Annotated in this window: 81 protein-coding genes and 1 other RNA gene (2 of these 82 running past the window's edge); 30 read left to right on the forward strand and 52 right to left on the reverse strand. The window is 33.4% G+C overall.

The window, feature by feature from the left end; translation table 11 throughout:
- The 5 genes from Q0975_RS14435 to Q0975_RS14455 all read right to left on the reverse strand — a co-directional run.
- Positions 1–1,607, reverse strand: partial view of an RICIN domain-containing protein gene (locus Q0975_RS14435; RefSeq protein WP_299437834.1) — the 5' portion only. Its footprint begins 1,651 nt before the window's first position; the window shows 1,607 of its 3,258 coding nt (coding positions 1–1,607); the start codon lies at positions 1,605–1,607; its stop codon lies off the left edge, out of view.
- Positions 1,608–1,826: 219 nt separating this feature from the next.
- On the reverse strand, positions 1,827–5,228 hold the full coding sequence (locus Q0975_RS14440) for a PKD domain-containing protein (protein ID WP_299437836.1): 3,402 nt from the start codon (positions 5,226–5,228) through the stop codon (positions 1,827–1,829).
- Between the two features lie 216 nt (positions 5,229–5,444).
- A complete protein-coding gene (locus Q0975_RS14445; RefSeq protein ID WP_299437838.1) occupies positions 5,445–12,392 on the reverse strand; it encodes a PKD domain-containing protein in 6,948 nt (2,315 codons plus the stop codon).
- Positions 12,393–12,525: 133 nt separating this feature from the next.
- Positions 12,526–14,910, reverse strand: coding sequence for a cellulase family glycosylhydrolase (locus Q0975_RS14450; RefSeq protein ID WP_299437840.1), 2,385 nt, complete (start codon positions 14,908–14,910; stop codon positions 12,526–12,528).
- Positions 14,911–15,103: 193 nt separating this feature from the next.
- Positions 15,104–21,724 carry a glycoside hydrolase family 48 protein gene (locus Q0975_RS14455; RefSeq protein ID WP_299437842.1) on the reverse strand — a complete coding sequence of 2,207 codons (6,621 nt, stop codon included), beginning with the start codon at positions 21,722–21,724 and terminating at the stop codon, positions 15,104–15,106.
- Positions 21,725–21,809: 85 nt separating this feature from the next.
- On the opposite strand from Q0975_RS14455, the gene Q0975_RS14460 reads away from it, so the two are divergent.
- Positions 21,810–22,058 carry a hypothetical protein gene (locus Q0975_RS14460; protein WP_299437844.1) on the forward strand — a complete coding sequence of 83 codons (249 nt, stop codon included), beginning with the start codon at positions 21,810–21,812 and terminating at the stop codon, positions 22,056–22,058.
- Positions 22,059–22,749: 691 nt separating this feature from the next.
- Here the strand turns inward: Q0975_RS14460 and Q0975_RS14465 are convergent.
- From Q0975_RS14465 to Q0975_RS14520, 12 genes are all read right to left on the reverse strand, one after another.
- On the reverse strand, positions 22,750–22,908 hold the full coding sequence (locus Q0975_RS14465) for a hypothetical protein (protein WP_299437846.1): 159 nt from the start codon (positions 22,906–22,908) through the stop codon (positions 22,750–22,752).
- 200 nt (positions 22,909–23,108) lie between these two features.
- Positions 23,109–24,470, reverse strand: a complete 1,362-nt coding sequence (locus Q0975_RS14470; RefSeq protein WP_299438201.1) for a M20/M25/M40 family metallo-hydrolase — start codon at positions 24,468–24,470, stop codon at positions 23,109–23,111.
- 76 nt (positions 24,471–24,546) lie between these two features.
- Positions 24,547–25,425, reverse strand: a complete 879-nt coding sequence (locus tag Q0975_RS14475; RefSeq protein ID WP_299437847.1) for a PPK2 family polyphosphate kinase — start codon at positions 25,423–25,425, stop codon at positions 24,547–24,549.
- A 73-nt stretch (positions 25,426–25,498) separates the two neighbouring features.
- Positions 25,499–26,023 (reverse strand): hypothetical protein, encoded by a 525-nt coding sequence (locus tag Q0975_RS14480; protein ID WP_299437849.1) that lies wholly within the window; start codon positions 26,021–26,023, stop codon positions 25,499–25,501.
- Between the two features lie 78 nt (positions 26,024–26,101).
- A complete protein-coding gene (locus Q0975_RS14485) occupies positions 26,102–26,623 on the reverse strand; it encodes a hypothetical protein (protein ID WP_299437851.1) in 522 nt (173 codons plus the stop codon).
- A gap of 48 nt (positions 26,624–26,671) precedes the next feature.
- Positions 26,672–27,835, reverse strand: coding sequence for a sigma-54 dependent transcriptional regulator (locus tag Q0975_RS14490; protein WP_299437853.1), 1,164 nt, complete (start codon positions 27,833–27,835; stop codon positions 26,672–26,674).
- Positions 27,835–28,737, reverse strand: a complete 903-nt coding sequence (locus Q0975_RS14495; protein WP_299437855.1) for a DUF6268 family outer membrane beta-barrel protein — start codon at positions 28,735–28,737, stop codon at positions 27,835–27,837. Before Q0975_RS14495 ends, Q0975_RS14490 begins: the two co-directional genes overlap by 1 nt.
- 28 nt (positions 28,738–28,765) lie before the next feature.
- The gene (locus Q0975_RS14500) at positions 28,766–29,662 is read right to left on the reverse strand and encodes a mechanosensitive ion channel domain-containing protein (protein WP_299437857.1); all 897 of its coding nucleotides are present in this window, start codon (positions 29,660–29,662) and stop codon (positions 28,766–28,768) included.
- A gap of 1 nt (position 29,663) precedes the next feature.
- The gene (locus Q0975_RS14505; protein ID WP_299437859.1) at positions 29,664–30,965 is read right to left on the reverse strand and encodes an ABC transporter permease; all 1,302 of its coding nucleotides are present in this window, start codon (positions 30,963–30,965) and stop codon (positions 29,664–29,666) included.
- Entirely contained in the window at positions 30,958–31,887 is a 930-nt protein-coding gene (locus tag Q0975_RS14510) for an ABC transporter ATP-binding protein (RefSeq protein WP_299437861.1), read from the reverse strand. The genes Q0975_RS14505 and Q0975_RS14510 overlap by 8 nt, the downstream gene beginning before the upstream one ends.
- Positions 31,888–32,399: 512 nt before the next feature.
- Positions 32,400–33,521: a molecular chaperone DnaJ gene (gene dnaJ / locus Q0975_RS14515; protein WP_299437863.1), complete on the reverse strand. Its 1,122-nt coding sequence runs from the start codon at positions 33,519–33,521 to the stop codon at positions 32,400–32,402.
- A gap of 8 nt (positions 33,522–33,529) precedes the next feature.
- Complete coding sequence (locus Q0975_RS14520; protein ID WP_299437865.1) at positions 33,530–34,072, reverse strand: nucleotide exchange factor GrpE; 543 nt, start codon at positions 34,070–34,072, stop codon at positions 33,530–33,532.
- Between the two features lie 161 nt (positions 34,073–34,233).
- Between Q0975_RS14520 and Q0975_RS14525 the strand changes: the two genes are divergently transcribed.
- Entirely contained in the window at positions 34,234–34,905 is a 672-nt protein-coding gene (locus Q0975_RS14525; protein WP_299437867.1) for a YceI family protein, read from the forward strand.
- A 72-nt stretch (positions 34,906–34,977) separates the two neighbouring features.
- Here Q0975_RS14525 and Q0975_RS14530 read toward each other — a convergent pair whose 3' ends face one another.
- From Q0975_RS14530 to Q0975_RS14540, 3 genes are all read right to left on the reverse strand, one after another.
- Positions 34,978–35,883 carry a TIGR01777 family oxidoreductase gene (locus tag Q0975_RS14530; RefSeq protein ID WP_299437869.1) on the reverse strand — a complete coding sequence of 302 codons (906 nt, stop codon included), beginning with the start codon at positions 35,881–35,883 and terminating at the stop codon, positions 34,978–34,980.
- A gap of 119 nt (positions 35,884–36,002) precedes the next feature.
- The gene (gene mnmD / locus Q0975_RS14535; protein WP_299437871.1) at positions 36,003–36,689 is read right to left on the reverse strand and encodes a tRNA (5-methylaminomethyl-2-thiouridine)(34)-methyltransferase MnmD; all 687 of its coding nucleotides are present in this window, start codon (positions 36,687–36,689) and stop codon (positions 36,003–36,005) included.
- A complete protein-coding gene (locus Q0975_RS14540; RefSeq protein ID WP_299437873.1) occupies positions 36,686–37,195 on the reverse strand; it encodes a DUF4920 domain-containing protein in 510 nt (169 codons plus the stop codon). The genes mnmD and Q0975_RS14540 overlap by 4 nt, the downstream gene beginning before the upstream one ends.
- A gap of 182 nt (positions 37,196–37,377) precedes the next feature.
- Between Q0975_RS14540 and Q0975_RS14545 the strand changes: the two genes are divergently transcribed.
- A complete protein-coding gene (locus tag Q0975_RS14545; RefSeq protein ID WP_299437875.1) occupies positions 37,378–38,445 on the forward strand; it encodes a branched-chain amino acid aminotransferase in 1,068 nt (355 codons plus the stop codon).
- A 77-nt stretch (positions 38,446–38,522) separates the two neighbouring features.
- Here Q0975_RS14545 and Q0975_RS14550 read toward each other — a convergent pair whose 3' ends face one another.
- The gene (locus tag Q0975_RS14550; RefSeq protein WP_299437877.1) at positions 38,523–38,915 is read right to left on the reverse strand and encodes a nucleoside triphosphate pyrophosphohydrolase family protein; all 393 of its coding nucleotides are present in this window, start codon (positions 38,913–38,915) and stop codon (positions 38,523–38,525) included.
- A 184-nt stretch (positions 38,916–39,099) separates the two neighbouring features.
- On the opposite strand from Q0975_RS14550, the gene Q0975_RS14555 reads away from it, so the two are divergent.
- The 6 genes from Q0975_RS14555 (at position 39,100) to Q0975_RS14580 (ending at position 44,447) form a co-directional block, all read left to right on the forward strand.
- Complete coding sequence (locus tag Q0975_RS14555; RefSeq protein ID WP_299437878.1) at positions 39,100–39,291, forward strand: hypothetical protein; 192 nt, start codon at positions 39,100–39,102, stop codon at positions 39,289–39,291.
- A 178-nt stretch (positions 39,292–39,469) separates the two neighbouring features.
- Positions 39,470–39,952, forward strand: coding sequence for a hypothetical protein (locus tag Q0975_RS14560; protein ID WP_299437880.1), 483 nt, complete (start codon positions 39,470–39,472; stop codon positions 39,950–39,952).
- A gap of 34 nt (positions 39,953–39,986) precedes the next feature.
- Entirely contained in the window at positions 39,987–40,511 is a 525-nt protein-coding gene (locus Q0975_RS14565) for a hypothetical protein (protein ID WP_299437882.1), read from the forward strand.
- A gap of 3 nt (positions 40,512–40,514) precedes the next feature.
- Positions 40,515–42,380, forward strand: a complete 1,866-nt coding sequence (locus Q0975_RS14570) for a sensor histidine kinase (RefSeq protein WP_299437884.1) — start codon at positions 40,515–40,517, stop codon at positions 42,378–42,380.
- Positions 42,377–43,003 (forward strand): response regulator transcription factor, encoded by a 627-nt coding sequence (locus Q0975_RS14575; protein ID WP_299437886.1) that lies wholly within the window; start codon positions 42,377–42,379, stop codon positions 43,001–43,003. Before Q0975_RS14570 ends, Q0975_RS14575 begins: the two co-directional genes overlap by 4 nt.
- Before the next feature lie 106 nt (positions 43,004–43,109).
- Entirely contained in the window at positions 43,110–44,447 is a 1,338-nt protein-coding gene (locus tag Q0975_RS14580) for a hypothetical protein (RefSeq protein WP_299437888.1), read from the forward strand.
- Between the two features lie 137 nt (positions 44,448–44,584).
- Here the strand turns inward: Q0975_RS14580 and Q0975_RS14585 are convergent, their stop codons facing one another.
- Together Q0975_RS14585 and Q0975_RS14590 are read right to left on the reverse strand one after the other, a co-directional pair.
- Positions 44,585–46,846 (reverse strand): HAMP domain-containing sensor histidine kinase, encoded by a 2,262-nt coding sequence (locus Q0975_RS14585; protein WP_299437890.1) that lies wholly within the window; start codon positions 46,844–46,846, stop codon positions 44,585–44,587.
- 259 nt (positions 46,847–47,105) lie between these two features.
- Positions 47,106–49,157, reverse strand: a complete 2,052-nt coding sequence (locus Q0975_RS14590) for a dihydrofolate reductase (RefSeq protein WP_299437892.1) — start codon at positions 49,155–49,157, stop codon at positions 47,106–47,108.
- Positions 49,158–49,344: 187 nt separating this feature from the next.
- Here Q0975_RS14590 and Q0975_RS14595 point away from each other — a divergent pair, with 187 nt between their 5' ends.
- Positions 49,345–50,382: a GyrI-like domain-containing protein gene (locus Q0975_RS14595; RefSeq protein WP_299437894.1), complete on the forward strand. Its 1,038-nt coding sequence runs from the start codon at positions 49,345–49,347 to the stop codon at positions 50,380–50,382.
- A gap of 82 nt (positions 50,383–50,464) precedes the next feature.
- Positions 50,465–50,830 carry a fluoride efflux transporter CrcB gene (crcB, locus tag Q0975_RS14600; RefSeq protein WP_299437896.1) on the forward strand — a complete coding sequence of 122 codons (366 nt, stop codon included), beginning with the start codon at positions 50,465–50,467 and terminating at the stop codon, positions 50,828–50,830.
- 270 nt (positions 50,831–51,100) lie between these two features.
- Here crcB and Q0975_RS14605 read toward each other — a convergent pair whose 3' ends face one another.
- Genes Q0975_RS14605 through Q0975_RS14615 form a run of 3 tightly spaced genes read right to left on the reverse strand, consistent with a single transcriptional unit; the run spans position 51,101 to position 56,453 of the window.
- Positions 51,101–51,913 carry a hypothetical protein gene (locus Q0975_RS14605; RefSeq protein ID WP_299437898.1) on the reverse strand — a complete coding sequence of 271 codons (813 nt, stop codon included), beginning with the start codon at positions 51,911–51,913 and terminating at the stop codon, positions 51,101–51,103.
- 15 nt (positions 51,914–51,928) lie between these two features.
- The gene (locus Q0975_RS14610; RefSeq protein WP_299437900.1) at positions 51,929–53,425 is read right to left on the reverse strand and encodes a RagB/SusD family nutrient uptake outer membrane protein; all 1,497 of its coding nucleotides are present in this window, start codon (positions 53,423–53,425) and stop codon (positions 51,929–51,931) included.
- A gap of 13 nt (positions 53,426–53,438) precedes the next feature.
- Positions 53,439–56,453, reverse strand: a complete 3,015-nt coding sequence (locus Q0975_RS14615; RefSeq protein ID WP_299437902.1) for a SusC/RagA family TonB-linked outer membrane protein — start codon at positions 56,451–56,453, stop codon at positions 53,439–53,441.
- A gap of 650 nt (positions 56,454–57,103) precedes the next feature.
- Here Q0975_RS14615 and Q0975_RS14620 point away from each other — a divergent pair.
- Positions 57,104–57,442: a P-II family nitrogen regulator gene (locus Q0975_RS14620; protein WP_299437904.1), complete on the forward strand. Its 339-nt coding sequence runs from the start codon at positions 57,104–57,106 to the stop codon at positions 57,440–57,442.
- Positions 57,443–57,762: 320 nt separating this feature from the next.
- On the forward strand, positions 57,763–58,866 hold the full coding sequence (locus Q0975_RS14625) for a porin (RefSeq protein ID WP_299437906.1): 1,104 nt from the start codon (positions 57,763–57,765) through the stop codon (positions 58,864–58,866).
- 68 nt (positions 58,867–58,934) lie between these two features.
- On the opposite strand, the gene Q0975_RS14630 is transcribed toward Q0975_RS14625, so the two are convergent.
- Positions 58,935–59,555: a DUF1684 domain-containing protein gene (locus Q0975_RS14630; RefSeq protein ID WP_299437908.1), complete on the reverse strand. Its 621-nt coding sequence runs from the start codon at positions 59,553–59,555 to the stop codon at positions 58,935–58,937.
- 128 nt (positions 59,556–59,683) lie between these two features.
- On the opposite strand from Q0975_RS14630, the gene Q0975_RS14635 reads away from it, so the two are divergent.
- The 3 genes from Q0975_RS14635 to Q0975_RS14645 all read left to right on the forward strand — a co-directional run bounded on the left by Q0975_RS14635 (position 59,684) and on the right by Q0975_RS14645 (position 63,777).
- On the forward strand, positions 59,684–60,913 hold the full coding sequence (locus tag Q0975_RS14635; protein WP_299437910.1) for an MFS transporter: 1,230 nt from the start codon (positions 59,684–59,686) through the stop codon (positions 60,911–60,913).
- A gap of 11 nt (positions 60,914–60,924) precedes the next feature.
- Complete coding sequence (locus tag Q0975_RS14640) at positions 60,925–61,686, forward strand: DJ-1/PfpI family protein (RefSeq protein WP_299437912.1); 762 nt, start codon at positions 60,925–60,927, stop codon at positions 61,684–61,686.
- A 237-nt stretch (positions 61,687–61,923) separates the two neighbouring features.
- Complete coding sequence (locus tag Q0975_RS14645) at positions 61,924–63,777, forward strand: glycoside hydrolase family 36 protein (RefSeq protein ID WP_299437914.1); 1,854 nt, start codon at positions 61,924–61,926, stop codon at positions 63,775–63,777.
- A gap of 730 nt (positions 63,778–64,507) precedes the next feature.
- Here Q0975_RS14645 and Q0975_RS14650 read toward each other — a convergent pair.
- The 5 genes from Q0975_RS14650 to Q0975_RS14670 all read right to left on the reverse strand — a co-directional run bounded on the left by Q0975_RS14650 (position 64,508) and on the right by Q0975_RS14670 (position 70,405).
- Positions 64,508–65,917, reverse strand: coding sequence for a hypothetical protein (locus Q0975_RS14650; RefSeq protein WP_299437916.1), 1,410 nt, complete (start codon positions 65,915–65,917; stop codon positions 64,508–64,510).
- 78 nt (positions 65,918–65,995) lie between these two features.
- Positions 65,996–66,814, reverse strand: a complete 819-nt coding sequence (locus tag Q0975_RS14655) for a mechanosensitive ion channel family protein (protein WP_299437918.1) — start codon at positions 66,812–66,814, stop codon at positions 65,996–65,998.
- 211 nt (positions 66,815–67,025) lie between these two features.
- Positions 67,026–68,606 carry an alanine/glycine:cation symporter family protein gene (locus Q0975_RS14660; RefSeq protein WP_299438202.1) on the reverse strand — a complete coding sequence of 527 codons (1,581 nt, stop codon included), beginning with the start codon at positions 68,604–68,606 and terminating at the stop codon, positions 67,026–67,028.
- 121 nt (positions 68,607–68,727) lie between these two features.
- Entirely contained in the window at positions 68,728–69,873 is a 1,146-nt protein-coding gene (locus Q0975_RS14665) for a hypothetical protein (protein WP_299437920.1), read from the reverse strand.
- Positions 69,874–69,958: 85 nt separating this feature from the next.
- Positions 69,959–70,405, reverse strand: coding sequence for an Lrp/AsnC family transcriptional regulator (locus Q0975_RS14670; protein WP_299438204.1), 447 nt, complete (start codon positions 70,403–70,405; stop codon positions 69,959–69,961).
- Positions 70,406–70,510: 105 nt separating this feature from the next.
- Here Q0975_RS14670 and Q0975_RS14675 point away from each other — a divergent pair, with 105 nt between their 5' ends.
- Positions 70,511–70,894, forward strand: coding sequence for a hypothetical protein (locus Q0975_RS14675; protein WP_299437922.1), 384 nt, complete (start codon positions 70,511–70,513; stop codon positions 70,892–70,894).
- A gap of 9 nt (positions 70,895–70,903) precedes the next feature.
- On the opposite strand, the gene Q0975_RS14680 is transcribed toward Q0975_RS14675, so the two are convergent.
- The 4 genes from Q0975_RS14680 to Q0975_RS14695 all read right to left on the reverse strand — a co-directional run bounded on the left by Q0975_RS14680 (position 70,904) and on the right by Q0975_RS14695 (position 78,437).
- The gene (locus Q0975_RS14680) at positions 70,904–72,091 is read right to left on the reverse strand and encodes a hypothetical protein (RefSeq protein ID WP_299437924.1); all 1,188 of its coding nucleotides are present in this window, start codon (positions 72,089–72,091) and stop codon (positions 70,904–70,906) included.
- 128 nt (positions 72,092–72,219) lie between these two features.
- Positions 72,220–73,419 carry a hypothetical protein gene (locus tag Q0975_RS14685; protein WP_299437926.1) on the reverse strand — a complete coding sequence of 400 codons (1,200 nt, stop codon included), beginning with the start codon at positions 73,417–73,419 and terminating at the stop codon, positions 72,220–72,222.
- A gap of 81 nt (positions 73,420–73,500) precedes the next feature.
- Positions 73,501–74,829, reverse strand: a complete 1,329-nt coding sequence (locus tag Q0975_RS14690; protein ID WP_299437928.1) for an amidohydrolase family protein — start codon at positions 74,827–74,829, stop codon at positions 73,501–73,503.
- Positions 74,830–75,002: 173 nt separating this feature from the next.
- On the reverse strand, positions 75,003–78,437 hold the full coding sequence (locus Q0975_RS14695) for a methylmalonyl-CoA mutase family protein (RefSeq protein ID WP_299437930.1): 3,435 nt from the start codon (positions 78,435–78,437) through the stop codon (positions 75,003–75,005).
- A gap of 275 nt (positions 78,438–78,712) precedes the next feature.
- Here Q0975_RS14695 and Q0975_RS14700 point away from each other — a divergent pair, with 275 nt between their 5' ends.
- Together Q0975_RS14700 and purU are read left to right on the forward strand one after the other, a co-directional pair.
- Positions 78,713–81,325 carry a zinc-dependent metalloprotease gene (locus tag Q0975_RS14700; protein WP_299437932.1) on the forward strand — a complete coding sequence of 871 codons (2,613 nt, stop codon included), beginning with the start codon at positions 78,713–78,715 and terminating at the stop codon, positions 81,323–81,325.
- A 207-nt stretch (positions 81,326–81,532) separates the two neighbouring features.
- Positions 81,533–82,387: a formyltetrahydrofolate deformylase gene (gene purU, locus Q0975_RS14705; RefSeq protein WP_299437934.1), complete on the forward strand. Its 855-nt coding sequence runs from the start codon at positions 81,533–81,535 to the stop codon at positions 82,385–82,387.
- A gap of 30 nt (positions 82,388–82,417) precedes the next feature.
- Here purU and Q0975_RS14710 read toward each other — a convergent pair whose 3' ends face one another.
- A complete protein-coding gene (locus tag Q0975_RS14710) occupies positions 82,418–83,881 on the reverse strand; it encodes an ankyrin repeat domain-containing protein (protein WP_299437936.1) in 1,464 nt (487 codons plus the stop codon).
- Between the two features lie 177 nt (positions 83,882–84,058).
- Positions 84,059–85,015 (reverse strand): MBL fold metallo-hydrolase, encoded by a 957-nt coding sequence (locus tag Q0975_RS14715; RefSeq protein WP_299437937.1) that lies wholly within the window; start codon positions 85,013–85,015, stop codon positions 84,059–84,061.
- Between the two features lie 36 nt (positions 85,016–85,051).
- Between Q0975_RS14715 and Q0975_RS14720 the strand changes: the two genes are divergently transcribed.
- The 4 genes from Q0975_RS14720 (at position 85,052) to Q0975_RS14735 (ending at position 90,805) form a co-directional block, all read left to right on the forward strand.
- Positions 85,052–85,771: a DUF4197 domain-containing protein gene (locus tag Q0975_RS14720; protein WP_299437939.1), complete on the forward strand. Its 720-nt coding sequence runs from the start codon at positions 85,052–85,054 to the stop codon at positions 85,769–85,771.
- Positions 85,772–86,054: 283 nt separating this feature from the next.
- Complete coding sequence (locus tag Q0975_RS14725; RefSeq protein WP_299437941.1) at positions 86,055–89,069, forward strand: TonB-dependent receptor; 3,015 nt, start codon at positions 86,055–86,057, stop codon at positions 89,067–89,069.
- Positions 89,070–89,116: 47 nt separating this feature from the next.
- Positions 89,117–90,478 (forward strand): RagB/SusD family nutrient uptake outer membrane protein, encoded by a 1,362-nt coding sequence (locus Q0975_RS14730; protein ID WP_299437943.1) that lies wholly within the window; start codon positions 89,117–89,119, stop codon positions 90,476–90,478.
- A gap of 156 nt (positions 90,479–90,634) precedes the next feature.
- Complete coding sequence (locus Q0975_RS14735) at positions 90,635–90,805, forward strand: Lacal_2735 family protein (protein ID WP_299437945.1); 171 nt, start codon at positions 90,635–90,637, stop codon at positions 90,803–90,805.
- Between the two features lie 9 nt (positions 90,806–90,814).
- Here Q0975_RS14735 and Q0975_RS14740 read toward each other — a convergent pair whose 3' ends face one another.
- From Q0975_RS14740 to Q0975_RS14755, 4 genes are all read right to left on the reverse strand, one after another.
- Positions 90,815–91,600: an alpha/beta hydrolase gene (locus Q0975_RS14740; RefSeq protein WP_299437947.1), complete on the reverse strand. Its 786-nt coding sequence runs from the start codon at positions 91,598–91,600 to the stop codon at positions 90,815–90,817.
- Between the two features lie 88 nt (positions 91,601–91,688).
- Positions 91,689–92,471: an ABC transporter substrate-binding protein gene (locus Q0975_RS14745; RefSeq protein WP_299437949.1), complete on the reverse strand. Its 783-nt coding sequence runs from the start codon at positions 92,469–92,471 to the stop codon at positions 91,689–91,691.
- 350 nt (positions 92,472–92,821) lie between these two features.
- Complete coding sequence (pyrF, locus tag Q0975_RS14750; RefSeq protein ID WP_299437950.1) at positions 92,822–93,643, reverse strand: orotidine-5'-phosphate decarboxylase; 822 nt, start codon at positions 93,641–93,643, stop codon at positions 92,822–92,824.
- Between the two features lie 28 nt (positions 93,644–93,671).
- On the reverse strand, positions 93,672–94,880 hold the full coding sequence (locus tag Q0975_RS14755; RefSeq protein ID WP_299437952.1) for an NAD(P)-dependent oxidoreductase: 1,209 nt from the start codon (positions 94,878–94,880) through the stop codon (positions 93,672–93,674).
- A gap of 152 nt (positions 94,881–95,032) precedes the next feature.
- On the opposite strand from Q0975_RS14755, the gene ssrA reads away from it, so the two are divergent.
- The 3 genes from ssrA to Q0975_RS14770 all read left to right on the forward strand — a co-directional run bounded on the left by ssrA (position 95,033) and on the right by Q0975_RS14770 (position 96,408).
- Positions 95,033–95,431, forward strand: a transfer-messenger RNA (tmRNA) gene (gene ssrA / locus Q0975_RS14760).
- Positions 95,432–95,907: 476 nt separating this feature from the next.
- Complete coding sequence (locus tag Q0975_RS14765) at positions 95,908–96,120, forward strand: hypothetical protein (RefSeq protein ID WP_299437954.1); 213 nt, start codon at positions 95,908–95,910, stop codon at positions 96,118–96,120.
- A gap of 78 nt (positions 96,121–96,198) precedes the next feature.
- Positions 96,199–96,408, forward strand: coding sequence for a hypothetical protein (locus Q0975_RS14770; RefSeq protein ID WP_299437956.1), 210 nt, complete (start codon positions 96,199–96,201; stop codon positions 96,406–96,408).
- Positions 96,409–96,466: 58 nt separating this feature from the next.
- Here Q0975_RS14770 and Q0975_RS14775 read toward each other — a convergent pair whose 3' ends face one another.
- From Q0975_RS14775 to Q0975_RS14800, 6 genes are all read right to left on the reverse strand, one after another.
- Positions 96,467–96,613: a hypothetical protein gene (locus Q0975_RS14775; RefSeq protein ID WP_299437958.1), complete on the reverse strand. Its 147-nt coding sequence runs from the start codon at positions 96,611–96,613 to the stop codon at positions 96,467–96,469.
- Positions 96,614–96,878: 265 nt separating this feature from the next.
- A complete protein-coding gene (locus tag Q0975_RS14780) occupies positions 96,879–97,055 on the reverse strand; it encodes a hypothetical protein (protein WP_299437961.1) in 177 nt (58 codons plus the stop codon).
- A gap of 4 nt (positions 97,056–97,059) precedes the next feature.
- Complete coding sequence (locus Q0975_RS14785) at positions 97,060–97,518, reverse strand: hypothetical protein (protein ID WP_299437962.1); 459 nt, start codon at positions 97,516–97,518, stop codon at positions 97,060–97,062.
- Positions 97,519–97,532: 14 nt separating this feature from the next.
- Complete coding sequence (locus Q0975_RS14790; protein ID WP_299437964.1) at positions 97,533–97,871, reverse strand: hypothetical protein; 339 nt, start codon at positions 97,869–97,871, stop codon at positions 97,533–97,535.
- Positions 97,872–97,888: 17 nt separating this feature from the next.
- On the reverse strand, positions 97,889–98,209 hold the full coding sequence (locus tag Q0975_RS14795; protein WP_299437966.1) for a hypothetical protein: 321 nt from the start codon (positions 98,207–98,209) through the stop codon (positions 97,889–97,891).
- A 254-nt stretch (positions 98,210–98,463) separates the two neighbouring features.
- Entirely contained in the window at positions 98,464–98,700 is a 237-nt protein-coding gene (locus tag Q0975_RS14800; RefSeq protein WP_299437968.1) for a hypothetical protein, read from the reverse strand.
- A 718-nt stretch (positions 98,701–99,418) separates the two neighbouring features.
- Here Q0975_RS14800 and Q0975_RS14805 point away from each other — a divergent pair.
- From Q0975_RS14805 to Q0975_RS14820, 4 genes are all read left to right on the forward strand, one after another.
- On the forward strand, positions 99,419–100,078 hold the full coding sequence (locus tag Q0975_RS14805; RefSeq protein WP_299437970.1) for a response regulator transcription factor: 660 nt from the start codon (positions 99,419–99,421) through the stop codon (positions 100,076–100,078).
- Positions 100,079–100,205: 127 nt separating this feature from the next.
- Entirely contained in the window at positions 100,206–102,629 is a 2,424-nt protein-coding gene (locus Q0975_RS14810) for a peptidoglycan DD-metalloendopeptidase family protein (protein ID WP_299437972.1), read from the forward strand.
- A gap of 128 nt (positions 102,630–102,757) precedes the next feature.
- Positions 102,758–103,621 carry a hypothetical protein gene (locus tag Q0975_RS14815; protein WP_299437974.1) on the forward strand — a complete coding sequence of 288 codons (864 nt, stop codon included), beginning with the start codon at positions 102,758–102,760 and terminating at the stop codon, positions 103,619–103,621.
- A gap of 4 nt (positions 103,622–103,625) precedes the next feature.
- Positions 103,626–105,431, forward strand: a complete 1,806-nt coding sequence (locus tag Q0975_RS14820; RefSeq protein ID WP_299437976.1) for an N-acetylmuramoyl-L-alanine amidase — start codon at positions 103,626–103,628, stop codon at positions 105,429–105,431.
- Positions 105,432–105,540: 109 nt separating this feature from the next.
- Here the strand turns inward: Q0975_RS14820 and Q0975_RS14825 are convergent, their stop codons facing one another.
- From Q0975_RS14825 to Q0975_RS14840, 4 genes are all read right to left on the reverse strand, one after another.
- Complete coding sequence (locus Q0975_RS14825; protein WP_299437978.1) at positions 105,541–110,118, reverse strand: Ig-like domain-containing protein; 4,578 nt, start codon at positions 110,116–110,118, stop codon at positions 105,541–105,543.
- Between the two features lie 245 nt (positions 110,119–110,363).
- Positions 110,364–111,944, reverse strand: coding sequence for a carbohydrate-binding protein (locus Q0975_RS14830; protein ID WP_299437980.1), 1,581 nt, complete (start codon positions 111,942–111,944; stop codon positions 110,364–110,366).
- Positions 111,945–112,083: 139 nt separating this feature from the next.
- Positions 112,084–114,000, reverse strand: coding sequence for an acetate--CoA ligase (acs, locus tag Q0975_RS14835; RefSeq protein ID WP_299437982.1), 1,917 nt, complete (start codon positions 113,998–114,000; stop codon positions 112,084–112,086).
- Positions 114,001–114,010: 10 nt separating this feature from the next.
- On the reverse strand, positions 114,011–115,343 hold the 3' portion of the coding sequence (locus Q0975_RS14840) for a family 20 glycosylhydrolase (protein WP_299437984.1). It continues 1,001 nt past the right edge of the window; only the last 1,333 of its 2,334 coding nucleotides appear in the window; its start codon lies off the right edge, out of view; it ends in the stop codon at positions 114,011–114,013.

Here is a 115,343-nt window from a genome sequence, read left to right on the forward strand (position 1 = left end):
TTCCATACTTTCACATTTGAAAAAGCTGTACCTTCTTTATGCCAAGCCCCCATTGCCCCACCTTCTGTTTTTACTAAGGTATTATTGAATATATCAATATCCTTACCATTCCAGTTGATTTGAACTCCCGTCCATTCTACATTCCACACCACATTATGGTGAACTGAAAAAGCTTCAGCGTCATTATCCAGATAAATACCAGCGGCTTTTCTCTTAGAACCTCTTGAAGCACTATCGTGAAACCAATTGTGATGTATCTCCGTATTCTGCGGTCCTCCTACAGTATAAAAAGTTGCACAATCATCTGCGATTAAATTACTTCTGTAAACATCATTATAAGCAACCTCACAACGATTTCCATTAAAATTAATACCATCTCTCCCTCCATTAAAAATTGTATTTCCAATAATCTTATTATCATTTCCTCCTCTGGCTACTAAGGGAGCATCATATGATCCTAAATAATTAAAATCATGAATATAATTGTTTTTTAAGACATTGAATCTACCTCCTAAACGCACTCCCGTTGCAGCACTAAAAGCTATTTCGCATTTTTCAATAACATTATTAGTACCATTTACTTCGATACTAGGTTTACCAGCATTAAAGCCTTTAAAAACTCCTTGAGTATGATTCCCATAAAATGAAGAAACACCATATAACTTATTATTATTAGAATTTGTTTTTAACAAAATAGCTCCACCAAAAACGGCAAGGTTTCGAATTTCGATATAACTTCTTCCATTAAGATCAATCCCTGTTTTTCTTTTCCTCATTTGTACGGATCCATTACTAGGCGCTACTCCACCAGGCATTTGTACAAATAATTCTTTGGTTTGGCTATTAAACCACCATTCGTTTTGATAATCCAATGCTCCTTTAACTCCTTCTAGGTAAAAATCTCCTTTATCAGCAGGGGCATGGAAAGTACGTATCCAATTTGGGTTTTTATCCAAATTAAAATTAACTCTTCCCGAAGAGCTACTAGTTATAAATGCTTTCCAAGCGATCCACCCTGATCCTGGTTTATCCCCATAAAAGAAAACCGATCCACCGGTCCAATTGATATTAGGAATTTGGGATGATGTTAAATAGGCATTATTTACTACATTGCTACCACTACCACCTGCATTTCTGAGAGAGTTCAGTGTAAAAGGCTTTCCATCAGAATTATTGGGCCATCTAGCCAGATCCATAGCAGTACTTCCATTCATTACAAAATTTTCCTGACCTAAATTCCAATCTACTTTTACCTTGTAGATTGCCCCGTTATCCTTTTGCCAGCCGCTTAATGCCTGCATAGCACTAATGATTACTTTTTCTCCTTGTTTTGAAGTATACGTTATAGGTTGCCCCGGTTGACCTGAACGCGCAGGTTTGATAATTTCTTCATAAGTTCCTCCACCGATAAAAATAATATCTCCTGGTTGTGCTACTGCAGAGGCTTTTCCTATTGTCTTATAGGGTTGTGATTGCGTTCCTGGATTTGTGTCGTTTCCATTCTTAGAAACGTAAATGTTTTTCGAGTATACAGAAGCCCCTAATATGAATAAAAGGATCCAAGTGCATTTTCGAAAAAAAGTTCTGAGAGTTTGATTTTTTTTCATTGTTAACTGTTGGTTTAATTATAGGATGAAATATAGACTGCGATTGCTTATCTCTATATTGGAGTTTATTATTTGTAAGTATTTTATTAGAATATGTTTTACTAGACCATTATTTATGGCTTCATTTTTTATAATTTGATGACATTTTATAGAGTCTAATAATAAATAGAAGTAGAGAGGTCATAAAAACAACCTCCCTTTATATTTCTAAGTATACTTTTACCTACTTATCATTACTTTTTTTCTAATCTTTTGATTTTTGACAGTATCTATAATTTCTAAGAAATAAATCCCTTGATCTAATTCTTCTAAATAAACCGTTACCTCATCATCTTTGTCTCTTAATCTTTGATTCTGAATTGTATTTCCTACTAAATCCATTAGTCTGATTTCCGCTTTTTCTAAAATTTTAAAACCGGAAACAGTAATGTAGCTTTTAGCTGGATTTGGGTATACCTTTATTCTCTCAAGTCCACTAGTCGTTGCAAATGAAGAAGAAGGTTCAACACCCCAAACTAAATTTCCATTCAAATAGAGGGTTATATTTTTGTTAGGTTGAAAAGCTGTATATGATGGTTTATAAGAATAATCATCACTTTCATCAAAAGAACTCCAGTTCGTCTTGGCAAATCTAGTTTGTATAGGTCCAGAGTTTTGTAAAGATGCTAATGAACCAGCGGTATTATCAAAAGAAACTTGCAAATAATCTAATCCATTCTGTTGTCCAAAATCACCATTTACAAACCCACTACCCAGTTGCGCCCAATCGCACCAAAAATTAAGATTGTTACTATCTTCGGATGTGAACCAATATCTGATAGTTATATCTTGATAAGACACTGCTTGATTACCATTATTGATAATACTAAGATGCGGATTGATCATATTATCCGTAGCATTGCCACGTCCACCATCTATATATTCTAACACTAAATCTCCTGAAGGCACTTCTTCAATTACAGAAATCTCAATTGATTTGATAGCTGTTTGTCCAACTCCATTATTGATACTTAATGTAACAAGGTAAGATCCTATATTGGTAAAAACATGAGATGCTATAATTCCTGTAGTCATACTACCATCACCAAAATCCCAAGAATAGGTTAAAGGGTTTCCTAATGGATCAGAAGATCCTGAGGCATCAAAATTAACAGTTAATGGTCCTACTCCTGATGTCTTATCTGCTGTGAAGTCTACTATTAATTGATCACTAGTAATAGTTATGGTTTTGGTTATAGTATCCTCTAATTTCCCATCGGTTACGACTAACTTTACTTCATAAATTCCTGGTTCTATATATTCATAAGAAGTACTAACGCCAGAACCTACATCACCATTTCCAAAATCCCATGTATAGGTTAGTGTATCATTATCAGGGTCATTAGAATCAGAGGCATCAAAATTTATGGTAATAGGCGCTATCCCTACGTTATTATCCGCAATAAATTGAGCTACTGGAGCTTGATTCGGATCCAGAACATTTATGGTAATGGTAGTGCTGTCTGTTTTACCATCAACATCACTAACCGTAAGTGTTACTATTTGATCACCTATTTGAGTGAAATCGTAAGAAGTTATTATTCCAGTAGCGGTATCTCCATTACCAAAATCCCAACTATAAGTCAATGTTCCTCCGTTAGAATTGCTGGATCCCGAAGCATCTAATGCCACTTGCAAAGGCGCTGTACCTGATATCGGTGTAGCAGAGATTCTAGCTACAGGGTTTGTGCTTCCATCAGGTTCTATACCACTTATCAATTGGCCATTTAAATATAATCCCACTTTATCCCAAGCGGCAAACTCTTTTTTGGTTCCATCATATGAATAATCATTTGATTGATCTGTATCGGACCAGTTGCTATTAGCTATTTTAGGTTCCATTCTTCCGGAACCCGCATTTCTTCCTAATACTCCAGCAGCTGGATCGAAAGTAATTTCTAAGTAATGTTTATTACCTTCAGTATTTACTATTTCTCCGCTGATATTACTACTACCAATCATCGCGTAATCAACAAAGAAATTGAGTGGTAAATCCGTTTCAGTTTCAAACCAGTATCGAATACTGAGATCACTATACGCAACATCTTGAGATGAATTATTGAATAGCCTAAAATGTGGTTTAATAACATTTGTAACCACATCTGCAGAAGCATCTTTATATTCTACAACTAAGACTCCTTCTCCACCTATTTGAATGTTTCGTGGTGTTGATGTTTTTACAACTCCATTTATTCCCGTAGCTACCGAAGTAATAGTATAGTTTCCATCAGCTAATCCCGATACATCTAACTGATAAGGTGCAGTAGTATCTTCTCCTATTAATATTCCATTACTAAAGAACTCTACTTTGACGATCGTATTATTTTCATTCAATAGGTTTGTCTCGATATGAACCGTGCTACCTGTGACATATTTATCTCCCGATTTAGGAGACATTAAGGATAGGTAAATAGCTTCTCCTCCCGACATCGCTTCCATCCTTAATGCATGTTCTTTATAAATAGCTACTTCTACATCACCTTCGAATACTCCAAACTTATCTCTGGGAGTATTATTATCAGGAAACCACCAGAAGCCACTTGCCCCGATCTTATTTTCCTCAATAAAAGCGTACATTTCTTCCCACCATTCATATCGTTCTTGGATCTCTACATTAAACTCTCCTATATAAAGTGGTTTTTTTATGATGTTATGAGATTCATTCGCCCATTGTTCCATCAATTTCATTGTTTGTTCTAATGTGAAATTGGACCAACTCTCTCTTATATATGGATGCGCCGAAGCAAAGTCAATTGATGGAGATTGATGTATTTTTATAAAATCATTTCCTTCATCTCCTCCAAAACCATATTTAGTTCCATGAGCTTCAAGTCCCGTACTTAATAAATGATTTGAGTCTATAGCTTTGATAAACTCACCCATATCATCTACCCAAGCTCTTAAAACATCAGAAGTGACATCATCACCAAAACCCTGATATCGAGGTTCATTCATTAATTCCCAAGCTAAAATCGTAGGATCATTTCGATATTCTACACCATCGTAGTGATTGACACGAGTAAGAAAATACTCAACGTAATTTTTATATCCTTGTACAGCTGATGCATTAGTAAAAAATTGTCCTTGATCATGTTCTCCTGCTCCTTGTACATCGATCCCTTCCCATTTAAGACGATCTTTAATTCCTCCATAGTCGTTCCAATAATTTTCTAATGCAATGATTAGTTTTATTCCGTTAGCTTCGGCTGATTTAATGATATAATCAAACAAAGAAAATTGAGCTTCACTATATACTCCTTTTTGAGGCTCAAAACCATGCCAATCTTCGTGACTAAACCCCCATAGACGCACTACTCTAACACCATTTTTATAGAGTCTACGCATATGCTCATCTATGCGATTTTTGTCCATAAATTGCGTTTCGATATCTCCACTAGAAGATCCATATGTAAAAAAATCATACACATTGGTTCCTGAGAAATAAAAAGGTCTACTATCCAACATGAATTTTTCTTCTTCTACATATACAAATCCCATTGGAGCTACTTTTTGTTTTTGAGCGAGTAATTGCATACCAAACAGTAAGCTCGCTATTACTAAAATTTTAATGTTAGTTTTCATCTTTAAAAGAATTAGTTGAGTTGAGTTTATTTTTGATTTAAGTCTGAATTAATTATTGTTGTTCCAACTACTTCTAACTTTTGGATTCCCCAACCCTAACACACTCCTTTGTTTTGGTGTTATAAAATTCTTCTTTATTGAAAGTTTCTTTTTTAGATTTTTATTCTAGAATCACTGTTGAATCTATTTTTCTTTATAAATCCAACGGTGGCTTCTTTATTTAGTAATTCGTTTAATTACTGTTTTTTTATTCCTCTTAATTTGTATGAAGTACATTCCTGATTGGAGCATATTCATATCCAATTCTATTGTTTTTAGATTTTTTTGGATACGTTTAGATGATAACACTCTTCCATTTATATCTATAACTTTTATGAATGCTCCTTCAAAATCTTGATCACTTTGCAGGATAAGATAATCTGTAACTGGATTTGGAAATGCTTTAACCTCCATCAAATCATCCTCTATAAACGGATTTCTTAATAGGTCTTCGCAATTTGGAGCGCTATTTTCGTTACTGAAATATATAGTATATTCACCACCTTTAGATACCAGTGCAAAATTATCTCCATCCATAGTTACATCATAAGCTCCATCGAAATTTGATATTCCTGTTCCTGAAAAGGTTATCTTAGGCTCTGCTTGATTAAAAGTCTGGTTTACTATACTCGCTGATAGATCTATCCACCAACCTGGATTACCATTATTGGTATTCATGGAACATTGCCACAATCCATTATTTTGTAAATCCCAATTAATTGTAAAATTGGTAACATTACCTAAATCCGGACCTCCTGTTCCTAAAACATACACATGATCATATGAGAAATTTGGTAATGTGGGTACTGGAGTATTCATAGGAGCTCCAAAACTACAGTCAGTAGTGCCTGTTGATTCACTTACGATAAGAGTACGTGTTTGACTATCTGATAAAATCCCATCACTAACTACCAGAGAAATAACATATTCTCCAACAACCGTATACTCATGACTTATATCTACTCCATTTCCTGTTGTTCCATCTCCAAAATCCCATTGAAACTCTAAATCATCTCCATTAACATCCAAAGAAGTTGAAGCATCAAAATTCACCAATAATGGAGTTACTCCAGAAGTTACCGACATATCAAAATTAGCTTCAGGAGCAACATTACCTTCTAGAACACTTATTGTTGTCGGATCCGAAGTAACCGAAGTTATTCCATCACTGATAGTCAAAGTAACCGCATATGATCCTGATATAGTATATGTATGCGAAGGATTCGCTAAATCACTAGTATTTCCATCACCAAAATTCCATATATACGCAATATTCGCACCATCTGGATACACTGAATCAGAAGAGTCAAAATTCACTACTAAAGGAACATCTCCTGAAACAGGAGTAGCTGTAAAACTAGAAATTAGAGTTGGTGTTTCATCATTTACATTAATAATTACAGTTGCAGTATCAGACTTACCGTTTCCATCATCAACAGTTAATACAACTTCGTAATCACCCGTAGTAACAAATGTAAACTGACTAGTAACTCCCGTAGCTGTAGCACCATTACCAAAATCCCAAGAATAACTCAGTGAATCGCCATCTGGATCACTAGAAGCTGAAGCATCAAAATCTACTGATAAAGGTGCTACTCCTGATGTGGTACTAGGATTTATAATTGCGTTTGGTTTCTTGTTAGATACTTCATTGCCATCTGGCTCTAGTCCCCATACTAATTCATCTTTATAATACAATGTTGTTAATACATGTGGTTTTAGAGAAGTCTTTCCTGCATCATATGAATAATCATTACTTTGATTATGAGTCTGAAAACCTGAATGATGTAACCTAGTCTGAATTTGACCAGATTTACTATTCGCATTTAAACTTCCAGAGGAAGCACTAAAACCAATTTCCAGATAATTTTCTTCTAAACTCGAATCAAAACTACCAACAGTTCCTACTACAGCAGAATAATCTATATTAAAATTCATTGCCTCAGTATGTTCTGGAGTATACCAATATCTGATTTTAAAATCACTTAACGGAAGGCTTTCTGATGATTCACTTACTATCTGAAATACTGGCTTTAATTCTGGAGTAGATACTCCTGAGCTATTATCTCTGTATTCTAAACTAAAATCTGTATCTGGAAGATTATTAAATCGATCATCCACTGTTATAGTTATCTCTGTCGAATCTCCAGTGATTTCGCCACTCTCAGTAGCTAATGATAGTGTAATGGTATGCGCTCCTTCTGTTAAACCTGTTACTGGAATTGGTTGTATTTGGAATATTGAGCCTTTTTCTACTCCATCAATGAAATATTTTACATGCTGTCCTCCAGGAACGATATCCCATTTATAAGTAGAAAATTCTATTTCAAAATCTGGTCCCACTAATCCACCATCTGATGGTGACTGAATAATTGCTGTTGGGTTTTGTGGTAATGGATCATTGGTTACAATTACAGTAATTGTTTCTCCTAAATCAGTTACAGAGTTATCACTTCGTTCCATTTGCAGTGACAATTCATGAGATCCTTCGGATAATGCGGTTCCATCCGTAAACTCTCCTTCTGCAGTAATTAGGCCTCGATCCTGTCCATCAATTTTAAATCTTAGTTTGTATTGTTGTGAGGGTAAATCCCAACCTTCTGTATTAAAATCTATTTTTAAAGGTGTATTTACCAACTCTCCATGTAACGGTGATCTAAAAAATACATCTGGTAATGGTCCGATTGGTGTATCTGCATCGCCACCGTGCAGTGTCCATAAAACAGCTGCATCAAACATAGCAAGTCCCTTATCTGTTAATAAATGCATGAATTGATCTCTTAATGGAAAAGCTACTCTTCTTGAAGGAATATCTATGCTTGCCTCATATCCAAATAAAATGGGTTTAGTTCCGGCTTGAGCAACTATTATAGCCTCGTCTGTAGGATTTCCAAAAGGCAAACTCTGAGTAATTGAATATAGAGCTGCCTCATTACCTGCACTTACTGCCATCGGATGTCCTGGAGCCGTAATTGTAATTGATGAAAAACTTTGTTCTGTGATACCAAACCCTGTATTCAACTCTCCTGTAGTCATTCTTAATTTACCATACATAAATGGATTCCAAGTCATTAATGGAACTCTTGCTCCTTCAAGATCATTACCCAGTTCTCTTGGATCAACCGTCGAAGAAATTAAGGCCATATCAAATGGATTAGCAGATTGTGGACTGGTTGCTTCTTCATCAGAAAACAATGTGATTTTAAATCCAAATTGTTGTTCCAATCTAGACTTTATTCTTTGATCTTCAGAGGTAAGGGCATTTTTATCACCAACCACAAACATCACTTTTATAGTGTTCTTAAACTGAACAGTAATTTCTGGTGTTATAGAAGCTGTATTCCCATTGTTATAAAACACTTTGGCATTAATTGTATAATTTTTCCAAAGAATAGGTGTCCACGATGACTCAAAAGGAGCAGTTATCACTTCTTCGATCATTTCGTTATCTACAAAATATTGAATCTTTGTAATTCCATCAATATTAGTATCAACACTCAAAGTTTGTGATTCTGCTCTATTAATAATGAGCCCATCTGCTGGAGAAGCTATTTTTAATAATTGCTCTGATGGCTTGGCTAATTCGGAACCATCAATTTGTTTTATATATGCTTCTAATTGTTTTATTTCACTAACACTTAAAGAAGATGTGGATCCGTGCGCATTGTTATTATTATAAACCGTTAGCACCTCTTCTATAGTTTTTGCTATGCCATTATGCAAATATGGTGCTGTTGCCCAGGCATCTTTTAATGTGGGGACATCGATACCCAGTAATTGCTTATTCAAACGATTACCTGTAGTAGTAATAATTGTACCCACATCGTGTAATTTCCCAGAATTACTATCGGTAAAATTACTTCCGCTATGACAGGTATAACATTGTAAATCTTCAAATAAAGATTTGCCTGCTACTCCATCGGTAGTAAGTGATCCATCATTATTTCTATATGGACTTGGGCTAAAACTATTTAAGGATTCTATATACGCCGTTAACGCATCTAAGTCCGGTGATTTTCCAGTTTTGGGATCTCCAATTGTTAAAGCGGTTGTTCCATCATTAAAGTCTTGGTCATTCATAAAACCTTGTCCTTTGAAATGAAAACGGATATCATTTTCGAAATCTTGAATCTCATCAAAATTAGCACTCCAATGCACTCTTCCGTGAGCAGTTCCTGCTCTACCTATTAGAGAAATTGTATTTCTTAATCCTTCACCTCTATCCGTAAAATCCCAAGTTCTACCATCTTCAGTTCCATCTATATGACAAGTAGCACAACTAACATAGCCATCTGTTCCCATTTTGATATCCGAGGCGTCATAGAATATCTGTTTACCCTTCAGTTCTGTTGCTGACAATAACTCATTACTTACCGTTGTAATCGTAGCTATCTCTTCTAAAGTGCTATTACCATTTTTAATCATATTATCTGCATCAAAAACAGTAATTGAGCGATCCATGAAATTCTTGACAAAAACTCTATTTGTAATAGGATCTATTACTAATCCTTGTGGAGCTTTACCTACATCTTTTTTAAGCAATTCTTGTCCTTTTTTGGGATCTATAACTACAATTCTATTATTCCCTTGCATGGTAACAAAAAGGTAATTCCCAGTAGGAGTATACAAAGCGTATGAAGGTTGCCCATGATTATCAATATCTAACCTATTGCTTAGATTTTCATTATTCATTGTTAGATCGATAGAAGATATTGCCGTTCTTACAATATTGTCAAAAGAAAGTGGTTTTCCATCTCTACTTAAACCTCTTACAATATTATCTTTTTTGGCTACTGACCATGCGGATTGGTTATTTGGATGAATGGTGATTCCTGACACATAATTTGGCAAGCCTCTTCCCTGATTTCCATTATCCTGAGTAAAATCATCAAGAGGAAGTCCAATAGTAGCATTCAATGTGAATGTGTCCAAGTTAATTTTCCATATTTGTCCTTCTTGATCTGGAGAAATAAACTTTGTCACTAACAGTGTTTTTCCTTCTCCATCTATTGCCATTGCTCTAGGTTTTTCTCCTATAGCTAGTTCTTTAAAAATTGAATTGGTGACTGTAGAAATTTCTAATATTTTCCCTGAACCAAAAGTTGATATAAATCCTCGCGTCCCGTCAGGTGTAAAAACAATTCCATAAGGTTGAGATCCTTTTTCTAATGCTATTTTTGTATCGAGAACCCCACTTTTTTGCAGAACATATACCTCATCAGAATCTCTACAAGTAATCCAAGCTTTTCCTTGAGCATCCAATGCTACATTTACAGGATCTTTTCCCACCTGAATTTCATTTATAACAGATAGATTATCAGAGTTTATTAACGTGACTGAATTATTATCAGGGTTCACCGACCACACAACTCTTCTATCAGCATCTACCGCAATAGGTCCTGATTGTGTTGGTAACGTATCGTAAATGGTATCGACAATTACAATTGATTGAGATCCTACTACAAAACCTCCGTTATTATCAGAAACCTGAACCTGTACGAGATAATTACCTGGTTCTGTATACGTATGACTACTCGATTCTCCTATCCATTCGGTTTTAGGAGAGCCATCTCCAAAATCCCATCGATAGGTTAAATCATTTCCATCAGGGTCATTCGCATTAGCTATAAAATTGATTATTGAACCCATTTCTGCGGGAGAAGGGGTATCAATATTAATTCCTGTTATCTCAGGAGATTGGTTAGAAGTGTCACCTCCTGTAGTGAAATAAAATACATATTCCTCCATTCCATTACCCACAGCATCTTTGATTCCTCCTTCTACAAACTTTACCTCATATGTGGTATTAGGTAGTAATTGTTCTTTTGGTGCATAATTTATTACTTGATATGAAGTGGTTGTTACATCTCCTTTAATCGGTGTACCTCCTAAAGGGCTTACTTGTATGGTCTCATCATTTAGCGTTAAATCATTTAATGTTTCATTGATCACAAAACCAATAGTAGAAGAAATAGGTTGGTTGATTGCTCCAGAAATTGGAAAATGATGACCAACCGTTGGAGATGTTTCATCTAATCCATCTTGATGCGCAAAAATTGAAGTTTTATCATCTCCACTAGCTATTAAAATATGACCTATTGGCATCCATTGGTTATCTATGAATTGTAAGGTTTCATCACTTGAGGGTGGAAAAAACTCTTGCTCAATTTCCATAGTTTCAAAATTGAATTTGACTCCTCTATCAAAACGACCAGAAAAACCAAACTCATCCTGAAATATCATATATCGCCCCAAAGTTGCTTGATCAGAATGCAAACTAAAGCCAAGTTTTACATCAGTAGGATCACTGATATCAAATCCAACCAATGCATTAGGCCCCTCATTTCCACTCATAAAAACTAAGTGATTTCTCCATAACTGAAATCCTGTACTATATTGTTCATGTGGAATATCGCCTCCAAAAGATCCTAGAAATTTTATGTTTGTAGGATCTCCAAAATCAAATACACTTATATCACCAGTTTGAGGAGCATAAAAAACATAATTCCCTATTCTAACTACAACATCTGGTAAAGAAACTGAAACCGGAATATCATCTAACTGTTCACCAGTTCTCATATCGAAAACCCTATTACCATCAATAGTATGCGGAAATGTTTCTAGATTATCGTAATTAGATTGTCCATCTTGTACAGTATAAAGAATATCGGAAGAAGTAACTGGTTTCCTATCTAACATATTAGATAGATCCAAATATTTATACCCTGTTCCCTGAACCTCTGGAACAGAATATTCTCGATAAAAAAGATCACCTTCTAATTTCCACCATCTATGACCATTGTTTGCTGCATCACTAAATTGAATTTTTTTTGGTGCTGTTGGATTAGAAACATCCCAGACTCCCGTTCCCGCTTGACCATTAATCATGAGGTAGTTACGATGATACGTATTAATTCTATCCCCTTCAGGAAAATTAGAGAGGAAGGTTCCTGCTGGCCAAGTTTGAGTTGTCATTACTGGTCCTTCTGTTCCATCATAAATATCTAATGAAGATATGACCGCCAGACCAAATGAAATGGATATCGCTATCGTGTAAAAAAGCGTTTTACGAGTATTTTTTATAAACGCCCTCCATCCACGCTTATTTATTGGTGTTGGTCCCATAATAAGTGGTGAGTTTTGTAAAGTTATTTTGATGTACTTTTCTGTTTAAAGAAAAGTTGTGATTTTAAAGTGATTATAAAAAGGAAGAAACTCTATTTTGTAGACAAGTCTCTTCCTTTTTCTATTTTTCTAATTATTGCTTTATGATTTGTTTTGTTACAGTTTCTTTTTGATTGAAGATTTTAATAAAATACACTCCGGATTTCAATTCCGAAACATTTAATGCTACCGTATTTGTGTCGGTAACTGAGGTGACTCTTTTAACAACTTTACCTGATACATCTAATATATCTATTCTTGCACTTTTAAGAACCTCAGGATGTTTAATCGTTAATTCATTCAATACAGGATTTGGGTATGCTTTAATCTCGGATTCATTCTCAATAAACGGATCTCTTAATTGCGTTTCACAATTAGGAGCTGTGTTACTGTTACTAAAGTAAATAGTAAAAGCACCGCTTTTAGAAACTAGTGCAAAATTATCTCCATCAATTGTTGCGCTATACCCCCCATCAAAGTTTGGAAATCCAGTTCCAGACAGTGTAACGCTAGGCTGTGCAGAGTTAAAGTTCTGACTTGTTACATTATTTTTCAGATCATTCCACCAACTAGGAATCCCATTATTGGTATTCATAGAGAATTGCCAAAGACCATTATTTTGTAAATCCCAATTAATCGTAAAATTGGTAACATTACTTAAATCAGGACCTCCTGTTCCTAAAACATAAATTTTGGTATATGCCATATTAGCAATAGTTGGTAAAGGATTGGATAAAGGAGCTCCAAAAGCACAATCTCCACCTGTATTAGATTCGGTAATTGTAATTGTAGTGGTGTCAGTATCCGATATTCCATCCGTATTAGAAACAGTTAATATTGCAGAATAACTACCTGGATTTGTGTATTCGTGGTTTATGGTAATTCCAGAACCTGATGTTCCATCACCAAAATCCCAACTATACACCAATGCACTTCCATCAGACACTGTAGATCCCGAAGCGTCAAAATTGATAATGGTTGGTGCTACTCCACTAGTAATATCAGTAGAAATATTTGCAGTTATTACCGTTGGATTTGTATCAGGGTCATTAACTGTGATGGTAAGAGTTTCTGTATCGCTAAGCGCTCCATCACTTACTGTTAATACTACTTGATAAGTTCCTATGCCCGTAAATAAGTGAGATATACTCTCACCTGTTGCAGTAGTCCCATCTCCAAAATTCCAGTTAAAAGTTAGATTATCTCCATCAGGATCAGAAGAGGTTGAAGCATCAAATGAGACAGTCAAAGGGGCATTTCCAGAGGTTGCATCACTTGTAAATCTTGCTGTTGGCGGACGATTGCCTGTTCCTCCAACTACATTCGGAATAAATGGTGCTAAATGGGGAGTTAACACATCTAATTTCCATTGATTAACACTTGTCCAATCATCTTGTAAAATTCCACCTGTATCTCCAGAATTAGGGTTCATACTCCAAAATGTCCATGAATATATATCTCCCATAAAACCTGTAAACTCTGTAAACCAAGTATATGCGATACCTCCAAAAGCATCTTGATTTTTAATTCCAAATTCTCCTACAAATAGCGGAGAGGTTTCTTCTTCGTATAAATAATGGAAATTATCACTCCATAAACCTGTCATATTTTGTGGAAAATCACTTGCTGTAAACCAATCCTGTTGTGATACTTCTGGGCCATATTCATGTGCAGAATACATTAATTTACTAGGATCTGACAATTGAATAGGGTATTTCTTCGCTCCCATTAACTGTCCTCCCCACCAATATGAATTTCCTTCAAACTCTCCTACGCCTTCTACAATAATTAAAACGTTAGGATTCGCTTCTAGTACAGCATTACCACAACGCTCTGCCGCTTTATTCCAATCGGTAGCAGGATTACTATCACCCCAAGTTGATCCGTGAGGTTCATTATTTAAATCCATAGCCACTACAGCCGAAAAGTCTTTATACCTATCGGCTATAAAAACCCAATCATTAATCCATCGCTGTTCAGAATATTCAGATGTATACCAAACTGCTTCGTTTAAAAAACCATCTGCAGCTCTGGAGTGATTGTCCAAAACGATCTTCATATCATTCTCTTGACACCAGCGCACAAAAATATCTAGTAATTCTATTGGTTTGCTAACGGTTGTTTCTTCTTCATTCATTGGTGATACTCCACTATATGGATCAGTACCATATGAATTTATCGCAATAGTAGAACTTGGGTTTAACATCTCATTACACCAAGGAACTCGTATGGTATTAAAACCTAAATCTTTGATTTGTTGTAATACACTTTTCATATCCCTTGACCATATTCCATGCGGAGAGTAATTTTGTGTTTCAAAACCAAACCAGTTTACACCTGTTAAACGAACTTCTTTTCCAGTTATATCATATAATTTATTTCCAGATGATGTTAGGAAATTTTGTTGTTGAGCGAGAACTTCTGATGCACTGCCAAAAAGCAATAACAGAATTACCCAATAATTTATGAATTGTTTCATGTATTTATTTTTTTCACTATTAAAAATTGTTATGATCTATTAGATCAAAAGTTTAAGTAGAAATATGATCAATTGAAAGAATCCTTAACCACCCCATAGTGATTACATTGGAATCATAAATTCTATAGCTACTTAACTTAAAAAGAGCTAAAAAATAAGAGAGAGGCCATACAACCTCTCTCTATATTAAAAATTAATTTTTTATAATTTTATTTCTGAATTTCTCTCCAGTAGTTATATCATAAATTTCTAAGATATACATACCTGAAGGCAAATCATTTACTGAAAGTCTTGTAGACTTTTGCTTATTAATCATCGTTTCTGTTCTAATCACATTTCCGGCAATATTTATTACCCTAACTCTGGTATTCTTCATATCAAAATTAGTAGCGATTGTAACATAATCCGAAGCAGGATTTGGTGTTGCAGTTACTTTAAATTGATCTTCTGGAGCTTTAATGCTTGGTTCTTCATCTCCAAAAAAGAATCCAAATTCGGCATTCGCCAATGCAACTTCAATCTGTGCCCAACTTCTATGATAACGTTGTGTATAGTCTTCTCCTGCATTATAAGCTGCTTCTACTCTATCAAAGTCTGGATCATTTTTATAATCCGATCTTATGTCTAAGAATGTTACACCTGGTTTAATCTGATCTCCATTAGGCATCGTACCACTAAATCCATTAGGAATATATACTTCTTCTTCAAAGATTCTTTTGAAATCCCCTCTATCCTCTGGAGAAGAAACTCCTTTATCATCTCTATATGTATTCCACATTCTATCTAGTACTTCCTTGGCTAAATCACGAGCATCCGTATCTAAAGTAGCGTGTTTTTGCGTAGCCGCAGCATAATAGATAAGTGCTTTTGCCATAGAAGCTGCCACACCAAGATCTTTACCGTAATCCGTAACAACTACGCTAAGGTTATTGTTACTTCCTGGACTGTCAGGATTCCATGTATCTGGTTCTCCTGTCCATTCTAATGTTGCAGGTATTTCGAAATCATCCGTACCTATAAGTTTTACTTCACTTTTTACCCAAGTAGCCCATTTGTCCATTAAAGATTTTGCCATTGCATCATTCGTGATATAATAATACTCTGCAACTCTTTCCATAGACCAAGCTTGCCATCCGAACCAAGTACCACTTCCTGGATCATGATATACAGGATCTGTATCAAAAGCCATATCGTAAAATGTAGACTTACCTGCTGGATATGGACTATAATCCCCATTCCAACTATTAGTAGCACCACCTGCTATAGCTCCTTCTTTAGACTGCAACCAAGTATAGAATTCCATTTGTCTTTTTAGACTTTCATTCCAATCTCTTTCTCCGTTTTGAGATTTTGGTTTTAACTCATCTACTTGTGTTAACGCGTAAGCTGCCATAGGGTTTTGATACCCAAAGTGACAATGACTAGAACTTATTCTAAATGCCCATTGCGAAGCAGGATCTGCTGAACCACCCCAAGACATGTACCACGACATTAAGTAATGTGCACTGTCATATCCAGATCCCGCTCCACTGGTAGCACTTTGCACTCCCATGGGTTTAAAATATTTATCAAACATTGATAATCTTAAAAAATCTCCCATTTTGGATGCTTTGTCTAAATCTAAACTTCCTAAACTTGCACCTTGCTCTTTTGCATAAACTTGAGCCCAATACATCGCCTGCACGGCTCTGGCATCTGCATCCGGAGCACTTGTATATCTCCATTGTTTTGCATAATTCTGATCTTCAATAAATAACGGAAGATATCCATCTGATCCTCCCCATTCGAAACTCTCCCAAGATGGGTGAGGAACTGTTTCATAAACAGATTCCTGTTCTCCTCTTTGAAAAGTATTGATATAAGAAGGTGTACTAACTCCATCTCCTCGATTACCAAATCCATAGAAGTTATCATTATCTAATAACCAATGCATCTGATAAATATCAGCACCATATGTAGCTGTTAAATCAGGAGAAACCGGATCGGATCCTACTGGTGCACTAAAATTAAGAGGTGCAGGATAATCACTTGGTAGTGGGAATTCACTTGCAAAAGCTGCTGGCGAAGAAGCATTATATGCTCCGTTAGTAGGTTGATCTGCTGTAGTAGGAATTATAAATTCTTCAATTTTATTCCACACATTATTAAGAGGTGCCCAATCTTCTGTTATTCTTCCATTCATAACCTCTAACCATAACCAATATGAATACAACTCACTAGTAGATTCGTGACCATAATCGGGAGCTTCTACTATCAATGTTTCCACAGAGTGATGTGGAGATCCATCAGCGCTAAAATATCCATTAGCAGGATCGTAGAACTCATTTCTCATTTCTATAAAGCGATTGATATATGCGTTATCACCTGTTGGAGGATTAATAATAATATCTCCATCGGTAACTGTAATGGTAATAACCGCTTGATCAACTCCACCGTTTCCATCATCAACTGTTAAAGTAGCGGAATAAGCTCCTATGGAGGTAAATGTATTTTCTACTGTAACTCCACTAGCAGTATTACCGTCTCCGAAATCCCAACTATAACTTAGTGCATCTCCATCAGCATCTGTTGAAGCAACTGCGTCAAAAGTTACTAATAATGGAGCTTCTCCAGAAATAGGCGTTGCAGAAATATCTGCTACCGGATCTGTATTTCCTCCACCAGTATTACCGCAATCGGGTTCAGTAGAAGTTAAACTGAAATAAAGTGTAAATCCACCATTTTTAGAAACCATTACAAAATTATCTCCATCTACATTTACCCAATACGCGCCATCCAATCCAGTAACCTGAGTCCCAGATAATACTGCTTCAGGTTGAGGCGAATTAAAATTATGTGTTAGATTTCCTCTAAGATCTATATACCAATCTGGAGTTCCATTATTCGTATTTAAGGCGAATTGATACAATCCATTGTTAGCTAAATCCCAATTGATAGAAAACTCTCGAATATTACTAGGATCAGGACCTCCTGTACCTAGTACAAATATGTTGCTATATCTATTGTTAATAGAAGGTAAGGCAGAAGATATAGGAGTTTCAAAAGCACAATCTCCATTATCAGTTACTGGGTTTCTAACCACAGCTATTGAATTAGAGAAATCAAAATCTCCTACTAAAGCCGAAACATTTGTATTAGCTGCTAAGCCTTGTAATCCATCTTCATAACTCAAATGCCAAATTAAGCAAGTACCTATTCCCGCTCCATCAAAATCTACATCCTCTATATTAGCAGGTAATCCCAAGATTGTATTCTGATCATCTGTTACTACCCATTGCGAGTTAGCTCCAGTATTTCCTGATAAAGTAATTCCAGAAACATTATCTGCAATACCATCTCCAACTGTAAAGGTGAAAGGTCCTCCAGAAATACTACCACCATCTGGTCCTGTTTGATCAACAGGGTTTCTAACTACTGCTATTGAATTAGAGAAATCAAAATCTCCTACCAAAGCTGAAACATTAGCATTTGCTGCTAAGCCTTGTAATCCATCTTCATAACTTAGATGCCAAATTAAACAAGTACCTGTTCCTGCTCCATCGAAATCTACATCTTCAATATTAGCAGGTAATCCTAATATATTATTCTGATCATCTGTCACTACCCATTGAAAATTTGTTCCAGTATTTCCTGATAAAGTAATTCCAGAAACATTATCCGCAATTCCATCTCCAACCGTAAAGGTGAAAGGTCCTCCAGAAATAGTACCTCCATCAGTTATTGTTGGATTAGAGATACCTCCATCACAATCAGGTGCTGTAGCAGAACTACTGAAATAAATGGTAAATCCACCTGTTTTGGAAACCATTACAAAATTGCCTTCATCAACAGTTGCATAATATGCACCGTCAAATCCTGCAAATCCAGAACCTGCAATTGTAATTTCTGGTTGAGCAGCATTAAAATTTTGTGTCACATTAGGTAAGAAATCATTCCACCAATTAGGAATACCATTACTTGTATTCATTGAGAATTGATACAAACCATTGTTAGCTAAATCCCAGTTAATGTTAAATTTTGCTACATTATCTAGGTTAGGACCTCCGTCTCCTAAAACAAATATGTTTTGGAATTCTGAATTAATTGAAGGCAATGCATCTGGTATTGGTGTATCAAAAGTACAGCTAACACTACCGTCAGTAACATTAATCGTTTTGGTTTCAGAATCTGTATCTCCAGAAGCATTGGTTACAGTCAATACTACAGTTACTTCTCCTACTTCTGTATATGTAGCAGAAGTTGTTACAGTAGATGCTGTTTGACCATTACCTAAATCCCAGCTATATGTAAGGTTTCCTCCTGAAGGATCTGTAGATCCTGAAGCATCAAAAGTAACATCTAATGGTGCTACTCCTGAATCAGCACTTAGGCTAAAAGACGCTATAGGACTTCCATCAGTAACAGTGATTGTTATTGTTTTAGTATCTTCTTTACTTCCGTCACTTACTGTAAGTTTTGCATCATATTCGCCTATTGCAGAATACTCATGAGTGATTGTTACTCCTGAACCTGTTTCTCCATCACCAAAATCCCATAAATACGTTAAAGAATCATTATTCTCATCAGAAGAAGCAGATGCATCAAAACCTACGACAACTGGAGCAATTCCAGTAGTAGGATTAGCAATGAATTCTGCAACTGGTGCTATATTACCATCAAGTACTGTAATTGTTTTTGTAAACTCTGAAGAGGTATTTTGACCATCACTTACCGTAAGTGTTACTAAATACGATCCAATGGTAGTATATGTAATTAACGGATCAACCACCGACGATGTTTGTCCATTTCCAAAATCCCAATTATACGTTATTGCATCTCCATTCGGATCTGAAGAGGTTGATGCATCAAATGACACTTCCAAAGGTGCAGTTCCTGATTCAGGAGTTGCTGTAAAAGATGCCGTTGGCACTTCACCTCCATTAGGTTCTCTTCCTCCTACCAATATTCCATCTGCATAAATAGGAACATTATCTGATATTTGTAAACCACTAGTTAATCCCTGATAAGAAAAATCGTTGGATGCATCCCAAGCGGTTTCAGGTGCGCTCGTAGGTAATGAAACTCTTAATTGTATTTCACTTCTGTATTCTCCTTGTCCTCCTGGAAAAGGCATTCTATCTTGATCTACTTCTATTTCTGCATAATAAATATTGCTAGTAGCATCCCATTCTTGTAAACCGTTGGTTGTTGTATTACCAGCTCCTCGGGCGGTAAGTTCATAATCACTAGCATTATATCCAGCTGCAATACCTTCTGAAATATCAATAAAGTATCTAGCTTTTAATGTGTTAGGAACTCTTGCCGGCCATCCAGAACGGTTATTTAGCCATATAGCTACTTCTGTAAACTTTGCCTGGTCGTTATTCAATTTAACCTCATTCGCAAATTCTAATCCAGGGGTTTCGGCTTGCGGAAAATTAGGCAACGGTGTTCCTCCAAATTCCATCACCATTCTTGCCAATACTCCTTGGTAACAGGCATTATAATCTGTTGCTACTTCGTTAGCTTGAAAATCATCTCTATCCTCGACAAAGAAATCATCAGGTTTAGCAGGACCTCCCATCAAAGCTCCCCACATTGTGTGCCTGGATTCTACTGGATTTGCACTACTTCTAGACCAGCTAGAATGCTGTCCTCTATGGTGCGGTTTTGTTGGCGGATTAACACCGAACCCAGTTACCAAACTTCTATTATTAGGATTATCACCTAATGCATAGTTTACCTGATTTATAGCAAAATTACGATATTGACTACTCTTAGGTGTGTTAACATTATCACTATAAATAAGTGCAGTTAAGGAAGCATTCATAGCATGACGCAAAGATCCCCATTGTGTTAAATGAGCTTGTCCTCCCGGTGAATAATTAACTCCTCCGTTTCCTTCTTGCCACCAATCTAAATGACGTTCTGCATCAGTTTTATATATTTCTTTCCCTGTCAGGATTGATAACAAAACCATATTTCCATAAGACTTATCTTCCCAAACAAGACTCCATAAAAAATCAGGTTGTGTATATTCTGCTTCTGCTTTATCTAGGTATTTTTGATCTCCGGTCGCTTTATATAACCAAAGTGCTCCCCAAGTTAATTCGTCCTGGTAATTCCCTGAAGTATAGGTTCCAACTGCAGGTATTCCACCTTCATCGGTATACAAACCTCTAAAATTATCACCAAATTCATATAATTCTATAGCATGACCTAATAATGTAGCACTATATGCCGGATCACTATCTTTAAAAATGATACTAGCAGAAGCTAAAGCAGCTGCTGTTTCACAGGCTACATCCGTACCAGGGTTACTGGTTGTTAATGCATATGATTTACGCTGTCCATACATTGGATGTACGTCAACCATTTCTGCAGGCATCCAAAAATTATGATCCTGAGATTTACTATCCGCTACTTGTGCATAAAAAACGTTAGGAGAAGGATGACATTTAATGAAGTAATCCGTTACCCATTTAATATTTCTTTTGAAATGTTCAGTTTGATTTGCAGCGTCATACCCATCTTTGTATTCTAAAAACCCCCAGTTAAGGGCGGATACAGAAAAGGCCATAGGAAAACCAAATTTAACATGGTCTCCAGCATCATTCCATCCTCCACTAAGATCAAGGCCCACATCAGCTCCGTCATTGATACCAGAGTCTGATCGCCAACTAATTCTATTCCAATCCGGTAATTTTCCTGACTGTTGTGTTTCATAGAAAAGCAAAGACTTTTGTAAAGCTTCTCCATAATTAAACTGTGCCGATGATTTAGCGCAGAATAAGCACAACAAAATAATCGTACTTATTTTAATTAAATTTCTCATTGTAAGTGTAGTTTTTAGATTTGTGTTTTGTGAATTGTTTTTGAATTTAAATTGTAAAGTTTATAGTATTAAGGTTAATAAAGCGATGAAAAATAGTTCTATGTATATTAGTCCTATGTCTCTAATTATTAATCGATATGACCCAAAGAGAATTCGTATTGAACCCTTTAGTATTCGTTCTTTAAATTGGTCAACCAATTTAAAGAACCGTAAGTATTCTCTTTTTTTAAGCTTAATGTTCCTTAATGATTTACTAAGTAATACTTATGTAAGATCAAAAAGTGATTTACTAAAAGTTCGTTTTGCATTAAAACAAGAAGTGGTTCCTAAATGAAATAACCTAAAAGATAAGGCTATCCGGATGTTTGTGAGTTTGTTCATAGTTAGTTAGTTTTAAATTCAATCTCATTAAAACCATATCACACATAAATTGGGAAAATACCTGATATGACGAATGTTACGTTTACATTTTTTCGTTCGTCGATATACTTCTTTTTCAAACTTGTTTCAACTTTTGTTGCTTTAGTTCAGAAATATCGATTCTAACGATGATTAAAGTTATAACAACTCGAAGGTAAAAATGTGAGACCTAACACCTTAACTACATCTTAACATTTTTTCATCTTCACATACATGGTTTTAGGGATTAATCTCTTAGCTTACTGTTTTTGGGGATTAAAAGAAAACAGGATGCATGATTCTTAACTTCGTTAGCGGAAAGAATTATTTAAATGTTAAGAAGATACTAAGAAAAAAGGGGATAAAAAAAGATGAGAAATTCTTGATTTTACAAAAAAAGAAAACTTCGGCAATGGCAAAACCATAACCAAAATTAACAAAAAATCATTTTTAAGAAATAATTCTTACGAAAATTTTCATAAAAATGTTAAAACCTTAAACAAGAAACAACTTACATTGTTTTTTTATATTTAAAACAATATCAGACAAAAAACATAGATTTCTCTAAATTTTGAAGTTTCATAACAACTGTATGACATCCTAAATACCGTTTTCTACAATGGATCTTAAAAAAAAGAACCATAACGTTCGTACTTATCTTGATTATTATATGTATCCTTTTTTGGATCAATAATACTACCCACACTACCCATTGATGATGTCTGTGATGTCGTTTGATAGTCTGGTATCTGAAGGGCTTGGCTTTTTTTTAGCCGTAATTTCATGCCAGATGAAAGCATTTATTATAATTACTACTAATTGGATTTTATTTACAAATAAGAAATATTTTGTTATGATACTGTTTGTAACTTTTCCCTTTATCCCATATCCCTGTTTGGGTTATTACAATAGCAGTTTTCTTTATATTTAGTGATAGAAATTTTGCTTTAATAGCCTACTTCCACTAATAAACATTAAACTAGAACTATTTTATTCCATATTTATCGAAAAGATAAATTAAGCTTGTCATAGTAGCGGCACCAAGCTCTAACTCGCGTTTATTAATTGCATCAAACGTATCATTCTTAGCATGATGATAATCAAAATAACGCTGAGAATCCGGACGTAATCCTGCCAAAACAATTCCATCTTTCTTTAGAGGACCAATATCGGCTCCACTACCTCCTTTAGAAAAATAGTGAATTAAATAAGGTTCAAAAAGTGGTTTCCAGCTTTGGATCTGAGCGAAGTTTTCATCACTACAATCAAAAGAAAAACCTCTAGGTGTAAAACCTCCCGCATCACTTTCTAATGCAAAAACATGATTCTCTCTTTTATTTTTAGCTACCTCTGCATACTTTTTACCTCCTCGTAATCCATTTTCTTCATTCATAAATAAAACGACACGAATAGATCTCTTCGGCTTGTATCCGGTTTCTTTAAATAATCTCAGTACTTCCATGGATTGCACTACTCCCGCGCCGTCATCATGTGAACCATCTCCCAAATCCCAAGAATCTAGATGACCTCCAACTATCATATATTCATCTGGAAATTCACTTCCGGTAATTTCACCAATCACGTTAAAAGATTCTACATCTTTCCAGCTACGGCAATTCATATTCATTAAAAACTTAATCTTAGGATTTAGTGTTAGCATCGAATGCAGTAAATCCGCACCATTAGTACTAATTGCTGCTGCTGGGATTTTCTCTAAATCCGTTAAATTTCCATAACTCATAGTTCCCGTATGAGGAAAATCATCTAATCTTAAATTCATAGAACGCACTATGATACCAATCGCTCCAAACTTAGCTGCCTCTGCTGCACCAGAATATCGTTGATCTACACATCCACCGTATGCCTCAAAAGTATTTATAAGATCTGCTTGCATCGGGCGATTATAGAATACTATTTTACCTTCAATTTGACTAGTCCCAAGTTTACGAAGATCTTCAAATCCTTGTACCTCTATAATTTCGGCTTTAACTCCTCCTATTGGAGTTGGTACTGAGCCACCAAGTGCACAGATAGGTACATTGGTTGTTTGACCTGGTTCAGTTTCTATATATGCAAATTCTGTTACTCCTCTTGTCCATTTTGGTACCATTACGGATTGCAACCAAACTTTGTCAAGTCCAACTTCTTTTAATTCTTGTTCTGTCCATTCTACGGCTTTTTGAGCATTTAAAGACCCAGAAAGACGAGCACCTATCTGATTTGATAAATGATCTAACCATTGATAACTTTTGCCTTTCAATAATGAGGCATTGTAAAAGCTTTTAATCGCTGTAGAATCTTCTTTGAAATTATCCTTTTGTCCAAAGGAAATAAAAGAAAAACTTATAAAAACAATAAGGACTATATTTTTCACAGAAGTATTTTTATTATAACATTAGTATATATTACCGATACTGGCACTATTATTCATTCTCTAGTTGTTGTTTATACAATTCTATATTGGATTTTGTCTTTTCATCCAATTCAGGTTCTCTGATATCATCAAATTGTATTAAAGTATCATAGAGTGTTCTTGCAACGATATATCTTGCTGTTGGTTTATCATCTGCAGGAATTACATACCACGGTGCATTGGGCAAAGACGTTTTATTTATGGCATCCTGATAACAGGATTGATAGGTGTCCCAGAGTTTTCGTTCTTTAAGATCTCCTGAGGAAAACTTCCAGTTTTTTTCTTTCTTTTCTAATCTACGAAGCAATCTATTCTTTTGTTCATCTTTTGAGAGGTGTAGATAAAACTTATAAATTAATGTCCCGTTTTCTGAAATATGTTTTTCAAAATTTCTAATCTGTTCAAAACGTTTTTCCCAAAATGCGTCATTAACATCTTCTACCGAATTTACATTTGGCAAATTTTCTCCCATAATATATTGTGGATGCACTCTTGTCACTAAAACATTTTCATAATGTGTTCTATTAAAGACAGAGAATCGACCTCGTTGTGGCAATGCAATATAATGTCTCCATAAGTAATCATGCCCCAACTCTAATTCTGTCGGTACTTTAAAACTATGAACCACGATTCCTCTAGTATTAAAATCTTTAAAAACCTCTCTAATCAGGCTATCCTTTCCGGCAGTATCCATTCCTTGTAAACAAATCAAGATTGCATATTTATCATGTGCATATATTGTATCCTGAAATTTACCTAATTTCTCTCTTACCTTTTCTAGTTCTTTTTCGATTTTTTTCTCATCCTCGCCAAGATCATATGTAGTAGGAATCTTCGATAATTCTATTGGCTGAGAAACTCGGAAGTCTTCGTGATTTATTTTATTCATATTAGAATTTATATTATCTCTGGTAAGATACTAAAGTTTTGGATTGATGAAAAAAGAAAAATGTTAAGGAAGATTAAATCCCTAAAGAATAAGTAAGGCCAAAAATAACAGTATCATAGCGTTTTCCAAAACTCTTTAGATTTAGCTCAACAAATATATGTATTGGTGTAGTAATATTATATAAACCTCTTAACTTGAGTGCTGCTGCATGATTGAAGTTTCCAGTTGAGAAAAAAAGACTCGAAGTATCTTCAGCTCTGCTTAACACTTCATAGTCATTTCCTACATAACCAACTCCACCTGTAATACTTAAACCTTCCCAGTGAATCAACCTTACATTATACGATATACCAAATTCATTGTAGACTTCAGTATTTTCAAGTTCCTTGATAAAGAAACGGTTATATTCCGCAATGTATGTAGTTTTCTTATTTGAAGATGTATATTGAAATCTAATATCAAAACCGACCTCTTCCTGCAGCCCAACACTAATGACTGCTCCTAAACCAAAATCGATACTTCCATGTTCATAGATTAAATCTTGCGAAAAGCTTTGAAAGGAAGAAATACATAATAAGAAAATTATAAGTCTTTTCATTGTTTAAAATTAAGCTTCTTAATCTTCTCTTCTTTATGAAGAAGGAATTATTTTAAATACGGTCTAGGTTTCAGAAAATCATCTAGCATCAAAATCGTAACTAAATCCAATTAGAAATGTATCATATTGTCTACCCAAGCTTTTAATATTAAATTCTGCAAAGATATGAACGGGAATAGAAACTTGGTGTAATGCACGTAATTTAATCTGAGCACCATGGTTAAAATCTCCACTTCGAAATGCTATCAAAGCATCATCTTCAATCTCTTCAAAAGCACTGGAATCATTTCCAATATATCCAAATCCTGCTGTAATTGTTGTAGGGTACCAGTTAAATAATATTAGATTTACTCCAAGAGCCAATTCATTGTATCCTTCTACATCCTCATCCGCTCCAATAGAAAACAATCTATTATACTCACCCATATAGGTAGTATAACAATTAGGAGCATACTCTAGTCTAGCTCCTAACCCAGTTTCATTAACAGAACCAAAGCTTTTGATCGCCACTAGACCATAATTTATAGCACTTGGTTCATATTGCGCGTTAGAAGTAAAAGAAAGGCACAATAGTATTACAATAAACAGTATTCTCTTCATTTTGGGGCAAACATATATTAGAGATAAGTCGCAAGATAAGGATTCTTCTTACTTAGCTGCAAAAAGTTTAACATCCTCCTCGCTAACTTCCTTTCCTCCAAGGATAATAAGACGCTCTACTACATTACGCAATTCTCTAATATTACCTGTCCAATCATACTGCTGCAATTGTTTTACAGCTTTTTCAGAAAATGTTTTTGCTGGAGATCCTTGTTCACTAGATATCTTTTTTGCAAAGTAATCTACTAACAGAGGAATATCTTCTCGTCGATCATTCAGCGCTGGTACTTTAACAAGTATAACGGCAAGTCTATGATACAAATCCTCTCTAAAGTTATTTTCTGCGATTTCTTTCTTAAGATCTTTATTGGTTGCTGCGACTACTCTAACATCTACTTTAATATCTTTATCGCTACCAACACGTTGTATTTTATTTTCTTGTAAAGCTCTAAGTACTTTAGCTTGAGCTGAAAGACTCATATCACCTATTTCATCTAGAAATATAGTCCCGCCATTGGCTGCTTCGAATTTACCCGCACGATCTTTATTAGCCGATGTAAATGCTCCTTTTACATGCCCAAAAAGTTCACTTTCAATTAATTCTCCTGGAATAGCCGCACAATTTACTTCTATCATCTGACCTTTAGATCGTTCACTTTTTTGATGTATCCAATGTGCTACTAACTCTTTTCCTGTTCCATTTGGTCCGGTAATAAGAACTCTGGCATCCGTAGCTGCTACTTTTTCGATAATATTCTTAATATCAGAAATGGCATCTGACTCTCCAATCATCTCATAATTTTTGGAGACTTTCTTTTTGAGCATTTTATTTTCTACAACCAATTCTTTTCTATCTAAAGCATTACGAACGGTATTTAACAATCGATTAAGATCTGGTGGTTTAGATATATAATCAAAAGCTCCTAATCGCATTGTATTGACAGCAGTATCCAAATCTCCATGACCAGAAATCATAACCATAGGAACCTCTGGTTTTATTTTTTTTGCAGCCTCCAGCACTTCTACTCCATCCATTTTGGGCATTTTGATATCACATAATACCAAATCAAAATCGTCATTCTTGATTTTTTCAATCCCTACCAATCCATCTTCAGCTTCAAAAACTTGGTATTTATCACTCTCCTCAGATAATATTTTGACCAGCACTCTTCTGATTGCCGCTTCATCTTCTATAACTAGTATTTTTGCCATTATAATTTTAATTTAATTCCGCCTCGCAGATAGAACGTATTTCTATCATTGAGAATTAAAACATTTTCTTGATTCTTATCTCTTAAACGGATTTCATTGCTTAACGTATATCCTCCATATGCAAAAAACAATAAGTGTTCCGTAAAATAATATTCGTACCCTAATGCACTATTTATAACTAACATAGATGCATTTTCTGCTGTTTTGGTTTCTCCATTCTCATCTATAAACACTCTGTTATTCTGTATATTACCATAAAACCGATCCAAACCTACAAATGCCTGCAAAGTATTTGTTTCATTAAAAAAATATTTAATACTAGTCTTTGGTGTACCTAATGCATAGGACCAACTTGGATGAAATCGCTTTGAATAATTAATAATAGGTAAAGGAAAATTAATACTTGCTGGGGATGCATATCGTAATCCTAAAATTAATCTTGCTGATTTTGGGGATGTTTTTTCTCCATAACTTTTTACAAAAAATACGGACCCTGCATATCTAAAATCATCACTTTCTATCCCAGCACCTTCAAGGTTAGATGAAAGCCTTGTACCTAGTTTTGCTCCGAATCTCCAGTTGTTCTTCATCTTATAGGTATACCCTACTTCAAATCCAATTGTATGAAATTCCTCTAAACCATTTTTGTCAGGGATAATTACATCATCATTTAATTGTAAACTATTTAATCTATATTCAAAGGACATCACCAGATACGCTCCTTTTTCATTCATTTTTATAGGGTAATTTCCTGAAAACCTAAAGCGACTATATACATTATCACTTTTTGATTGCGGAATATACGCGTATTCTATCCTTGCCAAATTTGTATCCTGTGATTTCACCCCATTTGTTAAACAGGATATCAAAATACAAATCAATAGTAGGTTCTTATTATTCATTTCTAAAATCTAGGGGCGTCTTTATATACTACTCTTTTGGGTTTAATATAGTGATTTCTCGCTGAGGGAATGGAATGTTAATATTATTTTCTCTAAACAAACGATCAATTTCAAATCTTATTTCACTTTTAGGTATCGATGCCTGAAAGCTGTCGTTCATTGTGAAAACAAGTTTAAAATTTAACGAACTATCCCCAAAATTTGTAAATAACACTAATGGTTCTGGAGTTTTAAGGATCTTATCATTATCCATTGCTATTTTAATAAGCAAATCTTTTACCAAATTCACATCACTACCGTAAGCCACTCCAATCTCAATAGACTCTCTGGTAATGGATCCATTTTGAGTCCAATTATACAATGTAGACGTCAGGTATTTATGATTAGGAATAATTAACACTTTATTATCTATTGTTACGGCACGAGTAGTTCTTAATTTAATTTCTTCTACCCTACCTACCTTACCATCTAATTCTATAATATCACCTACATGTACTGTCTGGTCCACAAAAATGAAAATCCCTGAAATAATATCTTGAATTAAAGTTTGCAAAGCAAGTCCAACACCTACTAATAAGGCCGCAGATGCTGCAAAAATAGCCGTAATATTAAAACCAATACTATCTAAAGTAACCAGAACTATGATAATATAGACAAAGTATTTAGCAAAAGAAAATACCGATACAAACTTTACTTTATCCTCCTGGGGAAGTTTTCGGGTAAGCACTTTTCTTATAAATTTCAGAAATAAGGATGTAACAAAAAGAACGAATATCACAAACAAAAGTAGTCCCACAGTAAGCACGATAGGATCCTTCTCTGACCCTGTATGAAAAATTTCAAAATCCAAGAACTTTTTGATGTTTCCCCAAACATCTTCTTGGATCACTTCCTTAACCTGTTCTGTAATCTCCTCCTGGGTCATATTAATACTTTAACCATTTAAACAACTCTTTGTAGCTTGGTTTTTTACCATACATCAAGATACCAATTCTATAGATTTTGCCAGCAAACCATATCATAAAAATAATACTTCCTATAAGTAATATGATCGATATCAAAATCTCCCACCAAGGAACTCCAAAAGGTATTCGCATCAACATTACAATAGGCGATGTTAAAGGAATCATAGAAAATACAGTAGAGACTGTGCCGTGTGGATTTTCAATTACAGCAAAAAAGCCAACATAAATTCCTAGCATTAATGGTAATATTATTGGTAACATAAATTGTTGAGAATCTGTTTCGCTATCTACCGCAGCTCCAATGGCAGCATATATAGAACTGTATAGAAAATAACCGCCAATGAAGTATACAAAGAAAGATATCACTAATGTTAAAAGAGGCAGATTTAATACGTCCTGCATCAAAAGTTGAAGTTCTTGCTGGTTATTTCCTTGTAATGCTATAGACGGATCAACTCCTCCTGGTTGTGGATCAATCCCGAATAAAGATGTAGCTACCAAAAGAAGAACACCTCCCAATAGTACCCAGATAAGAAACTGAAGGATTCCGGCAAAAGAAGTACCAAGAATCTTACCCATCATTAATTGCATTGGTTTTACTGAAGAAATGATAATCTCTATAATACGGTTAGTTTTTTCTTCTATTACCGATCGCATTACCATATTTCCATAAATAATAATGAACATCATCAATAGATATCCCGCAAAACCACCAAATGCCATTTTAATGTAATTAGACATCTTAGAAGTTTTCTCTCCAAAAAAGTTTTCTATACGAATATTTATTCTCGCTTTAGAGTTTTCTATTATATTTAAATCAAGGCCTTCAGCCTTATAATTTTGTTTTGTTATTTTATTTGCTATAATCCCCTCAATAGTATTCAATATTGAAAAATTCGGTGATTCTTCTGCATAAAACTGTATGGATTCTGAAAGTTCCTTATTAGAAGATTTCTTCGGGATATATAATAATCCATATAGCTTTTTAGAAATCACCGAATCCTTTGCTGTTTCCAGATCAAAATTGCTGTAATTAATATATTCTACCTCATCCGTGTTTTTAAGATCTGTGATGAACAATTCTGTTTCATCAACAAAGGCTATTTTTTTAATCTCATCATTATTGATCGTTGCTAACCAAGAAATCAATGCGACCATTCCCACTACAATCAGTGGACTTAGAAACGTCATCACTATAAAAGTTCTATTACGAACCCGAGCAATAAATTCTCTTTTGATAATTAATTGTAAATTACTACTCATTTTCTGTAATGGTTTTAATGAATATTTCGTTTACCGTTGGTATTACTTCATTAAATCGAACAACCTGCGCTTTTTCGGATAAATATCGTAACAGATCATTTGGAGAAGCATCTTTATTCAATGATATTTTCAGTTTAAGTTGATCCTCTATGGTTTTAAAATTCGCAGGTTCTGTTATAAACTTGTTCCGTAAGATTTCATTCAATTGATTATTGTCTTCTGACAACAGTCCTACTTCAAATGTATTTGATTTATATTCCTTTTTGATATCAGAAACTTTTCCTTCTAATATTTTATTAGATTTATTAATCAAAGCCATATGGTCACATAGCTCTTCAACACTTTCCATCCGATGTGTAGAAAAAATAACTGTTGCTCCTTCATCGCGTAATTGAAGAATTTCATCTTTAATTACATTGGCATTTATGGGGTCAAATCCACTAAAAGGTTCATCAAATATTAATAACTTTGGCCTATGAAGTACAGTTACAATGAATTGTACCTTCTGCGCCATTCCTTTAGAAAGTTCTTGAATTTTCTTATCCCACCAATGGGAAATATCAAATTTATCAAACCAGTATTTCAACCGCTCCTTAGCATCTTTTTTACTTAAACCCTTTAACTGAGCTAGATACAAAGCCTGTTCGCCAACTTTCATGGATTTATATAATCCTCTTTCTTCAGGCAAATAACCGATATCCTTTATATGATACGGTTGTAAAGGTTCCCCATCCAAAAGAACACTTCCGGTATCTGGCAGGGTTATTTGGTTGATAATTCTAATCAAGGTGGTTTTACCAGCACCGTTTGGTCCTAATAATCCAAAAATACTTCCTTTAGGTACTTTAATAGAAACGTCATTCAGAGCAATAAAATCCCCAAACCGTTTAGTTGCTTGCTGTACCTCTAAAAGATTGGTCATACAGAAAAATGTGATTTATTCTAAAATTCAAAAAAACTATGCTAAGTAAGTCAAAATATCAATGAAATGAAATAAATAGCAATATTAAACCCCGATTATACTTTAGAAAATCTATTAATGCTCTCAATTGCTTCAAATACTAACGTTTCACTTTGTTTTTAATTTCACCTTAGGGTGCTATCTCAAAAGTAAGAAAACAGCAATCTTTATTATACTTGAAAACTTCTTCACGAAGTGCTAATATATAATCTAGGTTAAACAGATCATAGTTCATGGTTAGCAAAATTAATAAATTAAATGGCTTTGAAATTAAATCCGAATTTATCAACAAAACCCAAGTCTATAAAAAACAAAACCCACCCTAAATACAAGTATTAAGGATGGGAAAAAAATTGCTATGAAAAAGAAAAATTATCACTAAATGCGCTAGTGATGTTTCAAATATACGAATTTTTATTAAACAAAAATTAGCATATATGAATGATTCCTCTTATCAAGTATCATTACTGTTTTTATGAAAACATATCTTTTACTTTTTCAAAAAATGATTTGTCTTTACTATCAGGGCTAGGTTTAAAATGATCATCCTGAGCCATTCTTTCGAAAAAATCTCGTTGTTCTTTATTTAGTGTTTTTGGTGTCCATACATTTACGTGTACCAAAAGATCTCCTTTACCGTATCCATTGATACTAGGGATTCCCTTTCCTCTTAATCGCAGTATTTTACCACTCTGCACTCCTTCTTCGATTTTAATACGCACCTTACCAGATACTGTATCAATCTCTCTGGATGCTCCCAAGGCCGCTTCCGAAAAACTAATATATAAGTCATAATGCAGGTTATCTCCTTCTCGTTGCAGTTCTGCGTGATCCTGCTCTTCTATTGCTACTAGAAGGTCACCAGGAACACCATTACCAGGTGCTTCATTTCCTTTTCCAGAAACTTTAAGCTGCATACCATCTTCTACTCCTGCTGGTATTTTTATAGTTACTGTTTCCTCAGAAACTTTTAAACCTTGTCCATCGGCATCTGCAGGTCTATGATCAATTGCTTGTCCTGCACCTCCACAAGTAGAGCATGTGGTAGATGTTTGCATCCTACCTAAAATAGTATTGGTGATTCTAGTCATCTGACCACTACCATTACAAGTCGAACATGTTTTATAAGTAGTTCCCTGAGCCTGGATCTTACGTTTTACTTTGATTTTTTTCTCTACGCCATTAGCAATTTCTTCTAATGTAAGTTTGACACGTATACGCAGATTACTTCCTTTTACACGACGTTGTCTTCCGCCACCGCCACTGAAACCGCCACCGAAACCACCACCGCCGAAGATATCTCCAAACTGACTAAATATGTCATCCATATTCATTCCGCCGCCGCCGAAACCGCCACCGAAACCACCACCACCTTCAAAAGCTTGATGTCCAAATTGATCGTATCGTGATTTTTTATCAGGATCACTTAATACTTCGTATGCTTCTGCAGCTTTCTTAAACTTCTCCTCTGCTGACGCATCTCCTGGGTTTTTATCCGGATGATATTCTATCGCTTTTTTACGATATGCTTTTTTAATTTCAGCTTCTGTGGCATTTTTACTAAGGCCTAAAATATCATAAAAATCTTCTTTCATCGCTTATCTTATTGTCCGGTTACTACCTTAGGAAAACGAATTACCTTATCTCCTAATTTATATCCTTTTTCTATAACGTCTACAATCTTACCTTTTAACTCATCACTAGGTGCTGGTATTTGAGTTATCGCTTCGTGATCATCTGCATTAAAAGCATCTCCTGCAGCTACTTCTACTTCGGACAATCCTTTACCCTTAAGAGCTTCTTTTAATTTGTTATGAATTAACTCAATACCTGTCAACACATCCTTATCAGCAGATTTTTCAATCTCTTTCATAGCACGATCAAAATCATCTAATACCGGTAACATAGATTGCATAACATCCTGACCAGCTGTCTTAAATAATTCTATTCGTTCTTTAGAAGTTCGCTTTTTGTAATTCTCAAATTCCGCAAAAAGTCTTAAAAACTTGTCTTTTTCTTTTTCCAAATCTTCTTTTAACTGTGCCTCAACATCTATTTCTTCTACTTCAGTTTCCTCTACTGTTGTATCAAGTACTTCTTCTACTTGATCTTTTACATCTTCCGTATTTTTATTTTTCTTACTCATGTAACTAGTACCTTTTATAAGTTTCTTTTTTGAAGATGCAAAAGTACTGCCATTTTTGAATAAATGTCATAATGTCACAGGAATATTTTAGTATATATTTAAGAGTATTCATTTTCTAAAAAAATAATTTTGGCTTTTTAAAATTATAAACTGGAATTATTATGAAAACCAAATTGATAAACTTATTTGCTATTACTGCAATTATAGTAGCGACTACTTCTTGCAAAGGCGAGAAAAAAAATGAAACCGAAGCTACTGCTGCAGAAGAGGTAGTAGAAGCACCTGCAGAAGCAATAACCTATATAGTGGATAATGCATCTAGCACTATTGACTGGATTGGTAAAAAGCCTACAGAAAATCATACAGGAACTATTAACATTGCAAAAGGTAAAGTAAAAACACAGGATGGAAAAATCCAAAGTGGATCTTTTGTGATCGATATGGCTTCAATTAATGTAACCGATTTAGAAGGTGATCAAAAAGCAGGATTAGAAGGACATCTTAAAGGAGAAGGAGAAGGTAAAGAAGATCATTTCTTTAATGTAGCTAAATTTCCAAATGCTTCTTTTGAAGTAACAGGAGTTTCAGAAAAAGAAGGTAAAACGATTATTGAAGGAAATCTTACTATCAAAGGAATTAAGAAAAATATTTCTTTTCCAGCGTCGTCTTCTGTAGAAGGAGATACGATGACTTTAAATAGCGAGGTATTCACAATTAACCGTACAGATTGGGGTGTGAATTATGGATCTAAATCTGTTTTCGAAAACTTAGGAGATAAATTCATCATGGATGATATCGAATTAAAGGTTAGCTTAAAAGCTAAGAAAGCTTAATTCAAAAAACCTATTTTATAAAAAAGGGTCAACATTTTAAAATGTTGACCCTTTTATGTTTTGTTATTTATTTTATAAGATAAGATCCTCAATTGCCTGAGTAATATTATCATGCTTAAATCGAAAACCTGTTTCTAAAATTTTATCACTACATACTCTTTGACTGCCAAACAACAATATATGCATGTCTCCTAAAGCAAGTTTCATCATAAACTTAGGTACATTTGGTAATACTATTTTTTTAGCTAAATGATCAGCAATAGCATGAGTCAGCTTATAATTAGATACAGGGTTAGGTGCCACTGCATTATACAAACCTGTTAGTTCTTCCTCAACGACATACGTAAACAACCGCGCCAGGTCTTCAATATGAATCCAACTCTGCCATTGTTTTCCGTCACCAAAAACAGCACCTATTCCTTGTTTAATAGGGTTGGCTATCTTAGGAAAAGCTCCTCCTTTATTAGAAAGCACTAGCCCTATCCTAAGAAGACTCACTTCTATATTTATAGTTTTGAACTCATTGACTGCTGTTTCCCATTTTTTTACCACCTCTCCTAAAAATCCAGTATCTTCTTTGAGAGAACTCTCCATATAATAATTCTGAAAAGAATCTGGATAAATCCCAATTGCACTAGCCGAAACGATATGACGTACCGCATGTTTTTCTTTTTTGAGAGATTCTAATATTAAATTAGTGGTAACAACACGACTATTTACAATTTCTTGTTTATAATTATTTGTCCAACGTTTAGCTACGCTAGCTCCGACAAGGTGGATAATTACCTCAACATCTTTAAAACAATCCAAATCTATTTCTCCCAAATTTGGATTCCAATAATATCCTTTATAATTCTTTTCTGACGTAAGCTTATTTTTACTTGTAGTAAGATAATGTACATCAATATCCGATTGATGACATAACTTTACAATCTCCTGACCAATAAGCCCGGTTGCACCAGTAATTAAAACTTTCATAGCAAAGCAATTTCATGCAAAGTAATACGTGCTTTTAAGATAACCAATGTCTTTATTATAGGTTTAACAAACATTAATGAAATACCATCTTTGATTTTTAAAAACTATTAGTAGGTTTTTTATTTTTTTGTAGCTCTTAGCATTTCTCTTTTACCAGGAGGTCCAGGAAGTCTTTCAACAACAAAACCTACTTCTTGCATGGCACGTCTTACACTACCTTTTGCAGAATATGTAACCAAAACTCCATTATCCATTAGTGCATCGTACATTTTCTTAAAAACATCCACTCCCCACAATTCTGGTTGTACTCTTGCCCCAAAGGCATCAAAATAGATTAAATCATAACAATATTGATCTTCTATATCTTTAAAAAACTGTTTTCTCTTAGTAAGAGCAAAAGAAGAAGATATGGTATTAGGTATTTCCCAAGAAGACTCATGAAATGTATCAAAAACAGTTTGATTATCCTGAGCTAACAGCTGATCAACATAATTCAAAAGCTTTACTTCATCCATTGTAATTGGATATGCTTCTACTCCAACATAATTGACTTTTTGGTTGATTTTCAATGCTTCCAAATAGGTTATAAATGCATTCAATCCTGTTCCAAAACCAATCTCTAAAATATTCAATTCAGGAAACTTCTTAAAAGCCAAAATATGATCAAAACCACTTTTTATAAAAACGTGCTTCGCTTCATTAATTGCTCCGTGCTTAGAATGGTAATGTTCATCTAACTCAGGAAAGTGAATAGTAGTAGAACCATCAGAAGTAGTTATAATCTCACGTTTTAGTTTTTCTTTCATTTTAGTTTTACTAAAACTCCATCCGCCATAAAAGAATAGGTTTTCTTAGGTGCAATAATAGCGGCTATTTCATCTTTAGACTTTCCTGCATCCTCAGCTAAATGACGTAATTCTTCAACAGAGGTTTCAGAAACATATGCTTTTCCTTGAACAATAATAGTATCATTTTCAATGTCTTTAGGAACAAAAAAGCCATAATCTTTAAACTTCACCATTGTTTCTTCCTCATTATCCAAAGCAACTTTCATCCAACAACCTTTGGCTTTACAAACATCATTTACTGTACTTGAAAAAGCTATATCGATCGTATCACCTTCATTAAGGTTTTTATATTTTTCTGCTACAGCATCTTTATATAAGACCACATCTGAAGAAATCTTGCCTCCAAAATTATCATATTCACTCATTGCTATATCGGCAACAGAGAAAGATTCTTTTTCTTTTTGAACAGAATTACAAGCTAGGATACATGTTAATCCTGCAAAAAAAAGTGTCATTTTTTTCATAATACATTATTATTAATGATGTTTTGCAAAATTAAACATTTTTAAAATTCTTAATTTACAAGAAAAGGGTATTTTTGTTCAAAATATTAACTAATGTAAGTATCCTATAATTAATAGGACTTAATTATAAGAATACAATAGTTGATAACAAAAACTTTCACAACCTTATAAATAACTATCGGATGAGCAATGCAGTTCCGCAGGAGATTCAAATCACCAAAGTAAATGAGTCCAAAATTGGACAAATAGATTTTGAAAACTTAGCTTTTGGTCAAGTTTTTACAGATCATATGTTTATCTGCGATTATGTCAATGGCGAATGGCAGACACCTAAAATTGTTCCTTATGGACCTCTTACTCTTGATCCTTCTGCTCGGGTCTTTCATTACGGACAAGCCGTTTTTGAAGGAATGAAAGCGTATAAGGATGATAATGGAGATACTTTCCTTTTCAGACCTGATGAAAATTTTATGCGAATTAATAAATCCGCTGAACGTTTGGCGATGCCAGAATTTCCTGAGGAGTATTTTTTCGACGGGCTAAACACCTTATTAAAATTAGATAATGAATGGATTAAATCTGGTTCTGGTAATTCCTTATACATAAGGCCTTTTGTAATTGCTACACAGCCTAGCGTTTCTGCATCAGAAGCGGATGAATATCGTTTTATGATTATTTGTTCTCCAGCGCAATCTTATTATAGCGGTGATGTTAGTGTATTGGTTGCTGAAAAGTTTAGTCGTTCTGCAAGCGGAGGTTTTGGATATGCTAAAGCAGCTGGTAATTATGCTGGTCAATTTTATCCAACCAAACTTGCTAAAGAGCAAGGCTATCAACAGATTATCTGGACAGACTCTGAATCTCATGAATATGTAGAAGAGGCAGGAACAATGAATGTTTTCTTTAGAATAAATGACACTTTACTAACCGCTCCAATTAGTGATCGAATCTTAGATGGAATAACCCGTAAAAGTTTGATCTCATTAGCAGAAAAGCAAGGATATGATTTAGAGGTTAGACCTATAAAAGTAAGTGAAATTGTAGAGGCTGCAACTAACGGAACGCTGAAAGAGATATTTGGAGCAGGTACTGCTGCTGTGGTTAGTCCTGTAAAAGCTTTTGGTTATAAAGGAGAGCATTATGAAATAGAAAAGCAAGAGAATTCTTACGCTTCTCATTTTAAGAAAGCACTCATGGATATTCAATATAATAAAGCAGAAGATGCTTTTGGATGGAGAGTAAAAGTGTAATCATCAAATTAATATTGTCGAATTACGAATTTATATAACTAAAAATGCCTCAAGAAAAATCTTGAGGCATTTTTAATTTATAATTTTCGATCAAGAATCTCTTTGATATTAGGTTTAAAGTAATTTGGCCCTTTCAGCACTTTACCATCTTCACGATAGATTGGCTTACCATTTTTTCCTAATTTACTCATATTACTTCGCTGAATCTCAGTAAATACTTCTTCTATTTTATGCTGCATCCCATGTTCTATGATTGTTCCACATAAAATATATAACATATCTCCTAGTGCATCTGCTACTTCTACTAAATCATTATTCTGAGCTGCCTCTAGGTATTCTTCATTTTCCTCTTTCATTAGGTTAAAACGAAGCGTATTTTTAGATTTCCCAAGATCTGCAACAGGTTCATTTTTATATCCAATCTCAAATGCGGTATGAAATTCTTGAACCGCAGTAATTTTATCTTTCATCTATATAGTTTGAAGTTTTTAAAATTCTAAGAAGTAAAATTAAACAAATATATCGCTGTCCGTCTGAGCTTGTCGAAGACTTTTTCAACATAATAGTTAACTTTACTTCGACAGACTCAGTGTGACAAATTTATCTGAAATGATATGCAAATAACTTATATCTTTGTCCTAAAAATAACTAAATATGTTTAGTACGGGTCAGTGGATATTTGCAGGATGTTTTGTCGTAGCTTTTATCATTTTAATGGTATTTAGCTATCGTAAAGATCTTAAACTACATCGCAAATATTACAAGGGCAGTATTTTTATTCTCATCGGTTTTATTATCTTTATTTTGTTGCTTTTTGTACTAAAGATGTACTTAAGGCCAGAATAAGTAGACTATACCCCTAGTTTTCAATCAAGTAATTGTTTCATTACCAGTATCAAATGATAACTGGAACAGCATCCTTTTGGGGTTTTCCAACACCAAAAAGGAGAAAATACCCTGTATTGGGTATGGAATGCTTTTATTTTTTTAGAGAGATTTGGAGTAACTAAATAACTAAAATGAAATGAAAAACACACAATTTTACCTGAATACTGATGTCAGATATTATCACAATGACAACAAAAACAATCATCAAGTAATCCATGTTGAAACGTTTTCGAAAGCAATTTTTATTATTGGAGCGTGCTTTAATGCAAAAGGGGAAATCTATGGGAATTCTCGTGATCCATCTTATTTTGATAAGATAGATATATCACTACTTACTTTAAAAAATATACACAACTCTAATAAAATGATTTTTTCTGCCGAAATAGCACCTGGAGATAGTAGGTTTACAAAAAAACTCAATATTTACATTAAAAATAATCCTGTTTTTGAGAACGAGTATATATATGATCCTGTTAAAGAAGGTAAGGAACTAACACTTTTGTCTTGTAACACTAATAATTTTTTTGATGTGACTATATATGATTCTGATTCCGAAGAACTGACTCAAAAAGAAAGAGATCTTATCGGTCCTAAAATCTGTCAATTTAGAATTGCTTAATTTTTTAAATAATGTAACTTATAAAAATAAAATTATGAAAAAACTAATATACAATATTCTTCTACTATCATTGATTATTAATTTCGTTGGTTGCTGTGATTATAGAGAACCAGAGTCTAAAAAACGCTTTTATCTAACTTTAAGTCTTAATAATGATTCACCTTACAATAATGAAATTCAAACAATATTTATTGAATCTCCCAATGATAATTCTGGTGATGTTTTTGTAATTGGAACTAAAATTGAGGCAGATAAGAATAAAAATGATTTAGGATATTCAAATATTAAACTGGATAACATTACCTTAAGAAGACTTTCTGGTAGTAACTATGGAATCGTAAGCATTGATGAGAACATCGACGGAAATAGCACATATAAACACATCATTAGAATCACAATTGACAAAATAAAAGATATTCCCGAAAATGATGAGATAACATATGAAAAATCTGTTATTATACCTAGTCTCAATTTAAATGATCAAATCGAAATCACGGTAACTAATTTACATAAACCTACCATAGGTCCAAAAATTTGTCAAAATCAAATAAGCTCGTAAAATTTGTACAAAAGAACCCTTATATTGTTTCTCTTTTCTTTAAGTGTTTGCTTCTCTCAGGACTCAAATGATTATTTTAATAATATACGGACGTTTAATATCGATAGTATTAATATAGAATTCTTTACTGAATCAAATCAAAAGATTTTTTTTCTTAAACAACAATACCTTTATCTTAAGTACGGTGAAAGTTTAGATCCTTCAAACAAAAAGTTCGATCTAAATGCTTCATCAAAAAAACAAAAAATATTCCATCATCTCGCTTATGGTGATTACTACATATACAATACTTTCATTCAAAAGTCTGATAGCATTGCTTTTACCAACTATTTTGATGCCTTAAGGTTTGCGGAAGAACTGGATGACAGAGTACTTATTTGTGAAGCACTTAAACGTATCTTAATTTATCAATTTAAAAATCAAAAGGATATTCCAGCGTTTATTCGGTATGCAAAAAAATACAGAAAATTAGCTTATGATGAGCACGAACGATTCTATGCCAACTATTTTTACATGGGTAGTATTTTAGGCAAGATTTATCATCAAAAGGATTACTCTGAAGATCCTATACCGATAGGAAAAAAGTTTTTAGATATTTCAAAAAAAAACAACAATTATTTTTTCCAAGGTAGATTCTCTCAATTATTAGGAGTTCATTATGACTTAATCTTAAAAAATCCTGAAATAGGAAGAGAATTTTATAATGAAGCTATTTACTCGTATAGTAAAATAAAATATAATTATGGCAAAAAGCATATAAGCGACATACTATACAATTTAGGGACTCTTGAACAGAAAAATGGTAACTTCAAAAAAGCTTTAAATTATCTAAATCAGATTGATGAAACTACAATCGAAAATAGAGACTACAAAGATTTAATCTTTATTAATGATTATAAGTACAAGACATACAAGAAACAAAATCAATTGGACAGTGCTCTTTATTTTCTAGAAAGAAAACATCAGTTGGAGGACACATTGAAACTTATAGATAGAGCCAATCTTGTATCAGAAATTACCACTAAATATCAAATAGAGAAAAAAGAGCAAGAAAATTCACAATTAAAAAAAGATAAAAAAAACCTATTTATAGGGAGTCTCATTTTTTTGATTTTTGGCAGTACTATTGCCTTTCTAATAAATAAAAACACCAAACGCAAACAACGTATTGCAGAACAGGAGCGCGAGATTGAAATCCAAAAAACAGAAAAACTACTCAAAAATCAAGAACTCACTGCGATTGATGCCATGATTTCCGGACAAGAAAAAGAACGGCAACGATTGGCTAATGATCTTCATGATAATCTGGGTAGTACTTTGGCCACAGTAAAACTTCATTTTGATCACTTAAAAAATAATAGGGGCAATCCAAAAATGGAGAATATAGAAGAACTCTATACTAAAACCAATAACCTCCTTGATGAGGCGTACCAAAAAGTACGCACCATTGCCCACGAAAAAAACAGTGGCGTGATGGCGAAACAAGGATTGTTACCAGCTGTAAAAAACCTAGCAAAAAAAGCTTCTAATAGTGATGGATTAAAGATCGAAGTACAGGATTATGGACTAGATGAACGATTGGACAACACTCTAGAGATTTCCATTTTCAGGATGATTCAGGAATTGATTACCAACACCATTAAACATGCCAATGCATCGGAAGTCAATATTTCACTTACCAATCATGATTCACTACTTAACATTATTATCGAAGACAATGGCAAAGGATTCAATGCCAAAATATTACCAGAAAAAGATGGTATGGGGTTGAAAAATATTGAAAAGCGTATAGAACATATGGAAGGAACTTTTGAGATTGATTCTACCATAGGAAAAGGAACTAACATCATCATAAATATACCCATATGATTACTGTAGCTATAGCAGAAGACCACCAATCCCTAATAGACGGGATCCATTTATTACTAAAATATGAAGAAGAAATTAGTATTGTGGGCATGGCTAACGATGGCGAAGAATTACTAACCATCGTAAGAAGAAAACAACCCAAAGTCGTACTCATGGATATCCGTATGCCGAAAATTGATGGTATTGCTGCTACAAAAATTATCAAAAAAGAATTACCACATACCAAGATCATAGCTTTCTCTATGTTTGATCAGGAGGATGCTGTGAGACAAATGGTAGCTGCTGGAGCTTCTGGGTACTTATTAAAAAACTCTCCATTAGAAGAAGTCCTAACCGCTATTCAGGAAGTGATGAAAGGAAACACCTATTATGATGCTACTATAGATCCTTCTTTTTTCTCTGAAGATGTCGAGCAACAGGTAAAAAAACAAATATTATCCAAAAGTGAACGAGAAATACTAACACTTATAGGACAAGGAAAAACCTCTTCAGAAATTGCTGCGATCCGATTTAACTCTGTGTCCACCATAGAAACCCATCGAAAAAATATCATTCGTAAACTAGGACTTCACGGAAAGGGAGAACTACTGCGATATGCCATCGAAAAAAAATACGATTTTTAAAAGTCTGAGACTTGTTTACTATTGATAAGAAAATACCGTGTTATGGGTATTTTTTTGTGCTTGATTGTGAAGTAGCTTTGATAGTATAAATCAAAGCAAATCAGTCATGAAAAAGCTACTTTTAATAATTCTAATTCTAATCATTTCTAAATCTTACGCGCAGGAAAAAGCTGACCCTATTCAGGTGTTCGATAAATTATTACTTGCAATATATAAAACAGACAATGATAGTATTAAAATTAAAACAGATACTATCCCTAAAAAAGGAGAAATAAAAGTTAGCTCTTCTTTTGATAGTATAGCTAGGCTTGATCAAAAGAAAAAAGAATTGGGAAATTTAAAAAAATATGAAGAGTTTTTAAACTATGCTAAAAAACAAGAGTTAGCCGAAGTAAAGTTTAAAGGTAAATTTGGTTTTAGCTTAACGCTAAACAATTCTCAAAATAACGACTTAACTCAATTTAATATCGCTGCAAATATACAACGGGGTTTTTATCCAGGTCATTTAAAATTCAATTCTGATTTAACTGTTCAAATTCAAAATGGAAATTTTGTAGAAAATTTTTCTGACCTGAGTATGTCTTATGATTATCATATAGGAAATAAACTTGACTATGAAGGATATATATTTATAAAACGTAGTACTAATATATTTCTGAATATAAATCAACGATATGAAACTGGTATGGGGTTGGTATGGAATGCTTATACATCTGGAAAGCACTCAAAAAAGGGAAACGAGAAAAATAAAAGAAAACTAACAGTTGAAGGAGTTGAAAAATTAGAAAAAATCACAAACTTTGAATTAAAAGTTGATGGAAGCCAAAACTCATTAAGTTCTAACAAAAAAGATAACGAAAAATTTGTTGTTGCCTTATGTAAAGGTGATCAATGTCCTAGTAAAGGTGCCAAACTAGATCGTAATGAAGAACTTGCCCTAAAAACAAGTTTAAAAAGGACAATTAACTCCATAAAAAAAATGGAGAGTAAAGTACGAATCTCTTTTTTACTTGGTGTTAATTACGAAACAGAAAAGACAAATGAAGACCTAAAACTATTTGGAAAAGATAGTACCATAACTGCTAATTTTGATCCAGTTAATATTTTTAGGTTGGTTGCCGGTCCTAATATTGAGCTTCAATTAGATCAATTTTCTTTTAATTCTAAACTTTATTTTAAACCAGGTATTTCTGACGATGACCTTAACAATACGGTATTTAAAGATGATAATTCTGACAAAGATCGTAAAATCGATTATAGAGCTGAATGGATTAGCTCTGCAAGTATCAAATTTAATAAAAACATTAGCATTACTGCTTCTTATACATATGTACACATTAATGCACCCAGAAGACAATATATAGGTGCTGGCGAGGATGCTCAATTATTTTCTGCTGCAAATAGATTTTCTAATTTCAAAATGGGATTAGCCTATAGTTTTTGACTATCCATGATTCTCATAAAAAAACAAGAACGTCTTTTCTGATAATCTTTGAGAAGGCGTTTAAAATATCCACGACATCACAGAATATAAAAATTAATTTACTATTACTTTGCACATCTATCCTTATTCTTAAAACCCTATGCAGATACTTGTTTTGTTTCTGAAGAAAGTGGTTGATCCATTGTCATAACTTTCGGAAAGCTAAGTTCAAACTTGGTACCTATTCTCAATTCTGAAGAAACCTGAATAGTACCCTTGTTCATCTCTACAAAGCGACTTACTAAATTAAGACCTATCCCTGTACCTTTTTCTCCTCTGGTTCCATGAGTTTTATTTTTTTTCAGCTTAAACAGGTTATCCAATTGTTCTTGAGACATTCCAATTCCAGTATCTGAAACTTCATATATCATGTCATCCTCTTTTTCAAAAAAATTGATTGTAATAGTTCCGTCTTCGGTATATTTCAAAGCATTACCGATAAGGTTTCTAAAAATAATATGAAATGCTCCTTTATCAAAAACTGTGGTCATTTCTGATTCTCCAACAATGTTAATGGTAGTACTCTTTTCTTTGGAATAAGGTATAAAAGCATTTTTTATTTCTTCTAATTCATATGCTACCTCTATATTTTCTGCCTTAAAAGAATATCCATTCATTTGTTCTAAAGACCAATTTAATAGGTTATCCAAAAGATGAGAAAGACTCAAGGAGTTTTCCTGTAACTTATGAGATAGTTCCGTTACCTTATCGTAATCACCTTTATCTATATGATGCTTTAATATTTTACCGCCTCTTTGAAAAGGAATAAGCATATTACGCATATCATGAGAAATCACTGAAAATAGACGATCCTTTACACTATTTATAGAAGCTACTTCTTTATGACTTTCCTTTAATTTTTCATGTGCTAGATTAAGTGCTTTTTGTTGCTTTCTTGTTTTCATATAAGCCCAAATACCTATCAATAAAAGTAACACAGCAAACAATGCAATTGCTGAAAAAATATATTGTTTAGTTTCTGCTTTTTGAGTTTTAATTTTTTGCGCCTGAGATTCTTCGTTAAGTTTTAATATTTCTATTTCCTTTTTTTGAGTTTCATATTTTTTTTCTAAATCTGCAACATCTACTCTAACATCTTTATTCGTAATAGAATCATTTATACTTTCATGTTTTTTATGATAATAAAGTGCTTGTTTATAATCTTTAACTCCCTCATAATACATCGTATAAAAATTAGCTACGTTTAGTCTATTTATAAGTGAATTCCATTTCTTACTTTCTACTTCATATTGTTTTAAATATGCGTACATCTTATTATACTCTTTCTTTTTTTCTTTGGTAATTATTAGACCTGATAAATTTGTAAGTAACGTAATCTCTTTAGCTCTTTTTGTTACATTTTTCGTATTTAAAATCTCATTAGATTTTAAAAAAGCTTCTTCTGCCAAATCATAATCCTCTACGATATTTAAAGCGGCATTTCCCTTATCAGAATATCCAATAGCTAAAGTAGAAAAGTCTGATTTTTTTTCAGAGATTGAAATTACTGAATCTATAACTCCTAAAGCTTTCTCATCTTTTAATTGTATTAGTGATATACTCATTCTAGAATATGCTCTTGACAATGATTTGGTGTCATTTGATTTTCTGGCACTTTCCACAGCAAATTCTAGTGTTTCTACGGCTTTTTCATATTCTTGTAAGCGTTCATAACAAACCCCTTTAGAGAAGTAAGCAAAAGACAATTCAGTTTTATCCTCCATAGTTTCTATAAGAGATATCGCATTTTGTAGAGTTTCTATACCTTTATTATACTGAAATAAAGTAATATGAGATACAGCCTTATCTAAATAGCCATGATGTAATGATTTAGTTTTATTTACTTTTTTAGCCATAGCAATACCGCTATCGCCATAATGTAACGCTTTTTCATACTCAGCGTTATTTCTACTAATATTTGCTTTTGTATTAAAGTATCCAATCCATTCATTACTATTAGGGTTAGCTTCCAACTTTTCTCTACATAAACTAAGAAGGTTAAGAGATTCTTCTACTTTATTTTTATCCACTAAAAAACTAGCTTTTTTTACAGATGCTTGAAGATAGAACTCTGGATTATCTAATTCATTAGCAGCCATAGCTGCTTTATCTAAAGAATATATAATTGAATCTAGTAAAAACTTGTCTTGAAACAATTGAGCTCTTCTTGTCCATAAACGATATTTACATTCTAGATCTGAATTTTGTATATATACTAGAGATTCACTTAACTTTTCATCTAATGAAGAGATCTGATCTATCTGTTTTTGTATTTGATCGCAATCTTTTTCTTGCTGTGTATAAGCAAAAGAACAAAACAATAAAAAACAAAAAACGGTAATAAAAGATCCTTTAAACATAATGAGGAGGATAGTTAGTTATGAAACAAAAGTAGTTTTAAAGTTATCGAAACAATAATTAGCATTTATAAGATTTTTCTTACAATAGGTTTATCCTAAAAATGTAGGGAGTAATCAACAAACAATACCTATAATCAAAAGTTATTTTTGCTTCACTAAACACAAAAAAAACAGAGAAACTAAACTAAATATTTTCCGTAAAAAAACCAGGATTCTATTTCTAAAATCCTGGCGTAATAATCTTATTATTAAACTCTATTTAATTCACTTCTGGTAAGAATCCGTATACCTTGCTATATTCTAGCATTTGAGTTACAAAATCTGTAGGCTGTGTTACATTAATTTTAGTAATCTCTCCAGTATCATTCACTTCAGGAACTAATACAGGGTTTACAAAACCGCTGTAAGGAGCAGATGTAAATTGTTCATTTCTTTTCAGTACTTCTTTGTGGATAGCTTGATCTACTTTCACACCATATCCTTCTACTAAAGCTTCAGCAGCTTTAAAATCTCCTTCAGATTTGATTCGTTGTGTCTCCTTTAATAAACGACCAAAGATTTCACGTAACTTTGCATAATCGTTAACGTTATAATAGGTTTTACCTTCTCTGGTAACTTTTTCGATTACATTATCTTTTGCTCCTTGCTCAAAAGCCCAAGCACTAACCCATTGACGATTACGCATATGTGCTTCCTCTACATCATCACCTAGGCTAAGACGTATCAACTGAGACATCAATCCATTTCTTATATAACCATCATAAGCAGCTTTTCCTACTTTTTCCCAGTCTTCTACTAATCCTAATTCCTGTAATTTCGGATCCATTAAATAATACAACCCTACTAAATCTGCACGTCCTTCTTCCATTGTAGAAGCATAATTCTTTAATGTTTCTTTAGTCTCACCAACTCCTGGATTTAACTTACCAGACGCGTGTCCTACTACTTCGTGTAAAGCGGTATGTAATTTATCTGCCAATTGTCCGTATTTCTTTTCTAATTCATACTCTTCTTCATCGTGCACAAATTCTTTAAGACGACCTGAACTACCTGCATTATTATAAGCTCCAATAATATTACCTAATGATACGGACTTAGATCCAACCGCTGCTCTGATCCAATTAGCATTAGGAAGATTTACACCAATTGGTGTACTTGGTGAAGCATCACCAGCCTCTCCAGCTACCGTTACCACTTTATATGTAACTCCTACAACGCTATCTTTCTTATGTTCATCCATTAATGGAGAATTGTCTTCGAACCATTGTGCATTTTCTGATAAAACCGCCATTTTCTTAGACATATCAAAATCTTTGATTTGTACAATAGTTTCATAGGAACCTCTGTATCCAAGAGGGTCGTTATATACTTCTATAAAACTATTAATATAATCGATATTACCCTCGGTAGCAGCTGTCCAAGCCACATTATAATCATCCCAAGTTTGTAAATCTCCTGTTTTATAATATTGTATTAATAATGCCAATGCATCTCCTTGTGCTTTATTTTCTGCAACACCTTGTGCTTTCTCTAACCATTTGATAATTTCATCAATTGCTGCACCGTATAATCCACCAGATTTATAAACTCTTTCTTTAAGTTCTCCATTTTCTTTTACCAATTGAGAATTTAAACCATAAGACAAAGGTTTTAATGAATCAGGGGATTTCTTATTACTATAAAAAGATACTACATCTTTATTAGTTACTCCAGGACCATAAAAATTAACTGCTGATGCCGCTACATTATCCACACCTTTTGCCTGATTTACTTTTTTAGCATCTTCTTCGTTAAAGATAACATTGATCGCATCCTCTGACAATTCTGTGTTAGTTTCCGTTAGAATTGAAGTCAGATATTCTTTATTGAATGTTGGTTTGATCTTATCATTGCTATAATGATGATGAATACCATTAGAAAACCATACTCTCTTTAAGTAAGTTTCAAAAGATTTCCAATCCTCACTTGTTTTATCTCCCGAAAATGAAGTATACACTTTTTCAAGTGCTTTGCGAATTTTTAAATTATGACGATAGTTTTGATCCCACATAATATCTCTTCCACTTAAACCAGCTTGTGTAAGATAGTATACAAGTTTTTGTTCTTTTAGAGAAAGGTTTTCCCATCCAGGGATTTGATATCTAAGAACTTTTATGTCCGCAAACTGCTCAACAACATAGTCGAATTTTTCTTCTACTATTTTCTCTTCTGTTTCCTCCTTATTGATCTGATCCTGCACACCTGGATCCTTTTTACAAGCGATTAGTATTACACTAATAGCTATAAAAAATATTATACGATTAAGTTTCATTTGTTTATGTTTATTGTTTGAGGCAAATGTAACGAAATAAAAAAAATCCAGATTTTAAATTCTTATTAAGTCTGTATATTAGAATATATGGAAACCTTATAAACTCCAACCTCTTGAAAATCTTCGAACTAAAACCCATTTTAAAAATTGATTATATTAGCTACAGAAACAACGTAAACTAACTAACATGAAAATCATAAAATATTTATTCTTTCTTTTATTACTTATCATTATTGGTGGTGCTGTATATGTAACCATAACAGATGGTAAGTTTCAGTTAGAAGAAAGTAGGGTAATTGATGCTCCAGATGAATTACTTTTCAATACTATTAATGAATTCAAAACCTGGGAAAAATGGAATCCATGGATGAGTAATTCTAAGGATATTATTTTAGCATATGGTAATCAAACCAGTGGTAATGGAGCTTCATATAGTTGGAAAAGTGAAACACAGGAAGATGGAAGTATGACAACAATAAAATCAGCTCCTTTTAGCAGTATCGAACAAAAGCTTTCGATTATCCTACCAGTAGTAGATGAAATTACAAATGACGTTTATTGGAAGTTCGAAAAATTAGAAGACAAAAAAACGAAAGTTACTTGGGGTATAAAAGGTGAACAAGGTTTTATGGAAAAACTATTTTGGATGACAAAAGATAGTACTGTATCCGAAAGCTTAAGGCCTATGTATAGAGAAGGCCTAGAGAAGCTAGATGCTTTTGCTAGCCAAAAAATGAAAGAATATTCAGTAAACGTAGACGGCGTTACAGAACATAGAGGTGGTTTTTACATGTATAGCGCCACAGCATCATCTATTGCTGATATCTCTCAGAAAAGGGCGCAGATGTTACCGGCAATTGTAGCATATGTAAAACAGAACAATCTCCCCCAAACAGGAATGCCTTTTACTCTATATAATGAATTTAATGAAGAGCAGGGAACCGCTATTTATTCTACAGGGATCCCTGTTAGAGAGGAAGTAATTACTCCTGCCGACAGTAATATATCAAGTGCCTTTTTACCAAAACAAAAAGCAGTTAAAACAACTTTAAAAGGAGATTACACAAACCTAAAAGAAGCCTGGGAAGCAGGTTATAAATACATCGCAGATAACGGTTTAGAGCCCAATGATTCATCTCCTGCTTTTGAGGTATATAGAACAGATCCTAGTATACAGCCAAACCCTGCTGAATGGATAACAGAAATATATATCCCAATAAAATAAAATAACATCTATATAAGCTTAAGAAATAAAAAATCAGATATTTTTTATTTCTTAAGCTTATAGATTCTAATTGCATAACCAAATGAAACAGTTAATACTGGTATTTATTGGAGGTGGTACTGGTAGCGTAGCAAGATTCCTAATTAGTAAATATCTAAACAATGAAACTAATGGAATTCCATATGGAACGCTTACTGCTAATGTTTTAGGGAGTTTTCTGATAGGTATTATCCTAGGACTCGCGCTAAAAAATAATGTCTTATCCCAAAATGCGGTTTTATTTCTTGCCACAGGATTTTGTGGAGGTTTTACTACTTTTTCCACCTTTGCTTATGAAAACCATATGCTTTTACGATCAGGTGACTTTATGAGTTTTAGTATATATACTATTGGCTCCTTTGTGATAGGATTTCTTTTAGTATTTCTAGGTATGTGGATCGTAAAGTAGATTCAATAAAAACATAGCGCCCAATTTTTTACAAAAGGACGCCACGCATTAATTCAAAATAAGAGATTTATACAGCAAACTCAAATATTTGTAAAAGTAAAATTTAACCTTATTACTTAACAAAAACCCTCTTACTTTGATTATTACTAATTATAGTTTTTAAGATTTTTATTAAATTAAGCATGGATAAAGAATAATGAGATTTACATCTCATTATTCTTTAGTTGCGTTTAACCTTCAAAATTTTTATTTAAAAACTTAATTAAAATTTTATAGCTTATTAAACCTATAGATTGTCTGAATCGGACCAGCACCACAATCATTCTGAACATCATTTGAAAAAGTAACCTCAAATACAGAATCATCATTAGTATCATAACTAGCATGACCACTTGTACTTGGTCCAAAATAATCTGTACCGCTATTACACGCACAGTTTGTATTTTGAAGAGGTACTACAATTTCATTACATATCAAGTTAAAAGTAAACGGTCTAGGAGTAGAACAGAAATTCGGAAAATTAGGAGTATTAAATACTCTTGCTAATCCATCGGCTGTAACCTCTACAATACCTCCATCATTCAAAGCCGGACCACTACCAGATAAAAAAGGTGTTATTTCATCTATCCTATACATTCCTGTAAAAAGTGATTCGTCAACTGGACAAACCTGAAAAACATTAACAGTTAAGTTTTCTGTAGGTGTTATAAAGTCTGATCCTTCAGAAATTTTTAAAACTAGTTTTTCTGGTGTTGTAGTTACATTATCATCCACTCCATTTATTGTAAGAATTCCATTATATGCATTTGGAGGTACAACAATAGATCCAAAAGAGTATGATGCAGCTCCTGCTGTTGTTTCATCTTCTACAACAGTTACATTAAAAGTTCTTTCTGATGTGCTTAATGTCGTTACATTTACAGTTACATCTATAGATCCAGTAGCGTCTATCTCAATAGGAAGGTCTACCATATTAGAGGAAAACGCGATTAATGTTTGACTTCCATCAAAGATTATTTTATCCTCTTCACAAGAAGATAAGATAATTGTCATTAACAATGTTATTAAAAAATATTTTTTCATAATTCTATATATTTATTAGTATCCTGGGTTTTGTTGTGCTCGTAAACCAGGATTTGCAATTAATTCTGCAATAGGAATAGGCAATGTGAATCTATGATCGGTTGCTGGCAATGAGCAAGCTCCATTAAAAGCGCAATCTAGAGGGTCTTTTAACACTCCTTGATTAGCTCGTTCCCCTAATCTTTTTAAATCATGATATCTATGACCTTCAAAGGCAAACTCAATACGTCGTTCATTCAAAACAGCAGCAAAGGCTTCTGTTTGATTTGCATATACTGGTAACGTCTGATTACTTCCAAATCTAGCATCACGTAACTGCTTTATATAAGAAGCGGTAGAATTACTCGCTCCATTAATATTTCCATCATTTGCACTTGCTTCTGCTAATATTAACAACATTTCAGAAGATCTAAATATTTTTAAATCATTTAATTGTGGGTTGTCACTAGTACCACGATATTTAGAAATAACCAACACATCTTCATTTTCAAAATCAGCAGCATTTTGATAATCCGGAGAGATTATAGAGGAATTGTCAATGTTTACATTAAATCGAATATCATTAGGATCTAACAAGTTAAACAAGGATCTTCCCATTTCAAAATAAGGACTTCCAGCGATTGTAGCGTCAGTAAAAGAAAATCGTGCTCCAGCCCTACCAATCGAAGAAATAAGCCCGGGTGTTCCTTGAGTATCATACGCATCATTTTCTACACGTTCTAACTTAAATATGATCTCCGTATTATTAAAATCAAAAAACATATTCTCATACTGCGTTCTATTCGCTAGAGGATACGATGTTAAAAGCTGACTCGCATAAGAAACTGCAGCTGTATATTGCCCACGATATGCAGCCATTCTTGCTCTTAGAGCTGTTATAAAATCCTGAGACACAAATGTTATGTTTGATTGAGTACTCAATAAATTTTCTGCTCTATCTAAATCAGCTTCAATTAAAGCAAAAACTTCACCATTTGTGTTCCTAGATAACTTCTGATCGATTTCAGGCACAAAATCTACAGCAATAATTCCTAGTGCGTTATCATCAGTTAAATCTGTAGAATAATAGGATAATAATTTAAAATGAGAATAGGCTCTTAATGCATAAGTCTGTCCTAATATATCATCATATTCTTCTTGCTCATCAGTTTCTGGTGTTACAAATTCTGCTCCAGCAATTAATCTATTAGTCCTATTTATTTCAAAATAACCTCTTGCCCAGAATACATTTGCAGCATTAGAGGTAGCATCTAACTGAAATTGATAATCTACAAGTCCTTGTCCCTCATTTGAAACTCCAATAGAAACTTCATCTGTAAACACAGAAGAAAATGCTATGTCCTGTACGTGGTCATAAGCAATGTACACGCCACTTAACCCATCCCTCAAATCTTGTAAACTCTGAAAAGCTACTTCAGGGGTAATTCGTCCTACTTGTTCTATATCTATGGCATCTTCACAACTTGAAAGAAACCCTACACAAAGTATTAGTATAAATCTTAATGTTTTCATTATTATTATTTTTTTATAATTCTATTTCAATTCCGAATGATAATATTCTTGGTGTCGGATATGTTCTTAAACCAAAACGGGCTTCTGCATCAAATCCTCTCCATTCTGAAAACGTAAATAAATTTTCTCCGGTTCCAAATATTTTCAAACTGTTAACACCTGTTCCTTTTAAATACTTTTTAGGGAATTGATAGCCTACATTTAAAAAACGAAGTCTAATATAATCAGCACTTCTTAAAAATCTGTCTGAAGCAAAATCTAGGTTTGTAGCATCTAAACTAGGAACATCTGTAATTCTGTTATCTGGGGTCCACGCATTAAGAATATCTCCTGATAATTGAAAATTACCAATATTATCCCTATCTGAAAAAGCTGCAAGATCATTATCAAATCTATCGACTCCTATCACATAATTCCATTGTGTGGTTAAATAAAAACCTTTATAATCTATGTTAAACCCAACATTACCTGAAGCATCTGGTGTATTATTTTTACCTGTCCATACAGCATCTCTATCAAAATTAGGGTTCTCTGTCAAGTTACCCTCAGCATCCAAAAACAACAAGTTACCGTTAGCCGGGTTTACACCCTTATAACGAACTGTCTTCACCTCATTAATTCTTCCTCCATTTCGACCGATTCCTAAAATTTCTCCTGTTTCGGATGGTAAATCATCCAATTCATTTTCATTATAGTTCCCTACAAAGTTTAAAGTTACTTTTAGGTCTTTACCTTTAATAAGGTCATAAGCCAGCGTCCAATCTATACCTCTATTAATTAATTCTCCTACATTCGCATTTACAGTTCCCTGACCGTTTATAAGAGAAATGGGTAATGATTGAAATAAGTTATCTGTCTTTTTTCTATAAACATCAATACTCCCTCTAAATCTGCTATTTAGCACACCAAAATCTACACCAATATTAGTTTGAGTTACCTCTTCCCATTGTAAAGTATTAACTCCTATTTGATTAGAGAAGATAGCATTTGCACCTCCATAACCTTGTCCATTTCCGAAGAAAGAGAATGGCAAATCTGCTCCTGAAAAATATGTATTACCAGTAATTCTTTGGTTACCAGTAGTACCATGAGACACTCTTAATTTTAAGTCATTAAATACGGAACTTGCCATGAAGTTCTCATTAGAAATGTTCCATCTTGCTCCTATCGAATAGAATGTACCCCATCTATTTGTAGTAGCAAATCTATAGGAAGCATCACGTCTTACCGTTGCAGAAATACCATATTTAGTATCAAAATCATAATCTACATTACCAAAATAAGAAAATAATCCTGCATCCAGTCTATTGGCATTAGCCTGATCGATAAAGAAATCATTATCACCATTATCGTCTATAAAACTACTTCCATCACCCGGAAAAAAATTAACTGAACTTAGCCCCAGTGCATTATATCCAAAACCTCGAAAATGTGCTTTAAAATAATCAATAAAAACACTGGCATCAAGAGTATGTCTCTCAAAAACTTTATTATAATTTAAGGATGTGGTACTATTGAATGAAAATGTTCTTGATGTTTGTTGGGATTGTTGTCCAGTAGGCTCTCCTCTTGGCGCAACAAAACGAATCTGGGTTCTAGAATTTGGGTCTTGAGCGAATAAATTTATGATGTTTTCGTAATCCCCACCAAAATTAATTTTAGCCGTTAGGTCTTCGAATATTTTATAATCAGCTGAAAATCCAGCAACAATCTTAACCTCTTCATCTAGTGTGGTTGTAGTTGATAAGTTATCAATAATATACAAAGGAGTTAAGACTGATTGGAAACCCTGTGCCAGAACATCACTACCAGGAAAATCTTCTGGAGTAAGGTAAGGTACTGAAGAGTTAGCACCATAGAATGGATTACTATTTATAAAATTACTCCCTACATTATTATTGATGTTACTTATTGAATAATTAGCAGTAAAATTGGTTGAGTAATTAAATTTTCGGTTCTTCGAAGTACCACTCAAGTTATTCCTAAAGTTAAATCGTTTCAAGCCGGTTTGTCTTAAAATCCCTTCCTGATCAAAATACCCTAATGACGTATACGATGATGAATTTTCTCCACCTTGAGTAAAAGAAATGTTATGGTTAGTAGTTAAGGCTGTTCTTAAAAAGAAGTCTAACCAATCTGTTTCAGGTTGTAAAGCGATTTCAGCATCAGTTAATGGCCCACCATTGATACCACCTGTTGCTCCTCTTCCTCTTCCAAAATCTCGCTCAAGTCTTAAAATTTCAGGAGTGGACAATAGGTCATAATCATTTCCTTGTAATGTTGCAAAACTTTGAGTTCCGGTATACTTTACTTTTAAACCAGAACCTCTTGTTCCTTTTTTAGTCTTTATAACGATAACACCGTTAGCTCCTCTACTACCAAATATAGAAGTACCTGCTGCATCTTTAATAACGGATATAGAAGCAATATCATTAGGATTTAAACTTCTAAAATTATCTTCATTAATAGGAATTCCATCCATCAAAAACAATGGTTCCGTGTTTCCATTTATTGAACTCACACCTCTTAACTGTACCAAAGAATTAGCTCCAGGTTGTCCACTGGCCGTAGAGATATCTAATCCTGCAACCTGTCCTGACAGACTTTGAATAGTACTAGCATTAGGCCTACCTTCTATAGATTCTGCTGAAATAGTCACAGAAGCTATGATTGATTTTGCCTTTGGCCTTGTTCGATATCCTTCAATAACAATCTCTTCTAAGGCAGCTACATCTTCCTCCATCTTAACATTGATTGTTGTATTATCATCTATAATGACCTCAACGTCTTTCATCCCTATGAAGGAAAATACGATAACCTGTCCTTTAGAGGCTTTAATAGCATAATTACCATCAAAATCTGTTTGGACTCCGTTTGTTGTATTTTTAATAACAACATTTACTCCTGGTAACGACAAATTATCTATCGATGATGAGACATTTCCAGAAATGGATCTTTCTTGTGCATTCATAAAATGTGTCACAAGCATCAGTAACAATACTGATAAATTAACAATTTTTGTTTTCATACCTAATATTTACATAATTATTTCGGTAGTGAAATTGTTATATAAAATTGAATATTCAAACAATGATTGAGGGATCAGATAAGATCATATTGTAATTAGATAGAATAATACAAAAGCTTATATAATTGCATTTTTTATTAGTATTCTCTAAAGGAAAACTACAAATAATTTTAACAAATATTTATTAAAATTTTAAAAGAACAAGAGGCTAACTATCCAGTACTTTATGTTAATTCAGTTTGATTAATTATAAGAACGAACCAAATAGCGCATCAAACAATCAGTAGATATCTAAACAATAAAACTAATGAAATTCGATACAGAACAATACTGTTAATATGTTAGGAAGTTTTCTGATAGATATTATTCTAAGAGTCGCGCTAAAAAATAATATCCGATCCCAACATGCTGTTTACTACTTGTCATAGGGTTTTGTAGAAGTTTGCTCCTTACCATTTGCCTATGAAAACGATATCCTTTTACCATCAGGTGACTTTATGAGTTTTAGTGTATATACTATTAGTTTCTTTGTGATAGGATTTCTTTTAGTATTTTTAGGTATGTGGATCGTAAAATAAAAGATGATTATTTAATAATACCTATCTTCAAGTTTTTTAGCATCGTTTACTCTCTAAAACAACCAAATTTAAATGAAAAAAATAGAAGCAATCATTCGCAAATCAAGATTTAAAGAAGTTAGAGATGCATTGCATGAAATAGAAGTTAACTTCTTTACGTACTGGGATGTAACTGGCGTAGGAAATGAAAAAAAAGGACACGTTTATAGAGGTATTAGTTACAGCACCTCTGATATACAACGTAGATATCTTTCTATAGTGGTATCGGATGAATTCGAAGAAAAAACAATTCAAACAATAATCAATGCTGCTAAAACAGGAGAAATTGGGGACGGAAAGATTTTCGTGTCAGAAATACAAAATACGTACAGAATACGAACCGAAGAACACGGCAATCAAGCATTAAACTAAATTAAAACATTTTTGTTTTGAAAGGCTTATTCATTATGAATAAGCCTTTTCTATTTATAAAACATTTTTTCATTTTGTCTATACCTTATATAGTACTTATATCTATAAAATTCTTAATACAAATCTTTAAAACACCAAATAGTCACTTTCAAATTCTTAAAAAACCGCTTTACAAACATTAATCTCTAATTTTTTAGGGGTGTAAAACAAAAAATACATAAAAATAATACTCAATACCCCTTTTTTTATTGGGGTAAAATTATTTTAACATAGTTTTACAGCTCCAATTAAAAACAAATTAATACCAATTAATGTTTATTATGAAAACAAAAACCGTAACAAAACTTTTAAAAAAAGCATGTCTTTTTTCTTTTGCACTAATTAGCTTTACTTTAATTGCACAAGAAGAAGAAAAAGAAAAAAAATGGTTCGATAACTTTTCAGTTAATGGATCTGTAGATGGATATTTTAGATATAATTTTGGAGCACAAAATGACAATTCTACAGCGCCAGCTACATCTTTTGCTAACGAATCTGGATTTGCCTTAGGTATGGCTAATGTAATTATAGGCTATGAAGGAGAAAAAGTAGGATTTGTGGCTGACCTTGTATATGGTCAAAGAGGAGAAGATGCCGTATTTAATTCTAGTGATTCTGCACAAATTGTTAACCAACTATATGCATACTGGAATGTAACAGAAAAATTCAAGCTTACTTTTGGTAATTTCAATACGTTTCTTGGATATGAAGTAATTTCTCCAACCGGAAACTTTAATTACTCTACTTCTTATATGTTCTCTTATGGCCCTTTTTCTCATACTGGATTAAAGGCTGATTTTGCTTTAAGCGAAAAATGGTCCGCAATGGTAGCAGTTATGAATCCAACCGATTACACAGAAAACAACCCATTTGACACCTATATTTTTGGAGCTCAAGTAGGATATGCTGCTGACAAAGGTAGTGCATATCTTAACTTCAGATATGGAAATGAAGGAGAACCAGGACTTGTAGGACCAACTTTTCAGGTTGATCTTACTACAGGATGGAATCTTGCAGAAAAATTTTATTTAGGAGTTAACACGACTTATTTAACCACAGAGGATCAAGGAGATGCGGATGCATCTGGATTCTACGGAGTTGCATTATATCCACAACTTAAAGCGACCGAAAAATTTACTTTAGGAATCAGAGGAGAATACTTTTCTGTATTTAACAACGGTTTAACTGGAGTAGTAGGATTAGACGGAGAAGGAGACGGTAGTGTTATAGCTGCAACACTTACAGGTAGTTATGATGTTGGTAATCTTACTCTAAAACCAGAATTAAGACTAGATGCTACATCTGAGGATTTCTTCTTAGATAATGATGGTGAAGCTACAAAAAGTCTTTCATCTTTTGTACTTGGAGCCATTTATAAGTTCTAATATATTAATAGTTTAATATATTTGTTTGTTTATGCAAAAGTGCTCTGAGTAATTACAGAGCACTTTTTTTATTTGTTTGCTTCGTGTTTATTATATTTTTTTACTCCAACAGGTATCTCTAATTCCAAATGGTTTTCTTCCGGGGGAATCGGACAAGAGTATCTGGCACTATATGCACAGTATGGATTATATGCCATATTAAAGTCTATCAAAATCACATCGCCTTCTGGAACTTTAAGATCAATAAAACGTCCTCCTCCATAACTAGTTTCGCCATTAGTTAAATCCGTAAAAGGAAGAAAAAGATAATCTTCATACTCTGGTTGTGTTTTTAGTCCCTGACTCTGGTATATATTTAATATCCATTCTTTTTCCTGAAGCACAAAATGAGCTTCGCCATATTTTACATATATGGGCTCTCTATTTGTTGTGGTTTTCATGATAAAAGGAGTTTCGTATGGGGTACGAATGAATTTTGCCGAAACACTATACAAAGTATCAATATCAAAAAAATCTAACGCTTTAAATGTTTTAAAATCTTTAGATGTTAAAGGCGACTTTTCTTCAGAAGAAAAATCTTTATTAAGTTCCTCCTGAAATGTCAGTATTTTTTTAATCGTTGTAGAATCCTGATTCTGAGCTACTATATAGCTGCAGAATAGCATTAGTAAAAAAGATAATCTATACACGGTCCCCTTATTTTTTTGCAAAAGTACAAAGCATTAATAATAAACAAGTTAATATTCTCTAAAATTGTATACAGTTTTTCGACAAAAAGTTACTTTTACCGGTTCTTAACGAATCAACCACCACTACTTTGAAAAAACTTTTACAGAATTATATTGATACTTTTTCTGGGTTATCCAAAGAAATTTGGTGGTTAGCACTCATCACATTAATTAACAGAATGGGTGCTATGGTTATCCCATTTTTATCATTATACCTTTCTGATGATCTATGTTTTTCATTAAGTCAGATCGGTTGGGTGATGACTAGTTTTGGCTTAGGTTCTTTATTAGGAGCTTGGATTGGAGGAAAGTTAAGTGATCACATTGGCTACTACAAAGTAATATTAGGTTCTTTGTTTTTGACAGGCATCTCATTTTTCGTTGTTCAATATTTCTCTAGTTTCTGGAGTATATGTGTTAGTTTTTTTGTTCTTATTGCTATTGCAGATGCAGCTCGTCCAGCTTTTTTTGTTGCATTAAGTGCTTATAGTAAACCCGAAAATAAAACCAGATCATTAACTTTTATAAGATTAGCTATAAATCTAGGATTCTCTATGGGTCCAGCTTTAGGAGGTTTAATTATTGCTACGATTGGTTATTCTGGGTTATTTTGGATAGACGGAATCACCTGTATTATTGCTGGGTTTATCATGATCAAAACATTACATCCTAAAAAAGCCAGAGTTATTGATAAGGAAATTGTAGTAGATAATCCTATCCCTGCTCATAGTGATGGGATATACATCCTTTTTCTAATTGCACTAACCTTGTTTGGATTCATATTTGTTCAATATTTCTCTACAATTCCTTTGTACTACAAAGAAGTGCATTTTTTATCTGAAAGAAATATAGGTCTGATTCTGGCATTAAATGGTGCACTCATTTTTGTTTTTGAAATGCCATTAATTGCATATTTAGAGTCCACATCATTTTCCAAAATTGGAAACATAATAAGCGGATTTATCCTAACAGGAATCAGCTTTATACTATTGGTAATAAGTCCGTGGGCGGGAATCGTAATTATTGGTATGGTGATAGCAACCGTTGGAGAGATGATTTCTTTTCCTTTTGGAAATGCTTTTGCTTTGGATCGATCTAAAAAAGGTAGGCAAGGTGCTTACATGGGATTATATAGTATGTCATTTTCTGCAGCACATATTCTCGGTCACAATTCGGGTATGCAATTCATCAATACATATGGTTATGACAATGCCTGGTTACTAATGGCTGGAATTGCTGCAATTGGAACATTTTTGTTGTTTATTGTAAAGCAAAAAGTCAATAAAGAAAAAACTAAGCATACATTAAAATCTATTTAAGAAATTGTATTATGAAACGTATCTTATATATCATACTATCGGTAGTAATAATTAGTTGTCAAGAAAAGAAGACAGAAAAACCTATTCAAAATATAGAAGAGTCAATTGAAATAACTAAAAAGAAAAAGACTTTCCCTACGTTAGAACCTAACCGTTATAATGTAGCTTTCTTACTAATGGATGGCACTTATAATACGGAATTCACTGCGCCTTTTGATATTTTTCAACATACTCAATATCGTAAAAACATTAAACAAATGAATGTTTTTACCGTTGCCAATACTGATGATTTCATTACCACTTTTGAAGGCGTAAAGATCATACCAGATTATAATTACATAAAGGATTCTTTACCAAAAATAGATATTCTTGTTGTTCCAAGTGCAGAACATCATCTTGATACTGATTTAGAAGATACGGCTATGATTGACTTTATAAAAAAGGTTGACAAAACAGCTACCTATATGACTTCACATTGTGATGGAGCATTTGTATTAGCTAAAGCAGGAATACTAAATAATGTAGTTTCTACAACGTTCCCTAGTGATATAGATAAAATGCGAACCATGTTTCCGGATCTGGATATCAGAAAAGAAGTATTATTTGTTCACGATGGGAAATACATTAGCTCTGCTGGTGGTGCTAAAAGTTTCGAAGCGGCGTTATATTTATGCGAACACTTGTATGGAGCGGAAATTGCACGATCATTAGCAGGAGGACTTGTGATTGATTGGAAATTAGAAGATGTACCTCATTTAAAAATTAAAGATTAGTTCTATACTTAAAGTTAAAGCTTCTCTAAAAACCATTTAGAATCGACAATATAGGAGCGAGCCCACTATGTATGCTTCAGAAAAAATATAATATTTTAAAACCAAGACTTCGGGAATTACAGCCTCAATGAGTGATTAAACTACGATCCATTTAATTTCAAAACAAGATATCGAAAAAACGAGAATCATTTAGAAAACATTTTAATAACTTTAAAGTTAAACTAAACTGGAACTCTAATGAAACTTATTCAATATCTGTTTTTAGTATACATAAGTATCTTTTTCTCCTGTAAACAGGAAGTACAACTGGATTATACACTTCCAGAAACCAGTGAAGCTGCACCCGTGAAAATTGTAGGTGACAGTATTCATGTTAATGGAGATTTAGGAAATTTTACTCTCGAAAAAAAAATCTCTAATATAAGTGAGAACCTCCATCTAATTACTTTTAAATTTTCTTCTAAAATCCCATCAGAATTACCTCCAATAGCTATAAAATTCAATTTCCCATCTGTTGATATCAATGGATATTGGAATCCAAAAATATCAATGGACAAGGTTAATTATTACTATAGTGGTATCACTTCAAAAGCATCCAAAAATGCACCTATACTTTCTTTTTATAATAATGCACTACAAAACAGAATCACCTTCGCACTATCCGATGCACTAAATCAATCAGAAATTATAAGTTACCTCAAAGAAGAAGATGTTCATTTTTATCCTGAAATCAAATTGTTCCAAGAAAAAATGCCAAAAACTACTAGTTATGAAGTTACACTTCGGATTGACACTCGTAATTTACCATATCATAAAAGTATTACTGATGTAGCTGATTGGTGGGCAAACCATCCGGACTATACACCGATGAAAGTACCGGAAAATGCGAAACGTCCTATGTACTCTACCTGGTATAGTTATCATCAAAATATCACAGCAGAAGAAATTATTGCAGAATGCAAAATTGCGAAATCACTAGGTTGTGAGGCGGTAATTATAGATGATGGTTGGCAAACAAATGATGGTAATCGAGGGTATGCATATACAGGCGACTGGAATCCAGATCGCATCCCTGATATGAAAGGTTTTGTAGAAGCAGTACATAAAGAAGGAATGCAATTCCTTCTTTGGTATTCATTACCTTTTATGGGGGAAAAAGCTAAAAATCATACACGTTTTAAAGGAAAGTATCTTAGATATTGGGATTCACAAGGAACTTACGTATTAGATCCTCGTTACCCAGAAATAAGAAAACATATCGTAGATACGTATATCAAGGCTATGCAAGATTGGAATCTGGATGGTTTTAAGCTTGACTTTATTGGATGGTTCACTACTACCAAAGAGACAAAATTAACCAAAGAAGATGGTAGAGACTATGCAAGTGTAAATGAAGCTACAGATGCTCTAATGACTGAGATCACTACAAAACTTACTGAATTAAAACCCGATATTCTCATAGAATTTCGGCAACCATATATAGGACCTCTGATGCGCAAATATGGTAATATGTTTAGAGGTGTTGACGCTCCAAATAATGCTGTCGCCAATAGAGTGGAAACTACCAACTTACGCATTATGGCAAAAAACACCGCCGTTCATAGTGATATGTTTATTTGGCGAAACGAAGAGCCGGTTGAAAAAGCTGCGCTTCAAATATTAAATATTTTATATAGTGTCCCCCAACTATCATTAAAGCTTACAGAAATCTCTGAGGAGCATTTAGATATGATTAGATATTGGTTGGATTACTGGAATACACATCGTGATATTTTAGTAAATGGAGAATTTATCCCATCAAATCCTGGTGCAAATTACCCTATACTTACTGCTATTAATAATCATCATCAAATTACAACATTGTATGAAGATATCGTTATAAGACCCGAAACTTCTATAAACCGTCTGGATATTATTAATGCTAAATCAAGTAAAAAAGTAGTACTCCTATTGGATGAAGAATTCAAAGCTAAACTAACAATAGGTGATTGCCGAGGAAATACTATTATAGAACAAGACATCAAATTATCAAAAGGCCTCCATAATTTTGATGTACCTCCATCAGGAATCTTAAAAATTCAGGTCAAATAATGGTTTTAAGGAAATTGTTTTAAAAATATAAAAGCGTTCTTTTTACAGAACGCTTTTATCAATTTTAGGGCAAATTACGTACTCTCTTTAGCTTCCAGATTTGGGGTCTATCAGACTAATGTCCTCACACCTAATGAGCCCTGACGTATTCCAAACTAAAATTTTAAATCCATACCGTCATACAGTTTAAAATGTTAATTCTGGTCATACACCAAGTGTTTTTAAGTTGAAGTAAAGATACTATAAATAAATTGTTAATTCAAAATTTTTAACGACTAAAAACATTAATATTCGATGAAATACACAAAAACCAATGATTTAGGCTAGTTTACAGAATAAAAAAAAAGAATCTATTATTGCATTTTTGTGTATTAATTCCCGGATACGGTATAAAAATCAGAATGGAGTATAAAAAAAAGCGACCTTATACAAGATCGCTTTCTATTATCGGGTAAATTACGTACTCTCTTTAGTTTTTAGATTTGGGGTCTTTAGACTAATGTCCTCACACTTAATTTATCCCAATGTGCATTCCAAATTAAAATTTCAAATCCATATCGTCATATTTCTTGATACTTTAATTCGTATAATACACATCGTGTATATTTTACTTGTTATAAAGATATAATTTTTTCAATGGTAAAACCGTAGTAAATTTAAAAGTTATTAACAATTTAACGATTAAGTGACAATTAACATCGTTAAAATACACAAAAAAGCTATAAATCATCTAATCGAAATCAAAATATTTCGAACTTCCTAGATATTTTTTGATGATGTTATTATACTCTTTAGATATCCTTAATGCTAAGGTTCCTTCTATTGTATATAGTGATTCTGCATCCTTATATCCGCTCTTAAGCATTTTTTCTAAGTAAAAAAGTGCCGTTTCATTATCCCCATCCGTGACACATAGAGAGATAATATTTCTATATGATTCAAAATCATTTTTATCAACTATTGTACTGAGAATATTTAAAAATATTTTTCTATCTATTTCTTTTTTATCCTTAGGTACCTCTTTTTTATATACAAATAAAGTGTTCTTTAGGAAACCTTTTATCCGTAGCACCATATCGCTAGCATATTTCTCTTCATTTTTTGCTAGTTTATCAAGCTCTTCCATTCTGTACTGCCACCAACCTAAGTTATTATATTGTCTTAGATCTATATCTTCTTCTAATGATAAAATAAAAGTTTGGCGTAAAAATATCTCTTGATTATAATATTTGGATCTTAACCTCTTTCTTTTTTTGTATGCATCAATCTTTCTTATTTCTTTCTGTTCTTCTTTAAGTATATCCACATCAAAAAACAAATCATACTTACTTCTCATTCTAGTTAACTTATCATAAGCTCGTAAATATTCTTTTTTACTTTTTAATAGTTTAACTTCCTTATGATCCTTTTCGTAGCGATTGGCAATCCAGATAGAATCTTTTGGTATACTACCTTTTATCATAGCCTCCATTGTAAAATATGGTAATGCTTGATCTACAACCTCTTCTGGTGGAAATTCTTCTTTTCCATCATATACATAAACATCAGAAGCTACACCCTTTCTTTTTAAATATTTATGAGTATTTAAAAAGTCTCTGTATCTGAAATTTTTATCTCCAACCATTCCTATATAGGAGAGATTCTTATCAGTATTCAACTTCTGATTGTAATTACCTATAGCTACTACACCATTAAGTTGTTTGTATAACAGTGGCAATGAAGTATTAAGAATAGCATCTTCTCCAGCTCCAAAAACATACATCCTTTTATCTTGAATAGGAAAAAGAGAAATAATATGTTTCATGAAAAACAGGACATAGTTTGATTTCTCCTTGACACTTAGTTTTTCAGCATAATTAGATACTACTATTACATATCCCAATTCTTCTGCTGATTTACTAAAAAGATGCGTTAAGGAATTCATATTTCCTGTGCTATCAAATCCAAAAAGTATAGGCCACGCATTATTTAGATCAAAGGATTTTGGCAAGTAAATACTATAAACTCCTTTACTAGAAGGCACCGTAAGAGAATCTACCACAACCCCTTTTTTTAGCTTTAATTCGCTTTGACTATAAGAATATGTTACGAAACAAAAAAATGCACAAAAAAGAATAGTTTTAATAAAATACGGTTTCATGCTACAATGATTTTTACTAAAGAGAAAGCAACAAATAAAATGCCACTTACTTTATTTACTATAAAATAATTCTCACTCCTATACTCCTATACTTCCTAATTCTACACCTTCAGAGTATGCTACTTTAATATTATGTTGGCTGAATGCTCTTTTGATCTCTTGATGAGCAATAAAAGTTACTTCCCAAAAATCATCTGGTTTTACATAAGGTCTAACGGCAATTAAAACACTATGAGAATCAAAATTTTCTATTCCTATCTCTGTAGCTGGGGATTCTAATATCTTTTCTATAGGTTCTAAGGTGTCTTCTATAACCTTTTTTACTTTAGGAAAATCCTCGCTATACGGCATAGTTACTATAATTTCTAGCCGTATAACCCCTTCTCTAGAATAGTTTGTTACTACATCATCCGTTATTTTAGAATTAGGAATAATTAGAATCTTACTTCCTGGTGTTTTTACAGTGGTACTAAAAATACCGATCTCCTTTACTTTTCCGAATTTATCATCTACTTCTATCCAATCTTCTAACTGATATGGTTTCAGAAACATAATTAGTATACCGGATGCAAAATTACCCAAACTTCCCTGAAGTGAAAGACCTATAGCAAAACTAATCGCTGCCAAAATTGCTACGAAACCGGATAGATCGGCACCTAAAATAGAAATGACAATAAAAAGAATGGCAATTTTTAATAATACGGATATAATTGAAGTAAGAAACGGTCGCATTGTATCTGATATATTCATCCGCTTCAATGTAGCTTCTATCAGTTTTAGTATCCTTTTGATAATTTTGAATCCTATCCAAAGTATCAATGCAGCTCCTATAATCCTAGGCGCAAAAAAAACGATTTTATCAATAGCTATCTCTAAATATTCTTGTATTCTATCCATGCAATTTTTAATTGTACCTAAAAATAGGAAAAGAAACTCATTCTTAAACGCTATTCATAAAAAAACGCTCAGAGTTTCACTCGAGCGTTTTTCTTATCTTTTTCCCGTACTATCTTTAGTTTTTAACCTAATGTCCTCACACAAGATCTTGATAAATTCTATACACTTTAATAATATCAAATCTTATGCCAAAATCCAGGAAATTACTATTCTATACTTGTTTTTTATTAGAAATAGCTTCTTTGTATTTTTTAAGTTCCTTTGCTACTCTTGGGGTCATTAAAAATAATCCTATCATATTAGGGACTAGCATTGAAAAGATCATAGCATCAGAAAAATCAGTTACAGCGGTTAAACTTGCAGCAGATCCAATAATTACACATATGCAAAATATACTTTTGTAGATATACTCTACATATCTTCCTCTTCCGAATAAATAAGACCACGCCTGATATCCATAATAAGACCAGGAGATCATAGATGAAAAAGCAAAAAGAATCACCGCTAAGCTCAAAACATAAGGGAACCACGAAATACCACTTTCTAATGCATTTGCCGTAAGTAATACACCTTGCTCATCTGATATTTGAGTTCCAACTTCAATCTGCCCAGTAATAATCAAAACAATAGCAGTCATTGTACAAATTACCACTGTATCTATAAAAGGTTCTAGTAAGGCTACCAACCCTTCACTAGCTGCATATTTAGTTTTCACCGCAGCATGGGCTATAGAAGAAGATCCAATTCCTGCTTCATTAGAAAAAGCAGCTCTTCTAAAACCTTGGATCATTACTCCTACCATTCCACCTGTTATTCCTTCTGCACTAAAAGCTCCATCAATAATTGCATATATCGCATCTGGTATTACCCTATAATTAATAGATATCACTGTTATAACTGCTAACACATATACAACAACCATAGAGGGTACAATCTTATCGGTAACTTTTGCTATTTTTTTAATCCCTCCTATAATAACGATTGCCACAAAAAGTGCCATCACTAAACCAAACAACCACCCTTTTCCATATATAAAGCTATTTTCTGCACCTGTTACATGTTCAAACAATTTAAATGCCTGATTCGCCTGAAACATATTTCCACCACCAAAAGATCCACCCACGCACATAATTGCGAAAATCACAGCTAATATTTTTCCTAAAGTTGTAAGGCCTCTTTCTTTTAAACCTTTGCTTAGATAATACATCGGGCCTCCATAAACAGTTCCGTTTTCGTCAATTTCTCTGTAAGCTACGCCAAGTGTGCACTCTACAAACTTAGAAGCCATTCCTAAAAAACCCACTAAAATCATCCAAAATGTAGCTCCCGCGCCACCAATAGATAGCGCTATGGCAACACCTGCCACATTTCCTAATCCTACAGTTGCAGATAATGCCGCCGTTAATGCCTGAAAATGACTTACTTCTCCATCTTTACCTTCTACTCTAACGGTATCAGGTTGATCTCCGCCTACTGTATGAACAGATTCAGAAACTTCTAAATCACTAGATGCTTCCAGATCATCATACTTTCCTCTTACAATATTTATTGAAGTCAAAAAGCTTCTGAAATTTATTCCTTTGAAATAAATTGTAAAGTAAGAGGCCCCCAATAATAAAACAATCAATACCCAAGGAATACCGACCTCAGAAGTTATAGGAATTTCCGCGAAAATTGCATCTACGAACCAATCTGTAGCATTTTTAAATCCATCATTGATACGTTGATCTATAGATCCTGAATTGATTTCTTGCGCTGTAGTATGAGCATACCCAAAAAGTAAGGTGTACATCGCTATGATTTTCTTCATCTGTTTTTAGTGTTATGATTTCAGACGAAGATTGAATAAAACTAATTATGACAAAAGGTTACGTAATGATGAATTTAGGGAATCAGAATGCTTAAGTATATGCTTAATCAGTATCTGAGCTGCGAATACTAGCGTATTTTAGTAGTTGGTTAGCTTTAGCAAATGCTATTAATTGTTCTTTTCCATCCGCACCACTAATTTTAAGTACTTTCTTAATTTGGTAAATATGAGTTTGAAAACCATCCAGGCTGATATTCATCTCCTCTGCAATTTCGGTATATGATTTACCAGTTCCACAAACACCGAGATTACCTATTACTTCTTTTTGTCTATCTGATAAGGCTATTTTGGTTGATTCTTCTAAGGAACTAATCTTTACATCACTTTCTTTAAGACGTTTTTGTAATGTAGAAATGGTATCTAAGTGACTTTCATTTGCTAATACCAGTTTTTCTTGTTGACTTAGTAATCGTTCTTTTTCTTTGGTAAGAATTTCTAATTCTGTTTGTTTTAATTCTTTTTCCGAAAGAAATTTCCAACTATATAATAGAATAGAAAATAATAGAATAAACAAAAACTTAAATGACAAACCTGTAATCGTCCCCAGTAAACTCCAAAATTCTTGATCGATAAATGCTAGTACTTTATCCTGAGGAATAATTCTGTGTGTCACCGCAACTACTATAAGAACAAATAACAGAAAACAAGGAAACACCATAAATTTCATAGTACGATTTGCAAAAGCCTTATTAAGTTCATTTAATAATGCAAATGCAACGATTAAAGAGATTGGAATATCTATAAGCCATATAAAATTATTACTAATCTCCGTATTACTATAGGAAGTCACAATAAAAACAAAAGCAATCATTATAAGCACACCGCTAAAAAGAGTAACGAATTCTTTCTCTGAAAAGCGCTGTACTAATCGGACCACAATATTACGTTCTTTGTGATGTTCGATAGATGGTAAAGAAAGTAAAATACTAAGTGAGTTTGCCAATGAAATCAATACTCCCATATAAATGACAACTTTATGTGTAGTTTTAATTTCAATTAGTTGAACTAATATAATATTAATAAGAGCACCGAATCCCCATAAAAAAATTGCCAAACCGAACCACTTAATACCGCTAATAGATATTGAAGATTGATTTTTGATTCTTTCCTTGCAGTAAATTCTATGAATTACAAAAGCAGTAATCAAGCATACTATTGCCGTAACATAATATTCTAAGGTAACGTACATAACATCCTAAAGATAATATATATTCTATTTTATTAGTGAAGCGTTTTTATACTTTTTCTTATTTGCTATAAAAATGTAAATCGCTTCAATTTTTTCTATTTAAAATTGGATTATTTTCTATCACATTGGATAAAATAATGTGAGTTTTAGCTTCTCCATATGTTATCAACCTATCTATAAATCCCTGTAAATGAGCCTGATCTTCTAAAACTACTTCCATAATTATATTTTCATTACCTGTAATTCGATAACAATTAAGTACTTCACTAAACTCTGATATTTTAGACAAAAACGGTTTTAGGCGTCCCATAAAAGCTCTCAACGTAATAATCGCTTTTAGCTGATAGCCTGTTTTAGAGTAAGAAACCTTTGTTGTGTATCCTTCTATAATACCGTAATCTTCCATTTTTTTTATTCGTTCTGCAACGGCTGGAGAACTTAGTCCAACATTCCTACCAATTTCTGCATTAGATAGCCTTGCATTTTTTTGTAATAATTGAAGAATTTTCCAGTTTGTGTCGTCCATTATAATTTAAATCAAAAAATAGATTTTACCATATTTTCTAAAGCAAATTAACGATTATACCTTAAAGTAAAAAGCAATATCCTCTAAAATACCCTTAATTTTGGCTTAACAATGGAATCAAGCCCTAAAAACATAAGACTTTACAAGAAAGCTTTGGAAATACTCATATTATCCAAGAGTATTTCTAAATACCTTGTTCATGATTTGGCGCCATTAGAAAAAAACGGAAAAGAAAACCCCTTTATTTATTTTACAGGTGACATTGTAAAAGACTCTGATTCCTTGGTTCCCGAAATTATCAAGGCAGAAAATCAACCTTTTCAGAATGATCGGATAAAACACGCAATTTCATTAGAAAGTCTTACTAATAAGCTTTATAAAAACTGTGAAAGACTTGAACATTCTGAAAGCAATGGTAAAGATTTTATTAAGTTACTCCGTAAAGAGCTCAAAAAATTTAAGAGACTACAAAGTAGTTGGATGATGTCTTTATAAAAAATAAGACTATTTTAATCTCGGATAAATTAGCTTTCTAATAGAAGCTGTAAATTCTTTTTGCTTTTCATTAGGTTGATACAAATCAAAATTAATCATCGAATAAGAAACCGCAAAAATCTGAAACCGTAATCTTTCTAACATTTTTTTTAATTCTGGATCTTCTTTCTTATTTAACTTTTCCAGTTTACCCAATTCCTTTTCCCACCAGGTGATATTAATATTATCAGAGTTCTTGTAGTCTTCGAACAGACGTTTAGTAAATTTTTGTGTTAACTCATTTTCTTTTTTAAAAGCATGAGATACGGATTTTAATAATTTTTTATACTCCTTACTACTATGAACTGCCTTAAGTTTAGTAACGATACTATCTAACGTATACACTGAATTATAAGTAGTCAGAGTACGTTCATAGTTTTCAACAGCCAATAATAAATCATTTTCTTTTTCTGCTTTTGTGGCAGCATCATATACTTTTCTATAACTTTTGTAAATTTCAGAAGCTTCTTTATTCTTTATCCCTTTTAAATATGCTTGAATTTCTAACCAATCAAATGCTTTCAAAATTTGATCCTCAGGTGTCCAGCTATGGTTACCATCATACGTGATTAAAGTATTTGCTAAACGCAATTGCTGCAGATATCCTTTTGCTCGTATCATTTCCTGATAATTCATATCCCTGTTACCACATACGCCAGCGTATGAAAATTTCTGAGTAGTAGGAGTATGAGATTGTTCTAAAGAAAATCCGGCACCACACCCTACGACACCTGCTACCTGATCCGTTAACACCGCAATCGCCGATGCTAGTCTGGATCCACCAGAGAACCCTGACAAATACACTTCATTCTGTTTAATTTTAAAATTAGCATATACAAACTCAAACAAACGATTGGTGATTTCAAAATTGCGATCATATGGACCATTTCTTGTATTATTAGAACAAACTAATATATACCCATACGTTTCTGATGACTTAATAAATTGATTAATTCCTCTTTTACCTTCTCCACCAGGATCAAAAACAAAAACAATAGGAGACTCTTTTTGAACTTCGAAAGAAGTGGGTAAATATAATGCTAAGGTTTCATTAGTTTTTCCTGAAACCAAAACAGAGTCTATTATCTTTCCGGTTTCATAAGTTTGCCCAAACGTTGTTGAACAAATAAACAGTATGGTTATATATCTATAAATCATCTATATCCTAAACAAGTTTAATATAGAAAAAACTAAGGTTTCATCTACTAATTAGAAAAAAAAAATTAATGTTACTAGCTTTTTTAATAACCAGAATCTATCGTATTATACTTTATGAATTGTATGAATTAATCTTTAGATTCTAAAAATGCTTTTTCTTTTGCTGTCAAAACAATTGCATTCGAATTAATCGTATTAGAGGGTAGCATTTTATAAATAGGTTGTTCCAAATCCACCAAACCATTCGTGTCCAACCTTCTTCTTTTAGTTTCTTTTAAAACAAAAAGTTCATTCTTAAAATAAGTATTATACGTATCATTCTCTAAAGATAAAAGAACATCCGCTTCTATACTGAACCTGCTCAAACTATATTTCTCATCAACTTTCTTTGCAAAATTATACGAGATTAACTGGCTTTTTGTTTCATATTGATATTCTTTATTAGAAAAAGTTGAAGTCTTTTTTTTAACATCATTTCGCAATTCTATCTCCTTTACAAATTCAATAATTGCCTTCGTTTTTTTATCAAAAATGAATTTACCTTTTGTACGATTTGCTATTTCATTCACATTTTTCCAATCGGTGGTGTATGAAACCACAATGATATCAGGTGAAGATGTTTCCACAGTTTCTTCAATATTTCCAGAATATCTTAAAAATCCTGAAATAGCTATATCGAGATATGAATTTAACAATAAACTTTTGGTAATAATGTGCCCGCTTGATTCTGGATTAGATTCTCCTTTTTCATTAATATCAAAATCCAAGGGAACGTTCTTATTTTGGCTGACAGTTCCTAACTTAAGCTTAATGTTTTTTTCTAATTTTCGGTTATTAAAACCTGCGTCTTTTGTCCAAATTTTAAGTTCTGAAAGGACTAAACGATGTATACTATCATCTACGATAAGCGTTTCTTTAAACGAACATTCTTTTTCGGTTGAATAATCTACATATAGGTTATAATAATTATCCAACACATATTGTAGCGCTTTCTTTAAGTCGAATGAATTAACAACCACCTCATCCAATTCCATATTATGAGGCTTTAACATGATCCTATCCAATGATTCTATTTCTCCAGAAATTATCGTTAAATCTTCATAGTTAAGATGAGAAATCGTTAGATCTTTATCTCTAATAATAATATTCACAACCCCATCTCCATTTGTATAACTACCTTCTTCTAGAGCAGTATACAACAAATGAACACCTTCTATCGGTTCATTTGTAAATTCATCAACAATGGTAATTTGTTTTGTCTGGGATACCCCAAAAGAAGAAATAAAAAAAGCAAATAAAAGTACTAGATCGGTTCTATAAAAGTTCATGTATGTTTTTTCAATTACAAGATTAATTATCAAAAATCTTGCCGGAACCTACAAAATATTAAATCCATTCAGCGTATATTTTTATTTATATCTTTTACCATGCTTAATTACTATATCTACATCTTGTAACAAACTAATATGGCGTAACACATCTCCTTTTACGGCGATAATATCTGCGTGTTTTCCTTCTGTAATTGTTCCTACTTTATCCGAAACTCCCATCCAAACAGATGGCCAATAGGTAGCTGCCTTTATTGCATACATAGGATCAATTCCGAACTCATTTACCCATACATCCAATTCATTCCAAGTGGATTGACTATGAAATTTCATTGGTATACCGCTATCTGTACCGATCATAAGCACAACCCCAGCATCCATTAATTGTTTGATTTTAGTTTCTAACGTTGGTTTACGTAAGGGTGTTAATTGAAAATAAGGTAAACGATCTTTATGCGTAAAGCTATTTTTTATATCTGTTATTATTGTATCATGTAATCCTCTATGCCACGAATCATTATCAAGATGTTCTCCATGATCTCTTACATATTCATAATTATATAAACCTTCTACTGTTGGGCACCAGAACAAGGGACCAAGATTCATTTGTGCGGTACGTTCTTTTATAGCTTCCATCACATCATCAGGATATCTAGGAGCAGATGATAAACCCGTATGCTCAAAACAATCCACATTAGCCTGAAGTCCGGCTCTTATCTCCTGCGGACGATGTCCGTGAGCTACAACTTTTAATTTATACTTATGAGCTGTATCAACTACTGCTTGCAACTCTGCTGTGGTCATTTGATCCTGATCAATTAATTTGATGCAATCCACACCTGCATCTGCTAATTTTTTAATTTTCCTTTTAGCGTCTTCTACCCCATCAATCCCCCAACGAAAAGCTTCAGTTCCTGGATATGGTTTCTTTTGTATAAAAGGCCCTGAAACATATAAAGTAGCTCCCGGAATTTCTCCTTTATTAATTCGATCTCTAACCGATATACTTTCTTTAAGAGGAGCACCAAGATCTCTTGCGCTAGTTACTCCAGCCATTAATAATTGTTCCGCTGAAGAAGGCATGATTACATTCTCTAATAATGGAGGATATGTTTTATCCCAGTACGAATAATCTGCATGACCATTAATCATGGTATGCACATGCATATCCCAAAGTCCAGGTAACACAGACATACCTTCTGTAGAAATTACTTCTGCATTTGTTGGAACTTTTAAAGTTTTGATTGTACCTACTGCTTTGATTCTATCATTTTCTATAATAATGACACTATTTTTTATCGGGGTAGCACCAAAACCATCAATCAAGGTTCCACCGACTAATGCTTTTAATGAGTTTTGTTGTGCAAATGCGCTACCACAGATAAGTAGCATTATAAGTATTCTTTTCATGATGAGTTGTGTTTCTCTAAAGATAGAAAAACTAGGAGAAAAGAAAAATCTCGTCCTAGGACGAGATTTTATTCATTTTAAGTGTATTTAAGCTCCCAAAACAAGCCTGTCTGCCAACAGGTAGATTTGGGATATAACTCTGCACTTTTGCTTAGGCAAAAGCAAGAGCCAACTTACATATTCCTTCTATACTGTCCTCCTACTTCAAACAATGAAGAAGTAATCTGACCTAATGAGCATTTTTTACATACTTCCATTAATGCTTCAAAAATATTTTGATTAGTAACAGCTCTTTCTTGCAAATCTTTTAACAATTCTGAAGTTTCATCACTATTACCTTTCTGTAATTCATTAAGCATCGTAATTTGATACTGCTTTTCTTCTTCTGTTGCACGAATTACTTCTCCTGGAGTTACGGTTGGTGAACCTTTAGAACTTAAAAATGTGTTCACTCCAATTATCGGAAACTCTCCGTTATGCTTTAAGGTTTCGTAATACAAACTTTCTTCTTGTATTTTGCTACGCTGGTACATCGTTTCCATTGCTCCTAATACACCTCCACGTTCTGTAATTCTATCAAACTCAGTAAGTACAGCTTCTTCAACCAAATCAGTTAATTCTTCAATAATAAAAGATCCTTGAATTGGATTTTCATTCTTAGCCAATCCTAGTTCTTTATTTATAATCAACTGTATAGCCATCGCTCTACGCACAGATTCTTCTGTAGGTGTAGTAATAGCTTCATCATACGCATTAGTATGTAATGAATTACAGTTATCGTAGATAGCATACAATGCTTGTAGCGTTGTACGAATATCATTAAAATCAATTTCTTGCGCGTGTAAAGAACGACCAGATGTCTGGATATGGTACTTAAGCATCTGCGCTCTTGCATTAGCTCCGTACTTATCTTTTAAAGCTTTTGCCCATATCTTACGAGCTACTCTACCAATCACTGCATATTCCGGGTCAACACCATTAGAGAAAAAGAAAGATAAATTTGGTCCAAATTTATTGATATCCATTCCTCTACTTAAGTAATATTCTACATAAGTAAATCCATTAGCTAATGTTAAAGCTAACTGTGTAATTGGATTAGCACCAGCTTCTGCAATATGGTATCCAGAAATAGAAACCGAATAAAAGTTACGTACTTGCTTTTCTATGAAGTATTCCTGTACATCTCCCATTAATCGCAACGCAAATTCTGTAGAGAATATACAAGTATTCTGCGCCTGATCTTCTTTTAGAATATCCGCTTGTACCGTTCCACGAACAGTATTTAATGTTGTCGCTTTAATCTCTGCATACACATCAGCAGGTAATACTTGATCACCAGTAACTCCTAACAGCATTAATCCTAATCCGTCATTACCTTCTGGAAGTTCTCCTTGATATGCAGGACGTGCAACTCCTTTATTCTTATATATTTTCTTGATACTAGCTTCGACTTCAGCTTCTAGATCATTTTGTTTAATATATTTTTCACAGTTTTGATCAATTGCCGCATTCATAAAGAAACCTAACAACATAGGTGCAGGACCATTAATGGTCATACTAACAGATGTCATCGCATGGGTAAGGTCAAAACCAGAATATAGTTTTTTAGCATCATCCAAACAACAAATAGAAACTCCTGCATTACCTATTTTACCATAAATATCAGGTCTATGATCAGGATCGTTTCCGTAAAGTGTAACCGAATCAAATGCTGTAGACAATCGTTTCGCTGGCATTCCTAAACTCACATAATGGAAACGTCTATTGGTTCGTTCCGGACCACCTTCTCCTGCAAACATCCTAGTTGGATCTTCTCCAGTTCGTTTAAAAGGATACAGTCCAGATGCAAAAGGAAACTCACCAGGAACATTTTCCTGTAAACACCATTTTAAGATATCTCCCCAAGCTTGATATTTTGGTAATGCCACTTTAGGTATCTGACTATGTGATAAAGATTCAGTATGTGTTTCAATTTTTATTTCCTTATCTCTAACTTTAAAAGAATAAATCGGGTCTTTATATTTTTGAACTTTTGCAGCCCAACCAATTATTACTTCCCAGTTATGCGGATCTAGGTTTAATTTTACACGATCAAACTCTCCTAATAATAATTTTAAGAAATCTTCATTATCGCTATTCTTAACATCTCTTAGACTGTCTTGATCGATCCCATATTTAGATAAATCTAAAAAATCTAAATTCGCAACACTACAAATTGTTTTGTAGATCCCGTATAATTTCTGGGCTACATCAACCTGTACATTTGCCTTTTTATCATAGGCTCTATTACTTTCAGAAATCTCAGATAAATATCGCGTTCTACTTGGTGGAATTACAAATATCTTCTCCGACATTTCTTTAGAAATATGGAAATCAGATTTTAAATCTGCACCTGTTTTCTCCACTACCTTATCCATAATCGCTTTATAAAGCGTATTCATTCCTGGATCGTTGAATTGTGAAGCTATGGTTCCGTATACAGGTAAATCATCCTGCGGGATATCCCACAACTGATGGTTTCGCATATATTGTTTTTTCACATCTCTTAATGCATCGAGCGATCCTCTTTTATCAAATTTATTGATCGCAACCAAATCTGCAAAATCGAGCATATCGATCTTTTCTAACTGAGTAGCTGCTCCAAACTCTGGAGTCATTACATATAAAGAAGTATCACTATGTTCTAGAATTTCAGTATCGGATTGCCCAATACCCGAAGTTTCTAGAATTATAAGATCAAATTCTGCTGCTTTTAAGACTTCAATAGCTTCTGCAACATATTTGGATAATGCCAAATTAGATTGTCTCGTAGCTAGTGAACGCATATAAACTCTAGGAGAATTAATCGCATTCATACGAATACGATCTCCTAATAAAGCTCCACCTGTTTTACGTTTAGATGGATCTACAGAAATTAATCCAATTGTTTTATTAGGAAAATCAATTAAAAATCGACGAACTAATTCATCTACCAATGAAGATTTTCCTGCTCCACCTGTTCCAGTAATACCTAAAACTGGTGTTTTTGATGTTTTATTTTTTTCATGAATTCGATCAAGGGTATCCTTAGCTATATCAGGAAAATTTTCTGCTGCGGAAATCACACGTGCAATGGATCCAATTTCTTTATCCGCTAGATGATCCGCTTCTCCATTAAGACTATCCCCTATCGGAAAATCAGATTGCTTTACAAGATCATTAATCATTCCTTGTAGCCCTAACTCTCTTCCATCATCAGGAGAATAAATTCTAGTGATTCCGTAGTCCATTAGCTCTTTAATCTCTTCGGGTAGGATTACTCCACCGCCACCTCCAAATATTTTGATATGTGTTGCTCCTTTTTCTTTGAGCAAATCATACATATACTTAAAATACTCATTATGACCTCCTTGATATGAAGTCATTGCAATTGCATTAGCGTCTTCCTGAATTGCACAATTCACAACTTCTTCGACACTTCTATCGTGTCCTAAATGTATTACTTCTACTCCTGTAGTCTGAATAATTCGACGCATAATATTGATAGCCGCATCGTGCCCATCAAATAATGATGCTGCAGTAACAATTCTAACTTTATTTTTCGGTTTATAAGGTGCAATTTGTTCCATTGACAATAAAAGGTGTTTTTAGAGCCGCTAATTTACGAAATACGCAGCAAAAACGATTATTTTTTTAGAATTATATAATTTATTTAACCTAATTGGTTATTTCATTATTCATCGTTCAAATTTAGCATTTATTCTTCTCTAAATATTACAACAAAACCGTAATTACTTTAAGGGATTATATATTAATAATATGTTAACACAATTGTTAAACACTTTTATACTATATCTGGAAAATGATATCTTCCCGAATTATTGAAAACAAATACATTTTAAAAATGAAAATTACATCATCAAAAAACAAGTTGTTTTTCTTATCACTTGTATTCGTTTTGGGATTAGGAATCCAAAACATGGAAGCACAACGTAAGAAAAAGAAAAAATCAAAAAAAGGAGAAACAGAGCAGGTAGATGCCGCTAAAAAAGACTCCAAAGAAAAATCTATTGAAGATCTTACTAAAAAAAGCGAGAAAATCGAAGGTTTATTTACCATGTATAGAGATACAATTGACGGTACTACCCAAATGTTGATCAGTAAAGATCAAATTGGAAAAGAATTCATCTACTTCAGTCAGATTTCTGATGGAGTTTTAGAAGCTGGTGCCTTTAGAGGTGCGTATATGAATAATAAAGTTTTTAAAATCGAAAAGCATTATAACAAGATTGAGTTTGTTACTCAGAATGCTTCTTATTACTTTGATAAAAACAACGCCTTATCTAAAGCTTCGAATGCCAATATCAGTGAAGGAATCATGGCAAGTTTAAAAATCGAAGCGTTGGATGAAGAAAAAGGATTGTATTTAATAAAATCAGATGATCTTTTTCTTAAAGAGACTTTTGAGCAAATCAAGATGCCTAATTTCCCTGGACAATCGCCATTTGCTTTTAAAATAGGTTCTTTGAGTAAAGAAAAAACTAAAATTAAAACAATTAAAAATTATCCGGAAAACCTAAATATAAATAGTCACTATGTATATTCTAAATCCAATATTCTTAATGGAGGATCTAATGCAGTAACCGATGGCAGAAACGTTACTATAAAAGTAGAGCATAGTCTGATCGCAATGCCAGAAAATGATTATCAGCCAAGATTTGATGATCCAAGAATTGGTTATTTCTTCACGCAGGTAACTGATATGACTTCTACGAGTCCAACACCTTATAGAGATTTAGTACATCGCTGGAATTTAGTAAAGAAAGATCCTAGTCAAGCAATTTCTGAACCAGTGCAACCAATTGTATGGTGGATGGAAAACACAACTCCAGTAGAATTTAGAGAAACTATAAAAGAAGGAGTGCTAGAATGGAATAAAGCATTCGAAAAAGCCGGTTTTAAAAACGCAATGGTTGTAAAATTACAACCAGACGATGCTACTTGGGATGCTGGAGATATTAGATATAATGTACTTAGATGGACATCTTCTCCAAGACCTCCTTTTGGTGGATACGGTCCAAGTTTTGTAAACCCTAGAACAGGTGAAATTCTGGGTGCTGATATTATGTTAGAATACGTATATCATACCAATCGTGTAAAATATGATCGATTATTTAATCTTGCTACTAATAGCCAAACTAAGGAAGATGATTTCCCAGCAATAATTAAAGACAAGCACTTATACTGTTCATATGGACATTTAATGCAAGAAAATTCTTTATTCGGACAGGCAGCTCTAACAGCATATGGGGCAAATGACAACGAAATGAAAGGCATGAAAATGGAAGCTATGAAAGAGCTTATTATGCATGAAGTGGGTCATACGCTAGGATTAAATCATAATATGAAAGCAAGTCAGTTGTTTTCTCCAGAAGAATTAAATAATCCTGAATTCATTAAAGATAAATGCCTTACAGGATCTGTTATGGATTATACTGCGATTAATGTTACAAACGACAAATTAAATCAAGGACATTATTTTTCTACAACCGTAGGACCTTATGATAAATGGGCAATTCAATTTGGATATACTCCAGTAAATTCTGAAAAAGAGCTAGAAAAAATCGCCAGTCAATCCACTAAACCTGAATTAATTTTTGGTAATGACGCAGATGATATGCGTTCTCCTGGAAAAGCAATAGATCCAAGAGTAATGATTGGTGATATGTCCAATGATCAAATAACATATTCCATCAATAGAATGGAATTAGTGAACGATATGATGGGTGAGATCAAACTGAAGTTCAGTAAAAAAGGAGAATCTTATCAAGAACTAAGACAAGCATATTACATATTAAGAGGTCAGTACGCGCAGGCAGGAAATGTGATCTCTAGATTTATTGGTGGTGTTTATGTGGATAGAAGTATGGTAGGACAAGACGCGAATGCTAAACCTTTCACACCTGTTAGTTATGAAGATCAAAAAAGAGCCATGAATGCTTTAAAAAAGTATGTATTTGCTTCAGATGCATATAAAGCTCCTAATGATCTGTACAACTATATTGCAATGCAACGAAGAGGATATAATTTCTTTGGAGGTCCAGAAGACCCTAAGATTCATGACCTTGTACTTGGTTTTCAAAAAAGGGTACTTGATCATATTTTACATCCTAATACTTTACAGCGAATTACTGATTCTGAATTATATGGTAATGAGTACAAATTATCAGAGTTTATGTCTGATCTTAACAATGCTATTTTTCAGGCTGATGCTGCAGGTTCTGTGAATACTTTTAGACAAAACCTACAATTAGAATATACTAAAAGACTTATCAATGTAGCCAAAAACTCAGGTGCTAAAGGGCCAAAATACACCTACGCTTCTAAATCAATGGCTTTATATAATTTAAAGAGAATAAGATCTATGGTATCTAATGGTACTGGGAATAAATTATCAAAGGCTCATAAAGATCACTTAAGAACATTAATTAATAATACAATCGAGGATATTAAATAATTTCGATCTAATCATAAATTTGTAAAGGCTGATTTATTACTAAAATCAGCCTTTATTTTTTATAAATAATTCAGAAAAAACAGTCATCCATTTTTAATTATTCAAAAACGATTCGTGCACCTCATCTTTATAAGGAATTAGTATAACCTTTACCTTCTTAAATAGTAAGTTTATATCCGGAAAGGAAAAAATCAACCCAATTGATACATGAAAAAGACAACCTTACTAATTAACTGTCCGGATAAAAAAGGAATCATAGCCACGGTAACAAATTTTATTTTAGCTAAAAAAGGAAACACAGTCTATATCGAACAACATGTCGATCGAGAATTAGGTGAGTTCTTTATGAGATTAGAATGTGAGTTTGATCAAGATGAAGAAAAACTAGCATTATTTAAAGAATCTTTCAATAAAGAAGTAGCCGATACTTACAGCATGCACTGGGAGATGTATAATGCAGAGAAGAAACCAAAAATGGCACTTTTTGTTTCTAAGTACGATCATTGTTTATACGACATTCTTGGAAGACATGCTTCCGGCGAGCTACAGGTTAAGATTCCAATTATAGTAAGCAATCATTTGGATCTAAAACCAATTGCAGATAATTTTAATATTCCTTTTAAACACATACCTGTCAATAAATCTAATAAAGAGCAAGCAGAAGAAGAGCAGTTAATACTATTAAAGGAACATAAAGTTGATTTCATTGTTTTAGCGCGATATATGCAAATCCTTTCCGCTAATTTTGTAGATGAATATCTTAACAAAATCATTAATATTCATCATTCGTTTTTACCTGCTTTTCCAGGAGCAAAACCATATCATTCTGCTTATGAACGTGGTGTGAAAATAATTGGTGCTACTAGTCATTATGTTACTTCGGATCTTGATGAAGGACCAATCATAGAACAAGAAATAGTGCGAGTCTCACACATACATAACGTACAAGATTTTATTCTGAAAGGTCGTGATCTAGAAAAGATTGTTTTATCACGAGCCATAAAGCATCACGTAGAAAGAAAGGTATTAGTATATAGTAACAAAACGGTTATTTTTTCATAGCTCGAATATTAAAACTGAGTATACTAATTTTTACAGGTATTTACGTTGTTTTAACCATTTCACCATTTTGGGATTTATCTTATGTCGTGGTAATTTTCTAAGCGGTTTTATCTTTGCTTTATTTTGAATAAGAAGGCTAACCATATCTCTATGATTATTTAAAACGGCAATACATAGTGGTGTTTCTACGTATACACCAGTATGTTTTCCTTGCTCAATTGGCGTTTTATTTTCTAATAGTAATTTTACTGCTTCTATTGAATTCTCTTGTGCTGCTATCATTAAAGGTGTCTTATGAAAATAATTTGATATAGTAGGATCTGCTCCGTGATCTAACAATAACTTTATAACAGCTTCATTACTTTTCCTAATTGCTGACACAAGAGGTGTTTCACCCAAACCAAATACATCTGGATTCTGAAAGTTAATATCTGCCCCAGCATCAAGAAGTATTTTTATCAACTTGATATTATTTTTAACAATCGCCACATTCAAAGCAGAAAAACCTAATTTAGAAGTAGTATTTACGTCTGCTCCTATTTGCAGTAAATGTTTTACTAATGGAATATCTTCTTGAGAACAAGCTTCTACTATAGATACAGTTTCTAATCCAATAATATCATCCAGTTTAAATTCTCTAGAATCTATTGATTTTTCTTGTAGCTTCTCTTCTAAAATATTTTCTTTAAAACTTGCAGGTATCTCTACAGCTTCTGCTGTAGTAATAATTTCTTTTACGGAATCTAAAACAACAAATTTAAAATCTTTCTTTTTAAGATACTTTATACTTTGTTTAAAATACTTTGCAATCGTTTTATCTAAAAACGTAACATAGTTAATAGATTCTCCACGCTTTAAAGATAAGTACGCCATAGCATATGCAATAACTTGATCTGGCAAATATCCTTGCTTACTCATTTTCCAGATATTATTAAATCCTATTTGTTCCGAAGAAAAATTAAATTTTGAGTTCCCTATAAAAATCCCAAAACCGTATACAATGGCCAAAAGATCTGTTAGATACTCATCATTATCCTTAATCCAATGTTCTCCCAAAAGTAGTTGATGCGACAATTCGTGAGCAATTGTAGCGATTAGGGATTCTGGTTTCTTAAGTTGATCATTAGCTATAAAAATGGTCGTTATACCATTTACATTTTGATACATTCCTGTAGCACTTTTCCATCTTCCATTGATATCAGCTGGTGTCGTGAGAATTCTTCCGTCTTTGGTTTTTATAGATCCCGTATTGAATAATTCCACCTGAATATTTACATTCTCTATATTCATCAGTTTCATGATCATACTCAGTAAAAACCTCACATCAGATATAGTACCTTTAAACTCCCTCTGAAAATAAGGATGAGTTGGTAATACAGTTCTTATTTCAGCTTCCTTTTCTCCTATTTTGTCTTCAAGAAATGTAATGCTTTCTTCAACCCATTTTTTATCTTCTAGAGTAATAGGTAATTTCAAGTCTTTTTTCCAAAACATATGTAATCCTCTATGTTATTTTATCACAACGGTAAAGATAAGTCCAAACACCATAGTACTACCCCCTGTTTTCGGTGGTTTTATGTTTCAAATCTTACTATTAAAACTTATAACCTTCAGTCACTTGAAAGTACTTTTAGAAAATATATTAAATGGATAATGATACTTATAGTTTTCTCATAATGGAAAAACATCTTCTGTATTTGCAAATCGGTATCCTTCTTTTTCTAATTGAATTCTTTCTTTGTTGTTCTTATGAATTAAGGGATTCGAATGATTAAAATGGATGAAAATAATCTTGGACTTTATTTCTTTGGATTCGTTTTTAAATAAATCAATCGTTTCCTGAATATAGGGATGAGGAACTTCTGCCATTGGTCTTGGTATTTCTCCATCTTTAAAAAAGGTAGCGTCGATAAATGCATAATCCACTTTTTTAACTTCATCTACAATGTTTTTTTTCCATAACGACCATTTATTAATATCTGGAATAAATAGAGCAGATCTTATTTTGCCATTAATCAGATATCCAACGGTTTCAGAAAATTCATCACGATGCGGAACCAGAAATGGAGTTATCTTTATATTTTCGGTAATATCAATAGGGATTTTATTTTCCAGTGAATTTATTTTTATGTTTTGCAAATCAATCAATTGAGACCAAGGTCCATTATTTTCTAAAAAATATTTCATTTTTGGCATTGCAAACACATTAATACCTTTTGATCCCATTGCTTCTCTTCCAAAATGCATAAGCCCCGTATAATGGCCTATATGTGCATGTGTCAAGAATACTCCATCAATAATAACATCATGCTGAAGATGTCCAGCATCCAACATAGCTAATTGTTCTGGTAAATCCGGCGTAGCTTCTATTAAGAATTTCTTTCTTTTCTGTTTATCTATGATTCCTAAAGAGACAACTAGTTCTTTCTTGTATTTCCCTTCTTTAACATCATTGAACTCCTCAGTATTATCAATATGGGGATAACCGCCATCCTGAGCAATTCCTAAAATAGTTATATATTGATCAAAATTATTCGACACCTTTGATTCTACTTTCGTAAGATCTTCTCTATTTTTGCAAGAGAGGATTGAAATAGATAGTATGAAAAAAATTACCTTTGAATTCATATTAAATCATTATCATCTCAAATCTAATAAGAAATTATGAAAAGAATTTTTTTAGTGCTAGTTATATTTCAACTATCCAGCTGTGCAGAACTGCAGCAAGTAATAGAAAGTCTTCCACAAGAAACTACTGGAGGATTAGGTCTTAGTAATGTTGATATTGGTAATGGATTAAGACAAGCGCTGGATAAAGGGATCGATAAGCAAGTAACTAAACTTACTCAAAAAGATGGTTTTTTCAGAAATGAATTGGTAAAAATCGTATTACCAGATGAATTACGAAAAGTAGATAAATCCTTAAGAGATATTGGCCTTGACAACCTAGCCGATGAAGGTCTTAAGGTTCTTAATAGAGCTGCTGAAGATGCCGTAAAAGAAGCAACACCTATATTTGTGAATGCAGTTAAACAAATAACATTTAATGATGCTAAACAAATTTTATTAGGTAATAATAATGCTGCTACACAATATTTACAAGGCACTACCAAGAATGCTCTTTATGGAAAATTTAATCCGGTTATTAAAAGCTCACTGTCTAAGGTTGGTGCAGATCGTGTTTGGTCCAATATTATTAAAAAATACAATGCTATTCCTTTTACCAGTAATGTAAATCCTGATCTTACGGACTACGTAACTAGTCAAGCATTAGATGGTGTATATAAAATGATTGCGATAGAAGAAGGGGAAATTAGAACTAAACTTAGTTCTAGAACTACTGATTTATTGCGTAAGGTTTTTGCACTTCAAGATCGTAAATAATTCAAATAAGAAAGAATAAACGTACAGTATATGCTTTTTATCGAATCAAACACTGCTTTTGGCGATTTTTTAATTTTTAAGAAAAACTCATGTTCATCAAGTGTTTTGTTAAGAAAACATCAATAAATACTGTTTTTTATTAAGAATAACTCAATTCATCTCTTTATTTAATTCAGATATTCTCAAGACAAACCCATCATTTATAGGGGGTTATTATAATGTAGGGCTCTTTTTTTTTACGGGATTGGCGTAATTTTGCCCCCGATTAAAAACGCGCCCAAAAATGAAAAACTTAACCAAACTTAGCATAGCTATGCTTATGCTGCTGTGCTCTGGCCTTATAGAAGCCCAGGAAAAAACGATAACAGGAATAGTTATTGACGAATCAGGAATACCACTTCCTGGAACCAACATTCTAGTTAAAAACTCTAATAATGGAGTTCAAACTGATTTTGATGGAAAATATCTTATTGAAGCCAAATCAGGAGACATACTTGTGTTCTCTTATGTTGGTTTTGAAACACAAGAAGTTATTGTTACTAAATCAACAGTAATAAACGTTACTTTGAAAGACGATGTAGAAGGATTAGATCAAGTAGTACTTATCGGATATGGTAGTTCTTCAAAAAAGCAAATAACCGCTAGTATATCAAGCATCCGTGCTAATGATATTGCCGATGTGAATACTCCTAGTATTCAATCATTAATGACTAGTAAAGTTACTGGAGTTCAAATAACTCAACTTTCGGGGAGAGTAGAATCCGGAATTAAAGTTAGAATTAGAGGTATTTCTACTATCGGTGCATCTCAAGAACCTTTGTATGTACTGGATGGAGTTCCTTTAATCAATGATGATGAATCGATAAACAACTCTCCTATCAATCCGCTTATCGGACTTAATCCTAGTGATATAGAATCTATTGATTTTCTAAAAGACGCTTCGTCAGCGGCTATCTATGGAGCTAGAGGTACAAATGGAGTTATTATCATTACTACTAAAAAAGGTAAAACTGGTAAAACCAAAGTAACCTTAAATACAGCTTCGGGATGGAGTTTCGCTACTAATAAAAGAGAATTCCTAAATTCTGAGGAGTATGTAGAATTCTACACAGAAGCTGCAGAAAATAGTGGCATTCCATTAAGTGAAATCGAAACACAATTTGATCAATTATCTTTAGGTCGTGACTGGAGAAATAATGAAGTCGATACTGATTGGCAAGATCTAGCATTAGTAGAAGGAATTACACAGGATATAGACTTGTCTGCATCTGGTGGAGGTGAAAAAATCAGATACTTTGTTTCTACATCGTATAACAAAACGGAAGGTATTATTTTAGGAAATGAGCTAGATCGTTATACATTAAGAGGTAAAATAGATGCCGATATTACAGAGAAATCTACTGTTGGAGTAAATATAAACCTCTCTAAAGTAACTATCGATCGATTATCAAATGATAACGCCTTTATTTCTCCACTACAATCTATTGGTCAATCACCTTTAACGCCAGCACTATTAGAAGATGGAACGGCAAATGTAGATGGTAATTCTACATTATTCCAAAACTTCTTAGGACAAGAACAAACTGGAAGATTTGTTACCGATATATGGAGAACAACAGCAAATATATATGGTGATTTTTATATAAATGACTACCTGAAATGGAAATCTGAAATCGGTTATGATGCTAATAACCAAAATGCAGAAAGGTTTTCTGGAAGTTTAACCGAATTTGCATCTGCTGGTGGAGTTGGTACTGTTAGTAATGCGATTACGGAAAGATATATTTTAACCAATTACTTAAGCTACAAGAGAAGTCTGGGAGATATTGTAGATTTTTCTGCCACGCTTGGAGCAAGTTTTGAAGAAACCAATCGTAAGAGTCAGTTTACAATAGGACAAGGATTTCCATCAGATGATTTACAAACATTAGATAATGCGGTTTTAATAACAAACGGTGGTTCTAACAAAACTAAATATAACTTTTTATCATATTTCGCCAGATCACGTTTTTCGATTGCAGATAAATACCTTTTCAATTTGAGTATTCGTCGTGATGGATCTTCTAGATTCGGAGAAGATTCCCAATTTGGTTGGTTCCCTGCAGCATCAGCGGCTTGGGTGGTTAGTAATGAACGATTCTTAAGCAATTCTAACTTTCTTAGTAATTTAAAACTAAGAGGTAGTTGGGGTATTACAGGAAACGCAGAAATCGGAGATTTTGCCAGCAAAGACCTTTACGGAATTACTACATATAATGAACGACTTGGAGTATCACCTATCCAATTAGGAGACAATGAATTACGTTGGGAAAAAACTACTCAATATGACTTAGGAGTTGATTTTGGTTTATTCAATAATACCATTTCAGGAGAATTCGATTACTATAATAAAACCACTAATGATTTATTATTTAATCAACCACTTCCGGGTACTTCTGGTTTTACTTCTATTGTTAGAAATATTGGAGAGATTGTAAATAAAGGATTTGAGATTAATCTTACTGCAAGAATTATTTCTAAACCTTCCTTAATCTGGAATATAGGTGCATTATTTACTCAAAACAAAAATGAAATTACAGACCTTCCTAGTGGAGACATTATAGATGGAATAAATATTATAAGAGAAGGAGAAGCTGTTTCATCCTTTTATCTATATGAATATGCAGGTGTTGATGCTGCTAATGGAGACGCATTATTTTACACCAATACAGTAAATGCAGATGGTTCTTTAGATAAAGTACTAACAAATAGCGTATCTAAAGCTAATAAAATTGTTACCGGAGATCCATTTCCAGATTATCAGATTGGATTTACAAATACGTTAAAAGTAAATGATTTTGATTTTCAATTTACTTTCCAGGGAGAGTTTGGAGCTTCTATTTTTGATCAAGCAGGTAAGTTCTCTTCCGGAAACGGTAAATTCTTGGATAATCAAACTTCAGATCAACTAGATAGATGGCAAAATCCTGGAGATATTACTAACGTACCTCAGGCACGATTAAGTCAGGAGAATGGGCAAGCTGATTCTACTCGTTATCTAGAGGAAGCAGATTTTATCAGATTAAGAAATATTACATTAGGATATACTATCAACCCAACTTTCTCTAAAAAATTCTTTTTAGAAAAAGTAAGATTCTATTTCAGTGGTATCAATTTATTGACAATTACTGATTATGAAGGATATGATCCTGAATCCACTGCGGATTTTAATGGAAATTCTGGAGTAAGAACAGGTGCTTCCTTTTACTCCGCTCCTCCTGCAAAAACATATACATTGGGATTAAATATTGAATTCTAAAAATTCAGTTTTTAAAATTTAATGCTAAAACCTTAAAGTAAAAAACAATGAAAACATATATAAAAATAGTAATCGTATTCGCTCTTTCTGTAATTGCGGTAAGCTGCGAAAATCAGTTAGACATTGATCCTAGTCAGTCATTGACGACTGATGACGCTTTTGATACTCCAGAAAAAGTAATCAATATTCTTGTTGGGGCATATGCCCAAGCTGGGCAAGGAGCTAGTTATGGCGGTCAGATTTATACCATCGCTGAACTATTAGCAAACGATCAAGAATTAAAATGGAATGGAACATTCACTGATCCAGGTGAATTTAACATGAAAGTGATCAATACGAACAATACCTTTGTAGCCAACTTATGGCTAAATGGATATGATATAAGTAACCAAACTAACATTGTTCTTGATAATTTAGATGTGTTTGAAAACCTAGATCGCAAAAATTCTGTAGAAGGTCAAGCTAAATTTTTAAGAGCTGTAACCTATTTCGATTTAGTGCGATTTTTCTCAAAACACAATAACAATGGAATTAATGGAGGAGAACTTGGTGTACCTATTGTAAAGGTTCCTGTTATTCGATATGACGACGTTACCTATCCATCAAGAAATACAATTAATGAAGTATATGAATTTATCATTAATGATCTAGAGGACGCAATTACATTACTCCCTGAAACAAATGGTGTTTTTGCTTCTGCTAATGCAGCCAAAGCTTTATTAGCAAGAATACAATTGCAAATTGGTAATTATGAAGAAGCAAGAGATTTATCTAATGAGGTATTACAATCAGGAAGGTTCTTACTAACAGCAGTTCTTGATGATGCTTATAACAATGATGATAACTCTACAGAAGATATTTTCGCTTGGCAAGTAACTGATTCAGATGGTGCAAATAGTATGAATACATTTTGGGCTACAGATCGATTCGGAGGAAGACCAGGAAATCCTGACATATCAATCGAAGATGCGTTTTTTGGGATATTTGATGATTTCAATGATCTAAGAGCTGGTTTCTTTTACATTGATAACGAAACAGGATCTGGTATTGCATCATTCAAGTGGATTTTTGGTAATGCTAACATACCTTTTATTAGATTACCTGAAATGTATCTAATAAGAGCTGAATCTAATTTTGTTTTGGGTACTGCCATAGGAACAGACCCTATCAATGATGTCAACACTGTGAGAACAAGATCTAATGCATTTGCATTAACAGACTTAACATATGTAGACATTATTCTTGAGAGATTACGTGAATTATCATTCGAAGGACATAAACTTCATGATTTTAAAAGATTAGAAATTCCTGTTGGAGCATTACCTTTTGATGATAGCAGATTAGTGCTACCAATACCACAAAGAGAAAGAAATGTAAACCCTAACCTTGAACAAAACGACGGGTACTAGATACACTAAACTATTAAATTATTTATTAAAAAGGATAGAGCGATATTACATCACTCTATCCTTTTTAGTATTCTATTAGCTAAACTTAACTAGCTCTTAAGAATCGTTTGACTCATTAACCAATACCTTTGTAAAAAAAAGAAAAGAGAACAAATAATGTTTAATTGGTCTAAAGATAAAACTGATCTCAAAAAACTGCAAAAACAGTATTGCAGGCTAATGAAAAGTGCTTATAATCTAGCTATTAAAAATAAAGAAAAGAGTGATCGTTTGCACGATGAAGCAAATCAGATTTTAGCGGAAATCAAAAAAATAGAACATCAGTAGTAATCAATTTTAAACGGAAAATTGATTTATAAAAGACAGCGATTCTTCATTAAAAACTTCTGGCTGTTCGACATTAACTACGTGACCTGAATTCTTAACAACAAAAAGATTAGAAAACTCGTGGGTAGAAACTACCTTTTTTATGGATGGTAAGAATAAATAGTCTTCTTCTCCCATAACATAAAGTGTAGGTATTTTAATATCCTTATCTCTAAAAAAACGTAATAAAGGATTGATCTCAGAAGTTAGCTTAAACCATCTTATAAACTCTTTTTGATATAATTTTTTAGCCTCATTGGCAAAAAGTAATCTAGACTGCTTATGGTTTTTTTTAGGCATGATAATAAAAGCAAAAAACTTATATAAAAACATATAAGGAACCACCGATTTAAAAACAACACCTAGCCTCATCAAAACCTGAGATCTTAAGTTTAATTTCATTATGGCTCCTCCCATAATCATGCTGTTTACTCGTTCTGGATACTTTTCTGCTAAATTTCTTATTAATATAGTACCTAAAGAGATTCCTATAAAATGGGATGACTTTATGTTTTCTTTATCAATCACCTTTACAATATCTTCTGTAATCGAATCAAAGGTGTATTTAGAATTGAAAGCATCTTTGATTGCTGGTTTAGAATCACCGTGGCCTCTTAAATCCAGTAGTAATACATTATACTGTTTTCTAAACTCTCTAACTTGTTTAAACCAGATAGAAGAACTACCTCCTGCTCCATGAACAAAAGTTATCCAATTGGTATTCTGTGGATGATGATATATAGAATAGTTAAGCATAAACAGATTAATTAGGTAAAGATAGTGGACTTAGTCTTCAAAGTAAGTAGTGTTAACAGTAATTAATGTATTGTTCAACGCTCTCATTCTAGTGAAGTGTCCTAAAATAACTGAATGCGCCTACTAGTCTAGATCCATACCAAGAAAAATATTCCCCATCTACTAAAATCACTTTAGAACCTGGAACTATTTTAGCCATTTCACTCTTATGGTCTTCAGAGAAAGGAAAAGGTTCTGACGACAACAAGATAAGATCCAGATCCTCCAAGTTTGTTAATTTTTCTTTAGGGATTTCTGGATAACGTTCCTTATTCCCATACTTGTTTATAAATCCATTGATCTCTAACAAATGATGAATAAAAGTACCTTTACCTGCAACCATCCAGGGTTCACGCCAAATAAAATATGCAACCTTCTTCTGTTGTTTATTTTTCACAAAATCTAAAAAACTCTTCAATTCTGATCTAATCTCAGAGATTAAAGTGTTAGCTTGGTTTGTCTTTGTAAAGATCTCACCATACTGATGAATTAATTCTAAAGACTCTTCAATAGTACTTACATCAGAAACATGAACAGGATATTCTTTTTCTAATACTTCAACAATCTCTTTTGTATTTTCTTCCTTATTGCACAAAATAATATCAGGATTCAATTCACGAATTTTATCCAGATGAATATTCTTAGTACCTCCTATTACCTTCTTTTCTTTTCTTATGGAATTCGGATGTACACAAAATTTGGTTACACCTACTATTTCATCAGACAAGCCCAAGGTAACCAGAAGTTCAGTCTGCGAAGGAACCAACGATATGATCCTTGTAGGAGTTTGTGGCACTTTTATAGTTCTACCTAATTGATCTGTATATATCACACCTTCTTTCTTAACGTACTTATGAAACTATCTAACAATCATAAAAAAATCATAAACCCTTAATAATTAAACTTTTAAAACTAGGAATTCCTACATAAAACTCTTATATTGTAGGAAAGAATATTAATTTTAAAATCTTGGGGCTATGGATTCAGTATTACTTAACATTATTTTTTACGGCTTTTTATCACTTATTGTATTTTTTATCACATATGGACTTGTAGGATATGCGAAACAAGTATTTAAAGCCAATAGGCGTTAATTTTTTAAATCCCTCTTCGAGGGTTATTTCCTCGAAGTTGTTGATTTAAAAGAAAAAGGAAATTGAACTAATATTCAATTTCCTTTTTTTATCTTTTATCTTTTAATATTTCTTCCATTTGCTGCTGAAGTTCCTTAGCTTTTTCACCAGCAACTATATCAAAATCTAATCCATTCGAAGCATATATAATTCCTCTTGATGAATTGATTAACAATCCAATCTGATCATTAATTCCATATTTGCAAACATCTTGCAGATTTCCTCCTTGAGCACCAACTCCTGGAACCAATAAAAAACTATCTGGAATAATCTTTCTGATATCTGCCAAGTATTCTGCTTTAGTAGCTCCTACTACATACATCAAGTTTTCAGAATTCTTCCAGTCTTTAGAAGTTTCTAATACTTGTTTATACAACTCTCTGCCATCTACATTTTTAGTTTGAAAATCAAAAGCACCTTGATTAGAAGTAAGTGCCAGCATAATAGTATGCTTTCCTTCGAATCCTAAAAATGGTTCTATAGAATCTTTACCCATATAAGGAGCAACAGTAACCGAATCAAACTGAAGGTCTTCAAAAAATGCTTTAGCATACATAGCACTGGTATTCCCAATATCGCCTCGTTTCGCATCTGCGATAGTAAAAACCTCAGGATAATTAGTATTTAAATACTGTATCGTCTTTTCTAAAGATTTCCACCCCTTCAACCCATACGCTTCATAAAAAGCAGTATTCGGTTTATACCCTACTGCCAGATGATGGGTAGCATCAATGATTTTTTTATTGAACTCAAAAATCGGATCTTCTTCTTCTAATAAATGTTTCGGGATTTTAGTAAGATCTACATCCAACCCCACACATAAAAAAGATTTCTTTTTCCAAATTTGATCAACAAGTTCCTGAGTAGTCATTTTTTAATATAATTTGTGTTGTATAAAACTATTCTTTTCCATCTACATAATCCTGCAGATAAGCATATCTATCGGTTAATTTACCATCTTGTGTCATTCTTGCACGCTCCAATACCCCATCAGCATCATTATTGAAAAATGCAGGTATTACATGTGTTAAAAACATCTCTCCAAAACCTTCACTAGCATCTTTAGGTAACTCACAAGGCAAATTATCTACTGCCATCACTACAACGGCTTCTGGGTCCTTATAATCTACTTCTTCTTCCTTACCAGGATGGTATCCATAAATTGGGTCAGCAATCGTAGAAGATCTTATTGTTGTAGCAACAGGACCATCAATATCGCAAGACACATCCGCTACCACGCTAATATTAAAATCCGCAGACTTTGCATCTTCTCTGGTATAAATAAAAGGAGCTCCATCTCCAAAAAAGTGACCAGCGATATACATATCACTAACTTTGGCAAATCTCATAAAGTCACTGACATATTCTTGAGGATTGTTATAAAAATCCCTTTTATCAATCACTTGCCCATCTTTACGTTTATTATAATCCAATACATCAATCTGCGTATATACGGGTTGATCAAAAGTAGTAGTTAGATATTCACTAACGGAGACTTCTTTAATCTTCATAGCATCCAGAATTTCTTTGGCACCACATCCTACTTTACCTTTTCCGGTAAGTACAATCTTTATATTTGGTAAATTGATCTTAGATAACTCTGATTCTAATGCTTTTTGATCTGGCAATGTTTCTGCTTTAGGAAGCTGAAAACTATCATTCTTCATGCCTAAGGCTCTAAAACCATTATAGGCACCAACAATACCAGCATATCTACCAAAACCAATAAGTCTAAAGCCTTTTTGATTAATAATTACCTCGTGGTCATATAGCTCTATATTTTTATCCAAGATTGCTTTTAACAACGTTCTATTATAGGGTTGTTTCTTGATTGTATGCGAAAAGAAAAAATATTTTTTATTAGGGATTAACGCATCAATCGGAACTTCTTTTACACCTAACAATACCTCTGTATCAGAAAGATCATCAGTAATCTCAAAACCCGCGGCTTTATAATCTGCATCGCTAAAAATCCTGATATCAGAACTTTCTACCCTAAAAGAAGCCTTAGAAAACTTTGATACTGTGTCAGTAAGACCTTTTGGTGAGAAGACTACCCGACGATCTGGCGGGTTTTTACGTTCTTTGATAATTCCGAATGTCGTCATATAGTTTTGGTATGTATTTTGTTTATGTAAAAGCGCGGCAAAGATATGACAATTATGATTATATTTGCCATCCATTTTAAGTGAGGAGTTCAGAATTTATTGAGATTATCAAAATAATTAAAATTCTTAGTTTCAAACTTTTAATTACAATCGGGGTCGACTGGTTTTGACAGCGAGATTAATAGAGTGGTAAGCACGTCGAGCGCTGGGATATAGCTCGTAAATATCATATTTCAACTTTTTTAAACGGCGAGAATAACTACGCCCTAGCTGCATAATCTGAATTTTAGTAGGATAATGCCTCGGTCTACAAGGTAGACAAGCAGGATACTCTTCAAAAGCCTTGGTTTATGGCGTTTGGTTTTGAGTATCGTAAAAGTAAACCTAGAAGCTATAGTATCTTGATATAGTTTCGAAATTTAATTGAGAATAAGCGATACGTTGGCGGTTTTTGGTCTTTCATATCGACGAAAATTAAACAAAAACTAAGCGTGTAGAAAGCTATTGTATTACTTGTTTGGACGAGGGTTCGAATCCCTCCGACTCCACTTTAATCCCGCCAAATGGCGGGATTTTGCGTATCCGGGGGATTCGGCAGCCGCATCAACTGGCTCTTACGCTGTAAATGTCCACAGGACATTTCCTGATCGCTTCAGCCCTCTCCGACTCCACTTTAATCCCGCCAAATGGCGGGATTTTGCGTATCCGGAGGATTCGGCATACGCGCCAGCTGGCTCGTTCACTAAAAATGTCTACCAGACATTTTCTTGACGCTACGTCATTTCCAAAACCCAATCTTCCAGGTATCTATTCATAAACACTTTTGACGTTTCTTAAAATCTCTTTAGAAAGATCATATCTGACATTCACATTACAGCTATATGATTTCATTGGTTTTATTAAACTTTTAGTAAATTCTTAATATTCAAAATCAATACTCAGCTGAGTTATTAAAAAAACTACCCTTTCCGGGTGGGAAAAAACAACACAATATATGCTAAATTCATTCTTCTAAAACTTTTATATCATGTTAAAAAACATTCTAAAATTAGATGGAGTAGCTGTCTTAAATAAGACACAACAAAGAATTATTAAAGGAGGATCCGTTACATGTGATGCGATTGATGTTGCCAGAGTACTGGATTTACACGACGGTTGTTGGCAAGGAGCTGATGACAATTCGTATCAATGGTGTATGGACTGTGGCTATGCCGTTAGTTGCGGAGGGGCTTGTACTTAATTTTATAACTTTTATTAATCCAATGGTCACTTTTCAAAAACCATAATAGTCTAGTACTTATATTAAAATCCAAAAAACATGAATTTTTCATTTCTAAAACCTTCGAATGTCACCATTCTAAGTAAAAAACAACAAAGCCAAATTGGAGGAGGTACGTTTTATCAATGTAGCTGTCTAGAACACGCAGGGACTTGGACAGCGCATTATAACAATGACAATCAAATAGAAAGAGCTCTTTCTACATATTGCGATGGTCGTTCAATATGCAGTGAAGTGCTTGGCTTTTAAATATCTGTAAAAGAAAAGCCTTTATCAACTTAAGTGTTGATAAAGGCTTTTCTAATCTTCATCCAATTTTCATTACCTGATCAATAGGTGTATTATTAAAGATCAATCCAAAATCTTCAGGAATAACATACATCGTATCCCGACTATACGTGAGATTACTAAAAATTAACACAAAGAATGTTATAAAACAAAAATTACGTTTCATAGAGTATTTATCTGTTTATTTCATCTTCGATCTCCACTGTTTTACTATTATTCTTGTCATAAAGAAAAACAATATCCCAAACAATACTAATAAAGGGGTTCCTATTATGTATAGAAACTGGATCATGCAACCATCACCAGAGCATGGTCTATTACCTGCAGCAATCAAGATTAAAGAAAAAATTGCTCCAATTATCACAAAAACATAAAGAATCCAGAATACTATTTTCATTGATTTATTAAGTTATTTATTTCTAATCATCAATCTATTCAACTTTATTGTCTTTTAGTAGCAAGCCAATTCCCAAAACAAACAGGATGGGTCCAGATATAAGTAGATAATATTGTATCGGCCAGTGCATTATTCTAAATAGTATTCCGAAGAAAAACACGATCACTCCTAATGCCATTATCAATAGAGAAAACACTTTAATTCTAGTCATAGTATTATTTCCTTTTACTGTTATTCTTTTTACTATTAAAAAGCCCCAAACCAATATTAAAAATAAAAATCAACTGACCGATTACAAGAAAGGCAAATCCATAAAACATAGTAGAATCAGGCATACTTGTGTTGGTATAATATGCTTTTCTTGATAAAATATCAGGATTTAAAAACCAAGAGATATAGAACAAATCGAGAATACCAATTATAGTAAAAATCCAATGTAGTATATTTAAAATAGTTAATAGTTTAAATTTCAACTTTAGCAATATCCAATATACAAGACCTATTAACCCAGAAATAATAGCAAAACCAAATAAGATATCCTTTTGAAGTAAAACGTAATAAGTATCATAGATGTATATATCTAATGTATATTCACTCTTGTTGACACCTATTAAAATAAGTAATGACATCAACACCAAAAACAAAATATAAGGTCTTATTAAAAATTTCCCCATCCGCTTATTAAATTTCACAAAGTAATCGTTTCTACGATCCCACTAAGTAAGGTCAATACTCCAAATCCAAGCATAATATAACTCCACAACTTCATTGAAATATAAAAAAAGTGATTATTCATAAAGATTTTCTCTTTTTCCCCATCTACCATAATATGATCTTCACTTGTAAAATAAGTCCATAAACCAGAAATAACTAGCCCTATTCCCATTACTATTTGAGAATCATAATTTGTAGCAAATATCCATCCTATATATTTCTTTAAAATGGTATTTAAGATCGAAGTACTTACTAACGAAACTACCAAGTATACAGGTACTAATATCCCCCTGTTTTTATAGATTACAATCATCGGCTTATTTCTTTATATTATTTAATCCATTCTATATCACCTCCAACTTCACCTTCTTCAATTTCTCCTACTTTGAATCCCAAAACTTCGGTCGCAACCTTCTTAAAAAGGATTTTCCAAGATAACCAATCTTCTTCATCCATATACCCTTCAAACTGAAGCCCACTTGGTTCGATAGAAGCTACAATATATTTTTCTTCTTCCTTAAAACTAAACCAATATGGAATACCTTCCTCTCCTTCACCATCTTTTCCAAAACCCAACCATCCCGGCATCTGAGCATACACTATTTCGATCTTTTCCCAAACCTCTTTAGGAAGATCGTATCTAATGTTCATATTACAACTATGTGATTTCATTGGTTTTATTAAACCTTATTTTTCCGTAAAATTAAAGCAAATCCAGTCATCAACAGAATTTACGTCATATATCTTTAATTGTCTTTGACATAAAAATTGTCCTTCAAAACTTACTATAAGAAATAGAAAACTTAACTTAGTTTATAGCGTACCGTGATGATACGTTCAGAAATAACAAAACCCCTTGCTCATTACAAGCAAAGGATTTTTTCTTTTATAAGAATACAATTCTTTTAAGGACAAGAATTGAAGACATTACCATTATAGCATCCCTGTCCTGGAACACTTCTACAATTATGATGACAATATACTACAACTCCACCAGGACAAATTGCATTACAAGGACCGGTTCCACCACCACCACCTCCACCTTCAGCCAAATATTCCTCTATTCCTCCTCCGGTAATAGACTTTTGATCCTTCCTTTTTATTGTGGTAGCACCCTCTAAATTTAAAATGTTCTTTAGCATAATGAAATTGTTTTAAGTTATTAATACTATTAGTTGGTATCATTTCCTCTAGAAATGTTACCCTAAGTTTTGATCAAATAAAAAAGTATATCAATTCGAATTTATCTATTCAGGATTATAAACAGATCAGAAAGAAGAGTTAATGTAAAGCTCTCTATTTGTTCTATCAACAAAACTATTTCGCTTAAAAAAGTTTGATTTCAGAGGTTTATCACGTTAAAATACAAGTAGAATCATTCAAAAATAGTCGTTTTGAAGTTTTTTTAGAAGTAAAATACTTGTGCCGGAAGTAAGTTAAAACTTACTTTATTAAACATACTGATCCTAAACTACCAATATCCAAAACCTACTAAAAAGCTAGACTATTTGCTTTTCTTGCATAATTCAGGTGTTACGTAACAACATACTTAACAGTGACTTGATGGTTTTATCTTCAGCCAAAAAAGACAACCTTATATCGAAAAACTAAATCCTAAAGTTAAATGAAGACAAATAAGATTTAATTTTATGAGGTTCACACATAAACTTAACACGAATGAAAAAATCAAACCACACCCAAGGCTTTTTCTATATCGTTTCTATCTCAATTTCTTTTTCGCAAAAACACCTGTTTCAGTAGCTTTCTAATAACAGCCTGTAATTAAATTATCACAACAATAAATTCTATTACTGAACCAGAATTATTGTTGACATTTTATCAATAAATCCCAAAAGAAATATGAAAGAGTATGATGTTGTTGTTGCGTATGATGATCCCTTAAAAAGATTAGGAATCAGAGCTATGTTAGAGGCTCCAAAAAACTTGAAGTTTAACTTATATGAAGATATTAGTGATTTAGAAAATCTGCGAAAGGTTATTGTAAATAACCAACCCGATTTTATCGTTATTGACGCTACTTTAAATTCTAATAATTCTGGAATCGAATTAGCAAAATACACAAAGCTTCATGCCACCAGAACTAAGATTGTCATTATGGCTTTCGTTTTAGAAGAATGGTTAATTAAAGAACTTAAGCATTTAGAGATTAAATGGATTCTTTACAAAGCGGATACTGTAGAAAATCTTACGAAATGTGCAGGTAGAGCTATCCAAAACAAGCCGTATATCAGCCGAAGATTCAGGGAATCATGGTGGAAAGAAAAAGCGAATCCTATTCTGGGAGTTTCAGATAAGTCATATGATCAATTATCAAAAACAGAGGTAAAAATACTAAACCAGGTATCTTTAGGAAAAACCAATAAAGAAATAGCTGTTGACCTTTTCAAAAGTGAAAAAACCATAAAAAACCATCGGCAAAATATTTGTAAAAAATTGCAAATTACAGGTAGTAATGCGCTTTTTAAATACACTATGAAATTAAAAGACGTGTATCATTAAAAATGAGTATATGTACCCATGTTTTTCATAAATAGAGTTTATAATTTTCGAGTTTAAAACTAACAATCCTAATAATCTTTTGAATTTATTAGTTTATTAAGGACTTACTACACACAAACTCATCATTATGAAAAACATTACACTAAAAGCTTTATTAGCTTTATTATTGTACGCTTCATTAACAAATGCTCAGGAGCTGATTCTTAGAAAAAACCAACAACTATTCACTCAGAATATAGAAGATCAAGACCAACGATTATTAAATCGAAAAAAGTCTTCTTTACATATTACCTCCAAAATTGATAATATAGTACAAGATATAAAGTACATCTCTAATGATGTAAAAGCGTCTCCTAATTTTGATTTTTTCCAAGGTTTACAGAGTCCTCATAATCCGGTGATATGGATTTATCTCGAAAGAGAACAAATCGGAGGTGCTTTTAACTTACGCAAAGTGAATTTGAAAAATAAACAGTTAACCACTTTGCAAAGCAAAACAAATGAAAACCGAAAAGATATTGCTTTAAAACCTATCGCTTGGTCTAAAAATCCTAACCAAATTTTCGTTGAAGGTATATATCTAGACGCTGCCGAGGAGCACGAAGGAATTTTTATCTATGATATACAAACGAATAATCTTCGTAAGCTTGTACTTCCCTTTCAGTATAAGTCAACTCCGCTACTTTCGCCACAAAGAGATCATTTTATATTTTCTGGATCTAATGAAAAGAAGTTAGATTATTTACACGGCATTTCAGATATTATCTATGAATATCATATCGATACTAAACAAAGTAAGACTATTACATCCTCCCCAGGAAATCATATGGAAATCTTGGGTTGGAACATCAATTCTAAAAATAGCAAAGATACCTCAGCTAATCAAAAATCTGCTTTATCCTACTACTTACCTTGGGATTTCGGAAAGGAAAACTGTGTGTCGAGACATGGAACTCCTGGTCCTACAGGATCACATAGTCCTGTAGGACAATGCGGTTTTTTTACACCTGGTGGTCATCATGGATATCAAGCAATTGATTTTGCTACTTCCCTTTCTGGAGATGATAATGTAAGAGCATCAGCAGCCGGTACCATTTCTTTTTCTGGAATTAGTGGGAGTTTATCAAGCGGTTATGGTAGATTAGTTATTGTAAGACACAGCGACGGTACGCGCACCTACTATGCCCACAACAAAACATTATTAGTAAGTCAAGGGCAATCAGTACAAAAAGGACAAGTAATCGCATTAGAAGGTACCACTGGTGGATCAACAGGTGATCATATCCATTTTGAGTGGAGAGCAGCAGGAGGAAATTCTCCTACTCCGGGATCTTTCGTTGATGCCGGACAACCTAGACAAAATTATATCTACCGTTCCCAAAATTCTTTTGGATCCTCTGCCGATACACAAGCTCCAACAACATCGATCAGCGCTGTTGGTGGAACTACACAATCTGGTGATTTTATCGCCAATTTTAATGATAATGATAACGTGGGAGTGACACGTAGATTCTACCAAGCATTAGAAAAATATGGTAGTAATTGGTATGCAAATCGTGGTAATGGATTCTTTAATGACAACTTCAATATATTTTACTCTGGATATACCAAAGGAGCTGGTGATTGGGAGATCAATAACGGACACTTACGTCAATCCAACACTTCTTCTGACAATACAAAACTAAATACATTCTTATCACAAAACTCCGAACTCCCTTATTTATATGAATTTTCTGCGAAAACGATATCTACAAATGGGCCAAGAAAATTTGGGATTCATATTATGGCCGATACTCCTGACCAAAGCCAGCGAGGAAACTCTTACTTGATATGGTTTAGTGGAGAAGACAACAAAGTAAGAATCTATGAAACTATAAATAATCAATTAAATTTTAGAGCTATTGATGATGTTCCATTGGATAATAAATGGGCAAATTATAAGATCACATACAGTCCTGGATTTGGTGTTATCGAAGTTTTTAGGAATAACACATCCATATTAAAATGGACAGACCCTTCTCCTATCAAAAACGGTAGTACAATCTCCTTAAGAACAAACAAAACCAGTGTAGAATTTGATGATCTCAAAGTCTATAAATTTAGAGCCGATGCTTCTACAACAGTATCTGCAGGATCAAGTGTTAGTAAAGATATCCGGAGAAGAAATGGTAAAATAAAAAGTTTAGTTAAAGATGCGGCAGGAAATTGGTCTTCTCCAGGGAATCTGGATATTACCATCAGTTCGCTTACGCGTCAAAACACAAGCATTCAGGATGATACTTTTATCGACAATCATATAGAAGTTTATCCTAACCCAACAAAAGGAACTGACCTAACGCTCAGCTATTCATCCTTTGCAACTTCTTATACCGCTATATCCATTACAGATATTACAGGTCGAACAATAAAATCCTTTCGAGAATATACCAAAGAAGCAGGTAACCAATCTATAGATCTTAGTAATTATTTCACATCCATTCAAAATGGTCAATATTTCATTAAAGTGAGCAATGACAGAGGTTCTAAAGTAATTTCTGTTATCAAAAATTAAGTTAGTTAATGTGTGTGTAAAAGGGTTCCTATGTTTTTTGGTTAACAATTATGATAAGACAACTTATCGGGAACCCTTTTCCTTACAAAATAACTCGTAGAACATAACCTCAAAAACACAAACATCATATGAAAACCATAAAACAACTATCATGCATACTCTTATGCCTAATACTGAATTATTCCGTCCAATCTCAGGTAATATCTAACAGTATTCCGATAACTAGTGAAGGAGAATTTAGCAGTCCTGTTTGGTCTCCTCAAGGAGATAAACTATTAATTACAAATCATCATAATAATGAACTACTGATCCTTGATTTAAAAAACCAAAATCAAATTCAATCTATAAAAAATGGTGATGGAATAGGATACCTCGCTAATTGGTCAGCCGATGGAACAAAGATTATTTTCAGAGAAAAACCATCAAATGGATATTTTGCAGATGTAAAAGTAAAAAGTATTGATATCCTCAGTAGAAATGAAAAGTTCGAACAGAACATTCATCCTGATAACACCAAAACAAAACCCGGAAAACAACTTCAAGTATATATAAATCTAGAGACCGCAAAACTCGAAGTTAAAGAAGAGAGCAAAGGTAAACCACAAATAATAACCCCAGAAGATGGACAATTTTATCATCCATTACTATCTCCAAACGGTAAAATGGTAGCTGTTCATGAAGGTGCATCTATATACATATATGATCTTACCGGAAATGAAAAAAGAAAATACGCAGGAAATGGCTTAGTGACCGCTTGGCTTCCTGATAGTAGCGCCATTATAACTTTTGAAGATAAAAGTAGTGATGGGCATACTATTACTTCTTCGGAATTATTCTTAACCACTGTAAAATCAATAAAAAGAACTCAATTAACTTTTTCGGATGACATTATTGAAATGTATGCTGATATTTCTCCAAATGGAAAGAAAATAGCGTATTCAGATGAAAAATCTGGAAGAATTTTTATTGCTGATTTCAATATAAAAAGATAAAGACATGAAAACAATATATACTATTATCTCGATACTACTTACTTGTTTTTTCTTAAGCACTTCAGAGTGTTTCGGACAAGTCATTCTGATTGATCCTGGACATGGATATGCAGCGGATGGAAGTAATCCAGATGGCAGAACGGATACAGAACATGCCACTGCATTATCCGTAGGTTTAAAACTTCGTGACAAAATAGAAAGTAGCTGTAACGGTTGGAGCGTTCGATTAACAAGAACGATTCGCAATAGTAATCCAAGTCTTGCACAAAGACGTGCATTATCCAATAGCCTTAGAGCGGACCGCTTTATTAGTATTCATTGTAATGCAGGAGGTGGCACGGGAACAGAAACTTTTTGGTGTAACCGAAGTAATTCTCGCGATGCTGATAACAGTAGATTCTCTCGAGAAATTCAGAATAGAATGGTAGAAAAAGGTCAATGGAGAGACCGAAGGTCTGTAGAGGATGCATCCTTTATATTTCATTTGGGAGTATTAGTTAGTAATAATGCAGTTGGTGTATTAAATGAGATTGGTTTTGTAGATACTTCGGATGCAAATAAATTGCTTAATGATACCTGGAGAAATCGTTTTACAGATGCATATTTAACAGCTCTTGAAAATGATCTAAACAGCGCCTGTACAGGTGGCGGAGGCTCTGGAGATACTATTGCTCCTACTACTACCATTTCTGCATTAGGTGGCAACACACAGTCAGGAGATTTTACAACTAATTTTACCGACAACGATAATATAGGCGTTACTAGAAGGTTCTATCAGGCTTTAGAAAAATATGGTAATAATTGGTATGCTAATCGTGGCAATGGATTTTTTAATGACAATTTTAATATCTTTTATTCTGGATACAGCTTAGGAGCTGGTAATTGGACAATCAATAATGGACACTTACTTCAATCTAACACTTCTTCTGATAACACAAAATTAAATACTTACTTATCCCAAAACTCAGGTTTACCATATCTATATGAATTCTCAGCAAAGACGATTTCCACAAACGGTCCTCGAAAATTTGGAATTCATATTATGGCAGACGATGTAACTCAGAGTCAAAGAGGAAACTCATATTTAATCTGGTTTAGCGGAGAAGATAATAGAGTTAGAATTTATGAAACTGTAAATAATCAATTGAATTTTAGAGCTATTAGCGATGTTTCTTTAGACAATCAATGGGCTAATTACAAAATCACCTATAGTCCTTCCTTTGGAGCACTGGAAATTTTCAGGAATAACACTTCATTACTTAGGTGGACAGACACCTCTCCTATCAAGAAAGGAAGTTCAATTTCTTTAAGAACCAACAAAACCAGTGTGGAATTCGATGATCTTAAAGTCTATAAATTCAGAGCTAATCAATCTCAAACCATTACGGCAGGATCAGCCGTTACCAAAGATATTAGAAGACAAAATGGAAAAATCAAAAGTTTGGTTAGAGATGCTGCAGGTAATTGGTCTTTGCCTGGAAATCTAGATATAACTATAAGTTCCTTATCTCGTCAGAATACTAATCTGAAGGATGATACTGAACTTGAAAACAACTTTATCATATATCCCAATCCAACAACGGGTAACTCTATTACATTAACTTATAATGCGACTGCTAATCAACAGACAGAAATTTCGGTTTCGGATATTACCGGTAAATTAATAAACAAAATGTACGATACATCTATTGAAAAAAATCAAAGAAGTATAGATATTAGCAAGTTGTTAAAAAACACAAGCTCTGGGAACTACATTATTAAAGTAAAAAATGGTAAAAACATTTTCTATTCTCGAATACTAAAACAGTAATTTTTCACAATCAAAGCATCTAAGAATATTTATATTTTGAAGTGATTATAAAAATAAAGAGATCGTTTAAACTTTTATCAACGATCTCTTTACTTATTATAGCTATATATTAGTTCTTAAGAAGTTTATGAGTGCTAGCTTCACCATCGATTTTCAATTGAAGAAAGTATACTCCTTTTGAGAAAGCACTCATATCCAATTGATATTCATGAATTCCTTTTTTCAAATACTCGTTATTGGTTAACACTTTAACGCTATTGCCTAAAAGGTTATAAAGTACCAAACCAACTCGCTGTTCTTCTTGTAAATTAAGTCTAAAATTAGCCATTGTATTGACAGGATTAGGGTATGCATCAAATAAACTTATTTTACGTTGTAATAATCCATTTTCTCTAGTTACATTTCTACCTAAAATAGTATCAAAGTATGGTCTGTAATTTGATGAAAATTCTGTATTAAAAGTAACATCCCAGTTAATAGACCAGGTCATTAATCCTCTCATTTCTGGATAACCGTTAGCATTAACCATCGTATATCTCCCTCCAAACGGAATTCCTTTGATCAGGTAATCCAATGCTTTTTTTACTTCTGTTGGTGCAGTATATCCACCTCCTGCAGCTTGTGGAGAAGCCGGTATTCCAAAAGCCACCTGATCAGGACGTAGTGCCGGGAAACCTGTCGCGTGACCTGCAACGGGAAATCCTTGTAATAGCATTTCGGTCATTGCTACATGAAAATCAGCATTACCTTGTGAATAACATACGCCATCTAATCCTAGCATACATCCAGAATTATAATCCTGAACATGGATATAGTCTAGTCTATTTCTAAATGTATAAATCACGGGTAAATACGCTCCAAATGAACCAGCATATGTACTATTTCCTCCTTGAACAAATGCCGTTTCCGGTGCAGCACTTAAAATAAAACTCGAATCAAAGTGATTTAGAACAGCTTGCGTACCGGCAATAAAATTAGTGATTTTAGGAGATGTTGGATTTCGGAAATCAGTATCACCAGTAGATAATCCAAGTGAAGTACCTTCAAGATCGATATCCATTCCATCAAAACCATAATCTTCTATAATAGCAATCATGGAATTAGCAAATTCCTGAGCATCTTGTGGTGTGAGAAGCTCTATCCTTCCGTTAGCTCCACCAATCGAAATCAGTACTTTTTGCCCTCTACTTTGTAATAAGGCTACATCTTGTCGAAATTGTGCATCTGTAGTAACATCAGTACTAGGTGTAAAAGCCATATCTGCTTGACCAAAAGTAGCGGGTTCTGCAAATGCTATATTTACGACATCCCAATCGGTAGACACTTCTCCTAAGTTCAATACAGCAGAGCCATTATTAAAATTATGCCAGTATCCCACCATAATATGTTTAGCTAGATCCGACGGTGGCGGAGATGTACCGTCCGTAATAGAAATATTTACTGTAGCAGAAGTAACAGTTTCATTATCATTATTAGTAGCTCTAGCTGTCAGAGAATGATTTCCTAAACTTCCAGATGACCAGCTAATTCCATAAGGAGCTGTAGTATCTTCCCCTAATTTAGTAGCACCATCAAAAAACTCCACCAAAGAAACGGTACCATTTGTATCTGATGCATTAGCTGTTATCGAAACAGCATTTCCAAACGTAAATATTTGTCCAGCATTTGGAGATGTTAAGGACACAGATAAGGTGTTTGACGCTGCAACGATTGAGATATTTATTGCAGTAGAGGTTCTAGTAACTCCATCATTATCTGTGGCAACGGCAGTTATAGAATAATTCCCTATAGCACCATTAGTCCAATTAATACTATATGGACTTGTTGTATCGGTTCCTAAACTTGAATTTGCATTAAAAAATTCTACTTGAGTAATACTCCCATCATCATTAGCACTGGCAATTAACTCAATATCTGTATTTTCTTCAAATGTACTCCCTGCGGATGGAGAAGTAATACTAACACTTGGCGGTTGATTCGTATCTCCTGAACAAGGTCCTAGCAGTGTCCATGGCTGACCGCTTCCTGTAGGACCATTACTTGTCTCTGGATTGTTTTGAGTCCACCAATTCGCAAGATATTTTTTACCATTAAGCTGTACCTCATCGCCTTGGTTATATGTTGCTGACGATGACCATACTGGTATACCTGTACATCCTTCATTTGAAATTGGATTCACAATAATTTCTACTGGCACAGAATTTCCTAATGCACCTTCATTATCCGTTACAATGGCTGTTAAATTATGAGTTCCAATTGTCGAATTATTCCATATAATACTATAAGGACTAGAAGTATCGGTTCCAACGCTTACATTATCGACAAAAAATTCTACAGCCGCAATTGTTCCATCGGTATCCGCAGCATTTGCAGTCATTGTAATATTGGTTCCTTGATCAAAACTACTTCCTTCTAAAGGAGAAGATATAGTCACTACAGGAACATCATTAGCATCATTTGTAATACTAATGGATATAGGACTTGATGCTCCCGTAGCTCCTAAATTATCTGTAACAATAGCTGTAAGACTATGCGTGCCTATTGCTCCAGTATCCCAAACAATACTGTAAGGACTAGTTGTATCGACCCCCACACTTACACCATCTGCAAAAAACGCTACTTGAGTAATGCTACCATTATCAAATGCATTAGCAGAAATATTAATAGGTTCTCCTATTCCAAAACTGGCATTATTTGAAGGAGATGTGATGTTTACTGTTGGTAGTGGATTACTACTATCTAAAGCATCTAAATACGCTCTGTGTTCGTTAGAAAACTCAAAGTTATTAAAGGCATCCCAATTAACAGACCAAGTCATTAAACCTCTAAGATTAGGATAGGTTTGTGTAAGTGTATAGTTCCCTCCAAAGGGAATTCCTTTAATTAAATAATCCAGTGCTTTATGGACTTCTGCTGGTGGAGCAAATCCACCACCTGCATTGGCATTAGCTGGAAGACCAATCAAAACCTGATCCTGTCTAAGGGCTGGAAAAAACTTAGAAGCATCTCTAGTAATAGGGAATCCTTTTAACAACATATCTACTAAGGATACATAAAAATCCGCATTTCCCATCGCATAGAATTGATCATCCAAAGCAGTAATCGATCCAGAATTATAATATTGAACTTGTAAAAAAGTAAGTTTATCTCGTAATGCATGAATTACCGGAAGATAAGCTCCTGCTCTTCTATCAGCTCCAGAAGAAATACCACCATAAAAACTATAGCCCAATTGAACAAAAAATGTTTCTGGTGCCATAGTAAGGAGGAACTTATTTCCAAAATGATCCGTTATTGTATTAATAGCATCGATAAGATTAACAATGCGAGGAGTGGTTGGATTTCGGAAATCATCATCTCCTAAATTTAGTGACAATGATTGTCCTTCAAAATCTATATCCATACCATCAAAACCATAGTTTTCAATAATTGAAATCATTGAACTAACAAATTCATCTCTCTCCGCTATGGTATTCAATTGTACCGTTCCATTTGCTCCACCAATAGAAATCACTACCTCCTGCCCTCTGCTTTGCAATGTTTGAATACCACTTCTAAAATCTGCATCAGAAATATTAGCTGCATCAGGAGTAAAATCTATAAGAGATGTACTACCAGAGACAGGTTCAGCAAAAGAAATATTTACAACATCAAACTTAGAGGATACATTTTCTGGGCTTATAAAACCAGATCCATTATCAAAATTATGCCAATATCCGACAATTACTCTATCTGGTAATTCGCCATCTGATCCTCCTGTAGGTCTAACTCGTATCTCAATAGAAGAAGACGTAGTGGTGTTCCCATCATTATCTGTTGCAATAGTTGTCAATGAATAATTACCCTCAGCAGCGCCAGACCAAGTAAAAGTATATGGAGCAGATATATCTTCGCCCAATTTTGTAGCCCCTTGAAAGAATTCTACTAAAACTACAGAACCATCAGTATCTGAAGCATCTGCCGTAATATTTATGTTATTACCAACTATAAAACTGGCATTATTAGAAGGAGAGGTAATACTTACAACAGGTGATTGAGGTCCAACAGGATTTACTGTTATTGCAACTACTGGTGACGTAGTTACTGCTCCGTTATTATCTCTAGCCGAAACAGTAATATTATAATTACCTGCAGCAGCATTAGTCCAATTTATACTATAAGGGCTTGATGTATCAACCCCAAGGCTTGTTGTACCAGCAAAGAATTCCACCTGCGAAACAGATCCATCTGGATCTGAAGCATCGGCGGTTATTACAATGTTATCACCTTGGTCAAAAACAGTTCCGTTAGCAGGAAGTGTAATACTAACTATTGGTGATTGATTTTGTCCTCCACAAGCTCCGATTAAAGTCCATGGCTGGCCACTACCTGTAGGTCCATTATTAGTTTCGGGATTATCCTGCGTCCACCAATTAGCAATATATTTATTATCATTAAGCTGTACTTCATTTCCTTGAGTATACGTATTGGTTGAGGACCAGATTGGAGTATTTGCACAATCATTTTGAATCAGTGCATATTCAGCTCTGGGTAGGGCTTCTTCTATAATTTTATTAATCTCATTATTAACGTTGCTACGCTCCATAATATTTGCGTAGCTATTGTTACTGCTAAATATCATAATTAGGAGTAACAACGGAATGGGCAAGTATGAGTTTTTGAATAAATAATAGGTATTATTTTTCATGAGTAAAAAGTTTGATTTACGTTTTTATGTTTTGAATTATCTGAACTGTTTCTTCATTGTTGAAAAGATCAAATAGGAGTGATATTCGAAGAAACTAGACAGAAAACACTAGGAATAAGGACTAGGTTTTCTTGAAAAAACTCCGAACATAAACTCAATAATGATTAAGTACATTTCGGAGTCTTTACTTAGAACAATCGTTTAATTAAAGAAATGGCTAATTAAATTCTATATAAAAGAAAAAATTAATTGCAATTCTGTATAAACTCCCATGGTTTACCATCACCTGTATTTTCTGATGGTATATCTCCCTGTGTCCACCATTTTGCTCTATACAAAGCATTTTGATACACAGTTTCTACACCTCCATTATATGCAGTAGAAGAACTCCATTGACTAGAGCTACAGTTACCTGTTCCTCCTCCGTCTCCGCCACCGCCGTTTCCATCTCCATCTCCACAGTCACTTACAAACTCCCATGGTTGTCCGCTACCTGTACTAGAACTTGGATTGTTTCCTTGTGTCCACCATTTTGCTCGATATAATTTATTTTGTTCAATTGCTTCTTGTCCTCCATTATATACAGTCGCACTACTCCACTGTGCTGCATTATCACAACCTGTGCCGTTACCACCACCGCCGCCGTCACCGCCGCCTCCATTATAAGGGGAGTCTGGATAATTTTCTGCATTTGCAATTGCTTGGGATTGAGATACTCCATTAAGCACTTGACTAGCAATATGTAGATATCCATAAGCCGAAGATGAACCTCCATCCAATAGCATTTGCCAAATCATGATTCCATCATTATTAGAATTATTGGCAGCAATATGTGCAGAAAGCCCTGCCATACTCTCATAAGTATACGTATAGTAAGGCCCCCAAGGTTCATTAGGGTAATGTGTTCCTGCCGCAATTGCAAATCCGTATTTTCCCGCATAATGTTTATATGCATCATACATGATTTTTCTATTGCTTGCAGCTCCCGTATTATAACCTTGATATGCTATTAAATCTATTTTATCACCAACTGCTTCCATAACGGGTATCATATGGCCTGTAGTGGCAAATCCAAATAAACTAATAGCCTGATTTGGTGTAGTTGCATTATAAAGATTTGCATCAGATTCTCCTGATAACGTATTTCGATTACTATGTGCAAAAGGAGATGAAGGATCATCATTGTTTACACCTCCTAGAGCACCAACTCCTGCAGGTGCACAAGCAAGAAGATATTGTCCTTTTGGCATAATAGCTCTAGAATTATTAAAAAAGTCAATAAATCGCTGAACATTAATCGGATCTCCTATAGTAGCAAAACTACCATTTGGTTCAAAATCCCAATCAATTCCTTCAAATCCCATATCATCTACCAAATCTTTTATTTCTTGATAATTGATATTGTAAGCTGCATCCGAACCCCAGTAGGTTTCTCCTCCAATAGATAAAATGACTTTAATACCTTTGGATTTTAATGCTGTAACAGATCCTTTTAACGTTGCTCCACCATAAGGCGTTTGAATCCCTGTATTGGTTATATCCAAAGAACCTTTTTGATATCTAAGGTTAGGTCTGGCAAAAGCTAGGAATACATGAGTTACATGCTCTGGAATATCTCTTAATTTAGATCCGTTATCACCAGATGTCCAACTCTCTGACCAGGAAGGAAAATATCCCAATACTATTGGTTCAGTAATCGAGGATTTAATTGAGTTTGGTTCAATTTTGTTCAAGCCTTCATTTTCTATAAAGTTTTCATTCGTACAGGATAAAAATAGCATTGGTAAAATTGCTATTCCCCAGATAAGGTTTTTAAAAAAGTTCATAAAATGTTTGTGTTAAGGGTTAATAATTATATTAGCTATCGTTGATAGTGTAGTTTTTAATCATATTATTCTTGTTTATAAGTTGAGTGTATATTTTTTAAGCAATATCAAAGTGCTTAGCTTTCCTTCTATTATTGGTTTACTTTTTATTTTTAATAATTTCATCCACTATATCCGGATTCAAAAGAGTAGATATATCTCCTATGGTTCCGATATCATCTGTTGCAATTTTTCTCAATATCCTTCGCATAATTTTACCACTTCTAGTTTTAGGCAATCCTGTAACAACTTGAATTTTATCGGGTTTTGCGATAGGACCAACTAAACGAGATACTATTTCCTTTATTTCTGTATGTAACTCTTCTTCTTTCTCATCTTTGTTGTAAGTAATGACATATGCATATAGTGCATTACCTTTTATTTCATGAGGGTAACTTACTAATGCACTCTCTACAACTAATGGATGTTGATTAATTGCATTTTCTATAGGTGCTGTTCCTAAATTATGGCCAGATACAATAATCACATCATCTACACGGCCAGTAATTCTATAATTCCCCTGTTGATCTCTTAATGCTCCATCCCCCGGAAAATAATATCCTGGATATGCTGAAAAATAGACTTTATTATATCGGTCATGATCACCATAAATTGTGCGTGCCATTCCCGGCCAAGGAAATTTTATTGCGAGTATTCCTTCTGCTTCTGTTTCTAGTATTTCGATCCCTTCCGGAGTTATCAACGTTGGTTGAATTCCTGGTAAGGGTAATGTTGCAAAAGTTGATTTTTGTGGTGTGATTCCTGCTAATGAAGAAATCATAATTCCTCCTGTTTCTGTTTGCCACCATGTATCTACTATAGGACAATTATTGTTGCCAACTATATCATTATACCACTGCCATGCTTCTACATTAATAGGTTCTCCCACTGTTCCTAAAACCTGAAGACTAGAAAGATCATATTTTTCGACTAGCGAAGAAGGATGTTTTTTTAATGCTCTAATTGCTGTTGGTGCTGTATAAAAATGTGATACTTTATGTTTTTCGCATACTTGCCAAAATCGATCATAATCAGGATAGCTAGGTATTCCTTCAAAAATAACTGATGTTGCACCAACCGCTAAAGGTCCATATACTATATAACTATGTCCTGTAATCCATCCAATATCAGCTGTACACCAATAAATATTGCTTTGTTTATACTGAAATACATTAAGAAAAGAATAGGCGGTATATACCATATAACCAGCAATAGTATGCACCATTCCTTTTGGTTTTCCGGTAGATCCAGAAGTATATAAAATGAATAAAGGATCTTCAGCATCCATAATTTCGGCTTCACAATAATCAGAAACACCTATTGATTCTAGATGCCACCAAGAATCTCTTCCAGATACCCAATTAATATCTTGAGCTGTATTTTTCAAAATTATTGTAGAATCAATACATGAGCATCGATGCAGCGCTTCATCAACAATATTTTTTAAAGGAATATTCTTAGTGCCTCTATATGCTCCATCTGCAGTAATTAACATTTTGCAAGAAGCATCATTTATTCTGGTAGCTAATGCATCGGATGAGAACCCTGCAAATACTACCGAGTGCACTGCTCCTATTCGGGCACAGGCTAACATTGCCACAGTAAGTTCAATAACCATTGGCATATATATACATACTCGATCTCCTTTTTTGATCCCTTTATTTTTGAGCACATTAGCAAATTGGCAAACCATTGAATGCAACTCCCTATACGAATATTGTTTAGAAGGTTTATCAGGGTCATTTGGCTCCCAGATAATTGCTGTTTGATCTGCATTATGCTCTAAATGCCTATCTAAACAGTTTTCAGTAATATTAAGCTTGGCATTGGTAAACCATTTTGTTTTAGGAATTGTCCAATCGTGCTCCAATACCTTATCCCATTTGCGGTGCCAACCAAAAGTATCTGCAATTTCTGACCAGAAAGATTCAGGATCTGAAACACTTCTGTTATAGCTTTTTTTATATTCATCAAAAGAAGAAATACTTTTTAATTTATGTGTTAAGGATGTTTGCATGTTTCTAAGGTTATTTTAAGGAAAGGTCAGAAGTAATGTTTTCATAAAAAATCATGTCTTTGTCTACAATATTAAAAATGGTGTCGCTTTCTTTTTTATACTTTAATTCTATCGTATTCCAATCAGAAGCCCATCCATTTACTACATTATTGAGGTACACTATTGTTAATTTATGTTTTCCCTTTTTTAATGGAATAGAACTCGTTTCCGGATGTTTTTTTATGTTCTTTTTATAATCTATAACTAGTTGATCAGCAATCCAGACTTGATCCTGATTACTAGAGAAAAAATACACGCCATCTTCAGGAATTTCTATATATCCATTCACGAATACTGCCTTGAAATTTTCTTTTTTAATCTCATGCCCCCAATCGTATGTCTCATTTACATCTTTGAGTGCTGTTATTCTTCTTTCAATTTGGTATGTTGTATCTATTATTTCATTTACATGAACAAAATGTCCTTTTATAGTTTTTGCTGTAAGTCCTTTAGTTAGGTTATTAAGGTTTTCTAAGGAAGGTATTAATTCTCGTTTTTGTAATAACAATTCTCTAACACTACTCATTTTCCCATGAGGTAACATCGAAGCTATTTTTAACGTAGTAGTATTACTAAATGTAAGCGGGTTTGTATATCGATCACTATTCTTATCTGGTATACTGCCATCAATTGTATACACCATTTTTATTGGAACCGTAGTCTTAAATTCCACTGTTGTTTTGTCTTCAAAAACAATATGATTGGCTATAGGCCCTTCTGGCATTGGTATGTGATAATTAATATCATACTGATCCATTAGAGGGTATGTTTTTTCTAATCTATTTAGAAAATCATTATAATTTTTATTAGTATTAGCAGTCCAACCCACTTCTGAAATTGCCAAAATTCTAGGATATAACTGGTATTCAGTAATAGCATTACTATCTCCATGTTCTGCCCAAAAATTACCTTGTAAACCAAGAATATGATGTTTTTTATTTTCTTTGATAGCTTTCGGGATTGGATTATAATTATATACTTTTTCTAATGGAGTATAACTACCAAATGCCATAGGTTCTACTATATGATCTCCTTGATAAAAATTTAAATAAGTGTATGCCGATGGAGTCATAATTACATCATGGTCTTCATTAGCGGCTTTAATACCTCCTTCTTCTCCTCTCCATGACATAATACTAGTTGTGGCTGTTATACCACCTTCTAAAATTTCATCCCATCCGATCATCTTTTTATTATTCTTTTGTAGTATATTCTCTACGCGAGACATAAAGTGACTTTGCAGTTCTTTCTCGTCTTTTAGGCCTTCTTTTTTTATTGTTTCTTGACAAATTTCGCACTGTTCC

The sequence above is a fragment of the uncultured Aquimarina sp. genome, assembly GCF_947500065.1.
Lineage (GTDB): Bacteria > Bacteroidota > Bacteroidia > Flavobacteriales > Flavobacteriaceae > Aquimarina.

Coding starts and splice junctions, on each gene's coding strand:
- mnmD (WP_299437871.1), bottom strand. CDS start 36,689: ATGAAAGAAAAACTAAAACGTGAGATTATAACTACTTCTGATGGTTCT.
- Q0975_RS14595 (WP_299437894.1), top strand. CDS start 49,345: ATGAAAATCATAAAATATTTATTCTTTCTTTTATTACTTATCATTATT.
- Q0975_RS14770 (WP_299437956.1), top strand. CDS start 96,199: ATGAATTTTTCATTTCTAAAACCTTCGAATGTCACCATTCTAAGTAAA.
- Q0975_RS14550 (WP_299437877.1), bottom strand. CDS start 38,915: ATGAAAGATAAAATTACTGCGGTTCAAGAATTTCATACCGCATTTGAG.
- Q0975_RS14680 (WP_299437924.1), bottom strand. CDS start 72,091: ATGATTTATAGATATATAACCATACTGTTTATTTGTTCAACAACGTTT.
- Q0975_RS14780 (WP_299437961.1), bottom strand. CDS start 97,055: ATGACTAGAATTAAAGTGTTTTCTCTATTGATAATGGCATTAGGAGTG.
- Q0975_RS14465 (WP_299437846.1), bottom strand. CDS start 22,908: ATGAAATTACGGCTAAAAAAAAGCCAAGCCCTTCAGATACCAGACTAT.
- Q0975_RS14525 (WP_299437867.1), top strand. CDS start 34,234: ATGAAAACCAAATTGATAAACTTATTTGCTATTACTGCAATTATAGTA.
- Q0975_RS14590 (WP_299437892.1), bottom strand. CDS start 49,157: ATGAAACTTAATCGTATAATATTTTTTATAGCTATTAGTGTAATACTA.
- Q0975_RS14800 (WP_299437968.1), bottom strand. CDS start 98,700: ATGCTAAAGAACATTTTAAATTTAGAGGGTGCTACCACAATAAAAAGG.
- Q0975_RS14765 (WP_299437954.1), top strand. CDS start 95,908: ATGTTAAAAAACATTCTAAAATTAGATGGAGTAGCTGTCTTAAATAAG.
- Q0975_RS14475 (WP_299437847.1), bottom strand. CDS start 25,425: ATGAATAAAATAAATCACGAAGACTTCCGAGTTTCTCAGCCAATAGAA.
- Q0975_RS14455 (WP_299437842.1), bottom strand. CDS start 21,724: ATGAGAAATTTAATTAAAATAAGTACGATTATTTTGTTGTGCTTATTC.
- pyrF (WP_299437950.1), bottom strand. CDS start 93,643: ATGACTACTCAGGAACTTGTTGATCAAATTTGGAAAAAGAAATCTTTT.
- Q0975_RS14495 (WP_299437855.1), bottom strand. CDS start 28,737: ATGAATAATAAGAACCTACTATTGATTTGTATTTTGATATCCTGTTTA.
- Q0975_RS14725 (WP_299437941.1), top strand. CDS start 86,055: ATGAAAAACTTAACCAAACTTAGCATAGCTATGCTTATGCTGCTGTGC.
- Q0975_RS14795 (WP_299437966.1), bottom strand. CDS start 98,209: ATGAACATTAGATACGATCTTCCTAAAGAGGTTTGGGAAAAGATCGAA.
- Q0975_RS14695 (WP_299437930.1), bottom strand. CDS start 78,437: ATGGAACAAATTGCACCTTATAAACCGAAAAATAAAGTTAGAATTGTT.
- Q0975_RS14485 (WP_299437851.1), bottom strand. CDS start 26,623: ATGAAGAGAATACTGTTTATTGTAATACTATTGTGCCTTTCTTTTACT.
- Q0975_RS14605 (WP_299437898.1), bottom strand. CDS start 51,913: ATGAAAAAATATTTTTTAATAACATTGTTAATGACAATTATCTTATCT.
- Q0975_RS14500 (WP_299437857.1), bottom strand. CDS start 29,662: ATGACCCAGGAGGAGATTACAGAACAGGTTAAGGAAGTGATCCAAGAA.
- dnaJ (WP_299437863.1), bottom strand. CDS start 33,521: ATGAAAGAAGATTTTTATGATATTTTAGGCCTTAGTAAAAATGCCACA.
- Q0975_RS14825 (WP_299437978.1), bottom strand. CDS start 110,118: ATGAAAAATAATACCTATTATTTATTCAAAAACTCATACTTGCCCATT.
- Q0975_RS14805 (WP_299437970.1), top strand. CDS start 99,419: ATGAAAGAGTATGATGTTGTTGTTGCGTATGATGATCCCTTAAAAAGA.
- Q0975_RS14700 (WP_299437932.1), top strand. CDS start 78,713: ATGAAAATTACATCATCAAAAAACAAGTTGTTTTTCTTATCACTTGTA.
- Q0975_RS14445 (WP_299437838.1), bottom strand. CDS start 12,392: ATGGGACCAACACCAATAAATAAGCGTGGATGGAGGGCGTTTATAAAA.
- Q0975_RS14775 (WP_299437958.1), bottom strand. CDS start 96,613: ATGAAACGTAATTTTTGTTTTATAACATTCTTTGTGTTAATTTTTAGT.
- Q0975_RS14640 (WP_299437912.1), top strand. CDS start 60,925: ATGAAACGTATCTTATATATCATACTATCGGTAGTAATAATTAGTTGT.
- Q0975_RS14755 (WP_299437952.1), bottom strand. CDS start 94,880: ATGACGACATTCGGAATTATCAAAGAACGTAAAAACCCGCCAGATCGT.
- Q0975_RS14690 (WP_299437928.1), bottom strand. CDS start 74,829: ATGAAAAGAATACTTATAATGCTACTTATCTGTGGTAGCGCATTTGCA.
- Q0975_RS14545 (WP_299437875.1), top strand. CDS start 37,378: ATGAGCAATGCAGTTCCGCAGGAGATTCAAATCACCAAAGTAAATGAG.
- Q0975_RS14740 (WP_299437947.1), bottom strand. CDS start 91,600: ATGCTTAACTATTCTATATATCATCATCCACAGAATACCAATTGGATA.
- Q0975_RS14645 (WP_299437914.1), top strand. CDS start 61,924: ATGAAACTTATTCAATATCTGTTTTTAGTATACATAAGTATCTTTTTC.
- Q0975_RS14530 (WP_299437869.1), bottom strand. CDS start 35,883: ATGAAAGTTTTAATTACTGGTGCAACCGGGCTTATTGGTCAGGAGATT.
- Q0975_RS14820 (WP_299437976.1), top strand. CDS start 103,626: ATGAAAACAATATATACTATTATCTCGATACTACTTACTTGTTTTTTC.
- Q0975_RS14685 (WP_299437926.1), bottom strand. CDS start 73,419: ATGAACTTTTATAGAACCGATCTAGTACTTTTATTTGCTTTTTTTATT.
- Q0975_RS14440 (WP_299437836.1), bottom strand. CDS start 5,228: ATGAAAACTAACATTAAAATTTTAGTAATAGCGAGCTTACTGTTTGGT.
- acs (WP_299437982.1), bottom strand. CDS start 114,000: ATGCAAACATCCTTAACACATAAATTAAAAAGTATTTCTTCTTTTGAT.
- Q0975_RS14540 (WP_299437873.1), bottom strand. CDS start 37,195: ATGAAAAAAATGACACTTTTTTTTGCAGGATTAACATGTATCCTAGCT.
- Q0975_RS14660 (WP_299438202.1), bottom strand. CDS start 68,606: ATGTACACCTTACTTTTTGGGTATGCTCATACTACAGCGCAAGAAATC.
- Q0975_RS14720 (WP_299437939.1), top strand. CDS start 85,052: ATGAAAAGAATTTTTTTAGTGCTAGTTATATTTCAACTATCCAGCTGT.
- Q0975_RS14620 (WP_299437904.1), top strand. CDS start 57,104: ATGAAAAAAATAGAAGCAATCATTCGCAAATCAAGATTTAAAGAAGTT.
- Q0975_RS14710 (WP_299437936.1), bottom strand. CDS start 83,881: ATGTTTTGGAAAAAAGACTTGAAATTACCTATTACTCTAGAAGATAAA.
- Q0975_RS14735 (WP_299437945.1), top strand. CDS start 90,635: ATGTTTAATTGGTCTAAAGATAAAACTGATCTCAAAAAACTGCAAAAA.
- Q0975_RS14505 (WP_299437859.1), bottom strand. CDS start 30,965: ATGAGTAGTAATTTACAATTAATTATCAAAAGAGAATTTATTGCTCGG.
- Q0975_RS14555 (WP_299437878.1), top strand. CDS start 39,100: ATGTTTAGTACGGGTCAGTGGATATTTGCAGGATGTTTTGTCGTAGCT.
- Q0975_RS14675 (WP_299437922.1), top strand. CDS start 70,511: ATGGAATCAAGCCCTAAAAACATAAGACTTTACAAGAAAGCTTTGGAA.
- Q0975_RS14785 (WP_299437962.1), bottom strand. CDS start 97,518: ATGGGGAAATTTTTAATAAGACCTTATATTTTGTTTTTGGTGTTGATG.
- Q0975_RS14815 (WP_299437974.1), top strand. CDS start 102,758: ATGAAAACCATAAAACAACTATCATGCATACTCTTATGCCTAATACTG.
- Q0975_RS14810 (WP_299437972.1), top strand. CDS start 100,206: ATGAAAAACATTACACTAAAAGCTTTATTAGCTTTATTATTGTACGCT.
- Q0975_RS14610 (WP_299437900.1), bottom strand. CDS start 53,425: ATGAAAACATTAAGATTTATACTAATACTTTGTGTAGGGTTTCTTTCA.
- Q0975_RS14625 (WP_299437906.1), top strand. CDS start 57,763: ATGAAAACAAAAACCGTAACAAAACTTTTAAAAAAAGCATGTCTTTTT.
- Q0975_RS14615 (WP_299437902.1), bottom strand. CDS start 56,453: ATGAAAACAAAAATTGTTAATTTATCAGTATTGTTACTGATGCTTGTG.
- Q0975_RS14580 (WP_299437888.1), top strand. CDS start 43,110: ATGAAAAAGCTACTTTTAATAATTCTAATTCTAATCATTTCTAAATCT.
- Q0975_RS14520 (WP_299437865.1), bottom strand. CDS start 34,072: ATGAGTAAGAAAAATAAAAATACGGAAGATGTAAAAGATCAAGTAGAA.
- Q0975_RS14460 (WP_299437844.1), top strand. CDS start 21,810: ATGAAAAATAGTTCTATGTATATTAGTCCTATGTCTCTAATTATTAAT.
- Q0975_RS14730 (WP_299437943.1), top strand. CDS start 89,117: ATGAAAACATATATAAAAATAGTAATCGTATTCGCTCTTTCTGTAATT.
- purU (WP_299437934.1), top strand. CDS start 81,533: ATGAAAAAGACAACCTTACTAATTAACTGTCCGGATAAAAAAGGAATC.
- Q0975_RS14490 (WP_299437853.1), bottom strand. CDS start 27,835: ATGGCAAAAATACTAGTTATAGAAGATGAAGCGGCAATCAGAAGAGTG.
- Q0975_RS14560 (WP_299437880.1), top strand. CDS start 39,470: ATGAAAAACACACAATTTTACCTGAATACTGATGTCAGATATTATCAC.
- crcB (WP_299437896.1), top strand. CDS start 50,465: ATGAAACAGTTAATACTGGTATTTATTGGAGGTGGTACTGGTAGCGTA.
- Q0975_RS14650 (WP_299437916.1), bottom strand. CDS start 65,917: ATGAAACCGTATTTTATTAAAACTATTCTTTTTTGTGCATTTTTTTGT.
- Q0975_RS14585 (WP_299437890.1), bottom strand. CDS start 46,846: ATGTTTAAAGGATCTTTTATTACCGTTTTTTGTTTTTTATTGTTTTGT.
- Q0975_RS14715 (WP_299437937.1), bottom strand. CDS start 85,015: ATGAATTCAAAGGTAATTTTTTTCATACTATCTATTTCAATCCTCTCT.
- Q0975_RS14790 (WP_299437964.1), bottom strand. CDS start 97,871: ATGATTGTAATCTATAAAAACAGGGGGATATTAGTACCTGTATACTTG.
- Q0975_RS14665 (WP_299437920.1), bottom strand. CDS start 69,873: ATGTACGTTACCTTAGAATATTATGTTACGGCAATAGTATGCTTGATT.
- Q0975_RS14575 (WP_299437886.1), top strand. CDS start 42,377: ATGATTACTGTAGCTATAGCAGAAGACCACCAATCCCTAATAGACGGG.
- Q0975_RS14510 (WP_299437861.1), bottom strand. CDS start 31,887: ATGACCAATCTTTTAGAGGTACAGCAAGCAACTAAACGGTTTGGGGAT.
- Q0975_RS14830 (WP_299437980.1), bottom strand. CDS start 111,944: ATGAACTTTTTTAAAAACCTTATCTGGGGAATAGCAATTTTACCAATG.
- Q0975_RS14450 (WP_299437840.1), bottom strand. CDS start 14,910: ATGAAACAATTCATAAATTATTGGGTAATTCTGTTATTGCTTTTTGGC.
- Q0975_RS14565 (WP_299437882.1), top strand. CDS start 39,987: ATGAAAAAACTAATATACAATATTCTTCTACTATCATTGATTATTAAT.
- Q0975_RS14480 (WP_299437849.1), bottom strand. CDS start 26,023: ATGAAAAGACTTATAATTTTCTTATTATGTATTTCTTCCTTTCAAAGC.
- Q0975_RS14655 (WP_299437918.1), bottom strand. CDS start 66,814: ATGGATAGAATACAAGAATATTTAGAGATAGCTATTGATAAAATCGTT.